This is a genomic window from Burkholderia sp. NLJ2 (assembly GCF_049487195.1).
Lineage (GTDB): Bacteria > Pseudomonadota > Gammaproteobacteria > Burkholderiales > Burkholderiaceae > Burkholderia > Burkholderia pyrrocinia.
In genome coordinates this window covers 230,686-346,028 of sequence record NZ_CP137809.1, presented here as the reverse complement: position 1 = coordinate 346,028, position 115,343 = coordinate 230,686, and the positions used below count along the sequence as shown (strand labels likewise).

The following is a 115,343-nucleotide window of genomic DNA, read 5'->3' as shown; positions in this document are numbered from 1 at the left end:
CGGGTCGTGAACGACATTGCCGAGATGAAGCGTCTCGGCGGCGTGCCCGACTACCACTACACGAAGGAGCACTTCGGCGACAGTCACATCGACTATCCGCCGCCGCCGCCGCAGTCGGCACTCGTCGCGGTGCAGCAGCATGCGGGCGACGTGTGCCGGCTGCAGGACGCGCTCGATCCCGCGACGCTCGCGGATGTCGACCGCGCGTCGAGAGCGTATCTCACCGGCAACTCCGCGCGGGTCAAGGACTGGGAGCCCGTCATCAACGCGCTGTCTTTTCCGCTGCAGGGGACGGTGGTCAACGCGGGCGACGTGGTGGTGACGCCGGGCAATCCGCTCGTGATCAACGGGCCGGGGCCGGTCGCCTATAACGCGAAATCGATCACCGTCGAACCGGGCGGCCAGATTCTCGTGAATACCGAGGTGACGTTCAACGTCGGCGTGTTCAACATTCTGTCCTGACAGGGGAAATCCACATGGGTACGACGACGATCGGCTCGGTGTCCGCGTCCGGTTACGCTGGGCAGACCGGGGCACAGGGTACGGCAGGCGGCACGGGCAGCCCGGGTTCCTCCGGTTCGGCCGACAACAAGGGGCGCTGTTCGAGCAGCGGAACGGGGGGCGGCACCGGCGGCAACGGCACCTACGGCGGCACGGGCGGCAACGGCGGCAAAGGGGCGGCCGCGGTCGGAGTGACGTTCACTTCAGCGACCATCAACGGCATCCTCTCCATCCAGACGTCGGCGGGCGCAGGTGGCGGGGGCGGCGGCGGCGGCAGGGGCGGCAACGGTGGCAATGGCGGCTCCGGCGCGGGGGCCAACCAGCAGTGCCCGGCCACGGGCGCCGGCCGGGGCGGCAACGGCGGCCAGGGCGGCAACGGCGGCAACGGCGGCAGCGGCGGCGACGGCACCACGGTGACGGTGACGTACGGCACCCTCAACGGCAGCATCATCTGGGGGACGGGAACCACGCCGACCGGCGCGCCCGGTGGCGCCGGCGGCGGTGCGGGCGAGGGCGGCTCGGCAGGTAGCAGCGGCACGGGCGGGGCCGGCGGGGGTGGGTCCGGCAGCCCCGGCAATCCGGGCTCTACCGGAGCGCCTGGCAGCCCGGGGAGCCCGTGTCAGTTGAGCATCATCCAGAAGCGACTCGCATCCATGCTGGAATGGGAGGCCCAATGACTACCCCCCCGGTCATCACCATCAGTGCCCCGCCCGCGGGCCCCGGTCGTCCGGGCAGCCCGGGCGCGGCGGGGCTGCCCGGCGAAAACGGACTGCCCGGCAGCTACTCGGATCGCGTCTGCTATCCGTCGGGCAACGGCACGCCCGGGCAAACGGGCGGCGCGGCGAGCAACGGCACCGCCGGCATCACGGGCGGTTCCGCGCCGCAGTGCGTGATCTACCTGGGCGGCACGCTGAAAGGCACGCTCACGATCCTGAGCACCGGCGGCACCGGCGGGGCGGGCGGGGCGGGCGGCAACGGCGGGCCGGGCGGGGCAGGCGGCAATGCCGGCCAGAATCCGCAGGCGTCGTGCCTCACGCAGAACTGCGTCCAGCCGGCCCACGGCGGCGAGGGCGGCAATGGCGGCGCGGGCGGCAATGGCGGCAACGGGGCGCCCGGCGGGAATGGCGGCGACATCTACGTCTACTACAGCTCCGAAAACCAGACTGCGTACATCGCACCGTCGTCGATCGGCGGCGCGGGTGGGCAGGGCGGCACGGGCGGCGCGGGCGGGCTGGGCGGCGCCGGCGGGTTGAACGAGCTGGTCCAGGGGAAGCCGCAGACGCAAGCGGCCTCGGGCGCACCTGGTCAAGCGGGACTCCCCGGCCAGAACGGCGCGCCCGGCGGTAACGGCAAGGTCGTCGTGACAGCGAAGCCGACGGCACTTCTGGCGGCCTGAATCGAGGGCTTTCTTGCACCTCGGTGCTGCCGCCGATTTCAACGGCGCGCCGTGTCATCCGTGCGATGACGCTGCGCGCCGCCCGGCCTCGTCATGCGCGGCCGGGGCCGGCGGTGGCCCGACCAACCTGGTTGCGGACATGAGCATCTTTTCCTATAGCGCGCAGGACGCCGCATTGATGGCGAGTCTTGCCGAGCAGGCTGCGGCGAACCTCGACAATGTGAATCCGCCACCCGGCTGGAGCGTGGCGCGAACCTTTCGCGACGGCCTGTACGGCGCGCAAGGCTATATCGTCGTGGGCAACCTGCCGTCCAACGGCGAGATCGTCGCCATCGTGGCGATGGGCAGCACGTGGGACGACTACACGCAGGGCGTCACGTCCGCTGGCCTCCAGCTGGTGCCCGTCACGTTCGGTTTGCCGGCGAGCCGGGCGGCGGCGTTCGCCGCTCATACGCTGGCGTTGCACCGGCAGTTGCACACGTTCTCGAAGCCGTTGCGCGAATGGGATCGGCAAGACGAACTGCGCCGGGTGCTGGCGCTGCCGCAGCAGATGCGCGCGAGCAGCGACGCGTTTCGACGCACGCTCGACGACTGGCAGGCCGCCTGTCCGGTGCCGGGCGAGGCCGAAGGCGCAACCCGCCTCGCGGGCCAGCAATTGCTCGACGCGGTGCGCGACATGGTGGCCGCGACCGATCCGGCGCACCATGCGCCGGCGCTGGAGCGCGCGATCGCCCGTGTCCACGGGACGCTGTTCGCGTCGGTCGCCGCGATCGACGGCCGGGTGCAGGTGGGCTACCTGTCGATGTGGAACGGCGTGCAGGACGCGCTGGCGGACGCGTTGATCCAGGTCGGGCGGATGGATGTGTTCGCGAAGCAGTTCCCGGTGGTGTTCGCCGGCATGACGGCCGGCGGCCCGCTCGCGCAGCTTGCCGCGGCGTACGCCGTGCCGCGCAACAACTGGGGGCCGTCGCAACAGTCGCCGGTGACCGACATCGCGGTGTACGCGCTGTCGTCTCCCGCGTTCAGCGACACGAGCTTCGCGAATGCGTTCAACGGCGCATTGCCGACCGCCTATACGGTGAACGCGAGCGGCGTGGACTTCTTTCCGTCGGCGCCGACCCGGAGCGACACCGTCCAGCTCGCCGCCACCGGACAAACGCAAACGCTCCCCGCCAGCGTGCCGACCTACGATGCACCGTGGGCGGAGCGCACCGCGTGGTTCTACGGGCAGGCGCTCGGGTTCGGCGCCTACCTGCGGCAGCCGTGCTGCGCGGATTGCGCCGAAGCCGATACATTGCGCGACTACGCCGGATTCGCCGTGCGGGCGACCCCCGGGCAATATGCGCCGGAGACTGCCGCGCCGCTGTCGATCCTGTGCGCGCTCGCCTATCAGCGCTTTCAGCATCCGGACACGACCGTCGCGCCGCCCGCGCCGTGGGTCTATGCGGCCGACATCACCGATGGCGACAACGTGACGTGGGGCGCCGTCTTCGTCGACCCCGCCGGCGGCCGGATGACCATGGCGTTTCGCGGCACCGTGTCGGCGCTGGAACTCGTGCAGCGCGTGGCCGATACGTCGGTCTATTACCCGCCGTGGTTGAAGGGGGCGCCGTCCGATGCGGGCGTGGGCCAGGGCATCGGCACGCTCTACGACGCGCTGCGCGGCAATTTCGCCGCGGCCATCCAGGCGGCCCGCGCGAAGCTGCCCAACGGCATCCGACAGTTGCTGCTGTGCGGCCATGACGCAGGGGGCAATCTGGCGAGCCTCGCGATGCTGGACATGACCCAGAATCCGCTCGATGGCGTGCCCGCACCCGCGCAAGTCTATGCGTTCGGGCCACCCCCATTCGCACTCCTCACATTCACGCGCTTCTACAAGACGACGGTGCCGGAGAAGTCGGTGTTCCTGATCGCCCGGGTGGCCGACGTGGTGCCGCAGTTCAGTCTCAACTACACGGTATACGGCGTCGGCGATCCCGTTACGCTGACCGGCGGGGATGCCGATCCCGTCAACGGCAACAGCTACCACGCGATCAGCAGCTACATCGCGTTGCTCAACCCCGGCATTGCCGCCGGGCCGGGCGTGAAGGCGACGATGGCCGACCTGTCGGAGGTCGCCGGGCTGCCGGCGGCCGCGCATGCGCTGTTCAGCCGCGCGCTCGAGCAACGTGGCATCACGCCGGGGCAGGTCGTGCACGGCGTGCTCGACAGCGCATCGACCGACGACGGGGTGTTGCGCATTGCCTGGTCGTCCCGGACGCAGTTGGCCAGCAGCCTGCCGAGCGTCGGACTCGATCCGCGGCGCATGGACGCCTATTTCGCCGTCGAGGGCATCCGCGTGCGGCCTGGGCACCGCCTGCTGATGGAGGCCGATGAAGGGCATGCGCTGCATCTCGTGGCGGGCAGCGTCGTACTCGAACCGGGCGCGCGCGTCGACGTCGGTGCCAGGGTCATCGCGAATATCGGCCTGCTGCAAGGCGCGTCCGGCGGCGAGCCGCCGTCCGTGCTCTCGATCGTCGGCTCGCCGGGGAGGGACGGCATGCCGGGCGGTGACGGCCAGCCCGGACGGGACGGTCAGTGGCCCGGCATGAGCGGTTCACCTGGCGGCTGCGGCGCCCCCGGCGCTCCCGGCGGCCCGGGCGGCGACGCGTCGAACGCCGAGTTGAACGTTGGCGTGATCGCCGGCCGTCTTCTCGTGGTGGCCGGCGGCGGCGCGGGCGGTCAGGGCGGGCGCGGCGGCCGCGGCAGTTCGGGCGGCAACGGCAACGGCAATGCGCAAGGCGGCGCGGGCGGCATGGGTGGGGCAGGCAGCGCGGGCGGCGCGGGCGGGAAGGGTTCGTTCGTGAACATCTACTTCGAGCGCCTGGGGCCAGGCGGCAGCGTGGCAGTCGACGCGAAGCCGTCCCAGGGCGGACTCGGCGGCGCGGGCGGCGCCGGTGGCGCGGCCGGCGCGGGCCGGCCGGATGGCACGGGCGGCCCCCATGGCCCGAGCGGCCCGGCGGGCCCGAACGGTCCGGCCAGCGTGGTCACGCTGCGGCAACGCGCGTAACGCGGCTTCACACCCACAGGGGCGGCGCATTCGCGGCGTTCCTTCGTACAGGAGTCCAGCGGCATGAACCAGCCAACCAGTCCCGAGCTGTTGAGTCCGTCGACCACGCCCATCCTGATCAACGGGCAACGCCTCGATCCTACCGTGGCCGCGCTCGGCCTCGCGGTCGGGCTGCTGAGGCTGGCCGGCGACGGGCCCGTCTATGCGCTGAACGGCGACTGGTTCGCCGATCCGGTGGGCAACATCGGCAAGGCGTTCCGGGACGACGGCGGGGATCTGGCCGCGTTGCTGGTGCAACTGCTCGGACAGGTGGGCGGCCACGCGCTGGGCCTGCCGGTCAGGAACCCCGGCAGTCTCGGCCAATGGATGCCGATCAACAATCCGTCCACCGGCAAGCCGACGGGCGTGTACCTGGTGTCCGAGACCGACGCGGCCGGCGCGCAGGTGTTCGGCCTCGGCGTGATGTATGTCAGCACGTTTGCCGCGTCGGCCCTGCCGAGCGGCCCCGCGAGCGTGGACGTGTCGCTGTGGGGAAGGCTGCCGCTGCTGAAGCTCGGGAAGGGCGAGTTCGCGCTCACGCTCGGACAGCCGGGTTATCCGCTGCAGGTGGGCATCGCCGTGGGCGCGACGGGAGACGGCAAGATTGTCGATCAGGACGGCTTGTCGTTCAGCGGCGGCAAGCTCACCGCGAGCATCGACATGGCAGCGCCGTCGGTGGACATCGCGGTGCTGGTGCAGCAACTGCAGCTCCCCACCGCCGTCGAGCCGCGCGACTATACGCTGGCCGATCTGCAGGCGATCTCGTCGATCGAGCTGATCAGCACCATCGCCACGCTGGGCGTGATCGCGCTGAGCGACGTGGTCGGCGATGCGCCGCAGGCGCGTTACCTGTTGCCGGTGCTCGGCCTGTCGCCGCGGGCAACGACCGGCGACGCGCAGGCGCCGCTGCTGCCGCTGCTGCCGCTGCTGCGCTGGGATACGGTGGTGCAGCAGGCGGTGTCCGGCGGCGATCCGGCCCAGCCTTTCATGACGTGGTTCGCGTCGCTGTTCGCCGATCCCGCGCTCGGCCGCACGTGGCTCGGCTACGTGGCGGGCCTGATCGGCGGCGCACCGGCGGACGTCACGGGCGGCGGCACACGCGACGAACCGTACGCGCTGCCGCTTCTTCATCTCGACGGCGTCGGTTCGCTCAACTTCACGGCCGCGACGGTCGTCGACGCGCAAGGCTTGCGCACGTTCTATCCGGGCCTGTCGGTGCGGTCCGAGGCCGCTGCGCTCGGCAATGCGGCGCGGCTGAATTTCGGCGGCGCGCTGGAACTGGGGGCGTTTGCGCTGTCGGCGAAGCGGCCGGCCGTCACGCCGCAGATCCGTTTCGACGCGGGCCTGCGCCTCGACGGGCCGAAAGCGGGCGCGCCGCTGTTTTCCGGCAGCGTCGGCGGCAAGGCCTATGTGTTCGACGCGCTCGTGGCGGGCATCGGTCTCGGCGTGGGCGAGTCCGGCCCGGTGATTCTGCCGCGCTTCCAGCTGCTCGGTGTGAGCACGCCCAACGGCAGTTTCGACCAGCTCGACCTGCTGCAGCCCGGCAAACTGGTGGATCAGTTGATCACCGAGGTGTATTCGCTGATCGCCGGCGCGTTCACCGAACTGTTCGGCAGCACGGCCGCCAGCTTCGGCGGCTATGCGGCGGCCATCGTCGGGGTGACGCCGCCCGACACCGGCGCAGCCTCGTGGCCGGATGCGCTGGTGCCGCCGTTCAGTGCGAAGGGCATCGCCGCGTCCTACGCCGATCCGGCGGGGGCGCTCGGCGCCTATTACGCGAAGTTGCTGTTCGGCGGGATCGAGGTCGACGGCAAGCCCGCGTTCCAGGCCATCGTGCAGACCTTCGCCAGCCTGCTCGCGCAATCCGGCGCAGCGACGGTGACGGGCAGCGGCACGCGGGCCGACCCATGGCTCGCGCCGCTGTCGAGCACGCCCGTGTCGCTGCTGGCGTATGCGGTGCCCGCCACCGACGGAACGCTCGCGGGCACGCTCGTGCTCGGCCTCGCGTTGACCCCGAAGCTGGAGATCACGGGCGGCCCCGCACTGACGCTGGCGGTGACGCTGGAGCTGCTGCAGCTGGACGTCGCGGCCGGCGGGGCCGGGCTGGCCGGCGCGCAGGTGCTGCCCGCGCTCGCCGCCGCGTTTGCGCTGCCGGACGGCTATACGACGCCCGCGGTCGCCGGCGCGCAGCTGCGCGTCGCCAGCAGCGGGTTCTCCGCGCGCTGGGCGCGCGAGCAGGGCTGGGTCTGGGACATGCGCGTCGGCCAGCCGGCGGTGATCGTGAACGGGACGTCGATGCCGGTCGGCACCGACATGGTGTTCACGGAGGCGAGCGCACTGCAGGATCTCGTGACGCAGGCGGCCGCGACATTCGCGCCGCTGCTGACCCGCCTGCTCGGCGTGGCCGCGTGCCGCAGCGGCACGCGTGGCGGCCTCGCGTTGACCGCTATCCTCGGCCTGCTGCCCGATCTCGCGGCGCAGATGCCGCCGGGCGTGACCTGGCCCGCGTCGATGCCGACGCTGACGCCCGCCAATTTCAACGATCCGCTGGGCGACATCAACGCGCAGCTCGCCGGCGTGTTCGGCAGCACCGACGCGGCCCGGGCCGCGCTCGGCCTCGCCGGCTGGGCCGCGTCGTCCGCTGCGCGTGCGCCGGACATCGCGGGGGCCGGCACCTACGCCGCCCCGTTTCGGGTGCCGATCGGCCTGCCGTTGCCGTTCGATCTCGGCGTATGGATCGATCCGGCCGCGTCCAGCGTCGGGCTGGGCGCCGCGCGCGGCATCGCGACCACGGTCGGCCATACGGCCTGCACCGTGACGCTCGCGGGCAATCTCGTCGAGTACGCGCTGGGCAAGGCCCCCGCGCCGGCCCAACCGATGCTGCCCGCGGCGCTGCTGTCGGCTGTCTTCACCGGCACGGCCGGGCCGTTGATCGACGATCCCGCGGGGATCGGCACGCTCGGCAGCCTGACCGTCGGCTGCACGATGGGGTGGCAGCAGGGGCGCTTCGTCCTGCAGCCGCTGCTGACGCTGACCGACGTGAACTTCAAGGGCTATCTGCCCGCGAGCACGCTGTCGCTGCCGCCCACCAGCGCCGCGCCGAACCTGCTGGACGCGTTCGGCGGCCAGCTCAATCTCGCGGTGGGCGCGGTGTTGCAGCAGTTCGGCGCCAACCCGACCTTCGAGACCGTGCTGGATCTGCTCACGCGTCTCGGCCTGATGCAAGTGGATGCCAATACGGGCCGCATCGTGGGCATCAATGCCGGCGGCTTCAACGCGCTGGTGTCCGATCCGCTCGATTTTCTCTGTCAGGGCCTGTTGCGGCTGTTGTCCGGCGACGCGCCGGCCAGTTTGCGCGACGGGCAGACGCCGCGCCAGCAACTGCTCGACCTGTGGTGGCGGCTGCTCGGGGTGACGCCGCCGGCCGCGCCCGTCAGCCTGCTCGCGCTGGGGCACGCGCTCGGCCTGCTCACCGATGCCGACACGGGCTACGCGCCCGTCCCGTCCGCGTGGCTGCCGCTGCTCGCGCGGCCCGCGCAAACGCTGCCGAGTCTGTTCGCCACGCTGTGGAACGACAAGGTCGCGCTCGCGGCGCTGCTGAGCCAGTGGCAGAGCAATCTCGATCAGGTCGCTTACGGGCCGTTCACGCTGTCGGTGAAGGACGGCAACCAGTTGAGCCTCGAGATCGCGGAGACGGCGCCCGTGATGGTGGGCGGCATCCTCGCACTGTCCGGCGCCGCCAGCTTCAACTTCCTGACCGGCACGCTCGACACCGCGTTCGACGCCCGTCTGACGCCGGTCGGGCTCGGCATCTCGACCCTGCTGGACTATCCGCTCGGCGGCGGTGCGAAGGGGCCGGGCTTCAGCGCGTTCGCGACGTTCGGCGGCACCGGCCTGCCGGCGCCGCTGCCGGTGCAGTTCTGGCCGTTCGACACGGGACGCTTCGTGACGAGCCTGTCGAAGGTCGCGCCGGCCTACGCGCTGGGAACCTTCGTCACCGGCGTGGTGGAGCCGCTGCTGCTCAATCCCTATCCGCTCGCGCAGGCCGCGTTCAGCGCGTTCGGGCTGGCGTGGCAGGACGCGGGCGGGCGCTGGTACCTGAAATCGCCGCTCGGCCTGTTCGAGCAGCCGCTGCGCTGGCTGCTCAACGACGCGGTGGTCGGGCTCGACGGTCAGCTCAACATCGCGCAGATCGCCAAGGTGCTGGCGCTGATTCCTGCCGCGGGCTCGGGGTCCGGCGTCAGGGTCGAGCCGGTGGCGCAGGGCATTCGCGTGAGCGGGCTGCCGTACAACGTCGCGATCGACTTCATCGCCGACACCGGCGCCCAGCGTTTCATGGTGAAGCCCTTGCTCACCGCGCCGCTGGACCTGAGCGTGGACGCCGCGCGCATCGATGCGCTGCAGTTCGCGTTGTCGCTGGATCCGTCGTTCCAGCCCGGCTTTACTGCCGGCGTGACGGTGTCCGGGCAGGTCGGGGCGCGGCGGCTGTCCGTGGTGAGCGGCTACGACCGTGGCTTTCTGCTGTCGTTCGGCGCGGGCAGCGGTGCGCCGGCGTTCGTCGTGTTGCCGTTCCCCGGCTGGCAGACGCTTGTCACCGAGGCGATTCAGCAAGCCGTGCCGCTGCTGGTCGAGCAGTTGACCGGCGCGCTGCTGGACGCGCTCGCCACCGGCGGCGCGGCCGACTTCGCGCAGCGCTTGCGCACGGCGGGCGCCGCGCTCGACGTGAAGGCGCTGCTGACCCGGCTGGTGAACGTGAGCGGACCGGCGCAAGTGCCCACCCAGGCGCTGGCGTGGCTCGGCGACCGGCTCTCCACCGCCCAGGCGGGCAAGACCATCGGCGCGGTCACGACACTGCTGAATGGCGTCGTCGCCGGCGTGAGCCAACAGGGCAACCTGATTGCCTACCAGCCATCGCCGAACCTGCCCGTCACGCTGCTCGCCGGGCTGGACACCAGCACCACGCCGGGTCGGCTGGGCCTGTGGGTCGAGCTCGATCCGCCCGCCGTCCCGCTCGTGAAACTGCGCGTCGGGCGCAGCGGCCTGAGCCTGCCGTTCAATGCCGACGGGACGCCGGCGAGCGGCACGCCGCTGTTCCAGCTGCAGGCGTCGGTGTGCGCGCCCATCGAGGGGGCGCAGGGGCCCGCGCTCGACATCGCGTTCGACACCGCGGCGATGCGCTTCACGCTGAGCGTCGATCCGATGGGCGGCGGCGCGGAACCCAGCCCGTTGGCTCGCGCGCTGCTGCCGAAGCCGTTCGGCCTGACGGACCCGAAAGCGATCGCCGCGGCGGCGGGCCAGTGGGCGCTGGCGATCCTCGTCAACGTGGTGCCGCGCTACGTGTCGATGGTCGTGCTGAACACACCGGTCGTCACCAAGTGGCTGGGCACGCCGCTGTTCCCTGGCGCCCAGGGGCCGAGCGCCGGCCAGATACTCGTCGGCAGCCAGGTGCTGCTGATGGAGAAGAACCAGTACGTGCTCAACAGCTTCGACGCGCTGCGCGCGCTGTCGGTGCAGGCGTTCCTCGCCGGCCTCCTCACCACGCTGCTGTCCACCCGGATCAAGGTGCTCACGCTGAATCAGACCGGCGGGCTGTGGATCGGCCCGCAGCCCGGCACGACCGGCAACTACGGCATGGTGCTGCAGTTGCCGGATCTGGTCCTCAAGTCCAGCGTGCCGCAGTTCAAGCTGCAACTGGGTGCGACCGACAGCGACTGGATCGCGCAGACCGGGCTCGACGCCACCCAGCTGCAACCGGGCATCGGCGTGTTCGTGCCGGTCGACGCCACCACGCCGCATTTCGACCGGTTGCGCCTGCAGCTCGTCAACGTGGGCGTCGATTTCGCCGGAAGCGACGCGAATCCGCTCGTGAACCTCGCGCGCTTCAAGATGAAGTCGGTCGGCCCGCGCGGCCTCGTGACCTTCGACTTCGCGCAAGCCGGTGTGGTCACCCAGTACGGCGGGGCCGTCCTGCTCGAGCAGATCGCGCCGTCGCTCGTGCCGAATGCGGGCGGTAGCGGCGCGAATCCGATCGCGCAGAACCTGCTCGGCAGCGGCAGCGAGACGTCGCCCGATGCCGCCAATCCGCCCGCCAGCCCCGCGTTCTCGGCCACCGCGGCCTATGGCCACCAGGTGACGCCCGCGAAGGGCGGGCTGTGGGTGCAGCTCTACGACGCCCAGGGCCAGCCGTCCCAGCAGGTGGTGGTGCCGGTGCAGCGCGGCTTCGGCCCGCTGTACGTCAACTCGATCGGCGCGGGCTGGCAGCAGGCCGCCAAGATTCTCGACGTGCTGTTCGACGGCTCGGTGAAGCTCGCCGGCCTGCAGCTCGACGTGATCGACCTCGACGTCGGCATTCCGGTCACCGATCCGACCAACTTCGACGGCTACCGGCTCGATCTGCGCGGCCTCAACGCGAGCTTCAACGGCGGCGGCATCGACATCGGCGGCGGGCTGCTCAAGACCACCGTGCCGATGCTGAGCTACACCGGCCAACTGGTGGTGAAGACCGCGGGGTTCTCGCTGGTCGCGCTCGGCGCCTATGCCGAACTCCCGACCAACGGCGGCACGACGCCGTCGCTGTTCGCCTTCGCCAACCTGAACATTCCGCTCGGCGGGCCGCCGCCGTTCTTCATCGAGGGGCTCGCGTTCGGCTTCGGCTACAACCGCGACATCACGATCCCGGCGGTGGGCGAGATCCAGCAGTTTCCGCTGGTCCAGGGCGCGCTCAGTTCGAGCACGTTCGGCGCCGACCCGACGCCGGAAAGCGCGCTGCAGGTGCTCGCCAACGTGGTCGCGCCATCGCTCGGGCGCTACTGGGTGGCGGCCGGCCTGCGCTTCAGCTCGTTCCAGTTGCTCGACACGTTCGCGCTGCTGTTCGTCAAGTTCGGCCGCAGCTTCGAGATCGACCTGGTCGGCGTGACCGCGGCCGCGTTGCCGCCCAAGGTGCCGCGCTCGGCGGCGATCGTCTACATGGAACTGGGGCTCATCGTCTCGTTCAAGCCCGACGACGGCGTGTTCTACGCGGAGGCCCAGCTCACGCCGAACTCCTTCCTGTTCGCGCCGGCATGCCGGCTCACCGGCGGCTTCGCATCGTATCTGTGGTTCAACCCGCCGCCCGTCGCCGGCGGCCCGCGACGCGGCGACTTCGTCGTCACGCTGGGCGGCTACAACCCGGTCTTCTCGCCGCCCAAGTGGTATCCGGCACCGCCGCGACTGGGCTTCAACTGGCCCGTGACCGGATCGGTGAGCGTCGCCGGCGGCGCCTACTTCGCGTTGACGCCGTCGTCGGTGATGGCGGGCGGCTACTTGCGCGTGCAGTTCCACGCCGGTCCGTTGCGCGCGTGGCTGAACGCGGGGGCCGATTTCCTGATCGCCTGGCAGCCGTTCTGGTTCGAGGTGGACATCTACGTGGACGTCGGCGCCGCGTTCGAAACCACCATCCTGGGCGTGTCGATCACGCTGTCGATCGATCTCGGCTGCACGCTGCACCTGGAAGGGCCGCCGGTGCATGGCTACTGCAAGGTGCACTGGTTCATCATCTCGTTCACGATCCCGATCGGCAGCGGCGGCAACGACGACACCGCGACGCTCGACTGGAGCGGTTTCGCCACGGCGTTTCTCCCGCCCGCGAAGTCGCCGACGATGACGGGCAGCGGCATGCGCCTGGTGGCGGGGCCGGATGCGCCGCCGGAACCCATCAAGACGCAGGCGCTGGCCGGGCTGCTGTCCACGCTCGACGACGGCACCTGGGTGCTGCAGAGCCTGCCGTTCACGATCAGCGTGGAGACGGCGATTCCCGCCACGCAGTCGAGCGTCGCGAACTGGAGCGGCGACGCGTTGCCCACGGGGCCCGAGATGGGCGTGCAACCCTGTTCGCGGTTGAACGTGACCACGCCGTTGCAGGTCAGCGTGCTCGACGCCGGCGGCAAGGTCGTCACGCTGCCGGTGGCCGGGGTGCGGGTCGATGCGCAACTGGGCAGCGCCCCCGCGGCGCTGTGGGGCAATCAGGCCTTCGATCCGGCGGCGCCATCCGCGTCGGGCGACCAGTTGCTGGCCGACACGGTGAACGGCGTCGCGCTGTCGGTCGTCGCCGATATCGAGCAGAACGTGATCGGGCCGATGGAGCTCGACGCGGTGTTCAGCTTCACGCTGCTGCCGCCCAACCGGCTGCCGTTCGGCAGTGGGCCGCACTACAGCCCGGCCGCGCCGATGGATCAGGCAAATGCGCTCACGCGCCTCATGAACAGCATCATGCAGCCGGCGGTGGTATCGGCCCGCAACGCGATCCTGGCCGCGGTGCAGGCGCAGGGCGTGCCCGTCGTGCCGACGCCAAACCTGTCGATCGTCGCCGCGCTGGGATGGGCGCTGTACCAGGCGCCGCCGACGCTGGCTCGCCTGACCGAAACGCTGGCGGCGGTGCCGGGCTGGAACCTGCCGGCGCCGGCCGGCGCCGGCGCCGCGCAACCGGTAGGCGACGCCGCGCCGCGCGAGGCGGTGCGGCTGCTCGGCGGCCTGCGCCGTTACCGGATGCCGGGCACGGTCGCGCTGCGGGCGGCGCAGCCGGCGGGCTTCCGCGTCGAGCGCACGACGACGGGCGGCCGGCGGTTCGATCCGGTGGCCCTGCACACGGCGCCCGCGACGCTGGCGCACAACTTCGGCATCGCGCGGCAGGCGGACGACGGGCTCGCGATGCGCGTGAACGAGGGCACCGTGGTCGCCTGCGCGGTCGACTCGCGCGAGCGCATCGCGCTCACGCGCCAGGGGGCGCTGCCGGTGCGCGCCGTGTGCCTCGCCGGCAACGATGCGCTGCTGGGCGAATGGCTGCTCGACGACGGGGTGGCGCGCGCAGCGCCCGACGGCACGGCCACCGTGCTGTTCCAGGGCACTTCGGTCGGTCCGCAGGCGGCCGTGGGCTGGGAGTCCGGCGCATGGCTCGCGCGCGCCGGATTCGACACCTTCGTCGGCGACGGCTATCGCGTGCATCCGCAGGCGGCGCCGCGCTACGACCTCGCCCGCGCGTTGCGGCCGCGCCTGACCGAACTGAGTGTGGCGGACCTCGCCGCGCACAACCGCGTGCGCACCGACGCGGGCATTGTCCCCGGCTGGTTCGATACCGTTTTGCCGGCGGGGCTGCGCAGCATCGCCGTCATGGTGGAGGGCAGCGAGGACGTCGATGCGGCGTCGCGGGCCGTGCTGTCGATCGACGGGAACGGCGCGCGTCCGGCCGTCACCCGTGTTCTCGCCGAGGGTGTGCTGCTCGTGTATGCCGTCGACGGCGACGCGGCGGAAGTCGTCGTGCGTACGCGCAATCAGGACGCGCTTCAGGTGCAGGCCGTGCTTGGCCTCGCCGACGCGCCGGAGACGGTCGGCCTCACGCCCGTGCAGGCCGCGAGTTACGGGGTTCGCCTGGGCAGCACGGTCGCGCCGTCGAGCCGCGTCGCCATCCACATGGTGTCTGCCGAAACAGAGGAGGTCGCTTCATGAGCCTGGGCCACGATATTCCCGTCTACGTCGACGGCGAGCTGCAGCCAGGGCAGATCGAGTTCATCCAGTCGTGCCGGCCGCCGCTGATGGCGGGCGACTACCAGCTGGCGTGGAAGCAGCAGGTGGTGGGCGTGGCGAGCGGTACGGCGCCGGCCTATCAGGGCACGCAGGCGTTCAAGGTGTCCGGTCCGCGCTTCACGTTGCCCGCCGACAGCGTGCAGTCCGTGTATCCGCCCGCTTCGCAGAGCGGCAACTTCGCGGACGTGATGCCGCACATCGTGCTGAACCGCGCGACCTTGCCTTGGGAGCGTGCGCTGCCGGGCGGCGACGGCACGACGCCCTGGCTGGCGCTGCTGCTGCTCACCGACGACGAGCTGGCCGGCGCCAGCGCGAAGTCCGTGCCGGTCGCCCGGTTGCTGCACCCGGACAACGGCGCGCAAGGTCCGGCGATCGACCCGGCCACGCTGCTGCCCGGCGACGGCGAGAGCCTGTGCAACGTCATCGACCTTCCCGCCGCGCTGTTCGGCGCGCTCGCGCCGACCTTGCAGGAAGTGCCGCTGCTGTGCCATGCGCGCAAGGTGAACACGGGCGACAAGGAAGAACTGGGCATCAACGCCGACGGCACGTTCTCGGTCGTGATCGGCAATCGGCTGGTGCCGGCCCGGTCGACGACGGAGACGGTCTACACCGCGTTGCTGGTGTCGCTCGAAGGGTGGGGCGCGCAATTGCCCGGTTACGCCGCGGACGGCAGCACGCCCGTCGGCAACACCGGCGCGGCGTCGCAACTGCGGTTCTGCGTGCTCGCGAGCTGGGGCTTTCGCGCGAGCCCGGGCGTCGGGAGCTTCAGCGGACTGATGCGCAACCTGTCGCGCCCCGGCGGCATCGGCATGCTCATGTATCCGCACGATGCCGACGTGGGCAACCCGGACGCACAGACGGCGCTCGACATCGGCTTCGTGCCGCTCGTCAACGCGACCCGCGCCGGCGAGGAAACCACCTCGTGGTATCGCGGGCCGCTGTCGCCCGCGCCGACCAATCCCGCGGCCGTCCGGGCGGCGAAGTACAGCGACACGTTCATCCGCTACGACCCGGCGACGGGGCTGTTCGACCAGAGCTATGCGGTCGCCTGGCAGATCGGCCGGTTGCTGGGGCTGTCCGACGCGGCATTCGCCCGCGCGATGTTCGACTGGCGTCGCGGCGTGATGCAGCAGCAGTTTGCGAACCAGGCGCAACGCGCGCTGCTGGCGCGGTTGCCCGGCGATCCGGCGCTCGCGCGGCTCGCCGCCCCGCGGCATCCCGATGTCGCCCCCGCGCTGCAGCACAAGGCGGCGCTCTTCGACGTCGCGCGAAGCTACCTGCTGGACGCCGGCGACGGTGCACCGACGCTGCCGAAGGTGATCCCGCACGCGCGCCGGGCCGATGCGTTGCGCTCGAAGGCGCTGCGGCGCCCGCCCGTGCTGCGCGCGCTCACCGACGACGAGGCGCTGGGCGACCCGTTGTTGCAGTTGATCGACGACGTGCTGGGAGGGCGTTCATGACGTTCCGTACCGGGCCATCAGCCTCATCTGGGAGAAGCGCATGAGATCCGTGATCGATCGAACCCGGCAACTGGCCGACCTGGCCGACGTGGTCGTGCAGCAGGCCAGCCTTGCCGTGCCCGGCGCCGCGCCGGCGCGCGTGGGCGCAGCGCCGGCCCCCGCGCCCGCGGTGGCGCCGGATCTGCCGCAGTCCTGCAAGGACTGGCTCAGCGAACTGGTGCTGCTGTACGGCGTACCGTTCGACTACCTCGTGCCCGTGGCCTCGATGCTGCCGCCCGAGACCATCCGCTTCTTCTATCTCGACCAGAACTACACCAACCGGCTGATCGACGGTGCGGCGAGCATCGGGGTCGGCTCCAGCCTCGAATCTTTGACGTTGCTGGGCCAGATCGAGAACGTGATCGACCAGACCTTGCAGAATCTCACGGCGGTGCGTGCGGCGCGCACGGGCCTGCCCGCCGCCGCGAGCCCGGGCGCGCCCAGCGGCTTCCTGCTGCGGTCGGCCGCGGTGTCGGGCTGGCCGGGGATCGAGGTGACCGCGACCGACGCGAGCGGCCGCGCGCTGCCGCTGCTGCGGCTCGATCGCCTGTCCACCGATGTGCTGATCTGCCTGCTGGGCGGGACGCCGGCCGAGGTGCGCATTCACCAGCCAGCGGAGAGCCTCCATTTCGGCGTGATCGACGACAACCAGGGCAATTACTTCGCGTCGCTGCGCAATGTGAGCGGCGCGAACGCCGGCAAGCAGATCGGCACGCAGACCGTGCCGGTGAGCCTGCGGACCGGTTCGGTGGCGGACGTGGTCGACGTGAGCAAGACGCACGCCGCGCTGGCTGCCGCGCTGCGCGCGGCCGGGGCGCTGCCCGCCGAGGGCCTGACGGGCGCCGGGTTCGCGATCGAGATGGTGCAGAGCGCCGGCGTGCAGCCGTTCACGCCGACGGGTGCGGGAAAGGAGGCCGGGCAATGAGCGAGATCGTCAATCCGATCTGGGCAGGCCCGTGCCTGTTCGTGCCGATGTATACCGACGCGCTGTTGATCGGCACGCCGAATCAGACGCAGGCGACCTGGGCGAATACGCGCTTCGACTATTCCGCGCTGCCGTACGGCACGCCCGCCGCGAGCCCGTTCTCGACCGACGGCGGCACGCCGACGACGGGCCTGCACCTGACCTGGACCCTGCCGTCGGCGCTGCGCAGCGGGCAGCAACCCGATGCCGAAGGCGCGGTGCGGTTTCCCGCCGTGCCGAACCGGTGGCTGGTCACGCGATCCTACGTGGCGCAGGACGGCAATCCGCCCGAACTGACCGCGTGGGTGCTGCAGAGCGACTACACCGGCGCGGAGGGCACCACGTCGTGGCCCGCGCCCGACGACCCGCTCGGCTATACCCGGCTCGGCAAGGTGTACACGCTGGCGAGCTGGCAGGCGACGCCCGGCGCGCAGCCGCCGTTTCTGCAGGCGATCGCACCGGGCAACGTCGCGTTCGCTTCGGTCTACGCGACGACCGGCAATGTGTTCGCGTTTCACGATCCGCTGCCCGACACGGCGCAGGGCGCGTATGCATACAGTGTCATCGGCTGGTATGCGGCACCCGGCGACGATCCGCTGTTCGGCCCGGACGGCGGGTTTGTCGACGCGCAGCAGTGGCAGGCCCTGATGGATGCGCGGGACTGGTCGGTGATCACGGCGGTGCCGACCGCCCAGGCCGCGTGGCAGGCCTGGCTGCTGGCCAATCCGGTCACCGGCGGCCCGCCGCTGACGCCGGCGCAGCACGATCTCGCGTCGCAGACGCTCTGCCACGCGTTCCTGCACAGCATCGAATGGAAGGGCGACGCGCACGCGTATCCGCTGTACACCGATCCGGCGTTGTCGCCGGAACCGCCGGCCGTGTCGATCGGCAGCAACGCGGCCGAGGCGCTTGCCGCGTGGATCGCCAGCACCATGCCGGTCGCGGTGCAGGAGGAAGTCGAGACGATGCTGCTCGCGTTCCAGAGCGGGCTGATCTTCGACTACGCGACCGACCGCGCCCGCTACGAGATGGTGACGCAGGCGGCCCGGTTCGGATCGATTCCGTCCGGTGACGTCTGGGTGGTTTCGCGGCCGGGCGATGCCAACCAGTCGCTGGCCGCGCAGGGCGGCAACAGCACGCTGCCGCTGGACCCCGGCCAGACGCGCGCGCTGGGCACGCTGAACGCATCGCAACGGCAGCTCGACCTGGCCGACGCGGCATTGCAGTCGTTGCAGCAGGCCCTCTACGTGGCGCTGTGGAAGCAAATCAACTGGACGCCACGGGTCGGCATCCCGAAGAAGCAGGTGCAGGATTACGTCGCACTGCTTTCCAACGCCGACACCGGGCTCATTCCGGTCACCCTGAAGCAGATCGCGCAACTGACGACGCAGGTGCGGGACGACACGGCGACGTTGCGCGGGCTGCTCGGCAAGGACTACGAATTGAGCAGCATCAAGGCGCCGCGCAACTATGCACCGATGGATCCCGTGGTGCTGGTGGCCGGCGCGGGCACCGACAGCAAGCTGGCCCAGCCGGGCGCGTTTGCCGATGCGCGCGGCGCGGCCGGGCGTTTCACCGGCCAGACGCTGAGCGCGCTCACGTTGGCGGTGCCGCCCGGTTCGGCCACGCAGGTCACGCTCGACGCGGCCGATTTTGCGTCGGTCCTGCCGACGGGATCGGGCATTCCGAAGGAAAGCCCGGCGTTCTGGGTCGAAACCGTGTTGCTCGATCCGGCCAACGCGCGCTGGATGGCCAAGCTGGCCTATGCGAAGGCCGGTGTGTCCGCGCCGACCGACGCGCAACTGCAAGCGCTGGCCGACGTCATTCGCGCGCAACAGGCGCTGCCGTTCAGCGACGAGGGGCTGGCGCTCGCCGACGGCGACCTGCTGGCCGCCGCCGTCGGCTTCGAGGGTGTGCCGCCGTCGCCGGTGTCGGTCGACCCGTGGGTGACGCCGTGGACGCCGATCTATCTGGACTGGCAGGTGGGCTGGTCGCCCAGCGCCCCCGACACCAACCTGCAGGGCATGCTCGCGGATTGGTCGCTCGACGATGTCGACTATGTATGGAACGGCACCCGCATCGCGCCGCCGACCGACATCTACACCGGCCGCACCACGCTCACCCCGAACCAGGCGCTGGGGCTGAACGTGTCGATCGAGCAGTTCCTCGCCGTGCCGGCCAACGTGCAGAAGCTGCTGAAATTCGACGTCGATGCGCTGCGGCAGACCGCCGCCGCGCTGACCAACCTCGACGTGCTCGCCCAGTCGCTCGGCGGGCTGAACGAGCAGTTCGGCATGCGCCTCGCGCAGCCCACCAGCATCATCGAAGCCCCGCAGGCGGAGATGACGGGCGGCGTCAGCGGTTTCATTCCCGCCGCGACGGGCACGACGTTCTATCCGTTCCGCGCCGGGCATTTCACCATCCAGAAGCTGTGGGTGGTGGATGCGTACGGACAGGTTCTCAAGGCCGTCGACACCAACGTCAACGTGCGTCCGGTCGTCGCGCAATCGATGAAGACCGCCGGCGTGCCGGGCACTGCCCAGGTGGTGCCGCGCCTGCTCCAGCCGAGCCAGCTTGCGTCGTGGCTGGTCGATGCGAAGAACGACGGTCAGCCGAGCAATTCGTCCGATGCGACCAGCCCCGTGTGCGGATGGCTGCTGCCGAATCACCTCGACACGAGCCTGACGGTATTCGATGCGGCCGGGCACAACCTGGGCGCGCTCATCATGATCGTCAACGATCAGGGCGAGGATGCCGTGCGCTGGGATGCGGTACCCGGCGTCGGCGCGCCGCTGGGTGCGCCGCCCGCGATCGACAATCCGCACCTGGCCGGATTGGTGAACGGCATCCTCGCGCAGGGCCGCAACCAGGTCGGCGCACTGCAGGCGCTGCTCGACGCGATCGACGTGACGTTGTGGAAGACCGATCCGCTGGGGCAGCCCAACAGCGGCAACCTGTCGGTGCTGGTCGGCCGGCCGCTCGCGGTGGTGCGCATGGCGACGTCGCTCGGCGTGTCCGGGCAGCCGTGGGTGCGACAGAACTGGAGCGCGACCGGCAAGGACGAGGACGGCGGCCTGACGCGGGTAACGTTGCCGGTGCGCGTCGGCGATCACGGGCTCGACAACAACGGTACGACCGGCTACTACCTCGGCGACGACTACGGCACCTTCTACGCGGCGCACGGCTATACGCCGAGCCTCGGGACGCTGCGCCGGCTGCTGTCGTCTCGGACCGACGGCATGGCCGAGCGGCTCGCGCAGGCCGTGCGCGAGCTGCCGCGGCTGGCGGCGCCCCAGGCGCCGAACCCCTACGTGGTCACGGACGCCACTTACACGCTGCCCGCCGACGCCACCACCCGCCAGTACCTGACCGTGCTGGTGGACCCGCGCGGCCAGATCCCCGTGGTATCGGGCGTGCAGCCCGTCGACTACGTGGCGCTGCCCGCCGGCCCGGTCAGCGCGGCATTGCAGACCATGTACGTGACGTTCCGCATGGGGCCGCTGCTGACGGATCCGGTGAAGCTCACCATGCCGTTGCCGGGCGCGGTGAGCGGCACCTGGACCTGGATCGAGCGCAGCGGGGTGTCGGTCTGGCGCGAGGACGGCAACATCGTGCAGCCGGGCGGCGAAGCGACGCTCGCCAATACACCGCCGACGCTGCGCGAAGGCTGGCTCAAGCTCGGCGGGGCTTTCAACGGGAAGGACGAGTGACATGGTGCTACTGCAGATCGAACGGAACCTGCGCGAGACCTCGACCACGCTGCTGACCTACGACGTCGCGCCAACCGAGGTGCCCACCGGCTCGACCGCGGAACTCGCGTTCGCGGCGTTCAACCGGGGAACGTCGGACGTGACGTTCACGCGCGCGAACAGCGACAGCGTCACGATCACGCTGCCCGCCACGCTGACGACCGCGCTGTCGGCCGTCGGCTACCAGTCGCTGTCGCCCGACTGGGGCATCAATGCGCTGTCGGGGTCGCCCGGCTCGTTCCTCGTCAGGCCGTTGCGCGCGAGCGTGACGCTGGCGCCGGGCCAGGGCTTCGGCGTGCAGCTCAACAACATCCAGGTCGACGGCAACAAGGGCAGCACCGTCGACGTGGAGATCGACGAAAGCGTCGGCGACGCCTACGGCAGCACCGAGCTGCCCGTGACGATCGGTGGGCCGCAACTGTCGATCAGCGCGCTGGCCAGCCCGACCACGGTCACGCTCGACCAGCCGTCGACGATCGCGTTCACCGCGATCGGCGGCGCGTATGTGGAACTGATGCCGGGCGGCCAGCGCCAGACCTGCACCGGCGATGTCTATCAAGGCCTGTTCCGGGTCGTCCCGCAGCCGCCGTCGACCACGTATACGCTGACCGTTTACGACGACGCGTCAGGGCATGCGAGCACCGACGTGACCGTGCAGGTGGGCAAGGTGGCCGTGCTGGATTTCGGCCCTGCCGGGCTCGACGTCGGATTCGACGACACCGTGACGCTGACGTGGCGTTCGCAGTACGCGACGCGGGCGACGCTCACGCCACAGACCATCACCCAGGTGCCGGTCCAGGGCTCGCGCGCCGTGAAGCCCGGCCAGCTGGCGCCCGACAACGCGAGCGAGATCACTTTCACGCTCACGCTGCAAGGGTACGGCGGCCCCGTGCAGCAGCCCCTGCGCATGCGCCTCAAGCCCATGTCCATCCTCTACTTCGGGTTGCCGCCCGGCAGCGCTTTCGCGCAATTCCAGATTCTGAACGGGCGCGGCAACGCCGAGCAGAACCCGCCGCCGTTGCCGCCGCAGCCCCCGATCATCTGGCGGTTGACCGCAACCGGGCCGGGCGGGCCGCAGGTTCGTTACATCGGCCCGGGCCCCTGGCTGGAGTGCCAGTACTTCGTGGTCGACAACCAGACGGTGCCGCCGGGCGCGAAGGTCACGTTCAGTTGGCAGACGCTGAACGCGACGACCGCGAAACTCAACGGGCAGGCGGTTCCGCTCGCGCTGAACGGCGCCACCGGAACCGGGTCGACCCAGGTGACGGTCGACCGCACCACGACCTATGTGCTCGAGGTCGGCGACGCGCAGGGCAATACGCAGGGCAACCAGATTACCGTCACCGTCGCGCAGTAGCGCGGCATTTTCGAAGAGGCATCATGGCAGACACCCTTGAGCAGTTGGCGCAGCGTATCGGCATGCCGGTCGGTGAACTGGGCAGCATCCGTGACGGCATCGTCGCGATGATGGTGCAGGTCAAGCCGTCGCTTGCGCAAAAGACGATCGAGCTGGACACGGCGTTCCAGGATCTGGGCATCGATTCGATGACGCTGATATCGATCGTTTTCGAGGTCGAGGAGTTCTTTCGCATCGACATCGTCGGCCGTCATCTGGACGCCGTGCGCACGCTCGGCGAGACGGTGCTCACCGTCGCCACGCTGGTGGTCGAGAAGCGCGGTGCGCAGGTGGACGCATGAATGCACCGTTCCGCGCGGGGGGTGCCCCCGCCGGACATCACATGGAGAGGTGGCGATGAGCGATACGCGACGCGTGGTAGTGAGCGGGGTGGGCTGCCTGTCGGCGCTCGGCGTCGGCAGGCACGCGGTGTGGGACGCGCTGGCCGCCGGGCATTGCGGAATACGCGCCGCGACCCGCAGCGTGGGCAGCTACTCGGTGACGGTGCCGCTCGGCGAGGTGCCGGGTTACCGGCCGCTCGATCATTTCGGCGAGGACGACCTGGCGCTGCTCGATCCGTACGCGCAGTATGCGGTGGTCGCGGCGCGCGAGGCGCTGGGCGAAGCGAGGCTGATCGACGCCGATTATGACCGGGCCCGGACGGCGGTGATTCTGGGCTCGGGGGCGGGCGGCGAGCAGGCCCGCGAAGAAGCGGCGTGGAAATTCATCGGCGAAGGGCGCACACGCTGCAATCCAATGCTGGTGCCGCGCACGAATCATCAGGCGTCGGCGGGGTTCGTCTCGATGACGTTCGGCATCACCGGGCCGACGCTGGTGATCTCGACCGGCTGCGCCAGCGCCAATCATGCGATTGCACAGGCGTGGCTCATGGTTCGGCACGGCGTCGTCGACCGGGCGATCACAGGAGGCAGCGAGGCCAATCTGGTCTACACGAACATCAAGGCGTTCGAATCGATGCGCGTGATGGCGACGGATACCTGTCGGCCGTTCTCGCTGGGCCGCGGCGGGATGACCCTCGCGGAGGGCGCCGGGATCGTCGTGCTCGAGACGCTGGAATCCGCGCTTGCGCGAGACGCGCCGATCTACGCGGAACTGGCCGGCGTGGGCATGAGCGCGGACGCTTCCAACGTCGTGCATCCGTCGGCGGCCGGACCGGCGCGCGCGATGGCCGCCGCGCTGGATGCGGCGGGCATGCGTGCGGACGATGTCGACTACATCAATGCGCACGGCACTGGTACGCCGGTGAACGACGCGGAGGAGTGCAGGGCGATCCGCCAGGTGTTCGGCGAGCATGCCAACCGCTTGGTGGTGTCGTCGACCAAGTCGATGCACGGGCATGCGTTGGGCGCGACCGGCGGCATCGAACTGGCGGCCACGCTGATGGCGATGCGGCACGACCTCGCGCCGCCGACCGCGAACCACGAGGCGGTCGACCCGGCCTGCGATCTGGACGTCGTGCCGAACGTGGCGCGGCCGATGACGATACGTGCGGCGCTTTCCAACAACTTCGCGTTCGGCGGACTCAATGCCGTGCTGGCGTTACGGGCGCTGTCGTGACGTCGGCATTCGCGACATCGCAACGACCCGATAAGTTTAACTAAGGAGAATCCCATGACCACGACGCTTCGACTCGTTCCCCTGGTGTTCGCTGCCGCATTGATCGCCGGCTGCCAGGCGCCGATGGCGCCCGCGCCTGTATCGGCGCCGCCATCGGTGCCGGAATCCGCGGCACTCGCCGCCGATGCCGCCTGCGTCGTCGACGCGGCCGGTTTTGCGCATATCTACCAGCGCCACTGCACGCCGAGTTCCGGTGCCAATCAGTTCCTCGCGGGCTATTGCACCCAGACTGCGCAGCAGAATCTTTGCCGGCAGGTGCAGAGCGCGCCCAACCAGACCCGGACCGCGCAATCGGACGGCCGGATCCGTTATGACTCGAACCTCGGCATCGTCGTGGGGACCGTGGGAGAGAAATGCGTCCGGTTGATCATCACCAGCGCGACCAACGGAACGGTCATCACGCAGTTCCCCGAAACGTCGGGCGCGCCCGGCACCTGTCGATGACGCGTCACATTCTCGCGCGCACGACGGGTAGCGAAGGGCAGGTCCTGTGCCGTCTGGCGCAAACTGACGAGGTCTGGGAGGCGGCGTACGACGTCGTCATGACCTGGCCTGAGGTCCGGCGCTTGCGCGCGTTCTGGCGTCATTACTATGGGGCGAGCGCCGAGATGCAGTTCGAAGGCAAGGCATTGTCGGCGCTGGGCGAGGAACTTCGTGTCGTGCTTGCCGATCGCGATCGGCTGCCGCGGGCGGCGCGCACGTTCATCAGGCAGTTCGCGTTGCTTTGCCGCCTGGCGATCCGTCAGGGCGCGCGCATCGAAGTCGTCGCCGATTGACGCGGGCCGGTGCGTGGCCGCAGTCGGCGTTCGATGTGTCCGGCGAGCAGTCGGCCATCGCATGCGATGCGCTCACGCGCACCGCGTGCGATGGCGCACTGGATGATGTGTGGAGCTTGCGCGTTCAGGGCAGGTCAGCAAACGGTGACGACTTTATTCTGGCCCACGTCGCATGACCGTGAAATGTTGCGGGAACGGCGTTTCGGTATCAGGCCGCCCCGCAGCGCCGTCGGCGCGCGCCAGCGGCGCGCCTGCCAACAGCGGCGTCATCAGCGCCGGAATGATGGCGCGATTGATCGCATCGCCGAAGCAGCGATGCAGGCCATAGCCCCACAGGATATAGATGTCCCAAGGCCGGTCGGTGCGGAACGCGTCCGGATCGTCGACCACGGCCGCATCGAACATCGCGGACAGGTTCGACGCGAACACCATCGCGCCTTTCTTCACCTGGCACGCGCGCGTCGTGCCCGACGCGATCTCGCAGTCACGCGTCGCGCGACGATAGATCACCGGATTGACCGGATTGAACCGCAGCGCCTCGAAAAGGATCGAGCCGACCGCCTGCTCGTCGCCGCGCGCCGCCGCGGCCTGGGCCTGCGCGAGCATGTCCGGATGATCGAGCAGCACGTCGAGCGCCTGCACGCACGCCTTCGAAATGGTCGGAATCGCGCCAATCACGAGGCCGATCATGTTGTTGCGGATACCGGCGCCGCCGAATCCGCCCGCGCCGGCATCGCGCAGTGCAACCGCGCGCTTCAGCACGGTAACGGGGCCGCCGGGGTTCGCGTCGAGCCTGGCGATCGCCGCATCGATCGCGCTCAGGCATTGGCCGGCGTAATCGAGCGCCTTGCTTTCCACCACCGGATCGCCTTGCAGATCGGCGAACAGATACCAGAACATCGCGGTCGTCCATTCGACGAGATCGGGAACAGACGCGGTATCGACGCCGAAATACTCCCGCACCATCAGTGCGGGCACGACCGTGGTCAGCACCTGCGGCAGATCGATCTCGTGTGGATGCGCGGCCACGATCCGCCGGGCCGCATCACGCGCCTTCGGGACGACGATGTCGGCCACGTCGCCGCGCTGCGCGGCGAGTCGCATGATCGACGCGTTGAGCTGATACTCGGCGCCATCCTGCATCCCGAGGAAGAAATTCGGGCCGCCAGTGATCTTGCGCATCCTCGGCTCGTAGACGACCTCGAAGTCGCCTTGCCGATCGAGCACCTCGCGCACGTCGGCCGCCAGGGTGACGATGACCGACCCATCGCACGGATAGGCGGTGACGAACGTCTTGTCCGTGGCGATATTGGGCGCGAATGCGCGCAGCGACGTGAACACCGAGCGCAGGCCGGCAGGATCGGTCAGCACGGCTTTCAGCCGCGCCGCGAGATCGCCGCTGCCGCTCGCGAGCTTTGCCGCGATCTCGTCGCCGGCGAGCACACCCTTGCCCAGCGAGTGGGCTTCGAGCGCGATCGCATGGAACAGGTTCGATGCAAAGGCAAAGGACATCGGCGCGCTCCGCGTCAGGTAGGATCGGTCAGGCCCATGCCGATCAGGCGCAATGCCGTCATGCTGGGCATGAAGAAGTAGTCGCCGCCGCGCGTCTCGACAAAGTTCGGGATGCCGCTCGCGATGAACGGCGGATTGCCCGATTTCGGATCGGCCGCGATCACGTAACGCGCATTCGGCGCATGACTGCCGACGAGCGGGCAGGTGTCGTTGCCGAGATTGAAATCAAGGCCGTAGTTCAGCCATTGCTGCTGAACGAACTCGAACTGGCGCGACAGGTTCGCGCAGACCGCAAGCATGACGATCCCGTGCTCGCCGTGGGCGTCGTCCTTGCTGCCGTATGGAAGACCGCGGCGCAGGATGCGCCGGCGGTTGTTGAGCGCGGACCCGGCACGGTTGGCCGGATTATCGTCGCCGACGTGCGGATCGAGCAGGTCGCGCGTGTTCATGCGGCGCGTATGCGCGCCCATTGGGCAGCGCAGGCCATCGAGATCGCCGCGATAGACGAAATCGACCAGGCGGCGCGACCGTTCCGGATTGAGCTCGCCTGGTTTGTTCTTGTCGAAAAGCGGGTATTGGGCGTTGAAGGCCTGCCATTCGGCAAAGGTCGACGCCGCCATCAGCGGCACCCCGTCCTGCCAGCGGCCGGCCATTTTTGCCATCAGCGTCTGCTTCGCTACGTCTTGCGACCCGAGGCGCCAAAGCCCATTCAACTGGTCCGCCGTCTTGTCGATCCAGCCGTGAAAACCGCTCACGTCCTGATGCAGCTTGCGATACGCGAAGAACGTCCCGTTGCGGCTGAAATCGAGCGGCATCGCGGCGCCGGGGATTTCCTGCGCTTCATCCGGCCAACCCAGCAGGAACTCGCCGCGCGCGAGCGGCGACCAGTTGCCTTGGCCGTCCACCTTGCCCTGGCCGACGGCCGCTTCCATCGCGACCTTCCTGTTGCCGGGCACCTGCCCGTCGAAGACCGGATCGCTGATCGCGTCGGTAAAGCCGAAATGCTCGTCGGGCGTCGCCACGATCTTGCCGTCGAATTCCCGGGTGATCGCGGACAGATCCTGCCAGCGTTCGTCCGAGCCACGATGACCCACGCACAGAGCAACGCCGCTGTCGGCATGATTGCACCAGCCGATGATCTCGTCGGTGACCGTCTGCAAACCGGGAACAGCGGTGCCGTCATCCTGCATCCGCGCATTGAGCATCACGAGAATGTGCGGCCGGTTCCTTGGGTCCTTCGTTTCCGACTGGTTCCAGACCGGGTCCCAGTCGGTCGCGTCGTCGCTGAGGATCGATGCGCGTGCCGCCATGCCGTCGATGAAATCGTCGGGCATGCCGCGCAGCGTGCGCGTCGGCACGCCGAGCGCGACCAGCCCCCAGAACGTGAATGCGAGGTTGATCGTCACGTCTGGCCGCTCCACCGGGACATTGCCCGTGGGTCTCAACGTGGGATGACGAAGGGAAGGCCATCGCATCGCGGTGGTCGCTTTCCGGCGCATATGCTCGACGAACGCGCGTCCTCTGGCGGCGTTACGCACGTTGAGCAGCATGAAGCGTCCTTTCGGAAAGCCCTGACGGCCATACGCGGTGAGGATGTTGCCCTGGATATCGGCGAGATCGAGATCGACGTCGTACTGTTGCTCTGTCATGACTGGGTCACCCCTGGTGCCTCGTTCGAGTTGGCCATGGCGGCGGCGGGAACGGTTGCCCTGACACTCGGGCTGACTCTGTCGGCGGCCGGAACGTCGGTGTCGATGACGCCCGGCGGCTGGGTCGGGCTCACGATGTCAGTGGGGCGGTGCGCCTCGAGGAAATCGCCGAACGCCGCGTGAAGCCTCGCCGGATCGTCGCCTTGGTGATCGATCGCGAAGCGCGCGAAATTCTGTTGCAGATACAACGACTTAAGCACCGAGCGCAGATCGGAGAACGGCGCGGTATCGAACGGTACCTCACCGCACTTCATCACGTACCGATAAGCGCCGTAGATGCCCAACGCGAGCGATACGGGCAGCGCGAGCCATGCCAATTTGCCCGCCACCATCGCTACGATGAGCGTCACCACCAGCGTGAAAACCGCGATCGCCGCGCCAATCATCGGAATCGAAATCGACCGCGACAGGAATGGCGGCGTCGTGATCCAGTAATCGTTGAACGGCATCGTCGTTTCGACCTGGCAGCGCTTGATGTAATGCGCGAATTCGTCGCCGGTGCCGACGGTCTCGAAGCCGTAGCAATGTCGATAGACCGCGCTCAGCTCGTCGCGCATCACATTCCACAAGCTGACGAGATAATCGTGCAGGCCGCCGTCGTTGTCGCTGGCGTGACCGGGTGCGGGATCGAAATCCACGCTCAGGAGCAGCCACGACGTCGACAGGTTGTCGACGTGCTGATCCTCGAGAAGATTGGTTTTCCGGATCGCGTCGACGAGCGAGTCGACCGGCACGCGACCGTTGAAGGCCGGCTGGTCAATCACCGCGAAGCGGGCGAAGTGCGTGCTGTGGGAGCGCGAGAACGGGCTGTTACGGCCGCCGGCCTCGCATGCCTTACTTTGCATCGCAGTCGGCAGGGTGGCGAGCACCTGACGCAGCGACGACGTGGGCGACGTCACGTTGCCGTCGTTGTCCTTCCACGGCTCGACCCGAACCGGCGACAGCACGGTAAGGAAATAATGACCACCGTCAAGGTTCACGATTGGGTGCCTCCTGCCTTGCTCTTGGGCCAGGCCCGATCGACGAAGGGCTGGCGGTTGGTATCGGCGTTGGCCGTGTCGTTCGACGCGACGGGCGCGAAGCCGTGCGTGCCGAGATCGTTCTGCACGGCCACGAGCATCGCGCGATAGGCTTGCGCAAAAGCATCGGGGGACAACGTCGCATATTGATCCGCGAGCGTGACCAGATTCGATCGCACACGCAATGCGGCCTTGATGTCGCGTTGAGCGGCGCCGGGCGTTGCGTTGTAGTAGTAGTCGGTATCGATCTGATTCGCGCGAATGTAATTCTTGAACGGCGTGATCGGAATGGAATGCGGATATTTGGTGCTGGCATACCAGAACAGGTCAAGGCCACTCGGAATGCCGTCCGAAAAGGCGTCGATATACTGATCCCAGGTGCCGTTGAAGTTGCTGATGAACAGCATGTAATCGTTTTTCAGATCGGACTTGGGCTGGCCGAGATCGGGCCAGTCTTTTCGGCGGATGATGGCCCAGCGCGCAAAATGGATGATCGATAGACCGATCAGTCCGGTCAGCGTGGCGGGCAGCGCCCGCGCGAGCATGAAGATGAATCGGTTGATCCACGTCCGATGCGGCGGCATCGGCGTCACGACGTTCATGCCATAGGCTTTGCCAGCAACATTCGACATGCCCCGTCTCCCGTCAGGCCCTCACCGGCGCGATCGCGGAACGGGGAGGTTGGTCGTTTGCTTTTTCGGCGGACAGGCTTTGGCAGCCGGTCCCGTCATATAACGTGTTTTCAGGCGTTCGGAGCTTGAAGCCGCAGCACTCCGTGGCGGTGAGAATAGCACAGTGAAATTCGTCGGCAACGACTTTTTTATGAGCAATTAAAAATGGTTTTGTCTCATCTGTTTCGGCAACAACGAGGTCATGTCCGCGCACAAAAGATAAACCTTTTATGGAGAACTTGCGGAGGCCGGTATCAATGGGACTTTGGTGAGCATAAATGGAATGACTGAACTTCCACAATCGCAAGATTTGTGAATAATTAGATCAATAGTGACGAGCAATGACTCCGTGGGGTGCCCTGGAAGTGTAAGTTGCTGCGATCTTTGCGAGAAAGGACAATGTCGCGCCCCTTGACAATCCGCACGGCGCGGCGCCGGACTCAGGCTGTCCAAAGCGAAAATCTCGCTGGTCACCCGGCGCTAGGCTGAAGGCCCCGGTGGTTCACTTGAGGTTGATGCGAAATTTTGGGCAGCGGTGGAGTGTGACGACACTGAGAGTTGGGGATTTCTTCACGAGCCATATAATTTTACATAATGCTGATGATCGATTTTTTTGATTGTAGCGGCTAAGTTGTAATGTCCGCTTCTAGCCAAGTTCAAATGTCCGCTTTTCGACCCATCGTAAGCTGATCGGCCGCTGGGAATCCAGCGCTGGAGGCTTCGATGGCTGCAACGGAACGGATCACGATGACGATGCACGAGCTGGACAGGTTTAAGGTCATCCAGGACGTCGCAGACGGCAAGCTTCAGCCGTGGCGCGCGGCCGAGCGACTCGAACTGACGACACGGCAGATCCGGCGACTGGTCGGCCGATTGCGTGAGCACGGGCCGCAAGGTCTCGTGTCGCAACGGCGCGCGAAGCCCAGCAACAACCGATTGGATAGCATGACGGCTGATCGGGCGCTGTCGATCATTCGGGATCGCTACGCGGACTTCGGCCCGACGCTGGCCTGCGAGAAGCTCTGGGAATGCCACGACATCCGGCTGGCCAAGGAAACGGTCAGGAAGCTGATGACGGAGGCTGGCTTGTGGGTGCCGCGCCGGCAGCGGCCGCCGAAGGTCTACCAGCCGCGTGCACGCCGGGCATGTCTGGGTGAACTGATCCAGATCGACGGCAGCGATCATCGGTGGTTCGAGGAACGGGCGCCGGCCTGCACGCTGCTGGTGTATGTGGACGACGCGACGAGCCGGCTGATGATGCTGCATTTCACGCGAACCGAATCGACCTTCAGCTACTTCGAGGCGACGCGGGCGTACATCGAGCGCCACGGCAAGCCGGGGGCGTTCTATAGCGACAAGTACAGTGTGTTCCGCAACGTAACGCCAGGCAAGACTGGTAATCGGGTGACGCACTTCGGTCGCGCGATGTACGAGCTGAACATCGACGCGTTTTGCGCAAACAGCAGTCCGGCCAAGGGGCGAGTCGAGCGAGCACATCTGACGCTTCAGGATCGCTTGGTCAAGGAGATGCGACTGCGCGGGATCAACACGGTGGCCGATGCCAACGCTTACGCGCCCTCCTTCATGGCCGCTTACAACGCACGTTTTGCGAAGCCACCGAAGAGCGAGTTCAATGCGCACCGACCGCTGCGCGCCGATGAGAATCTTGACTTGGTGCTGACGTGGCGCGAGCCGCGGAAAGTGACGAAGTCGCTCACGGTGCAGTACGACCGAGTGATGTATTTGCTGGACGATACACCGGAGAATCGGCAACTGATTGATCGAACGATCGAGGTTTGGGAGTACCCGGATGAGCGCATCGAACTCCGAGCAGAGGGCCGCGTGTTGCCCTGCAGGCAGTACGACCGGCTGGCCGAAATCGATCAAGGTGCCATCGTCGAACACAAGCGCCTGAGTCATGTGCTGCAGATCGCGCAAGCGCTTCAGGCGCAACGCGATAACAGCCGAATCGGTAAGGCACCGTCTCGAACGCATCGAGGCGACTCGACCAAGACGAACCGCAACACCACTCAGCCGAACAAAAAGAAGCAGCGTGAGTTCACGCAGGCCGATGTCGAGAAAGTGATCGTGGATCTTGCCGAACGCAGACAGGTCCAACAGCCCGCGCGCAAATCTGGCCGCCGGTCTGCAAGGGGCAGTGACGCAAGCGTAAGCACCCTGCTCGTTCAGGATCCGCTCTTCGACACTGCGTGATCTGTAACCCAAGAGAAACAAACCTCAAGCCCGTAAACCCGGACATTTCAACTTAGCCGAGACGCGGACATTTGAGAATGGCTTTGACATTGATTGTAAGAGCAAAGTTGTAATGTCGCATCTGGGCAAAGTTGAAATGTCGTAGTTCGAGAGTTTGATCGACTCAAGGTGATCCAGGCTGGGGTGGATATGGGCTTGAAGCCGTGGCGCGCGGCCGAGCGACTCGAACTGACGACACGGCAGATCCGGCGACTGGTCGGCCGATTGCGTGAGCACGGGCCGCAAGGTCTCGTGTCGCAACGGCGCGCGAAGCCCAGCAACGACCGATTGGATAGCATGACGACTGATCGGGCGCTGCCGGTCAACCGCTCTCCGCAGCGGCGAAGTTGCCGGGCGGCAACGGTCGGTTCGCCACGTCAAGTGCCTCGGCGCGCGTCAGGCCGAGCGTCTGCAATACCAGCGCCGCGGCCCGCCCGGCGAGCCGGCTCTCGTCGCCCACCCGCTTCCTCGCTCCGCCCGCAGCAGTGCCGGCAGCGTAGGACTCCGCCGCGATCGCCGCCAAGATCGTCCCCGTCATCGCGAGCACGCTCATGAACGGATCGCCGACGACAAAGCGGCGCGCCGAGATTCCTCGCTCGCTGTCCCGCCGCAAACGCTGGCCCAGCCCGTGGCCGAGCGCGCGCGCCGAAAATCCCTCCCGCATCAGGAACCGCCCCCAGAGCCGCTCGCGGCTCGCGCGCATCAGCGTGTGACGCACGCAGACGGAAACGACCTCGGCCGGATCCGACAATCCGCTCACCAGACGCTCGAGCCCGTCCGCGAAGTCGTCGAACACCCACTCCGTCAGCGCGGCGAAGATGCCGTCCTTCGATTCGAAGTGGTAGTAAAACGAGCCGAACCCCACATCCGCCGCCTCGGTGATCTCGCTGATCGCCACGTTGTCCCTGCCCTTTTCCGCCATCAGGCTGAACGCCGCCTGCAGCAAGCGCATACGTGTCGCCTGCTTGCGCCGGGCGCCGCGCGGCTGGCGATGTTCCGCTTCGCCCGCTGATGCGTTCGAGCGGCGGGGCCGGACCGGTGCGTCGCCCATGAGCGCGCCTCCCTTTTTCGAAAGAATTTTCTGCATGGCGCAATTCTAGATTTTCCGCTCATACTTGACAATATTATCAGTTATGAGTCTAATCTCGAAAATCGCAGAACCGGTTCCGGTCCAGACACCGTCCGACCCACGCCAGCGAGCGTCGGCGACGTACGAACGGCCCCGTCGGCACAGTCGGCGGCCATCGCCGTGCGCAAGCCGTGCCATGTCGGCAATCGGAACGATCTGTACCTTAAACATCGGAGTACTGATTGATCATCATGCGCACCGTCGGCGGAGAAGCTCGCGCACACCTGCATAAACCGGGGCGACCCGTCGTGGTCGCCGAACTCTTTTCAGTTGGCCCTCACTTGTCTTGGAAACATCGTGAAATCACCCGGTCTTGACGCGCGGACTTCAACGCGCCCGTTTCTGACACGCATCGCGCCGCCGCTTCGGCGAGCCCCGATCGCGTTCGCCTGCTGTGCGATTCTTCTCACGGCTTGCCACTCGCACGAGGCCCCCGCGCCCGAACTGCAACCGGTGGTCGCGCTGCCAGTTCATGCGGACAACGGCGCAGTGCAGCGCGTGCTGCCCGCGCAGGTTCAGGCGCGATATTCGACGCCGCTGTCGTTCCGGGTCGGCGGCAAGCTCGTCGAGCGGCGCGTGCGAATCGGCGACGCCGTCAAGGCCGGCCAGGCCCTCGCGATGCTCGATCCGGCCGATCTGCACAACACGTTGCTGAACGCGCGCGCGCAGCTCGATGCCGCCGAGCATCGCGTCGCCTACGCGAAGCAGCAACTGGATCGCGACCGCGCCCAGGCTCAGGCCAACCTGATCGCGCCCGCACAGCTCGAGACAACGCAGGATGCGTATGCATCGGCGGTCGCGCAACGCGATTCCGCGCTCGCACAAATGGCGCTCGCGGGCGATCACCTGCGCTACGCGACGCTGGTCGCGGATCACGACGGCGTCATCACGTCGGAGGATGCCGATACCGGGCAGAACGTCGAGCCCGGCCAGGCGGTGTTTCATCTGGACTGGAGCGGTGACCTCGACATCGTCTGCGACGTCTCGGAGCGCGATCTGCGCGATCTCGCGGTCGGCCGCACCGCGCACGTCAGCCTGACGGCACTGCCGGGCAAGGTGCTCGACGCACGCGTGCGCGAAGTCGCGGCGGCCGCCGATCCGCAGAGTCGCACGTGGCGCGTGAAGCTGACGCTGCTCGCGCCGGGGCCGGACGTCCGCTCCGGGATGACCGCCAGCATCACGTTCGACGGCGCCGCCGACATCGCCGCGGACCACGCGATCACGCTGCCGGCCACCGCCCTCTTTCATCGCGGCGACGCGCCGGCCGTCTGGGTCGTCCGCAAGGGTAGCGACACGCTGGAGCTGCGCCCGGTGTCGGTCGGACGCTACGACGAACGCACGATCACCGTCACGTCTGGCCTCGCTGACGACGAGCGCGTCGTGATGCAAGGCGTTCATGCGGTCAGCACCGGCCAGCACGTGCGCGTCGTGCCGCCGCTGCATGCGGAGGACTTCGCATCATGAATGCTCCAGAACACCGGCCCTCGACGGACGGCGCGCTCGGCGCACAAACCGGTGCCGCGTCGCGCGACGACGGCCGTTTCAATCTCTCGGCATGGGCGCTGAAGCATCAGCAACTGGTGATCTTCCTGATCGGCCTCGCGACGATCTTCGGCGTGATCGGCTATACGCACCTCGCACAATCGGAGGACCCGCCGTTCACGTTCCGCACCATGGTGATCCAGACCTACTGGCCCGGCGCCACGGCGCGCGAGGTGCAGGAACAGGTCACCGACCGGATCGGCCGCCAGCTCCAGGCCGCGCCGTACGTCGACAACATCAAGAGCTATTCGCGGCCCGGCGAGTCGATGATCTTCTTCGCGATGAAGGATTCGGCGCCGGTCGACCAGGTGCCGGAAACCTGGTACCAGGTGCGCAAGAAAGTCGGCGACATCCGGGCGACGCTGCCGAAGGGCACCGTCGGCCCGTTCTTCAACGACGAATTCGGCGACGTCTATACCAACATCTATGCGCTCGAAGGCGACGGCTACTCGCCGGCGCAACTGCACGATTACGCCGACAAGCTGCGCACCGTGCTGTTGCGAGTGCCGGGAGTCGCGAAGGTCGACTACTTCGGCGACCCCGCCCAGCTCGTGTTCGTCGAAATCTCGAATGCGCAGCTGACACGCCTCGCGATCACACCGCAGCAGCTCGCGCAGGCCATCGACGCACAAAACGCCGTCGCGCCGGTCGGCACGATCACGACAGCGGACGATCGCGTGTTCGTGCGGCCGAGCGGCGCGTTCAGGGACACGCAGGCGCTCGCCGACATGCTGATCACCGTGAACGGCCGGACGTTCCGGCTCGGCGACGTCGCGAAGGTCACCCGCGGCTACGATGATCCGCCCGTCACGCAGATGCGTACGAACGGTCATGCGGTGCTCGGCATCGGCGTCACGATGCAAAAAGGCGGTGACGTGATCGACCTCGGCAAGGCGCTCGATGCGAAGGCAACCGAGTTGCAGGCCGGCTTGCCGGCCGGTTTGAAGCTGACCGCGGTGTCGAGCATGCCGCATGCCGTCAAGCACTCGGTGGACGACTTCGTCGAAGCGGTTGGCGAAGCCGTCGCGATCGTGCTCGTCGTCAGCCTCGTGTCGCTGGGCCTGCGCACCGGCATGGTCGTCGTCATCACGATTCCGATCGTACTCGCCGTGACGGCGCTGTGCATGCACGCGTTCGGCATCGGCCTCGACAAGGTGTCGCTCGGCACGCTGGTGCTCGCGCTGGGGCTGTTGGTGGACGATGCGATCATCGCCGTCGAAATGATGGCGGTGAAACTCGAGCAGGGCTGGAGCCGGACACGCGCCGCAGCATTCGCGTATACGAGCACGGCGTTCCCGATGTTGACCGGCACGCTCGTCACGGTATCGGGCTTCCTGCCGATCGCGCTCGCGAAATCGAGCACCGGCGAATACACGCGGTCGATCTTCGAGGTGTCCGCGATCTCGCTGATCGTATCGTGGTTCGCGGCCGTCGTGCTGGTGCCGCTGCTCGGCTACCACATGCTGGCTGAGCAGCAGCATCACGACGGTTCCGCCCATGGGTCGAACGTGTACGAGACTGGCTTTTACCGGCGGCTTTCCGGATGGATCTCGGCCTGCATCGAGCGCCGCTGGGTCGTGCTCGGCGTGACGGCCGTGCTGTTTGCGATCGCGATGGCGGCATTCACGCGTGTGCCGCAGCAGTTTTTCCCGAATTCGGAACGACCGGAGCTGCTGGTCGACATGCGCTTGCCGGAAGGCGCTTCGTTCGACGCGACACTGCGTGCGGCCAAGCGGCTCGAGAAGGTGCTCGACGGTCGGCCTGAAATCGATCACATCGTCGATTTCGTCGGCACCGGTGCGCCGCGCTTCTACCTGCCGCTCGACCAGCAGCTCCAGCAGCCGAACTTCGCGCAGTTCGTGATCACGGCCAAGGACGTCGAATCGCGCGACCGCTTGTCGCATTGGCTCGAGTCGACGCTTGCAAGCCGCTTCCCGACCGTGCGCACGCGCGTCGCGCGCCTCGAAAACGGGCCGCCCGTCGGCTTTCCGATCAAGTTCCGCGTAAGCGGCGACGACATCGCGACCGTTCGCGGCATCGCCGAGAAAGTGGCGGACAAGGTGCGCGCCGATGCCCGCACGCGCAACGTGCAGTTCGACTGGGACGAGCCGGCAGAGCGATCGGTGTCGTTCGAAATCGATCAACTGAAGGCACGCCAGCTCGGCGTGACGTCGGAAGACGTGTCGGGTTTCCTTGCGATGACGCTGTCCGGCTACACCGTCACGCAGTATCGCGAGCGCGACAAGCTCATCGACGTCGACCTGCGTGCGCCGAAGAGCGAACGCATCGACCCGTCGAAGCTCGCCGGCCTGGCGATCCCGACGCCGCACGGCTCGGTGCCGCTCGGCACGATCGGCCACGTGCACGACACGCTCGAATACGGTGTGATCTGGGAACGCGATCGCCAGCCGACCGTCACCGTTCAGGCCGACGTGCGCGGCGAAGCGCCGAGCATCGGCGTGACGCGCGACCTCGACGCCGCGCTGGCGACGCTGCGCGCCACGCTGCCGGCCGGTTACCGGATCGAGATCGGCGGCGCGGCCGAGGAGAGCATGAAGGGCCAGACGTCGATCAATGCGCAGATGCCGCTCATGATCATCGCGGTGCTGACGCTGCTGATGATCCAGCTCAAGCGCTTCTCGCGCACCTTCATCGTCGTGCTGACGGCCCCGCTCGGCCTGATCGGCGTCGTCGCCGCGCTGCTGCTGTTCGGCAAGCCGTTCGGCTTCGTCGCGCTGCTCGGCGTGATCGCGATGTTCGGGATCATCATGCGCAATTCCGTGATCCTGGTCGATCAGATCGACCAGGACATCGCGGCCGGGCAGCCACGCTTCGCCGCGATCGTGGGTGCGACCGTGCGCCGCTTCCGGCCGATCATGCTGACCGCCGCCGCCGCCGTGTTCGCGCTGATTCCGCTGTTGCGTTCCGGCTTCTTCGGCCCGATGGCCACCGCGCTGATGGGCGGCATCACGATCGCGACGTTGCTGACCATCTTCTTCCTGCCGGCGCTCTACGCGACCTGCTTCAAGGTGCGCGCCGACGAACGCGAGCCGCGCGCAATCGACGTCGCGTCCTCGGAGACATGCTGATGAAACACCCTCTAATCACATCGGTGCTCACCGCGAGCGTGGCGCTTGGCTTGAGCGGCTGTGCGATGGCGCCGAGCGACACGCCGCCCGCGATGCCATCGCCGGCGCACTACGGCGCGACGCCTCAGGCGGCGCACACCGCCGAAGCGGCGGGCGTCGCGCAGCAATTCGACGTCGGCGCCGCGCCTGTCCCGCAATGGTGGAGTCTGTATCGCTCCAGCGTGCTCGACGCGCTGGTCGATGAAGGCCTGCGCGCGAACCCGACGCTGGCCGCGACGGAAAAGACGCTCGCCGCCGCGCAGGAGGAACTGCGCGCGCAGATCGGCGCGTCGACGCTGCCGTCGATCGACGCGAACGCGCAGGTAGCCCGCACGCGCACGCCGGACATCTCCGGCGCAGGCGCGCAAAGCCTGCGCTACAACGTATTCGTCGGACAACTACAGGCGCATTACACCTTCGACCTGTTCGGCGCCACGCGATATGCGAACGAGGCGAGCGCCGCGCGCGTCGACGTGCGCGGTTGCGAGCTCGAAGCGGCAAGGCGTGCGCTGGCGGCCAACATCGTCGGCACCGCCATCCGCGCCGCGACGCTCGACCGCCAGATCGTGCTGACCGAGCGCCTGGTCGCCGTCGCCGAAGCGTCGGCGCTCGACGACCAGCAGCGCTACAAGCTCGGCGCGATGTCCCACGTGCAGGCGCTGGCGTCGACGCAGGGCGCCGCGTCGCTTGCCGCGACGCTGCCGCCGCTGCGCCAGCAACGCGCAAGCGCCGTTCACGCGCTCGCGATCCTGCTTGGCCGCACGCCCGACGCGCCGCCGCCCATCCCGGCTTTCACCGGGCTGTCGCTACCGGAGCACGTGCCCGTGGTCGTGCCGTCCGATCTGCTGAAGGCCCGCCCGGACATCCGCGCGGCCGCGGCAGCCGTGAAGGCCGCATCGGCGGACGTCGGCGAAGCGACCGCACAGTTGTTTCCGAGCCTGTCGCTCACCGCGACGATGGGGCGCGGCGGCTTCAGCTGGCCAGCCCTGTTGTCGGGCGCGGGCGGGCTGTGGGCAGTCGGCGCCGGGCTGTCGCAGCCGATCTTCCACGGCGGCGCGCTGTTGGCTCACCGACGGGCCTCGCGCGATTTGTACGACGCGGCCGTGCTGCAGTACAAGGAGGCGGTGCTGTCGGCATTCGGTGACGTCGCGGATTCGCTCGCCGCGCTGGACAACGACGCGCAAGCGCTGGCCGCGAACGAACTCGCGGCGCGCGCGGCAGGCGCGGCTTTCGACGAAACGGCGCAACGCCGCACGTTGGGTGCCGTTCCGATGTCCGCGCAACGGTCGAGCGAGCAGGGCTATCTGAACGCGGAGCTCGATGCTGTGCGTGCCGCGAGCCGCCGGATGACCGATACGGCCGCGCTGCTGCAGGCGATGGGCGAACTGTCGCCCGACACCCGCGCGACGGTCGCGGCCCGGCAATAGCCGCTGCTTGCGTCGACGGCCCGGTCGCATGCCTCCGGGCCGCGCCGGGCCGAATCTCGAAGCCCGATGCGCGGCGTGTCGTGCCCGCCGCCGCACCGAGCCTCCGTTACACCGCATGATGGACTCCCGATGAAACCCGACAACCTGGTCGCCTGCCATGAATGCGACCTGCTGCTTCAACGTCCGCCACGCCTGCGCGCGCTGGCGGCGCATTGCCCGAGGTGTGGCGCTCGCGTGAGCGGCGCGGCGAACGGCCGCCGGGCGCTCGACCGGCTGTGCGCAATGACGCTCGCCGCGCTACTGACGTGTTGCATCGCGCAGGCCTTTCCGATCGTCGCGCTCGACGCGGCCGGCATCGCGTCGCACGCGACGCTCGGCGACGCCGTGCACGCGCTGTGGTCGAACGGCCAGCCGCTGGTGGCCGCGCTCGTGTTCTGCACGACGATGCTGTTTCCGATACTGGAGCTGGCCGCATGGCTGTACCTGCTCGTGCCGTTGCGCGCGGGCCGCGTATCGCGCCACTTCGCGTCGGTGCTGCGCGGCATTCACCGATTGCGGCCGTGGAGCATGATCGAGGTGCTGATGCTCGGCGTGCTCATCACGATCGTCAAACTGACGAGCCTCGCACACGTGCTCGCCGGACCCGCGCTGTTCGCGTTCGCTGGCCTTACCGTGATGCTCGGCTTCCTGTCGTCGTTCGAACCGGCTCGCCTGTGGGAAGCGCGCGACGAACTCGTCGCGTTGCAGACAGGTGGCGCAGATGACACGAAACCGCCCCGCCCCGGCATGACGCAGTACACCGCGTTCCCGGCAACCGGCGGCGGCGGATCGCCAGGCATGACGGCCCGCGCGGCGGGACTGATCGCCTGTCACCGCTGCGCGCTCGTGCAGCCGGCGCACACGTGCGCCCAGCGCTGCACGCGCTGCGGTTCGCCGCTCCACGCCCGGCGCCCGCGCAGCGCCGCCCGCACCGGCGCGCTGGTCGCCGCCGCCGCCCTGCTCTACATCCCGGCGAACCTGTTGCCCGTCATGCGTGCGACGTCGCTCGGCCGAGCAGAGGACGACACGATCCTCGGGGGCGTCGCATATTTCTGGACGTCGGGCGACCGGGCGCTCGCCGTCGTCGTGTTCGTCGCGAGTGTGCTCGTGCCGATGCTCAAGATCACGATCCTCGCGTTGCAGGCGATTACCGCGCATCGCGGCGCTCAATGGCGCCCACTCGAACGGGCGCGGCTCCACCGGCTGGTCGAGCGCGTAGGCCGCTGGTCGATGCTCGACGTGTTCGTCGTCGCGCTGACGATCGCGCTCGTGCATTTCGGCACGTTCGCCGACATCACACCCGGCCCCGGCGCGCTCGCGTTCGGCGCCGTGGTCGTGCTGACCATGTGCGCGTCGATGCAGTTCGATCCGCGTCTCATCTGGGACGGCGCGACGCGCCCGGCCGCCGTCCGTCGTCAATCCTGAACGGGCGCAAGCCCGCCGATTCCTTTCGAATTCACAAACGATGCCTCCGTTCGATTTGCCTCAACCCGAGATCCGGCCGCGCGGCCGCTGGATCCCGTCGCTCGTCTGGATCGTGCCGCTCGTGTGCGCGCTAATCGGCCTGTCGCTCGTGATCCGAACCATCGCCGCGACCGGCCCGACGATCACGGTCACGTTCGCCAACGCCGAAGGCCTCGAAGCCGGCAAGACCAAGGTCCGCTTCAAGGACGTCGATATCGGCTCCGTCCAGACCATCACGCTCACCCCCGACTTCAAGCGCGTGGTCGTCGGCATTCAACTGACGCGCGACGCAGCCCGGTTCGCGAATCGCGATACCCGCTTCTGGGTTGTTCGGCCGCGCGTCGGCGCTACCGGGATTTCCGGGCTCGGCACGCTGCTCTCCGGCGCATACATCGGTGCGGATCTCGGCCGCTCGCCGCAGAAGCAGACCGACTTCACCGGTCTCGAGACGCCGCCCGCCGTCACCGCGGACCAGCAGGGCCGACACTATCGGCTGCATGGCGACTCGCTCGGCTCGATCGACATCGGCTCGCCGGTGTTTTACCGGCATCTGCAGGTCGGTCAGGTCGTCGGTTTCTCGCTCGACAACGGCGGTACCGGGGTCGACGTGCAGGTGTTCGTCAACGCGCCCTACGACAAGTACGTCGGCACCAATACGCGCTGGTGGCACGCAAGCGGCGTGGATCTGCGGCTCGACTCGAGCGGCCTGAAACTCAACACGCAATCGCTGGCGACGGTGATCGTCGGCGGTCTCGCGTTTCAGTCTCCGCCCGGACAGCCGGACGCGCCGCGGGCGGCCGACAATGCGCCGTTCCAGCTCGCATCGGACGAAGCCGACGCGATGCACGACCCGGACGGCACGCCGCTGATGGTCGTCATGCGCTTCGACCAGTCGCTGCGCGGGCTGTCCGTCGGCGCGCCGGTCGATCTGCGGGGCATCGCACTCGGCCAGGTCACGAACATCGGCATCGAGTACAACGAGCACACGCGCAACTTCAGCATGAAGGTCACGATGGCGCTGTATCCGTCGCGACTGAGCCGGCATAGCGATACGGCGCTGCCCGCGCCCGATACGGCCGGCGGCCACGAACTGCTCGAGCACCTGGTGGTCCAGGGGCTGCGCGGGCAGTTGCGCACCGGCAGCCTGCTGACCGGTCAGCTCTACGTAGCGCTCGACATGTTCCCGAAGGCGCCGCGCGCGAGCGTTGACGCGCGCCGCACGCCGGTAGAGCTGCCGACCGTGCCCAATACGCTCGACGAACTGCAGGTTCAGATCGCCGACATCGCGCGCAAGCTCGATCAGGTTCCGTTCGACCGGATCGGCAACAATCTGAATGGCGCGCTGGCGCATGCGAACCAGTTGTTCGGCCACCTCGACGAGCAGGTCGTGCCGCAGGCGCGTGACACGCTGGCCGCGGCGCAACGCACATTCAACGCGGCGGAGTCGACGTTGCGGCAGGATTCGCCGATGCAGTCGGACGTGCATGAGGCGATGCAGTCGCTCACGCATACGCTGCAGTCGTTGAACGCGCTCGCGGACTATCTGGAACGTCATCCCGAGTCGCTGCTGTTCGGTAACAAGGGGGACCACCAATGAAAGCGCGTTCTTTTGGCCGGCTCCGCATGTCGGCGCGCATCGCGACGTGCGTCGCACTCGCGGCGCTGAGCGCGTGCGCTTCGCCACCGGTGCATTTCCATACCCTCGCGGTGGCAGACGATGCGGGTGTTGAGGCCACCGCCTCGCATCCCGCATGGCTGATCGACTTCCAGGCCGTGCACGTCGCGGCGCCGGCGGACGGCAACCGGCTCGTCGTGCAACGCGGCCCGGATCGGACCGACATCCTGGAGCAGGAGCGCTGGGCCGCGCCGCTCGGCGACGAGATGCGCGGCGGACTGTCGACGCGCGTCGCGTCCCTGCTCGGCACGGTCGATGTTCACCGCGTCGCCCACCCGGACGGCACGCCCGTTTACCGGGTCGCGGTGGACGTGCAGCGTGTCGAGTCGTGGCCTGCGTCACACGTGCTGCTCGATGCGACCTGGAGTGTGAGTTCCGGGTCCGGACAGCCGGCACTGACGTGCCGCAACATCGTTCGGGCCGATGCGTCGACGGGCTACGATGCACTCGTCGATGCGCATCGCGGCGCGGTCGATGCGCTCGCGCTTGGGATCGCCGCGGGAATTCGTGCGGAAGTCACGCACGCCGCACCGCCTGCCGGATGCAGCACGTGAACACTCGACCGTCGGAGCGCGCCACCCGCCGTCGTTTGCGGCGCGCCGGACCAACTCTTCGATTGAATTGGGCCCCGACGACACGGCCAGTCGGGTCGGGCGATCGGCCTGGCTCCGGTGGCGGCCGTGGGTTCAGTGGCCTCGCACGATCAAGTCACATCGTTATAAGAGATTGTTCAGATGAACAGCGGACCGACGCACCGCACTTTCACGTGTCGATCCGACGTTTCGCGCGATGCGGTGTTGCGCCGCTTCAATCATTTCCGCCAACATGGACAACGCAGGATGAAACGCACCCGCCTCACGCGCGAGCAACGCAGGCTCGACACCCGCGAACGGCTCATTGCCACTGCTCGCGCGCTATTCATCGCGAAAGGTTTTTCCGATACGAGTGTCGAACATATCGCAGAGGGCGCCGGCTACACGCGCGGCGCGTTCTATGCGCACTTCGAACACAAGCGTGAACCGTTGATCGAAATCCTTCGCCGCGACCATGATCGAATGATCAAGAGGCTTCGGCTGGCGGCGCCGGAGGGCGGCGGTTACTGCACCGCCGCTGCCCCCGCGGACATCGCCGCCGGCTGGGAATGTTTCCCGCTGTGGGTCGAGGTGCACCTGTACGCACTGCGCGATGCCGGATTCCGGCAGATCATCGACCGCATGCACGCCGAAGTGGCCGCGCCACCGGACGCGGCAAGCGGCGTGACGGGCATCTCGGACCGCATGCCATCGCCGGCTGAATGGGCGGCGGTGCTCGGCGTCGCCCTGTTGTGTGCTGGAGCGCGGTATGCACGGCGCGACGAGCCGACGCAGGACACCGCGTCGCGCCAGCAATAATTCCAGCCGTCCCCACGAGTATCCGCACGATGACGGACGCCGACCATCCACACAGGCTGGCTACCAAATGGGCGCCCTCCGTTTTATCCATTCAGAACCGATACCCCACCGACACGAAAGTCGTGATCGGATCGATCTTGATCCGCGTCGAACTGGTCACGGTTCCGACCGCAGATCGCGTGCTCAGGTCGGCTTTCGTCGACAGCCACACGTAGGCGATCGACACGCCGACCGACCAGTGCGGATCGATGTTGTACGTAAGCCCGGCGTTGACGATCGGCGCGAATGAATGGCTCAGCGTCACCGACGTGGGGCCTTCGAGGCGGTTGCCAAGCGTCGGCGAATACAGGAATGCGCCGCTCGCGACCTTGTTGCTCAACTGTACGTCCCTGAACCACACATAAGTCAGACCCGCGCCGACGTATGGCCGAAAGCGGGCCGACGGTTCGCCGAAGTGATATTGCGCGAGAATCGCCGGGCTCCATGCGCGCGCCGTCCCCAGTTCGCCGAGTGACGACAGGGAGCCGGTGCCGCTCAGATGCAATTTCGGCGGAATGCCCAGGATCGTCTCAAGTGCGACATGATCCGTGACGAAATAGGTCGCCGTCAGCGCGAACGTATCGGTATCCGCCACGCTCGCGCCGCTACCCGCCACCGTGCCCGAGCGCCCGAGCGCGTTGACCGTCAGCGGTTCGCTCGAATCCTGCGGTGCCATGTGCAGCCATCCGGCGTTCATGACCCACTGACCGGCCGATTGTGCGCGGGCGCACGACATCGCCGCGATCGACAGAAGAATTGCCGCGCTCGTATGCTTCATGTTGTCTCCGATTGTTGTGATGTGCAGGATGGCGCCGCCGGGGAAACGGCGGCATGCGTCGCCGCCGGACGGAGGTCATCCGTCCGGCATGCGCGTCCAGGGTTCCGGACGAAACGGGATTCAGCGGTCTCTGAGCCGGTCGATCAACCGGACGCCCGCGCCAGCCGCCGCGCGCCTGAGCGACGTCAGCGGGCCGTCCTCGTGCGGCGGCATACCGGCGACACGCTCCGCGCCGCCGGCAAAACGCGCGAACAGGCGCAATGCGTTGCCGCGCTCGATGCTGGCTCGCGCGTCGGCATCCCAGACGGGCGACCGTTCGAGCGTGTCGCGCTGCATGGCAGTGACCGGCGCCGGCGCGAACGGGAAATCGCTGCCGAAGAGGATCTGCGACGGCTCGACCAGTTCGCGCAACGCGGCCTGCGGATACGCGGCGGGCGACAGCGCCGTGTCGAAGTGAAATCGCCGGACGTACGTGAGCACGCCGGCCGGTACCGCCGAAAGGTATTCCGGCATCAGGTTGGCCAGCGACACACGCCACGCGACGTAAGGCAGGAATCCGCCCGCGTGCGCAAGAATCCAGCGAATGTTCGGGTAACGCTCCAGCGTCCCCGTCAGCATCAGATTGACTGCCGCGCGCGTCGTATCGCACAGGAACTCGATCAGGAAGCCCGGCGCACCCAGCCCGAGCGCCTCGCTCGTCCGATGCAGGTTCGGATGCACGAACACGATGGCCTGCCGGCGATCCAGTTCGGCCATCAGTTCGTCGAATTCCGGTGCGCCGAGGAACTTTCCTTCCGTACTGCCGAGCAGCACGACGCCGTCCGCCTTCAGCACGTCGAGCGCGTAAACGGCCTCCGCGCAGGCCGGTTCGGCGAACGGCATCGGCAGAACCGCGAACGAACCGAAGCGGCCGGGATGCGCGTCGCAGAGCTGCGCCGAATATTCGTTACATTGACGTGCGAGCGTGCGTGCCGCTTCGATGTCGCCGAAATACACGCCCGGAGCCGAGATCGACAGCAGTGCCGCCTGAATCCCGTTCGCGTTCATCACGTCGAGCGACGCTTGCGCATGCCATTCCGGCAACGCCGCGCCGGCTACTTTCTGTATGCCATGCCTGGACATCGCGTCGCGATAGGCCGGCGGAATGAAATGATGATGGACGTCGATTCGGTGCACGATCAGCTCCGGCGCGAAACATTGATCTGGATGACGAAATATTCTTCAAGCGCGTCTTCGTGCGCAACGAAACGGTGACTACGTCGCATACCCGGAAGCGGCCCGTGCGTTCGACAGATCCAGCGCAACGTCGACGATCATGTCTTCCTGCCCGCCCACCATGCCGCGCCGCCCCAGTTCGACGAGGATATCGACCGTGCCGATGCCATATTTTCGGGCGGCCAGTTCGGCATGGCGCAGAAAGCTGGAGTACACCCCCGCATAACCGAGCGCGAGCGTTTCGCGGTCGACGCGCACCGGGCGATCCTGCAGCGGCCGCACGATTTCGTCCGCGGCATCCATCAGCCGGTACAGATCCGTACCGTGACGCCAGCCGAGGCGCGCGGCCGCCGCGATGAACACCTCGAGCGGCGCGTTCCCCGCCCCGGCCCCCATCCCCGCCAGGCTCGCGTCGACGCGATCGCACCCCTCCTCAACGGCGACGATCGAGTTCGCCACGCCTAGACTCAGGTTGTGGTGTGCGTGAATGCCCACCTCCGTTTCGGGTTTCAGCACATCCTTGAACGCGCGGACGCGATCGCGCACGTCGTTCATGTTCATTGCGCCGCCTGAATCCACGACGTAGCAGCAAGTCGCGCCATAGCTTTCCATCCGCTTCGCTTGCTCGGCGAGCCCGGCGGGTGTGTGCATATGACTCATCATCAGGAAGCCCACGGCCTCCATGCCGAGCTCACGCGCGGATTCGATGTGTTGACGGGAAATGTCGGCTTCCGTGCAATGCGTGGCGACCCGCACGATGCGTGCGCCTGCGTCGTACGCGGCGCGCAGATCGTGCACGGTGCCGATACCGGGCAGCAGCAGCGTGGCGACCTTCGCGTGGGTGACGGCACCGGCGACGGCTTCGATCCATTCGATATCCGTATGCTCGCCGAAACCGTAGTTGAAGCTGCCGCCCTGCAGGCCGTCGCCATGCGCGACTTCGATCGAATCGACCCGCGCAGCGTCGAGCGCCATGGCGATTTGCCGCGCCTGCGCGATGCTGTACTGATGACGAATCGCGTGGCTGCCGTCGCGCAACGTCACGTCGGAGATGTAAACCTTCTTGTCCATGGTCGGGAATCTCACGTTGCGTCGCTCAGCATGCGGGCGGCGACCTGTTCGGCCATCGCCATGGCTGCGCTCGTCATGATGTCGAGGTTGCCGGCGTAGGCGGGCAGGTAGTGGGCGGCCCCCTCGACTTCGAGGAAGATCGAAGTCTTGAGGCCCGACATGCGTTCGCCGACGCCCGGAATGCGGATCGGCCGATCGGATTCGATGCGATCGAACTGCACGCGCTGTTTCAGGCGATAGCCCGGCACGTACGACTGCACCGCTTCCACCATCCGCGCGACGGAGGCCTCGATGCGCGCTTCGTCGGCGAAATCGCTTAGGGCGTACACCGTATCGCGCATCATGAGCGGCGGCTCGGCTGGATTGAGTACGATGATGGCCTTGCCGCTCGCCGCGCCGCCGACCGTTTCGATCGCGCGTGCGGTCGTTTCGGTGAATTCGTCGATATTGGCGCGTGTGCCCGGCCCCGCGCTCCTGCTCGAGATCGATGCGACGATCTCGCCGTAGTGAACGTTGGCGACCTGCGACACCGCCGCGATCATCGGGATCGTCGCCTGTCCTCCGCACGTCACCATGTTGACGTTGGGCGCATCCAGGTGGTGCTCGCCGTTCACCACCGGAACGCAGTACGGGCCGATCGCCGCCGGCGTCAGGTCGACCATGCGGATGCCGGGCTTGAGCGAACGCAGGAACGCATCGTTGTGCGCATGGGCAGACGCCGACGTCGCGTCGAACACGATGTCGATGTCGTCGAAGCCAGGCATCCGCGCAAGCCCTTCGACGCCTTCGTGCGTCGTGGCGACGCCCATCCGGGCTGCACGGCGCAGCCCGTCCGACGCCGCGTCGATGCCGACCATCGCGCCCATCTCGATGTGTTCGCCGTGCCGCAGGATCTTGATCATCAGATCCGTACCGATGTTGCCGCTGCCGACAATACCGACCTTGAGTTTCCTGCTCATCGCGCCGCTCCTTCGCCGAGGCGACAATGCACGCTCCCGAGCGCGCCGATCTGCGCGCGAATGACGTCCCCGCTCGTCACCGCCACCATCGGGCCGAGCGCGCCGGACAGGATCACATCGCCCTCGCGCAGCGTCTGTCCGTGACGCGCCATCGTGCAGGCGAGCCAGTAGACCGCCCGCAATGGATGGCCGAGGCAGGCGGCGCCGACGCCTGTCGATACGACGGCGTCCTTCTTCGTCATCGTCATCCCCAGTTCGCCGAACGAAAGCCGGCCGAGTGCAATGGGCTGATGACCGAGCACGTATGCGCCGCACGACGCGTTGTCGGCGACGGTGTCCTCGAGCGTGATCCGCCAGTCGGCGATTGCGCTGTCGACGATCTCGAGCGCCGGCAGCGCATAGGCGAGCGATGCCAGTACGCGGCCATAGCTCGGCGCGTCGTCGTCGAGGTCGCGCCCGACGACGAACGCGACCTCGGCCTCGATCTTCGGTTGCAGCAGACGATCCATCGGCACATCGTCGCCGTCGAGATACTCCATGTCGTCGAACAACACGCCGAAGTCAGGCTGATCGACATCGAGTTGCCGCTGCACCGCGAGCGACGTCAAGCCAATTTTCCTGCCAATGACGCGCGCGCCGGCAGCGGTCCGCGCTGCCGTGTTCGCTTCGGCCACCGCGTACGCGGCAGCGATCCCGGCAATGCCGAACCGCTCGGCAATCGGCTCGATCGGGGTGCGCGTCGCGCGCGCATTGCGCAGCGCGTCGGCGGCGGCATGAATACGGGAGTAATCGGGCAATGGACACATGATTGACGGAGTGAGAGAGTCGGAATTCAGGCGGCCCTGGCGAGCGACGACGCATCGGCCGGCACGGCCGCGCGGGTGCCGCTGCAGGTGTTCGGCACACCGAGCTGGTCGCGCAGACGCGTCACGGTGCGATCGAGCTCGGTCACGGGCACGACGGCGAATACGAACCGGTCCGGCCGCAGGATTGCCACGGCCTTGTCGCGAAACCCGGCCTTCGCGAACCACGCAATCATGTTGCCGTCGATGTCCTCGACCTCGGTTGCGCCGCCGTTGCGGTTGTCGCGTTCGACGCCTTCGAGCCCTTGCGGACGCCCGCCGTACGGATAGAGCGTGACGTGCCGTACCGACAACGATTGCAGCGCTTCGGCGGACGCATCGTCCAGATACCGGGAGGGATCGACGTTCAGGCCGACGAGCGAAAACCCGCGCCCGAGCACGTCGTCCATCCGTTGCCTCGCGCCGTCGAACCGGCGCACTTCGGGTTGCGGGGCGAGCGCGCCCTCCGGGCCGTTGCGGCGGCGCCGCGGCAAGCCGACGTACGCGTTCTTTTTGTAGACGGGCGCCGGCTTGAAGCCGCCCTCCTGAAACCAGCGCTTGAGCGGGGGGATCATCCGGATGACCGCGAGCGAGGTATCGCGTACGAGCGTGCCCAGCGGATTGCGCACGGACACGACGTTCTTGAGCAGCACGGACACGTCGATCATCGCCTTGGCATGCGCATGGCGCTCGGACTGGTAGGTGTCCAGCAGCGCGTCGCCGGCGGCGCCGCGCAGCACGAGGTCCAGCTTCCACCCGAGGTTGTACGCATCGCGCACGCCGGAGCTGGCCCCCTGCCCCATGAACTGCGGCGTCATGTGTGCCGCGTCGCCCGCGAGCAGCACGCGGCCGACCCGCCATTTGGCCGCGATCAGCGCATTGAACGTATAGACGAGCTTGCGCTTGACGACGAACTGGTCCGGATCGACGAACCGGGACAGGTATGCGCGCACCGTCTCCGGCCGCTCCATGTTCTCTTTCGTTTCACCGGCCATCAGCATGAATTCGAAGCGATGGAACTTGTCGGGCTGAACGCAGCTCACGACCGGCAGCTTCGGGTCGACGACGAAATTGAAGTACGGCAGGTGGCGCAGCGCGTCGGTACCCGGCTTGCGCTCGATGTCCACGACAAGCCACGGCTCGGGAAAGCTCTTGCCGGCCATGTCGATGCCGAGCCGCGTGCGAACGATGCTGCGCCCGCCGTCCGCACCGACCATGTACCGCGCCCGCAGCGACTGCGCGTCGGGATCATTGTTCATGCTCCTGCGCGCATCCGTCGCATCGCTGAAGCGCGCTTCGCGCGTGGCCTGGTGCACGATGCCGACGCCGTCGGCGTCCTGCGAGAAATCGACGACTTCGCGCCCGCGCCGGATCGTGACGTTCGGGTAGCGCGACAGCGTGTCCGACAACGTCGTTTCGAGATACGGCTGGTAGAAGAAATTGATGATCGGCCAGCCGAGCGGGCGCTTGCGCGGCATGTATTGCGTGATCGGCGTGCCGTCGGGGCGTACGAGCTGCACCGGCGTTTCCATCATCATCCGTGCCTGCAATTCTTCGGCCACCGCCAGATGCTGGAAGATCCGCATGCATTCGTCGTCGGTATAAACAGCGCGGGCATTGCCGTAAAACACCGGCTCGCGCTCGAGCACGACGACGCGATGACCGGCCTGGCCGAGCAGGTGCGCAAGCACGAGGCCAGTCGGTCCGAGCCCCACGATCGCGACGTCGCACGCATCGTCCTGATGCACTGCGTTCATGTTTGGTCTCCCTGGATGATGAATTCCGGATGCAGCAGCGACGCGAACGCGCGGCGGGCGCGGCCCAGCCGGGCGCGCACGGTCAGGTTCTCCGGGCGATGGCCCCACAGGCTGATCCCCTGATAGGTTGTCGTGCGCCACGCGTGCTCGTCCACCACGATCGGGTTCCAGCCCAGTTCAATCTCGAAACCGGACGGCGTCTGAACGTAGAACGACAGCTCGCGGTCGTTCGGATGCTGGCCGATCGCATTGGCGATCGGGTATCCCATCGACCGGCATCGCAAGTAGGCCTGAGTCACGTCGTCCAGGGATACGCACTGAAGATTCAGGTGGTGGATCTGCGTGCGCAGCGGATTCATACGGATGCCGCGCGTCGACGCGGTCGCAAGCGAATGGTGGCGCTCGTTCAGTCGAAGAAACGCGAAGTCGAGATTCAGGCCGTCGATCTTGTCCTCGATCTCGTCCGACAAGCGTGCGTCGAACACCTTCTTCCAGAACGCCTGCATCGCTTCCGGCTGACGCGTCGTGATCGCGACGTGCCCCAGGCCAGATGCGCCGGTCACGAATCCGCTCGCCTTCATCTGCAACGGCGAATCGCTCAGCACCGCATCGGTGAACAGCTCGGTGCGCAGCCGTTTCGGTCCGGTGAAGTACCAGAATCGCTGCACGCCTCGCAACGCGGCTTCGTTCGCGCCGCCCTGCCGCACGTCGATGCCGAGCGCGGACAGCCGCGCGAGAACGAGCTGCAACGCCGCGTCGTCGGCCAGTTGCCAGCCGATCGCGGTGACGTCTTCCGCTTGCCCCTCATGAATAATCAATCGGCGCTGGTGCGCATCGATCCGACACGCGAGCACCGTGGGCTGCGGACGATCCGCATGCAGCCCGAGCCCCCCCGTGACGAACTTGCTCCACGCGTCCAAGCGGACGGATTCGATCAGCAAATAGCCGAGATGCACGCGACCGAACAAGCAGTCGGGCACGGCCGGCGAACTGGCGATGGTAGGCATGGCGACGCGCTCCGGATCAGACGCGGCGGACGACGCGCGCGTCACCGCGGTCCTCGGCCAGAAACGCCACCACCATCGCGTTGAATTCGTCGGCGCGCTCCCACTGCACCCAGTGGCCGGTCTTGCTGAACAGGTGCACGTCACAGTTCGGCATGCGCCGCTGCAGCGAGCGTGCGCCGCCTGGTCGATTGACCTTGTCCTCCGTTCCCCACAGCACGAGCGTCGGATTCTGTACGGCGGCCAGGCGCGGATCGCGCGTGAAATCGAGATTCCTGAAATTCGGAATGCCTTTGGGCCCGAGCAACGGCGGGCTGGCGACAACCTCCGGATCGATGCTGGACTGAAAGCGCTCCTGGAGCGTCGCATCGGATACCAGGCTGCCGTCGTAGACGAGGTCGCCCCGGATGAACGTCGCGAGCTTTTGCAGTGTCGGGCCTTCGCCCTTGTAGTAGTTCAGCAGCCGCTTGAGGCCGGGCGTGGGCAACGCGCGCGTCGTGTCCACGCCGCCGGGCCCCATCAGCACGAGGCGTCCGACCGCGGCCGGACGCTCGATCGCCATGCGCAACGCGCATGCTCCACCGAGCGAGTTACCGAGGACATGCGCGCGCTCGATGCGCAACGCATCGAGCATCCCGAGCATGCTCGCCGCCAGGTCGCCGAACGGGTCGCCGCGATCCAGCCCCTTCGTTGATTTGCCGTAGCCGGGCATGTCGGGCACGACGACGCGGTGGACGCATGCGAGCGCGCCGACATTGCGCGCGTAATTGGACATGCCGGAAGCGCCGGGGCCGCCGCCGTGGAGCATGAGCACCACCGGGCCCTCGCCTGCTTCGGAAAAGGAAATGGTCCTCGCACCGACCCGAACGGTGCGTTGGGTCATTGCGTGAGTCATGGACGGGGCATTCACGGCGTGGTCGCTCCAGACGGTTGATCGAACTTGCTTGGCTTTAATAATGAGATATTTGTCATCATGACAATATACTCGTTTTTACCTAGCACCTCGGAGCGTCTGCTGCGTCGCCGTATAATTCCGCCATGAATGAAACGACCGTTGACCATCGGACCCGCGTCGCGGCAGAGCGTCGCGAGCGCATGCGCTCCCGGCTGATCGAAAGTGCGATGCTGGTGTTCGCAGAAAAGGGAGTCGGCGCAAGCGTCATCCAGGACGTCATTGCTGCCGCGGAGGTATCGCAGGGCACTTTCTACAAGTACTTCCGCACCAACGAGGATCTGCTCGCCGCAGTAACGCAGGAGCTGAACGACGAGTTGCTGCGCTTGATCGAAACGGAAGTCCACGGCTACGGGGATCCGGCGCTGCGCATCGCGTGTGGTGTGCGCATGTTCCTGCACGCCGCGCGCGCGTATCCGCTGCTGGCGCGCTTCATTTGCGCGGCCGGCCTGCATTCGGCGGGGCCGAGCAGCCTGATTTACGTGTTCCTGCCGCCCCACATCGAGCAGGGGCTGGCACTGGGACGTTTCAGCGATGTCGGCGTCGGAACGGCACTCGACGTGATCGCCGGAACCGCGCTCGCGACGATCCTCAGAATCACCAACGAAGGCCCGCAAAACGTCGCTCCAGAGCCCGTCGTCGCAGCAATTCTGCGCGCACTGGGCGTCGAGTACCTCGAGGCGGAAAAGTTGGTCGAAACGGCATTACCGCCGATCGAAACGCCCGTTGCGTCACTGCTCGAACGCGGACATGCAAGGATGCAGGCTCAACTGCCTCCCGGAATTCGGCAGCCGCCGCCATTTCGCTCCTAAGACCATTCAGGTAGTCCGCGACCGTCACGATGTTTTGCGATCGCCAGATCGGCCGGCATCGATGTACTCACCGGCCAAACGACCGTTCAGCGACGCGTAGAAGGGGGCCGGCCGGAATTCGCAACAAAGCCGCCACACATCTCGGCCTAAGCTGTTGTGCTGAAGTTCCCGCAGAATTGCCCCACTTGGCCTGAACTTCTCATCGAATTTTTGTCCGCGTGACTGAATACACTTTGTTCCCACCGTCGACGTAGTTTCCACTCAATCGCTGCATGGCGGGAGAGCACGCCATGATGCTTTCCGCACCACCATCGGATCGGTCGCCCGCTTGACCCTGAACCGGAATTAGTGCTGTTCATGCCCCACCCTGAAGGACAAGCACAAGTTCAGCGTCGGCTTGAATATCCAGGCAACCGCGACGGCACGCATGCGCTCGCTGCTCGCGACATCGCCGACGATCCAGCGGCGACCTTCGTTGCCGCGCTGGCGGCCCGCATGCATGTGAGCGAACGGACGTTTGCGCGCAGTTTCCTCAAAGAGACCGGGCTCTCGCCGGCCCGTTACGTGCGGGCTGCGCGGGTCGAGCGGGCGAAGGCGCTGCTGGAGCGGGCCGACTGGCCGCTCGAACGGATAGCCGAACGTTCGGGATTCGGAAGCGTGGATGCGTTACAGCGTGCGTTTGCAAAATGCGTCGGAGCATCGCCGCGAGACTATCGTGCGCGGTTCGGGCAACAACGCCGGGCAAACCCGAAGACATAGGGTTTCAGGCAACGCAACGCGCATGGCGCCGGCAGAATCATGCACAATGCTCCGCATCTGAGTGGCGGAGATTTGCCCGTGGGGATCAACTTCGATTTAACCGACTTGCAGGCATTTCGCGCGGTAGTGGAAATGGGAAGTTTCCGAAAGGCCGCAGAGGCGGTCAGCATTTCCCAGCCTGCCTTGAGTCGCCGGATCGACAAGCTCGAGGAAGCACTCGGCGTGCGACTATTCGAGCGCACCACGCGCAGCGTCTCGCTCACCACAGTCGGTCGCGTGTTCGCCCAGAGCGCCGAACAACTGCTCGACGATCTCGACGCTGCCCTGCTCGGCATTCGCGACGTGTCATCGAGCCGCCTGGGCCACGTGACCATCGCGTGCGTTCCCTCGGTGGCTTACTACTTTCTGCCCACCATCATCGCGAGCTATCATCACCGCTTTCCGCGCATCCGGGTCAAGCTGCTGGATGCGAGCGCGAACGAGGTGCTGGGCGCCGTGATCAGCGGCGAGGCCGATTTCGGCGTGAGCTTCATGGGTAGCCAGGAAGCCGAGATCGAGTTCAAGGTGTTGCTCCAGGAGCGGTTCGTTGCGGCCTGCCGCCGCGACCACCCGCTCGCGCGCAAGAAGCGCGTGACCTGGAACGAACTTTACGAACACGATTACGTGTCCGTGGACAAGACTTCCGGAAACCGCCTGTTGCTCGACCAGGCACTTGCCGCCGTGGCACCGCGTGTGCCGAGCGTCTGCGAGGCGCGCCACGTCACGACCCTGCTCGGATTGATCGAAGCAGGGCTCGGCGTCGCCGCAGTGCCCTCAATGGCGATGCCCGTGCATGACCACCCTATTCTGACGAGCGTGCCGCTCGTCGAACCGGTCGTCAAACGACGCGTGGGAATCGTGAAACGGCGCGGACGACCGCTCACACCGGCCGCCGAAGCGTTTCACAAGATGATCATCGAGGCAAAGCGCGGCGGGATCGCAAGCAGCGGTGCGTCGGTGTGACAACGACAGAAGAGACACGAAGGAATACCGTACAGTGAGGTTGGTCAGGCTGCTTAAATCGCTTTATGTGCAGGTCCTGCTCGCGATGATGCTCGGCGTGACCGTCGGTCATGTATGGCCGGAAGCCGGCGCGACGCTCAAGCCCCTCAGCGATGCGTTCGTTGGCCTTGTGAGGATGACCATCGCGCCGATCGTCTTTTGCACGATCGTCTCCGGCATCACGTCACTGGCGAACGGGAAAGCAATCGGCCGCACAATCGTTCGGGCTTTGGCACTTTTCTATCTGCTGACCGCCGTCGCGCTCGCGATCGGACTCGTCACCGCGTTCGTGCTGCGCCCCGGCGCCGGCATGCACATCGACGTCCACCATCTCGATTCGAACATCCTTGCCCAGTACGTGAAGGATGCGCAGCCACGCGGGCTCGTGGCGTTCGGGCTGAGCGTGGTCCCCGATACGATGCTCGGCGCGTTCGAGAAAGGCGAGGTGTTGCCGGTGCTGCTGCTGTCGCTGCTGTTCGGCTTCTCGCTGAATGCACACCGGCAGGCAGGCAGGCCCGTTCTTGCACTGATCGACGGTGTCGCCCAGGTCGTCTTTCGTGTGCTCGCGATGATCATGCGGCTCGCGCCGCTCGGCGCATTCGGCGCGATGGCGTTCACGGTGGGCCGTTTCGGCATCGGTTCGGTCGGCTCGCTTGCGAAGCTGATGGCGTCCTTCTACGTGGCCTGCGTGCTGTTCGTCATGCTGGTGCTCGCACCGCTCGCGCGACTGCACGGTTTCGCGCTGTGGCGGCTCTTACGCTACATGCGCGAAGAGTTGCTCATCGTCCTCGCGACATCGTCCACGGAGCCGGTCCTGCCGCGTCTGATCGTCAAGCTGGAAGCGCTCGGCTGCGAAAAAGGCATCGTGGGGCTCGTGCTGCCGGCGGGCTACTCCTTCAATCTGGACGGTACCGCGATCTATCTGACGCTCGCGGCATTGTTCATCGCGCAGGCGTGCGACGTGCCCCTCTCCGCGTCGCAGATCGCGGCGATGCTCGCGATCATGCTGCTCACGTCCAAGGGCGCGGCCGGCGTGTCCGGCAGCGGGCTCGTTGCGCTGGTCGCGACGCTCGCCGTCATGCCCGACTTGCCCGTCGCCGGCGTGGCGCTGCTGGTCGGCATCGATCGCTTCATGTCCGAGGCACGCGCGCTTACCAGCGTGATCAGCAATGCCTGCGCGGTGATCTTCGTGTCGTCGTGGGAAGGCGCGTGCGATCGTACACGTCTTGTGCAGACGCTCGCCGTGGCCGGGCCGGCCTCCCCGAATGGGACCGATGAAGACACTGTCGCGGCAGATGCCGGCGGTGACGGGAAGGCGGTCTGACGCAAGCCTTCCCGCCGATCGAGCTCAATGAGCGGAAACGGAATCCAGTCCGGTCGATTTCACGTCGGCCTGCACGTCGGGCGACGCAAGATAGTCGAGCAGCGCCTTCGCTTCCTTCGGATGCTGCGCGCCAACGGGGATGCCGGCGGCGAAGCGCGTGACGGACTGCAGCGATTCGGGAATCTTGTCGACGAAGGTCGCCCCCTTGACCGGCAGCAGCTCGCTGACCTGCTGGAAGCCGATTGCGTAGTCGCCGTTCGCGACGACAGAAGCGACCGGAATCCGCGGAATCATCTTCGCCTTCGACTTCACCTGCTCCTCGATGCCGAGCTTCTTGAACAACTCGCGTTCGATATACACGCCGCTCGCGCTGTCCGAGTAGGCGATCGACTTCGCGTGCAGCAGCACCTGCTTGAGACCTTCGGTGGTGCTGATGTCGGGCTTTGCAGCGCCTTCGCGCACGACCATGCCGATGCGCGAGTCGGCCAGCTCGACGCGGGATCCGGGGATGACCTTGCCTTGCTTGATCAGTTCGTCCAGCGCGTAGCCGACCATGATGACGGCGTCGGCGGGCTCGCCGCGCGCGAGCCGGTTCGGAATCGCTTCGGGCGACTGACCCATCGACGGGCCGAGCGCGGTATCGAGCGTATTGCCGGTCGTGGACGCGAACCGGGGGCCGAGCAGTTTATAGGCGGCGGTGAAGCCACCCGAGCTCATCACGTGGAGCTCGGCCGCCTGCACGTTGGCCGCAAACGCCGCGGTGGCGACGAGCGCGGACGCGCAAAATTTCAGGAGCTGATTTCTCATGGTCGTGGTCGTGCGAATTCGTGTGTGTTGGTGAAGGTCCGGATGGGCCGAACATCAATGCGCCGGCGTGAGCGTCGCCGTGCGGTGACGGTAGAGCGCGAACGTCGCAAGCAGCGCGCACACCGCGGCGAAGCTCATCCAGTAGCCGGGTGCGGCCTTGTCGCCCGTCATGTGAATGAGCCCGGTCGAGATGGCCGGCGTGAAGCCACCGAACACGGCGGTCGCGAGGCTGTAGGCGAGCGAGAAGCCCGCGACACGCACCTGCACCGGCATCACTTCGGTGAGCGCGACGACCATCGCACCGTTATAGATCCCGTACATGAACGAGAGCCAGAGCAGGACGAGCAGCATGTTGGCGAACGACGGCGCGTGAGCGAGGAACGACAGCGCCGGATAGGCGGTCACGACGGTGAGCATTGTCATGCCGACCAGCAGCGGCCGACGGCCGATCCGGTCGGACAGCGCACCGCCGATTGGCAGCCACACGAAGTTCGACACACCGACGCAAAGCGTCACGAGCAGGCTGTCGGCGGTGCTCAGATGCAACACCGTCTTGCCGAAGGTCGGCGCATACACCGTGATCAGATAGAAGCTCGTGGTGGTCATCGCGACCAGCATCATGCCGGCAACCACGACGCCCCAGTTCTGAACCAGCGTACCGAACACTTCCTTCATTCCCGGGCGATGCTTGCGCGCCTTGAACTCCTGGGTTTCCTCCAGGTTGCGGCGCAGCATGAAGATGAACGGCACGATCATGCAACCGACGAAGAACGGCACGCGCCATCCCCAGGCGGCGATCTGCGATGCGCTCAGCCACTGATTGAGCGCAAAGCCGAGGCCCGCCGCGATGACGATTGCGACCTGTTGGCTGGCCGACTGCCAGCTCGTGAAGAACCCCTTGCGGCCGGGCGTCGCCAGCTCGGCGAGATAGACCGATACGCCGCCCAGTTCGGCACCTGCGGAAAAGCCCTGCAGCAGCCGCCCGATCAGCACGAGCACGGGCGCCAGCAGGCCGATCGTCGCGTAGCCCGGCACGAACGCGATCAGGATGGTGCCGCTCGCCATGATGGACAGCGTGACGATCAGGCCCTTGCGGCGGCCGACCTCGTCGATGTACGCGCCCAGCACGATGGCGCCCAGCGGGCGCATCAGGAAGCCGGCGCCGAACACGGCGAAGGTCATCATCAACGATGCGAATTCGCTTTGCGCGGGGAAGAAGACATTGGCGATCTGCGTGGCGTAGAAGCCGAACAGGAAGAAGTCGAACTGCTCGAGAAAATTGCCGGCCGTGACGCGAAAGATCGCAGCGGCCTTCGAACGTTCGGCCGGAAGGCTGGACGAGGGGTGCATCGGGGTGTCTCCTGAAAAACCTGAAATACGCGGGATGAGGCTGGTCGATTGTCGTTTTCTGGAATGTTCGCCCGGCATCGATCAAACGATAAGTGCGATTTTTGGAAGGATTGATGCAACGCGGTTATCAATCGACGCGACCTCGCCTGTTTCGATCACCGCCTGTCCCGCCGAACGTCGCGCCGCACGGGGTCAGGATGGCACGATCCTCGCCCGCAACCCGCCGTTGAACGGCAACCAGATGGTCCGCTTGCGTTGCTCGAAAGCGTTCGAGCGGATGGTGAGCCGCGAATCGGGCACGCGCTGTCGTATCAGGCGGACATGGCGCTCTACCGCGCCAAGTGCGAAAGCCGGAACCGGGTGTGTGGCGAGGCGTGCGGGCCGCGGACGGCGTCGCGTTGTTGTCCTGACGACAAGGGCGCCGGCGTAGCGCAGCGTTTTCCGTGGGACACGACGGCGAGCTTCGAGTGCGTTCGCCGCCGACCCGTACGGCATCGCAGCATCGCGGCGATCATCGGTGCGACGCGCGTGCGCAGCCGCGGCCGACGCCGTTTCACTGCTCCGGTTCGATATAGGCTGCCAGTTCTTCCGGCTTTCCGGACGGAAACGCGTCCTTCAGGTGATCGAGAAATGCGGAAACGCGCACGTTCAACAATCGCCTGGACGGGTACAGCGCCCACAGTGCGATATCGGGCCCCGGCACGTCGCCCCAGCTGACGAGTGTGCCGGCCGCCAGGTCGCGGCTCACGAGCGATACCGGGAGGCAAGCCGCGCCGAGGCCCAGACGCACCGTATCGCGCACCATGACCAGCGACGACAGCCGGGCCACGGGCTCGATCGCGATGCGTGACGTTCCGGCCGGGCCCGTCACGTCCCATGCGGTGCGCCGGTCGTCGGCCCCGCGTACGACGGCCGGTGCGGGCGCATCGCTGGTGGGCCGAGCCAGTTCGGGCTTCGCGACGATGACGAGCCGGTCGCGCAGGAACACACGCCCGATCAGGCTTTCGTCAGGATCCGGGTTCACGCGGATCACGAGGTCGTACCCTTCGTCGATCATGTCGACGGGCCGATCTTCCGTCGTCACCTCCAGCCGGACGTCCGGGTATTTCAGCGCGAACGTCGCCACCAGCTTCCCCATCGCGAACTGGGAAAAAAGCATCGGCGCGCTGATGCGCAGCCGGCCGCGCGGCCGCTCGCTCCCCGATGCAATCGCCGAAGCGCTGTCCGCAAGCTCCGCGAGCAGCGTGCCCGTCCGCTCGTAGAGCGCGCGCCCTTCCTGCGTGAGCTTCACGCCGCGCGAGCCGCGCTCGAACAGACGCAGCGACAGACTGTTCTCCAGTTCCGCGACGCGGCGCGACAGCGTCGCCTTCGGGCGCCCCGCCACCCGTGCGGCTTCGCCGAAGCTGCCATGGCGGGCGACGAGATTGAAATCGGCGAGCGCAAGCAGGTCCATGTGTTCCACCAGTGAGACGACATGTCTATTTACCACACCTTCCGGATCGTGTGTGGATCACCTACCTTACGTGGGCAGGTCAACCCAACCGATATCTCAGGAGCGAACATCATGACCATTCTCATTACAGGCGCCACCGGCCGTGTGGGCCGCCAAGTCGTCCGTCAACTCGTCGATCGCGGCGCCGACGTGCGCGTGCTGGTGCGCGATCCTTCCAGGGCCGACTTTCCGGCGGCAGTGACGGTCGTGCAGGGCGACATGCTCGACATCGAGGCCCTTCGCACGGCGTTCTCCGGCGTACGCACGCTGTTTCTGCTCAACGGCGTGGCGGGAGACGAATTCACGCAGGCGCTGATCGCGCTGAACCTCGCCCGCGAATCCGGTATCGAGCGCGTCGTCTATCTGTCCGTCCTCCGCGCCGACCGCTTCGTGAACGTGCCGCACTTCGCGGTGAAATCCGGCGCCGAGCGGATGATCGAGCAAATGGGCTTCAGCGCGACGATCCTGCGGCCCGCGTATTTCATGGATAACGAATCGATGGTCAAGGACGTGATCGTCGAGCACGACATCTACCCGATGCCGATCGGCAGCAAGGGCGTCGCGATGGTCGACGTGCGCGACATCGCGGAAGTCGCGGCAATCGAGCTGATCCGCCGCCACGACACGCCCGGCAAGTTGCCGGTCGAGACGATCAACCTGGTCGGGCCGGACACGCTGACGGGCCCGCAACTGGCGGCCATCTGGTCGGACACGCTCGGTCGCCCGATTACCTATGGCGGCGACGATCCCTCGCCGTTCGAACACAACCTGGCGAAGTTCATGCCGAAATGGATGGCCTACGAAATGCGGCTGATGGCCGAGCGCTACGTCAGCGACGGAATGGTGCCGGAGGCAGGCGATGTCGAGCGGCTGACCGCGATCCTCGGCCGCCCGCTGCGGACGTATCGCGACTTCGCGGCAGCGCTCGCCCGCTGAGCGCGATGCCGAGCCTTCATGCTCCGTGCGGCATCGAAAGCCATGCAAGCAAAACCCGGCGGTCGCGGCATAGCATTGCAGGTTCCGGTGGGCTCACGGCAGTGTGCAAGGCAACGCTTTCGGCACCTCGGCGGCGGCCCGCCTCGTCAGAAATCGCCCCTGTCAGACTGCCTCGCAGCGCCCGCGGCCATCGCACAACATGGCCGATCTTCGGCGGATCCTCGCGCAGCGTTAGAATAGCGCCCCTTCTCATGGGAGACGACAATGTCCTGGTTCGTTTACGAAGTGCCCGAATATCACGAAGACGCTGCACGCGTCGAACCCTTCAGCGACCTGCGTAGCCGTGTGCTGGAAGTCGGTGGCCTACCCATGGCCGACGAACTGGAAAGCGTTCGCGAGAACGCCGCGGTGACAGCGGACACACCCGAGCGCCCCCTGCGGACTCCGGAAAATCCGCAGGTCTTTCCCATTCCTTACGCCGACTCCATGATCCTGGTCGGGTTTATCTTCGATCTGAAACGCGAATTCCGGCAACTGGTCGTGTCACCCGTGGAAATGCCCTGGCTGAAAGACGCGTAAAAGGTGGCCGGAACGGAAACCGACGGGAGCGTTGCGTCTGCTCTGGAGCCCGGTCCGAATATCCAGCGAACGTTGTCGGATACCGGGCCATTGGGAGGGCGACTTGCTCATTAGCCTGAATCGGTCCGCCATCGGGACGCTGGTGGAGAGATCCAAGCAACACGTTTCGACATCTCCCACTCTCGCCAGAGCAAGACGCGGAAATCCGGCACTATATAAAGAGGAAGGAGCAAAGGGGCGAGCAATGGGATACCCCTGAGCTGGCAATGATGCTCGGAGACATGCTTGCCCCTCCGCCAAGCGACAATGAGGAGCCAGAGCCTGCCGTTGAAGAAACGAAACTAGCCTGCGAGTTTGCATTGGCATCGGTCGACGAAGCCATGGAATCTGTTTCCGCAAGCGAAGAACGGCTCGCTGCGGTGGAAGCCGAGAAAATGAAGCACCACAGATGATAGGGGTTTGCCGGCGCCCACGTGTCACGTCCACGACTTGTCGATCGCTCGCGGCGGCCATCGTGGATACACCCGGAAGAACAACGTGCCGATCCCTCGGTTTGTCTTCCGAAGCGAGCAAAGACGCTATTGTCGACAGGAACTGACATTCGAGCGTCCACCTGGCCTCCTGTTGACTCCTCCTTGCCGACAACCGTCGGTAGCCGCCGGCTGCGAGCACCTGATACGTTCCTTCAGCACTTGTCGGCTGCGCTTGCCGAGTGTAGGCCGTGACTGTGCGCATCGCGTGCTGATGACTATCAATCTCGTTTGCATGCCGTTCGACGACGTCTGCACACGGCCACGCGCGACACCGAGTGGCCGTTCTGGAGCCGCATGAAAGGCTCTTTGCGACCCAGTGCTGCCCCTCAAATGAGATTGACGACCGTCAGGTTCCGGCCCGAGATGAGACGATCACGGATGAGACCACGTCGACGACTTGCGAAATTGGAGTTCTGGATGAAAGGCTGCTAGCCTCACGCACGCGAGCTCGGCGCGGCCTACGGAAAGTCTTCACGGCGCTCCGCCCATGTCAGGATCGCATCCAGTGCCGGGCACAACGCCTGGCCCCAATCAGTCAGGCGGTAGTCCACCTTCGGCGGCACCTGGTGATAGACCGTGCGCGTTACGATGCCGTCCGCTTCGAGGCGGCGTAGCTGCTGGGCAAGCATCTTCTGCGTGATGCCGGGGATCAGCCTCTCGAGGTCCGAAAAGCGCCTCACTTGCCCACCGAATAGGTGGAACAGGATCACCAGTTTCCAGCGGCCTTCCAGCAGCTTGAATGCGGCTTCGACATCGATTGCGGCAGTCGCGGGGGTATAGTTTTTTCGGTTAGCCAAGGGTTACTTACTTTTATGTGCGTTCTTGCGATGCGGTAACTGTAGCGCCATGATCAGGGCATGCAAACCTTCACGTTGAGGTGAACCCCGATGAACATGATGCTGCCTCCGCCGCTTGATGCCTATCTGCTCGCGGAAACCATCACCGACACCGCCCCTCTATCGAACTGCTTTACCGCCGATGCCGTCGTGCGGGACGAAGGCCGCACGATCAAGGGGCTGGAAGCCATCCAGGCCTGGAAGAAAGACAGCAAAACCAGGTACCAGTACAGCATTGAGCCGCTGGACGTATCGCAGGACGGCGCCACCGTGACGATGCGCGCACGGCTGACGGGCACCTTCCCAGGTAGCCCAGTTGAGCTGACCTATACGTTCGTCCTGGCCGGCGGCAGGATTGCATCGCTGGAGATTCGCTAATGAGCTCCGCACCCGAACTTCTGGGGCTTCGGGCGCTCGTTACGGGCGGAACCAAAGGCGTCGGCAAAGCCGTTGTCGTACGCCTTTGCGAGGCAGGTGCGAACGTTCTGACGACCGCGCGTTCCCGTCCCGATGAGCTTGCCGAAGAACGGTTCATCGGGGCGGACATCACGACGGCCGAGGGCTGTAAAGCCATTGTCGACGCCGTGCTGGAGCGGTTGGGGGGCGTTGATATAGTCGTGCACGTAGCGGGCGGCTCATCTGCACCGGCCGGTGGCTTCAGCGTGCTAGATGACGATGAATGGAACAAGGCATTGAGCCTGAACCTATTCCCGGCAGTGCGCATCGATCGCGCGCTGTTGCCCTCGATGGTCGAGCAGCGTTCGGGCGTCATCATCCATGTCACGTCGATCCAGCGTCAATTGCCGTTGCCGGAGGCGACGATTGCCTATGCCGCCGCCAAGGCTGCCCTGTCAAACTACAGCAAAGCCTTGTCCAAGGAGGTCAGTCCGAAGGGCGTTCGCGTCGTGCGTGTCTCCCCGGGCTGGGTCGAGACCGATGCCGCCGCTGGTCTCGTTGCCGAGATCGCCCGACAAAGCGGTATCGACACGGAAAGCGCCCGCAAGATCATCATGGATTCGCTCGGTGGCATTCCTCTCGGCCGACCATGCTCGCCTCGGGAGGTTGCGGAGCTCATTGGCTTTCTAGTCTCCGCGCGGGCCAGCGCAATCACCGGCACTGAATACGTCATCGACGGAGGAACTGTTCCGACTGCGTGATCTGAGCCACTTGCCCGGCCGCCCCGGTGCCGAACCTGTTTGCCAACGGACTGGCAGTCATGACCAAGCCTCTTCCGCGAGACAGGGCTTCTGTTCGCGACCGCCGCAACGGTCGACGATCCGAAGAGTACAGCATCATTGACGACCGTCTCTTCTTGGTCCGGGAGCGGGCGGTCGTAAATCTTCTTTGAACGACTCGAACTGGCCGGTTCCGGTCCATAGACACCGGCTTGCTTTACGGCGCATCGACTGGGATCGGCGGCACCGCGCGCAAGCTCGACCAGATTTCGTCCGACGGGATCGGCAACAATCTGAATGGCACGCTGGCGCATGCAAACCAGTTGTTCGGCCACCTCGACGAGCGGGTCGTGCAGCAGGCACGGGACATGCTGGCCGCACAACGCAAGTTCAACGCGTTTGAGTCGACGTTGCGGCAGGATTCGCCGATGCCATCCGACGTCCACGAAACCATGCAGGAACTGACCCGTACGCTCCAGTCGCTCAATGCACTCGCGGACTATCTGGAGCGTCATCCGGAATTGCTCGTATTTGGCAATAAAGGAGGTCAGTATCGATATCGCGTGCATCGCTCATTTTCGTTTGCGTGGTCGCCTGCGTCGGGCTGGCGGCGCTCGCCGCGTGCACTTCCCCGTCCACGGGGTTCTCCACGCTCGCGACCAACGACAGCGGGGGCAGCATCTCCGGCGTCAAATGCGACGCCGAATGATCAACATGCTCGTCGTCCATGTGCAGGCTCCCGTGGCCGGCAGCCGACTGGTCATGCAGACAAGTCCGACACGGGACGCCAGACTCGAGGACGATCGCTGGGCCTCACCTGTCGGCGACGAGATTCGCCGTGCTCTTTCAATTCCGGTGACGCACCTAGTCGAACGCGGTCGACGTGCATGGTGTCCCGCACGATGACGACCTTTTCGCACATCGCGTTGCCATCAAGATTTAGCGATTCGAATCGTGGTCAAGTTCGCACGTCCTGGTTAACGCGATATAGAGCAAGCACTTGGCACCGACCGGCAAACGCTGATTTGCCATAGCGTGATCTGCGAAAACATCTCCGAAGGCAACGATGCGCTCGTCGATGGCCACCACCTCCGAGCCCTGGAAGAAATCGCTTCTGAGATCGTCGTCGGTATTCGCGGGGTAGCCGCGAAGGCGGCCATTCGTGCGACGTCCGGATGGGCAACGTCCGACATGACGCCCGCATCGATCGTGCGCTGCCCCGCTTCGACATGCGCCGGCTGGACGACGTACGCCAGACTCGGCGCACCAAGTCAGCTGACGGGTACCGCACAAGCGCTCGGGGTGGCCTGATCGGCGACTGCGTCACCCCGTTGCGTCACTGTGCCGTCTCGGCCGCTTCCACGACTGGCAATGGCCGGCTTGCGATCTTCTCTGCTTCCGTGCGCTTGAGCCCCAGGGTATGCAGGAGCGTCGCCGCCGTGCGTTCCGGAAAATGCTCTCCGCTGAAGCCGAGTTCCTTGAGAACACCGGCTGCCGGCGCGCCCGGCGCGACGAAGTTAAGCTCGGCGGCAATTGCGGTCAGCACCGTACCGCCAACCGAAAGGAAGCCTATGAATGGGTCGGCGACCACGAAGCGCTTCTCAGCGATACCGCGCTTGATGTCCCGCAGCAGGCGTTGACCCAGGCCAAGCGTCAGGACGCGCGCCGAGAAGCCCTCGCGTATCAGGAAGTGTCCCCATACCGGCTCGCGCCGCGCGCGCATCAACGTATGCCGCACCGAGACGGAAATAATTTCCGCCGGGTCGGACAAGCCGCTGGCCAAGCGATCCAGTGAATCCGCGAACTCCTCGAATACCGATTCCACGAGGGTGGCGTAGATCGCCTCCTTCGATTCGAAGTGGTTGTAGAACGAGCCAAAGCCGACGTCGGCGGCCTCGGTGATTTCGTTGATGGCGACGCCTTCCATCCCCTTCTCGGCCATCAGTCTGAGCGCAGCGTCCAGCAGGCGGGACCGGGTCTCCCGCTTGCGGCGCGCGCCACGCGGCTCGCGCTCTTCGGCGACCGCGGGACTGGATGCTTCCGGAGCGGTGCGCTTGGGTGTCCGGCGACTCGGTGTATTCGTCATGACGTTTCCGATCCTTGTTCGTGCCCAAGTATAGATTGAAATGTCTACATTGACAAAATCATCATCTATGACTTTAATGTCATCAAACGCGGCAGACTAGCTCTCGAGAATCAATCGAACGACGAATGGAGAAACGATGGAGACACCTATGCACACGGGCGCCAGCGCGTCCTTTCACCACAACTCGCGCTCGTCGACGGAGCGCGTGCTGCCTTTGGCGCTCGGCGCACTGATCCCAGGACCCGGGTCAGCCGGCGCCACAATGGCCAATTGGCAGCCCCATCACGGGGTCGACGCCATGAGCGTCGACAAGGCTGCCGGGATACGCGTCGCCCGACGCGCGATCGGGCTCGCCGACGAAGCGCTGGGGACTTCCGGCACCTGCGACGAGGAGCGGCGCCTCCATGCGCAATCGACGATCGACCTCGCAATATTCATGGGCCGGTCAGTCCCATCGTGGGACGGTTCGATTGCATGCCTGCCGTTGCGCAGCAAGCCCCTCGATGCGACGGCGTGTGCCTTCGCGAGCGCCACTCGATCTGCCTGACTGTCATCCGCCATGAAACTGACCACCACACAACCGGCTCGCCACCCTCACCCCACAACGAAGGCATCGGCGCTCGCCTATTTGATCTTCGATCGCCCCGATCTCGACGAGGCCGAGCACTTTCTCAACGACTTCGGTCTCCGAACGGTGCTGCGGGATGACACGCAATTGCTGCTGCGCGGCACGGGCGCCGCACACTTCTGTTATGTCGCTCGCCACGCGCCCAAGGCCCGCTTCGTAGGCTTCGGATTGCGGGTCGACAGTCGTGCCGATCTGGAGGCGCTCGCCAAAGTCCCTGGCGCATCGGAGATCGAGGCGTCGGATTGGCCAGGCGGCGGCCATCGGGTGCGGCTCACCGATCCGTCGGGTTTTCGGGTCGACGCGATTGCGGGCCAGACACGGGCCGACACGTTGCCGCATCGTGCTCCGCTTCCGTTCAACTCGGTCGACACGCCCGTCCGGATCAACGAGACGCAGCGGCCGCCGGCGCACGCGCCCGAGATCATTCGTCTTGGGCACGTCGTACTCGAGCTGGCCGACTACCAGGAAACCTGCGCGTGGTACACGCAGCATTTCGGATTCCTCCCCAGCGATGTCCAGGTGCTACCGGACGGCTCCCCTGCGGTTGCGTTCATGCGGCTCGATCTCGGCGACAGGCCGGCCGATCACCATACGCTCGCGCTCGCCCAAGGGTTCGTGCCGACTTATAGCCATAGCGCGTACGAACTGGTCGACGCCGATGCCGTCGGCATGGGCCAACGCATGCTCCGCGACAACGGGTGGACGCACGCGTGGGGCATCGGCCGGCACATTCTGGGCAGCCAGATCTTCGACTACTGGCAGGATCCGTGGGGCGACAAGCACGAACACTATTGCGACGGCGACCTGTTCACGGCCGATGAGCCAACGGGCGTGCATGCAGTCAGCCGCGAAGCGATGGCGCAGTGGGGCCCGACGATGCCGCGCAGCTTCACGAAGCCCCGGTTCACGCCGTCGAGCCTCGCGGCGCTGTTTCGCAACCTGCGCCGCAGTCCCGATCTGACGGTCAGCAAGCTGCTGACCCTGGCGAAGCTGTTCGCCTGATCCCCATCCGTCTGTTCGACTCACGAGAGACCCATTCATGTCACTGCTTGTCCTGCACTTCCGGCATAACGGCCGCGCCCAATGGGGTGTGGTCGCCAACGGCGCCGTCACGCCGATTCCCGGCGACTTCGAAACAACCGCGAGCTTTCTCGCGGCGAATCCGGTTGAACGACTCGTCACGCTCGACGGATCGACTATTCCGGAGTCGGACGTGGAGTGGCTGCCACCGGTGACAGCCAACCAGCAATTCGTTTGCCAGGGTGCGAATTATCGTCGGCACATGATCGAATCGGGCATGGATCCGGACGCGAAAAAGTTCAACATGATCTTCACGAAGGCGACGAGCTGCATCGTCGCCGCCGACTCGCCGGTCGTGAAACCGCGGCACGTCCGGTTTCTCGACTACGAAATCGAACTCGGCCTCATCCTCAGACGAGACATCACGTCTCACCAGCAGATCACGGACGCGAACCTGCACGACTATGTCGCCGGCACCGTGATCGTGAACGACTATTCCGCGCGCGATGTCCAGATCCCGCAGATGCAGTTCTACAAGGGCAAGAGCTTCCGGACGTTTGGCCCGGTCGGCCCCTATCTGTGCCTGCTCGAACGGCGTGACTTCCCGAAGCTGAAGGCGCTCGACCTGACGTTGACCGTCAACGGCGCGGTGCGTCAGCAGGACTCGACATCGAACCTCGTCTATGGTCCAGCGGAAACGTTGACCGAGTTGTCGGGCGTGCACGACCTTCGCGCCGGCGACCTGCTCGCGACCGGCACGCCGGCCGGCTGCGCACTCAGCATCCCGTCGCCGCTCAAGCAGCGAGCTGTCGCGCTTTTTCCCGAATCCGTCAAGTGGAACATGTTCATGAAGGTGCAGGCGGGACGCGCGCAGTACCTGAAAGCCGGAGACATCGTCGAAGCCCGGATCGCGAGCCGCGATGGAACGATCGATCTGGGCGTGCAACGTAACGAGATTGTGGACGAAGCAGCATGAACGGCATCGCGACCCAAAACGACGTGCTGGCAATCGAAGCGCAGGGCCTTCCGCCGGATCTTCCGGCCAGCACATACGAGATGATTTGCGCCGGTGCGGCCATCGATCCGTCCGCCCCTGCCCTCTCTTTTTTCATGACCGCCGACGCGCACCGCGACGCCGAGTGCTGGACCTATCGCGAGCTGGTCCGTGACATCACGCGCACGACCAACATGTTCGCGCGCCTCGGTGTGAATTCGCAGTCGGTGATCGCTTATTTGCTGCCCAATCTTCCCGAAACGCATTTCGTGATCTGGGGCGGACAGGCGACCGGCATCGTATGCGCGATCAATCCGCTGCTTGAACGCGAAGCGATTGCTAATCTGCTCAAAGCGGCCGGTGCCAGCGTGCTCGTGACACTCGCGCCATTTCCCGGGATCGATCTCTGGCAAAAAGTCGCGGATATCCTTCATGAGGTCGAGCCGCTACGGCATCTGGTGCTGGTCGATCCGGCCGATCGCGTGCGGGGTACGGCGCAGTCGGCGGCACGCACGCTTCAGCGCGACGCGTGCGCGCAGCTGTACGGCGATGGCGGTTTGCGCAGCGCAGTGCCTGCGCACATCCAGATCCACGACTTCGGTACGGCGATCGCGCGGGAATCCGGTACTGCGCTCGACAATGCACGCCGCATTCAACCCGGCGACATGTCCTCCTTCTTCTGTACCGGTGGAACTACAGGGTTGCCGAAAATCGCGATGCGCAGTCACGGCAACGAAGTGGCGAATGCATGGAGCGCCGGGCGGTTCTTCGGCGACAGTATCGGCCCCGGCAAAACGACTTTTTGCGGCTTGCCGCTCTTTCACGTCAATGCTGCGATGGTGACCGGCCTTCTGCCTTTCTCGCGCGGCGCCCATGTCGTGCTCGGCACACCGCAGGGTTACCGGGGCGACGGCGTCGTCAAACGTTTCTGGGAAATCGTCGAACATCATCACATCAATTTCTTCAGTGGCGTCCCGACACTTTATGCTTCGCTGCTCGACATTCCTGTCGACGATCATGTTATCGACTCGCTCGAATACGGCCTGTGCGGTGCTGCGCCGATGCCGGTCGGCGTCTTCAGGGCTTTCCAGGAAAAGACGGGCATCCGGATTCTCGAAGGTTACGGCCTGACCGAAGGAACGTGCGTGAGCAGCGTCAACCCGACGACGGGCGAGCGCCGGCTGGGATCGATCGGGCTGCGCATCCCCTTCCAGGCAATGAAAGCAGTCGTCGTGGACAACGCGGGACGGTATCTGCGCGATTGCGCAGCTAACGAAGAGGGGCTGCTCGTCATCTCCGGGCCGAACGTTTTCAACGGCTACACGCGTCCCGACCAGAACAAGGCCCTATGGCTCGATCTCGGCGACGGCAAGCGCTGGCTCAACACTGGCGACCTCGGTCGCAGCGACGGCGACGGTTACTTTTGGCTGACCGGCCGCAAGAAGGATTTGATCATCCGCGGCGGACACAATATCGACCCTGCGACGATCGAGGAGTCCCTGCATCGGCACCCGGCGGTCCAGCTCGCCGCGGCAATCGGGCGCCCCGATGCATATGCCGGCGAATTGCCGGTCGCGTATGTTCAGCTCAAGCCGGGTATGACCGCTACCGAGCACGAACTGGAAGTGTTCATGCAGCAGGAGATCGCTGAACGCGCCGCCCTGCCCAAGCATGTCCGAATCGTCGAAGCGATCCCGCTCACGGGCGTCGGCAAGATATTCAAACCGGAACTCAAGTGCCGCGAGACGGGTGACGCGCTCCGCGCGGCATTGGACCAGGGCGGAGCCCCTGGCGCATCAGTCAACGTCAGGACCAACGATTCAAGCGGAATGTCGGTACTGGTCGAGCTGAGCGATCCCGGGCTCGAGACAGCGGCGCGCTTCGTGCTTGGACGTTTTCCGTTTGCGTTCTCGATTTCGATCGCCGCGAGGCCGATACGATCGCCCGGACCGACAGCGACAGATCTGCCGTGACGGAGAAGCGCGACTAGCCGGGATAACTCAAACTCAGAAAGCGGCTCGCCATACTCAATAAGGTATCCAAATTAATTTTCATTCGTGAATCGGATCGAGACTGAGGAGACAAAAAATGAATTTCACGCGAACGATGTGTTTCGCAGGCATGGCGGTTTTTATCTGCACAGCTGCACTTGCCGACAATGCAGATGCACAGACGGCCGGAAGCATCACCACATCGGTGGGATGGCTGCACATATCGCCACAGGGCGACGCAACGCCGCTGACCGTGCAAAGTGTTGGCGGCGTGACGGTGAATCAGCAACTGGCCGGTACCGGGGCGCATGCCAGCTCGACGGATACGATGGGAATCACCACCGAGTACTACGTCACCGACAACGTTGGTGTCGCCATGCTGTTTGGACTGCCACTGACAGTCAATCTGGTCGGTGACGGGACGTTGCAGAAGTACGGAACCCTCGGCACGACAAGGCCGATGCCGCCCGCCATCGAACTTCGATATCACCTGTTTTCAGCTGAATCGAAATTCCGCCCGTACGCAGGACTTGGCGTCAACTACACGTGGTTCACCCAGGTTCGGGCGACCAATCGCCAGTTCGTCTCCGACAGCTTTGGGCCGGGCGGCTCGGTGCGCGCGACACTCAGTGCATCGTGGAACCCGGTGTTCGAGCTTGGGGCGAGTTACGCGGTGACCAAACATTGGTCTGTCGGTGCTTCCGTCGGCTACATGCCGGTGAAGACCCACCTCACGTTATACGGACAGACCGCGACCGGGACGCAGATCGTTTCCACATCGACACTCCGACTCAATCCCGTCAACGTTTTCCTGAACGTCGCTTATACGTTCTAGCGGGTGCGCCCCGATGCCAGCCCCCCGCATGGAAGCAATACTTTGGATCGAACGATGAAACGACAGGCTCTCAAGACCATTCTTTTTGCATTGCCCAAGGTGCTGGACCTGACGGCGCGCCGCTTCCCCGCCTATCGCGATCGCCTCAAGGAGCGCAATCTCGTCGCGTGGATCGGGCTCATGGATCAAAGCATCGGTCGCGCCATCGAGTTCAGGAATGGCCGCATTCGGTCGCGTGCCGGCAAGCATTCGCGGCCCGATGTGCGCATGGCCTTCAAGGACGTCGCCACCGCCCTGAAGTTCCTTTCCCCGAGCCCGGACCAGGGCGATATCATCCACGCCGCCAAGAACTTCAAGGTGGTCACCGAGGGCGAGGACGAACTGCTGGTCTGGCTCATGCAAACCCTGAGCATGATGCGCACCGTCGGCCTGACGATGGGCACACCCATGCGCGACGGCACCCGACGCTACACGACCTGTACCAATGGCGGGCCCCTGTTCGTCTACGTCAAGGATGGCCGCATCGTCCGCGTGACGCCCATCGAGCTGGACGATACGGATGCGTCAAGCTGGGTGATCGAGGCACGTGGACGCCGCTTCAGCCCGCCACGGCGTGGATTGGTCGCGCCCCACGCGTTGACGCTCAAGTCGCTGGTCTACTCCGACAAGCGCATCCTTCACCCGATGAAACGGGTCGACTTCGACCCCGACGGCGAGCGCAATCCCCAGAACCGCGGCAAGTCCGGCTATGTGCGTATCAGCTGGGACGAGGCCCTGGACATCGTCGCCAAGGAGATCAACCGGCAGAAGCGCGTTCACGGTCCCGGTTCCATCACTTTCCCGATGTCGTCCCACCACCAGTGGGGCAACGTGGGCTACTACCTCAGCGCGCTGACGCGCTTCGCCAACCTGATCGGCTTCACCCGGGTCGCCGCGAATCCGGACAGCTGGGAAGGCTGGTACTGGGGCGCCATGCATCATTTCGGCAACTCGATGCGCGTCGGCGTACCCTCCGGCTATGGCGGCCTCGAGGATGGTCTCAAGGAAGCCGAAATGATCGTCTTCTGGTCCTGCGACCCCGAAAGTACCAACGGGGCGTACGCAGGATTCGAGGGAACGCCGCGCCGCCTGTGGGCCAAGGAACTCGGGATCGACTTCGTTCACATCGACCCGCACTGCAATCCGACCGCACAACTGCTGGGCGGCCGCTGGATCCCGATCCGGCCGCAAACCGATGCCGCCCTGGCTACCGCCATCATGTATGTATGGACCGTGGAGGGCCTGTACGACAAGGATTACGTCGCGACGCGCACGACCGGTTTCGACGATTGGAAAGCCTACCTTCTGGGCGAAACCGACGGTATCCCCAAGACTCCCGAGTGGCAGGAGAGCGAGACCGGCGTGCCGGCCAAGGACGCTCGTGCGCTTGCTCGCCTATGGGGAAAGAAAAAGGTTCATCTCGCCGTCGGGATGACCGGTGCGGGATTCGGTGGCGCGGGCCGCGGCGCGACCGGGGCGCAATGGGCGCGCTGCATGATCATGATGATGTCCATGCAGGGCTGGGGCAAGCCGGGAGTGAATTTCGGCTGCCTCGAAATCGGCGTTCCGCACGATCTCCAGTTCTACTTCCCTGGCTACGCGGACGGCGGCATTTCAGGCGACCTGGCGTGGACCGCCAATGCGGTGGACAACTACCAGCGCATGCCGCACATCCTGACCATGAACCCAGTCAAGCAGATGGTGCCGCGACAGCAGATGCCCGATGCGATTCTCAACGGTCACGCCACCGGTTATCTCTGGGACGGCATGTCCCAGGAAGCCCAGTTTGCACCGTTCACCTACCCGATGCCCGGCTATTCGCCGATCCACATGATCTATCGCTACGGCGGATCCGCGTTCAGTACCGTGACGAATTCCGGACGCTGGACGGAGGCCTACCGGCACTCCAGCATCGAGTTCGTCGTCAATCAGTCGATCTGGATGGAAGGCGAAGCCCAGTTCGCCGACATCATCCTGCCCGCGTGCACTTCGCTGGAGCGTTGGGACATTGGAGAATGGGCGAATTCGGGTGGCTACGCCCACCACGGGTATGGCACGGTCAACCATCGCATGCTGACGCTGCAGCACAAGTGCATCGAACCCTTGGGCGAGTCCCGCTCCGACTACGACATTTTCACTGCCATCCTGACTCGGTTGGGCCTGGGTGGCATTTTCACCGAAGGCTGTGGCGATCTTGACTGGGTCAAGCGCGTCTTCGACTCGTCGGATCTGCCCGATCACATTTCGTGGCGCGAATTCTGCCGCAAGGGCTACTTCGTCGTGCCGCCCGAAAAGCCCGAGCTGCGCCATCCGGTGGACATGCGTTGGTATGCGGAAGGCAGGAAGAAGGACCTGCCGGAACCTCATCCGCTGCCGTCGCAGTTCTCGGAAAAGTTCGGCCGGGGCCTGCAGACGCCGAGCGGCAAGCTGGAGTTCGTGCCCGAGTTGCTGAAGCGGCACACTGCGGACAATCCCGAGCGGCCACCGCTCAACCGATATATCCCCTCGTGGGAGGGTCTGCGCTCGGACCTGGCCCGGCGTTACCCGCTGCAATTGATCGCCACCCACAGCCGCTACAGCTTTCATACCCATTGTGACGGCAAGAATTCTGCGGTGAACGGCATCGACGATCATCGCGCCCTGATCGCGGGGCACCGGTTCTGGCTGCTGAGGCTCAATCCGGCCGACGCCGCCGTTCGGCGCATTGCCCATCGCGATCTCGTCAAAGTGCACAACGACCGCGGCGCTGTGATCTGTGCGGCCGATATCTCGCCCTTGGTGACCGCTGGGGTGGTGAAATCCTACGAGGCGAGCGCTGAATTTCAGCTGATCGAAATCGACGGCGAGCAAGTCGAGATTGGCGGTTGCATGAACATGCTTACCCCCGACCGGCCGCAGACCTCCGGCACCAGCAGCATGAGCCCGAATTCCTGCCTGGTGCAGGTCGAGAAATGGCGCGGTGCCGAGGCGTTCATGCTCGGTCGCGCAGCGTGAGGAATTTCAAATGAGCAAGTGGAACCTGATTATCAAAGTCGGCCGTTGCGAGAACTGCCAGAACTGTGTGATCGCCGCGCGGGACGAGCACGTCGGCAATGACTTCCCCGGTTACGCGGCACCCGCCGCGGCCAACGCCGAGAGCCCCATCCGCATCCTGCGTCGTGTACAGGGTGCTTCGCACATGATCGAGACCACTTATCTGCCGGTCATGTGCAACCACTGCGACGACGCGCCCTGCATGCGTGTGGGCGGTAGCGCCATTCGCAAGCGCGCCGATGGCATCGTCATCATCGATCCGGACAAGGCACGAGGCCGAAAAGACATCGTGAAGGCGTGCCCCTACAAGGCGATCGTCTGGAACGAAGAACTGCAACTGCCCCAGATCTGGATCTTCGATGCTCATTTGCTCGACCAGGGTTGGTCCCGCCCGCGTTGTCAGCAGTCGTGCCCCACCGATGTCTTCGAGACGGTCAAGCTCGATGACAAGGCGATGGCCGAGAAGGCCCGGCGCGAGGGGCTCAAGGTATTGCGACCCAACCTGGGCACGAAGCCCCGCATCTGGTATAGCGGCCTCGAGCGCTGGGAAACGTACTTCGTCGGCGGAAGTGTCAGTGTCCAGGCAGGAGACGTGGTCGAGTGTGTCACGGATGCGGCCGTCGCCTTGTACGTCGGCAATCAGCAGGTAGCCGAAACCGTCTCGGACGGCTTCGGCGATTTCCGGTTTGACGGCCTGGCCAAGGGCAGCGGCCCCTACAGAGTCAAAATCCGACATGCCCTCGGCAATGCTTGGCGCGAGTGCGAATTGGGCGACGGCGTCTATCTGGGCGAGATCAGGCTCAGTCAGTCGACAAACGCCGTGGCGATGGAGTGCTCATGATCCGAGCAAGGCTGGCCGCTGCAGCACTCGCACCGATCTCCGTAGCACGGCCCTCTCGTTTCATGAGAACTTCAGTGACCACAGCCAGGCGGCTACCGTCTCCAGTGGCCGTGACCAACTTCATTGAATCGAGAGTACCGGGATGGCACTACTGCATGCCGAATCCAGCATCATCGGCGATCAATCGGTAAGCCGACTGCTCACAGCTTCGATCGTCGCAGCGCACCAGAAGGTCAATCCTTCAATTGAAATTGCCTGCCATGACCTTGCTGCCGAACAGCTGGACCATCTCAATAGTCCCGAGTCCGCCGTGGTACGAAGCTCGGAACCGATCGCTGGCCCCACTGTATCGAATAGTCATTAAGTCTATGATTATTTTGACTATTAAATTGGAGCCTGAAAGCAAAGCACCGCCAAGCCGAGGTGGATCTAACCGGAAAATTGCACAGAAATCAAAGGCCCCCCATATCCTAATGTCGTGTTCTGGCTATTTACAGATGCCGTGTCTTTGACCACTGGCATGCTGGACGGCTCGTCGAGCAAGCACGGGAGCCGACCATGCAGCCAGCCGGTTTGGTTTCACAGCGGCGATCCCCGCGATTCGCTTGCCGCTCGTCCCGAGATCGGACAGAATCGCGACGACCGAATCCGATCTGACGCCCTTTCGCGCGACGTGGCGGATCTCAATTGGGCGCGCAAATGCCTCCTTTCATCGAAGCAATCTTTGGCTGGGCCGCCATCGTGCTTGGCGCACTCGGTCTGCTCTGCATGATGATCTGGCCGCTTACCCCGGACCGGTGGGTGTTCGACGCCGGCTATGCATGCGTTCCCGACGGCCGAAACCTGATCCTGTCGCCGCGCCGCCTGCGCTTCAGCCACTTCGTCTGGTGGTCGCTCGGCTTCGGCCTCGGCGCCTTGGGGCTGGCCTGCGTGATCTGCGTACCCGCGCTCGCCGGGCTGCTGACCGAAGACGAACCGCATGCATGGTACGAATGGCTCGGTCTTGGCATCACGGGTGTATTCATCGTCTGCGTGGGCGTGTTGCTGATCTGGATTGGCCGCAAGCTGATGCGCGCGCGCTGGTTCGCCGGCCCGTTGCGCGAAACCCGCTTCTGCTGGCGCGACGGAGAACGCTGGATCGATATCAGCACGACCCGCCTGCTACGCAAGCCGATGCAGAATACATACACGTGCCGCGATCTGGAGCGTCTGCTGGTGGGCGGCCGGCGAAGCGTCGATGGCGCAGTCGTGGGCGGCTCGCTGACGCTGCTCCAGCGCGAACTGGTGCAACTCGTGCTTGTTTTTCGCGACCGCAAGCCGATCGACCTGATGGGCCGGGTCAACGACGGCGCTGGCGCGCGTCACATGGCGGACATGATCGGTACGTGGTGCAGCGTCGACGTACAACGGGTTGACGGCTTGCCGGACGTGACGCCTTTCAACTTCGACCGGATCTGACCTTGCCGGTCGTGGACGACCGAAGTTACACACATATATAAACGAGAGAGATTCCGGGAAAATGCTTCGTTATGCTTGCCTGTTTGCTCACGACCACCCGTCTACACCCGACAGCGTCTGGGATATCGACAACGGCCAGATGGACGGCTGGGCCGAATGGTTCGAGCAGATTCCGCAACTGTTCCTCTATCTGATCGGCGACGCAGCGAATCTGCCGCAAGTCGCACCGTGCGCGATGTTCGGCGATGTCGAGTCACCGGCCTGCCTGATGGCGCCGATGGCCGAGGTGCGGGAACGCTGGCATGCGCTGGATCGGCACATGCGGCCGCGACTGCCGCAGTTGCCGGATGACGCCCGGGCGCAATGGGCGCACATGCATGCCACCGTCGCCACAACGACGCGCGAATGGCTGATCCTCGACTGCAGCCCGTTTTGCGACGCGGCCATCGGCACGCCCGACATGGACGCATTCCTGCAGCAGGTGCGACAGCGCTGTGCCGAATGGGGCACCGTAGCGGAGCCGGGCGCCGGCGACCTGCCACCCATCCTGTTGCCGTTGCTGAGCGAGGCGACAGGGCAATGGGGATGGTGGAATCCGAACGTGATCGAACGCATTTACACGATCGAAGCGCAGCCTCATGACGAATGGCACGGGATCGTTTTCAGCACGCCATGCCAACGTGATCCGCGATTCAAGTCGCGCAAATGATGAATCAGACGGATAAAACAAAGAACGACATGCAGATCCGCTTTGCAAGATTGTCGATCCTGGCAAGCGTCATCCTGACGTCAATGCCTGTCATGGGCCAAGGGGCAGCCTCTGGCAGCACGGTCGACCATGAAGAACGCTGGCACGTATCCGGGACCGTCCTCGAATACGGCGATCCCGACACGGACGGGAATGTGCTCTATGTCGTATGCGACGCCGGGCGGATCGGTGTCTCCGTCATGGTCGATGGCAGCGAATGGCAAGACGGTCAGCACGCGACGATCAGATTCTCGTCGAACGCCGGAAAGCTACTGATCGGCGCAACCGCCCGGCTATCTGACCTGGACATGTATGCGAACGGCGAAGTCCGCGATCTCGCGAGGTTCTACCGGCTGTTCGACGGAGCCGGGGATCTCCACGTTGTCACGCGCGACCGCGATATCGCGCTTCCGTTGCGCGGAGCAAAGGCGAAAATCGACCGCCTCAAAGCGGCCTGCTCACCCCCGCCTGCGAACCGGCGCCGGCCACCCGCACAACCGGCGAACATGCACGATTGATTCGTCGTGTCAGGTGCCGACCGGCTGGCCATCTTCGTCGAACATGGCGACCGTTTCGGTACCCGCCTGCTTGACTTCATAGCGAAACACCTTGCTGTCCTCATCGTGTTCGACCTCGAACGCCACGATATCGTCGTCAGGCAATGTGCCGAGCCGCACGAAGCGACGGGTAAAGATGTCCGGCACGTCCTTGCCGGGAGGGGTCGCAACGATCCGGCCGATCGAGTCGTCGATCGATTCGTAATCGGCCGGCAGACGCCATTGCCCTGAAGCATCGAGCACGCCCCATCGCTCGTGTTCGCAGGCGGCCCAGCATCGGCTGCCGGAGTGCAGCAGCACGGTCAAGGCCGTATAACGGCACGGGATGACCTGTACCCCATTGCGATCCACCACCCCGAACTTTCCGTCGTGCAGCACCCGCGCATATTCCCCGCGCCAGAACGCCCATACGCGCTCGTACTGCACCGGCGTAATCGCTTTCCCCTGGCTATCGATATGTCCGTATCGGTCGCCTTGCCGCACGATTGCAACTTCCATCCATGCATCGAAGCAGATCTCGTCGTAGCGCGGTGGCACCAGCGTCTCGCCCGTGATGGCCATCACGCCCATCTTCCCGTCTTGCTCGAACACTTCAACTTGCTCGTAGTAAATCGAGGTCAACGGCTCCCACCCGTAGTCGTAGTGGTCCTGGTTGATCAGCTCGCGAAAACTGCTGACATCTTCTTCCGCCAGACCCTCGCACTGGTCGAGTATGGTGGGATCGTCGGCCTCGATCGCGTGCTCGATTCTCGCGTTGTCGCGCTCGATGCGTGCTAGCAACGCCTGAGCCAGTTCGACGTGCGGCTCCGCCGACAGGTTGAACACGTCCCATCCGTTCAGATGGAAGTACCGGTGGATCGCGCGATTTTCGAGGAATGCGAATATCTTGCGCTTTGCTTCCCGGAACGCGTCGAGATCGTCGATCAGGCGGTCGGCATGACGCTCCAGGAACGCGTACAACCTGGCCATCCGCGTCTTGCCGCCTTCCGCTTCCGCATAAATTCCGTCGTCATTGCCGGTATCGTTACAACGATTACGTGCAAGGAATGGCGCTACCGCCAGCAGCGGACTCAACACCGTCGGGAAGTCGTAGTTCCACTCCACCATGTTCAGACATGGCGTGCCGGCCGGACCGATGTCTTGCAGATTGAACATGTACATGCGATGCGCCATCGAAGTTCCTTGTCATGAGTGACGCGTTGGCAAATCAGCGTCCGGATGCTTATGTTATGTCTGCCGGTGTTACGTTTTCTGGCGTCTAGTCGACAGTAAATCAAGCGTCGCAGCCGGATTCCGCACAACGGAAACGGGCCATCGCGCGATGCAGCGGGCGGAATGGGTTTCACAGTGCGATCTTTCCTCGTGAAACCACGCCCGTAGCAACTGAACTTCTACCTTTCCGGGATCCCCTTGATTTCGATGCACTTCACGGGAGTAGCCTGATTAAGCGTGATAAGGGCTTCCGATCTGCGCCTACAATAATATCCAGTGAAATCGAATACTCTCTGTCTGGTTTTTATTCAAGCCGAATTGGGTTGACCTGAGGCGGAATTTTGTAGCCAGTCAGCCAGTGAGTCTCACATCGATCGAGCGGCCAAGTTGTATTCTATGGCCAGTTCCTGATCATGATGGCATTCGACTATCCTATTCGGGGCCCGTCGCGCGCGTGATTAGAAATTGTGACGCGGGGGACCCCGTGTACAAACCCGCCGCGCCCGCTCGCCTACCGCTGCGTGCTACTCTCGCAAATCGCACCGGCGAAGACAGTTCAGTGGTGCGCGACCAGTGAACATCGTGGATTCACGCATCATGTACTCGATCTTGCCCGCGTTTGTATCTGCGTTGTTTCTCGGGTTTGGCCTCTACGTGCTGGCCACCAAGGGTTTCACGCGGGTGTCCGTCCCGTTCGCCTTGATGTGCGCGACCACCTTCGTCTGGCAGGGAACATGGGCGTTCCTGTTCCAGACGACCGATGCGAACGTCGCCAACCTGTTAGTCAAGGCAGGCTACCTGTTCATCCTTTTTCTGCCGACGACCTTCTATCATTTCGTGACGGAGATCGTGTCGCGTCGGGACGAGCGGCCGATCATGTTTGCATCCTACGGACTCTGCGTCCTGCTGGCTGTGCTGCTGGTCACGAGCAATGCGGTCGTCGATGGATTCCGCCTGCATTTCTTTGGTCCGTATCCCAAGGCGGGCCCACTGCATCCGTTGCACGTCGTGCAGACAGTATTCCTGGCCGGCCGCAGCGCTTGGCTCCTGATCGAGGCCAGACGACAGGGGCGAGCGCGAGACGTCCGGCAACTGCTCGCGCAGTGTCTCGTCAGCCTGGGCCTCTACTCGCTCGCGGCCACCGACTATGCGGTGAACTACGGCGTCGAATTCTATCCGGTGGGGATGCTGTTTATCGCGATCAGTCTCGGGATTCTCGCGACGTCGATCGTCCGCTATGGCCTGATGGGCCCCTATCTCCTGGCCGCGACGGTCGCACACGAAGTGGCCACGCCTCTGGCGGCGATCGGCCTGCACGCGGACGAGCTGCGCAACGTCCTGCCGGTGCTGCTGCGCGGGTATCGGCTAGCGGTGGAGCACCGATTGTGCGCCGACGGTTTGAATCCTGGACAGCTGGAGCGGCTGCCGACGCTCGCGTCGTCGATCCGGCGCCAGGTCGACACCACGAGCACTGTGGTCGAAATGTCCCTGGCGTCCTTTACGCTGGACCGACTGGATCGCCATGACTTCGCCGCCTACCCGATACGGGCCTGTGTCGACGCCGCGGTGGATCGCTTTCCCTTCCGGCTGGGTGAGCGAGACCGCGTATCGGTCAGCGCGATCGATCCGGACCTTCAGTTCTCTGGATCCGACTCGCTCGTGATCTTCGTCATCTTCAACCTGCTGAAAAACGCCCTGTACGCGATCCACACAAGCGGCCGAGGGCAGATCGAGATCGAGGCCCATCGAAGCAACGGTTACTGCGTGGTGCGTTTCAGCGATACGGGCCCGGGCATCGCCCCCGATGTGCTCCCTCGGATCTTCGACGCTTTCTTCTCGACCAAATCGCACGGTAGCGGCGCCGGCATGGGCTTGAGCTTCTGCCGCCGCGTATGTGAAGCGTTCGGCGGTACCATCGCCTGTGAATCGGTCCCCGGCGTCCGGACCACGTTCACGATTCGGCTGCCGGAGCCCGGTTCGCCGGCGGACCAGGCATTGCTCGATCCGCCGGCGCCCACCCGACGCTATCGCATCGGGTAAGGCGGTCTCACATTCAGTTCGCGGCGGACGGCAGGATCAGTTCATACGCCTTGACCCGCTCGATGATGCCCGGCGGAAACCGGCGGATCCGCTTGTCGGCACCGGCAAACACGATCTGCTGATACCCCAGCGACACTTGTCGTCCGTCAACGTAGAAGCGAAACAGCAGATAAGCCGAACATTGCCGAACCTCGAACGTATTGAGATAACAATCGACCCGCTGGAACGGAAACGTTTCATGGACGTATTCCTGATGCGCGCGCTTCGTCACGAACGACCCGCCGGCCGCCAACAGGTTGTTGTGGATGCATTCGTGAAACCAGCGTTCACGGCACACGCCCTGCCATTCGAAGTATCTTGCGAAATAGGTGTTCATGAAGGCATTGGAATCCTTGAGGTAAATGTCGATCACGTGGTGGAAGGTTTTCTCGGACAGATGTGCCGTTTCGTTGGAAAGGACGTGAAGAATCGCGTCTCGCGTCAACATGGATAACTCCTTGAATCGCTACTGGCGGTAGCGGCGCATTCCTTCAACGAGAAGGAATGGCCCGATTCTCCCTGTGCAATTCCGTTGAGCGGCGCGGTCAAAACGTGCCGAATGCGCGGATGACGAACAGTTGATGTGCGTCCCACTTTCGCCGGATAATTGGCGCGGTCTGCAACGCGGCCGTCATTCGCGGTAACGCGCCTCCTGTACCGCATCTTCTTCTGCTGATTTATCGAGACTCGTATGCAATCCTTCGTCAGGCAGCCGGTGCTCTATCCCGTGTCCGTGGTGTTTGTCGATGACAATCCGGATTTCCTGCAGGCGCTGCGAGGCGCATTTCCGGACGAACACCTGAACCGCTTTTTTACGCACCCCCAGGCGGCGCTCGACTTCGTGTCGTCGCGTAATGCGGAGATGCCACCGACGGCCGCGGACTATTTTGGTGCGGAGAACACAGGCGGAAATGCGATCGGCCAGGATGTGCTCGCCGATCCCGCCCGATTCGAGGCGGTGGGCGCGGTGGTCGTCGACTATTCAATGCCGGAGGTCGACGGCATCCAGTTTCTGTCCTCGATCCGCAACGCGAATTGCATGAAAATCCTGCTCACCGGCATCGCCGATGAGCGCGAGGCGGTGGACGCGTTCAACGCGGGATTGATCGATTGCTATCTGAAGAAAACCGACGTCGAGATGGCGCGCAAGCTGGCAGCCGTGCTGGACAACGCGAAACGCAAGTACTGCGCGGCCCGCGGGCACATCAGCCTGCATGAAGCGGGGTCGACCTACCGGGATCCGCGGATCGTCAAACTGATCGATGAGGTGGCCGCGCGGGAAGGCATCGTCGAATACTACTGGCGCTCCAATCAGGACGCGGTGCTGATGTTCGACGCCGCCGGCGCGCCAAGTGTATTTCTCGCCTGGAACGAGGAGGACTGGTCGTTCCACTGCGATATCGTGGCCGACGCGAACGGCCCGGCCGAATTGCGCCACGGCATGGAAGCGCGCCGCATCATGCCGCTGTTCTGGCCATCTCAGGCCTATCGACCGGGCCTCGCGGACATTCGCTGCGCGGCGCCGCTACCCGTTCCGGGATGGGGCGGCACGTTTTATAGCTGGACCCGTCTGGATGATACGGCCGCCGAGCGCGAGCTGCCCACGTTGGCAAAATGGCGTCGCGCGTAACAGATAATCCGCCCGTCTCAAAACGGAAAGGGTAAGCGAGGCGGTGCCGTCGTCGCCTCGGTAGCAACTCGAATGGGAACAATCCCTGTCAATGTTGACAGTTATCACCGGCACGGACTTTTGTTCCAATAGCACCCTATTCCGAGGGCCACCCACTATTCCAATCAGACGGCACATCCAATCAGAGCAGGCCGTTGATCAGCGGTCTGCGCCGCCTCCCAATATCGATCGATTCTCGATCTGATGTCGGCATCACGCTGCACGAAAGCTGCGGCGCCAAGCGATCCGCAAACTTCCGTCTGTCGCATCGAGGCTCGTTTTCACGGCGCGTCGGCGTCACCGCACGGGCCCGAAGCACGTCGACGCCTATTGGAGCAACCAAGGCCTATCTGCTCGCAGAACCTCTGCCCTTATCGCGATAGCGTCTTGTTCCAATGGTGGCCGTAATCACAATGCCCGATCCCGTTTGCCAATCAGTTGTGAACTCGGCGTTGCGCCATTCGTCGCTTGGCTCCGCGCTCGTGATGACGTCCCGGACACGATCAGCCGCGGCCTCTATGAGGATTGCCTGAGGCGGCATTGCCAGCTTCATGGATGGCGACCCGTTCGTCGTATGCATGTATCAACCGCTTTCACCTGTCGATATTCATCGGGCAGCCAGCGCTACTGGTGCCTGTGTTTTGCGACAAGGCCGCCGGCTGTGCGCTTGGCGCTTGAGAGACCGGCGTGTCCAACTTATTCACGGGCTTCGCGCACCACTGAGTAGCCAACCTCGATCGCCGCTGCGCGCTCATGTTACGCCCGGCCAGCATCGCTCCCAACGTCTGCGTTCGCTTCATCCTTCGGGGTCGGGCGACGCCCGGTGGATAACTTATTCGAAACGTTTTGCCAATTGCTTCAAAAAATGGAAAATCCGCAGGATCGCGATTGCCCATTCAGTACCTGTAGCGCTAACGGCTGCGTGGCGAATCGGCATGCCCATTCATGATCGTTCCACGCAACCTCGCGATAGACCTTGATCAGGCGATCGAGCGCCGGTAAATCCGGGTAGTCGCGATAGGGGATCGTCTGTGTCCACTCGCCGCCGAGGAAGTACGCTCGGCGCATCATGTCCGACCAGCCGCCCACCGCCAACAGCGATTGGCGCGCTGCGTCCGCCCCCCCGGCTCCAGGAAAGTCGGTCACCCAACATGACGCCGGCATTCACTCGGACGATGCATCCACCACCCGAGTGCCGCGCGAACGACACGAACGCGATTCGCATCGATCGTTTTTGCCTCCCCCTGTCAATTCTTCCAGCTAGGCTTTCGGCAATCCGTTTCTACACTTCATTCGACATGATTCGACGGCATTTGAAGGAATTGAACAATGTCCTGAAACAATCCTCGTCTTTGATCAAAAGAATCGCCCCCCGAACCACTCGAACTACGACGAAACCATGCCGACAGCACTCAACGTTCCATCTCAGAACGCACTGGCCACCGGCTACGTGATCCAGCCGCAAGACGTGACCGGAACGCAGATTACCCTCCACTGTTCTCTCAGTTCCGTAGCGTTCGCAGCGTTCCGAGCCAGGCCGTCGAAACTCAGATGGACGGTGTGTCATTCGTGATGCCGGATCATTGATTTTTCGCCAGCGGCGTCGAAACCAAGGCCCCATATCTGCCCCCTTGCCTCCATACGGCAAGCGGACAAGGAAACTGAAATGGTCGTTCAATCGCTGCGCGACGCCGGACGGTTGCCACATGGCGTTCTACACGCCGAAGGGCGATCTGCTGGTGCCGACGCACGCGTCGCATCGGGCAGGCTTGTCGTGAGCCTCGGCCGGAACATGCATGCCCTCAACGACGAGTTGATCCACGGCGCAGACGGGAGGCAGGCGCCGTCGATCGGCCACTGGATGCCGTCGGCGCCGCTGGCGTAATTGCAGCACGGGAAGTCGAATGTTCAATCCATCTGGAGAAGATCAATCATGTCGAACGCCGGTACCGAGCAAGCGCAGATCAATCTCACGTTAGCCTACGTCGTTAACAATTCAGCTACCGACTTTTTTTCGGGAAAGGCAATTAAAGATCCGACCGTGGAGCAGGTCAGTCAGCACATCACGACTGGCCTGAACCTTTCCAAGATGACCCGGAACACCCCGTTCAGTATCGTTTGGGGCCCCGCCGTACTTCGGGACCCCGATTCGGATCAATATGCGGCCCACATCACCGTGGTACTGCAATCGGAAGCCACAGGCGAATATTCGGTGGTGACCAGCGGCACCGATTTCTCTTCCCCGGTCGACCTTCTGGAGGACAATCTGTACAAAACCCTCGTGTCGTTCCGGAAGTACGTACCGTCGTGCTCGGACCTGGCGGGCATATCGGCCGGAACGGATATTGGACTGTCGTCCGTTATCCTGACCACTGACTCGAACGGCGCGACGCTCGTCGATTTTCTCAAGACGGTGCGGCCCTCGAGCACGATCAACGTGATCGGGCACAGCCTGGGTGGAGCCCTGGCATCCGCCCTTGTCCTGTATCTGAAGAATGCGCGCGACTTGCAGGCGTCGAACCTGAAATTCACCTGCGAAACCTTTGCTGCACCGACGGCGGGCAATGATATCTTTGCCAGCTACTTTGACGGACAAATGGGAGCCAATGCGACACGGGTATGGAACACGTGCGACATCGTGCCGATGGCGTGGAATGCAAAAACTATCCAGAACGTGAAAACGATCTATAGTTCCTCTCCGCCCTCCGACGCCATCAAGCTGCTTATCGATGCGATAAGTATCAATTCGCTACCGCTTAATTACAACCAATGGGGAAATGACGGCTCCCAGCAAAAGATACTGGACGGACAGCCCGATAGTACAATTACGGATTTCTTTCTGCAGGCCGGGTATCAGCATATCCCCCAATATATGTTGCTTCTGGGGCTGAATCTGACCGATATCCCTTTGCCCCCGCCGCCTCCCACTCAGGGACAGTGAGCGCGGTTCCCGAGCTACGCGGCTATCCCCAACGCCCGGGGGAATGGCGCGTGGCCGGGTGTTATTGATTTCACCTCGTCACTGACGGATGAAGCGACGCATGATGTGGCTGGTGCGCAATCCATTGGAATAGACCAGAGTAAAGTTTCTCTCATCGGTCACTCAAAGTGCTGGAACGGTCGCAATGGCGGCGGCGCAAAGCATGCCGCACGTGTTTCCAGCAGCGCCATCAAATCGGTCGCGAGATCCTTGCCCGGGATCTCGCGCAACACCGTCATGGTGTTCGTCATGTCGAGTCAGTCTTCCATCGCGAAACACCAGCCTTGATCGGATGACCTGCCTGATTTCGTCGAGTCATTTCAATCTTTGGGAACGGTCTCGGTTGCATCAGTTGAACAGCACTGCGGCCTGAACTCGTCGGACGTCAGGCATGACAGACTCGAATGCGGTCGGATGGCATCGTAGTGGCATCGCCACTGCTCGATTACAACCTTCGCTTCCATAAGTACTAGGCGCGGCACCATGAATCAATTGCATTACCCCGCAAACGTCATCAACAATCAAGAAAACTATTTAATAAAGTAAATTACGGATGACGTTGCCATTCCGCTTCAAATCTCCGGTTCCGTTCGAGCGGTGTCCTCCCGCCTCCCCCTTAGTCTCTCAACGCTCCCCAAGCGCCCCCTTCAGCGCGAAGTTGCCGATACCGCCGATACCGCCGATACCGCCGATACCGCCGACACGGCCAACAAGATCATTTCATGTTTCTCACCAAATCCTGACTTGATTAACATCGGCATGATTAAAAATTAATTTATTAGAAAATATCTTGTAATTATAAAAACGACCTTCTAGCATGCCCCTGCGGTTCGCGACATGTCTCACATCAACGTTTTTACTTGATGCATTCCTCGAAAATCACGCACTTATCCATAATCTGGGGGATTACATGAAGAAACTGTCTCGTCTGCTGTCCATCACCGCGATTACCCTCGCGAGTCTCAGCGCATTTGCCCAAGCCGGCGACCAGCCGGCCGCGGTCGACAAGGCGCTGCAACTGATCCAGCAGAACCCGTCCGCTTTCAGCCTGGCTACCGGCAGCGCCGCACGCACGTTGAAGTTCGCGGCGCCGCAGGCGAGCGCGCCGACGGACGGCGACCAGTTCCAGGTACGCGACGTGATCGTCGATCCCGACGGCACCGAGCACGTGCGCTTCGACCGCTTCTACGCGGGTCTGCCCGTGATCGGCGGCGACGTCGTCGTCCATTCGAGCCAGGGGCAACTGAAGCAAGCGAGCCTGACCCAGCCCGCGCCGATCGATCTCGCCGGCAAGATCGGCAAGGTCGGCGACCGCTTCGTGGTACGCAACGCGCCCGACGTGGGCGCGGCCAGGGTCAGGCGCATCGCGGCCGCGCGTTTCGCATCGGACGTGCGCCGCGTCGATGACGCGGAACTCGTCGTGTTCGCGCGCGACGTCACGCCGACGCTGGCCTACGCGGTGCGCGTATACGGCAAGGCGACCGACGCGCACGGCGATGCGGTGCTGTACTACGTCGACGCGCGTACGGGCACCGTGCTCGACGCGCAGGACCTGATCAAGACTGCCGCCGCGACCGGCACCGGCCGCTCGCTGTACTACGGCAACCTGACGCTGACCACCGACCAGACCGGCACGAACGCGTACCGGATGCTCGATCCGACCCGCGGCAGCGGCTCCGTCTACGACGGCCGCGGGCTGATCGCGGAGGACGTCGAGCAAGCGACCGACCTGCCGATCTTCACGAGCAGCACGAACGTGTGGGGCAACAGCTCGACCACCGACCGGCAGACCGTCGCCGCCGACATCGACTACGGCCTCGCATTGACTTGGGACTACTACAAGACTGCGCACAACCGTAACGGCATCTTCAACGACGGGCGTGGCGTGAGGAGTTTCGCGCACGTGGTGTTCGACACCGGCAGCGGCACGACCGGTGCGAACGCTGCATGGATGCCGTCGCACATCATGGTGTACGGCGACGGCCAGTCGGGCACGAGCCTGCCGAAGCCCGTCGTGTCGGTCGACGTGGCCGGGCACGAGATGAGCCACGGCGTGACCGAGGCCACCGCCAACCTGAACTATTCGGGCGACGCAGGCGGCTTGAACGAGTCGACGTCCGACATCTTCGGCACGCTCGTGAAGTTCTACGCGAACAACCCGAACGATCCCGGCAACTACGTGATCGGCGCGCGCGTGGTGAGCGGCGGCCTGCGCAAGATGTACAAGCAGGATCTCGATGGCCGGTCGTTCAGCTGCTATCCGTCCGGCGGCTTCTCGTGGTCGAATCCGCGCCACGATCCGCACTTCACGTCGGGCGTCGGCAACCGCTTCTTCTACCTGCTGTCGGAAGGCCCGGCGGTGCCGTCGACCGACACCGGTCTGTCGAGGACGCAGTTGGTCTGCAACGGCGACACGACCTTCAGCGGCCTGGGCCGCGACAAGGCCGGCAAGATCTGGTACCGGACGCTGACCGTGTACCTGAACGCCAACTCGAGCTACACGAGCGCGCGGCGCGCGTCGATCCAGGCGGCGAACGACCTGTATGGCGCGAACTCGGCCGAGAGCGCAACGGTCGCGCGCGCGTGGAGTGCGGTCGGGGTGAATTGATCGCGCTTGTGTGGGCGTGTTGAACGCCGGAAGGTCGCGTGGCGGTACTTCGGTTCGGAGACAAGCGAGCCGATCGAGGTCACGCGGCGCTCGGGCGTGACACAGGCAGGTGTCGATCAGCCGCCTGCGATGGCAGGCGGCTGATCGGCGGACCATTCATCCGTGCAGCGGGACTGCGGGTTTGCGAAAGCGACGCCGTCGGGATGTCCACGCGCCGGACCCGAACCCAAGCTCACCGGCTCCCCTCGCCCATCTCCTGACGTTTCAATGCGATTTCCAGCTGCGCGATCCACGCCGCGTCGTCGAGCCTGGCGCCCAGGATGTTTTCAATCCGCTCGGTTCGACGCGACACTGCGCGACAGCCGCAGGATCTCCTGATCGCGCTGCGGCAGCGCGCCGTACCATGCCGCCGTGCCGGATCTTGTTCGGCCGCTCGACATCGACGTTGCGGTCGACGAGATTCGGCGCAGAAGCCGAAAAGGTACGTCGTCGAAGGCAACGCCCTCAAAAAAACGGGAAGTCATATAACAAAAAACTTTCCATGACACCCATATGCACGGATTCGAACAGGTTCAGTCCAAATTTGCATGCTGTTTGTGAGCGGAATTAAGGCTGAATACCTTCGTGTCTGACCGTGCCCCTCGCTGTTGTTCGCGAGCCGCGACCAGGATGCCCGGCGTGTCTCAACACGTCGTGGTCGCAGGTGCCGGTGGGTCCTGATCGTTACGCGATCAGGATGAATGCGATCACGCAAATGCGAGAGGGTGCAGCCATGGCATCGATTCCTGAACCGTCGCCGAGGGGCGAAACCAACAAACGCAGCTGGCTCGAATCCCACGAGGCCGGCTATCACAAGACGCTCGGCAATCGACAGGTACAGATGATCGCGATCGGAGGCGCGATCGGCACGGGGCTTTTCCTCGGGGCCGGCGCGCGACTTCAGGCTGCGGGGCCGGCGCTCGCGATCGTCTACCTGGTGTGCGGCGTGTTTTCGTTCCTGATCCTGCGTGCGCTCGGCGAGCTGGTGATGCACCGGCCGAGCAGCGGCAGTTTCGTGTCGTACGCGCGCGAATTCCTCGGCGAGAAAGCGTCTTTCGTGGCGGGCTGGATGTATTTCCTGAACTGGGCGATGACCGGCATCGTCGACATCACCGCGGTCGCGCTCTACATGCATTACTGGGCGCCGTTCGCCGGTATTCCGCAATGGATCTTCGCGTTGATCGCGCTCTGCATCGTCGCCACGATGAATCTGATCGGCGTGAAGTGGTTCGCCGAAATGGAGTTCTGGTTTGCGTTGATCAAGGTCGCCGCGATCGTGCTGTTTCTCGGCATCGGCTCCGTGATCCTGGGCACCGGCGGGCACGTCGCGGGCCATGACACGGGCATGCACCTGATCACCGACAACGGCGGTTTCTTTCCGCACGGACTGATGCCGGCGCTCGTGCTGGTGCAAGGCGTGGTGTTCGCGTTCGCGGGCGTCGAACTGGTCGGCACGGCCGCCGGCGAATGCAAGGATGCACGCAAGGTGCTGCCGCGCGCGATCAACAGCGTGATCTGGCGCATCGCGATCTTCTACGTCGCGTCGGTCGTGCTGCTCGTCTGCCTGCTGCCGTGGAGCGCGTACAAGGCAGGGCAAAGCCCGTTCGTCACGTTCTTCGGCGCGCTCGGCGTTCCCGGTATCGGCTCGGTGATGAATCTGGTGGTGTTGACGGCGGCGCTGTCGAGTCTCAACTCGGGGCTGTATTCGACCGGGCGCGTGCTGCGTTCGCTGTCGATGGGCGGCTCGGCCCCCGCGTTCCTCGGGCGGATGAGCGCGCAATCCGTGCCGTACGCGGGCATTCTCGTGACGGTCGCGATCTACGTGATCGGCGTGCTGCTCAACTATCTCGTGCCATCGAGCGTGTTCGAGATCGTGCTGAACATCGCGTCGCTCGGCATCATCAGCACGTGGGGGTTCATCATCGTCTGCCAGATGAAATTCCGGGCGGCCGTCAAACGCGGCGAAGTGGACGACGTGTCGTTCAGGATGCCCGGCGCGCCGGTGACATCGTGGCTCACGCTGCTGTTCCTGCTCGGCGTGCTGGTCCTGATGGCATTCGACTACCCGAACGGCACGTGGACGATCGCGTCGATTCCGCTGGTCGCACTGTTGCTCGTCGCCGGATGGAAGTGGCTGAGCGGCCGCGCGCGCCGCGCGTTGCTCAAGCCGACGATTCCGTCGGTCACGCTCACGCAGAACGTCCTCGAAAAGGGCGACAACTAGGCGACGCCCGACAGCGGGTGGCGACCGACCCGAGGTCGAGGGCTGCCCTGCACGGTGTCATGGGAAATCCCATGACACCGTTTGACGAAATGCGGGCGGGCAGGTTCGGCCGCCCTGCTCGCAAGTCAAGGCGCGATCCTCGCGGCCACGGCCGCGTTCGCGTTCGCGTTCGCGTTCGCGGTCAGCATCACGACCAACACCGGCAACGCGCTGGCCGGTTCGCTGCTGTTTCCGGTCGGGTCGCCCGGCCTGATGCTCGGCGCCCACTTCACGATCGTCGACTATCTGCTGTGGAACGAGATCCCGACGGTGCTCGGCAACCTGGTCGGCGGGCTGCTGTTCGTCGGCGCGGCGCTGTACAGCACGCACTACAAGACCGCGCCGAAACGCGTGCCCGCTTCGCCGGTGGGTGTCGTCGCGCGCAAGGCCTGATCCACCCTGCGGCCCTGCGGCAGGCCGTGACGGCCAGCCCCGCAGCCTTCGTCGCGCAGCGGGGCGGCAACCGTCACTCGACGTTGTCCGTCACGTCCGTCATCCGGATCATGTGCGGGCGCACCGCGTCTTCGTCCGGCGCGTCGCCCGCGGGCTCCGGATGGATCAGCGCTTCGAGCCGCGCCTTCGTCGCGATGAATTCCGGCGTGTTGAACTGCGAGTAACTGCGCGGGCGCGGCACCGGCACCTCGATCAGTTCCTGCACTGCGCCCGGATTGGCCTTCAGCACGAGAATCCGGTCCGCGAGCAGGATCGCCTCGTCGAGATCGTGCGTGATGAACAGGACCGTCACGTCGATGTTGCGCCAGATGTCGAGCAGGTGCGCCTGCATCTTCGCGCGGGTCTGTGCATCGAGCGCGCCGAACGGTTCGTCCATCAGCAGGATGCGCGGCCGGTTCGCGAGCGCGCGCGCGATCGCGACGCGCTGCTTCATCCCGCCCGACAACTGGTGCGGATACACGTCAGCAAAGCGCGTGAGCCCGACGAGGTCGAGCCACTGCAGCGCTTCGCGTTCCGCCTCGCCGCTGCTGCTGCCGTTGCGCTTCAGGCCGAACATCACGTTCTTCTTCACGGTCAGCCACGGAAACAGCGTGTAGCCCTGGAACACCATCCCGCGATCGGCGCCGGGGCCCTGCACCGGCTTGCCGTCGAGCAGCACGTCGCCGCTCGTCTGCGACTCGAGCCCGGCCAGGATGCGAATCAGCGTCGACTTGCCGCAACCGGACGGCCCGATCACGCAGACGAACTCGCGCCGGTGAGTGCGGAAGCTGATGTCGTCGAGCGCGACCACTTCGCCCTGCGGCGACCGGAAGCGTTTGCCGAGATGGCGCACGTCGAGGATCACGTCGCGTGCCTTCAGGCGTGCGAAGCGTTCGCGGACGGCGTCGGACTGGAGCAGATAGTCGGGAAGGCTGTGCGGATTCTGCATGATCGTCTCTTCCGAAAGGATGCGGTAGGTCATCGTGTTCAGCCGTCACGCCTTCAGCGTGCGGTCCCATGGAAACAGCCGGCGGCCGAGCAGCGCCAGCACGATGTCGGTGCCGAGGCCGATGATCCCGATCATCAGGATCGCGGCATATACGTTGTCGAAATGCTGGTAGCGCGCCTGCTGGCTGATGTACCACGTGATGCCCGAACTGGTGCCGACCAGCTCGGCGACGATCAGGTAGGTCCATGCCCAGCCGAGCAGGATCCGCTGGTCGCGATACAGGTCGGGCAGGATGCCCGGCACGACGACGTGCGCGATCAGCCCCGGCTTCTTCGTGCCGAGCGTCAGCGCCGCCTCGAACAGCCCGTACTCGAGCTTGCGCGTGGTGTTCGCAACGATCAGCACCTGCTGGAAGAACGTGCCGATCACGATGATCGCGACCTTCGGCGCGTCGTAGATGCCGAGGATCGCCACCATCAGCGCGCCGAACGCCGGCGCGGGCAGATAGCGGAAGAACTCGAAGAACGGCTCCTGCAGCCGCGCGAGCGCGCTGAAGGTGCCGCACACGATGCCGATCGGCACGCCGATCGCCGACGAAATCACGAAGCCCCAGAAAATGATGCGGATGCTGTGCCACAGGCTTTCGTGCAGCCACACGCCGTCGCGCGAAGCCGGCGGCGTCGTGAACGCCGTGTAGAACGCGCGCAGCACCTGATGCGGCGCGGGCAGGTACACGGGGTTCGCGCGCTCGCCTTCGGGCACGGCTGCATGCGTCGCACGCGCATGCGCGAGCTCGTCGTCGAACACGTCGCGGTCGACCTGCATGCCGGGCTGGAAATAATCGACGCTGCCGGGGTTCGTGATGTGCACCTGCGGATGCCAGACGAACGGCACGTAGCTGAGCACGCACCAGACGGCGAGCGGCAGCAGGAAGGACGCGATGCCGAGCGTCCACTTGCCGCGGGTCGACAGCTCGCGGCGCACCGCGAGCCAGTCGGTCGTATTGCGGGTCACTGACATGGTGAATCTCCGTATCGTGTTGCTTGCCGGTCGCGGGCGACCGGGCATTCAGCGCGGCGCGCCGTTCGTGCCGTTCGTGCCGTTCGTGCCGTTCGTGCCGTTCGTGCCGTTCGCGCCGTTCGCGCCGTTCGCGCCGTTCGCGCGGTAAGCACGCCAGCCGCCGAAGCGCGTGATGTCCACGGCGCCGTCGAGCGCGGCGGGTTCGCATAAAAAGCCCTGCACCTGCGCACCATCCACGAGCGTCAGCGTACCGATGCCGAGCGGCGCGCCGATGCCGGCGACGAAGCTGCCGTAGGCAGCGACCGGCATCTCCCAGATCTCGACCGCGATCGCCGCGCCGTCTTCCGGCACGCGCACGAGGCCGGGCTTCGCGACGCCGCCCGACGCGGCCGCGCTCAATGCGTAGAGGCGGTAGGCGGGCGCGGTGGTCGTCGCGGCGACGAAGCGCGCGCCGCGCTGCGTGAGTTGCCCGTTCAGCGGCTCGCCACGCAGATGCGCGCCGACGACGGCCACGCGCACGACACCCGCCGGCGCGGCGAGCGGCTGGGTGGCCGTGACGTCGCCGTCGCCCGCCTGCGCCTCGGCCCACGCGCCGGCCAGATCGAGCAGCATCGCGTCGTCGTGCGCGCGGCCGACGAACGTGATGCCGAACGGCAGCCCCGCATGCGGCCCGGTTTCGCAGGCGCCGGCCGGCACCGCGATCGCGGACAGGTCGAGCAGGTTGACGAAGTTCGTGTAATAACCGAAGCGCGCGTTGACGCCGATCGGATCGGCTTCCAGTTCGTCGACGGTCGCGGTCGTCGCCGACGTCGGCATCACGATCGCATCGATGCCGTCCCATGCGCGGGCGGCGTCGACCCGCAGCGCGGCGAGCCGGTCGAACGCCGCGAACGCGTCGGCGGCGCTGAAACGCGCCGCGCCGCCGACGATTTCGCGAATCACCGGATGCAGCGCGTCGGGCTGTTCCGCGAAGAACGCGCCGATCGCGGCCAGCCGCTCGGCGACCCACGGCCCTTCATACAGCAGCCGCGCGGTCGCGAGGAACGCGCTGAAATCGATCTCGACGACCTGCGCGCCCGTCGCACGCAGGTGTGCGACGGCCGCTTGCCACGCGGCCCGATACGATGCGTCGCCGAAGAACTCGAGCTGGTCGGCGCGCGGCATGCCGAAGCGCATGCTTGCGAGCGGCCGAGCGTGCCGCGCATGACAGCCGTCCGCGTCGAGCAGCGGCTGCCATGCGCGTCCGTACGGATCGCCGTCGGTCACGCCGTGCGCAACGGCGAATACCGCGCGCGCGTCGCGCGGCGAATGCGCGAACACCGACACGCAGTCAAGCGACCGGCACGCCGGCACGACGCCGAGCGTACTCAGCACGCCCTTGGTCGGCTTGAGTCCGACGAGCCCGTGAAACGCGGCCGGCACGCGGCCCGACCCGGCCGTGTCGGTGCCGAGCGCGAACGCGGCGACGCCGAGCGCGACGGCCACGGCCGATCCCGAACTCGATCCGCCCGACGCATAACGCGGGTCGAGCGCATTGCGGCACGCGCCGTATGGCGAGCGCTGCCCGGACAGCCCGGTCGCGAACTGGTCGAGATTGGTCTTGCCGATCGGGATCGCGCCGGCGGCGATCAAGCGTTCGACGACCGCCGCGCTGCGCGACGGCACATACGCGTAAGCGGGACACGCCGCCGTCGTCGGAATGCCGGCCAGGTCGATGTTGTCCTTGATCGCGAACGGCACGCCATACAGCGGCAGCGTGGCGATATCGCGTCCGGCCAGCGCATCCGCGTAGCGTGTCATTTCGTCGTGCGTCAGCGGCCGGATCCACGCATGATGCGGATCGCCCGCGTCGAAGTGCGCGGCGATCGCGTCGACGACCGCATGCGGCGTCAGGCTGCCGGCCTCGTACCGAGCGCGCAGCGCGGCGATCGAGCGCAGATCGGGGAGCGGATGACGAGCGAAGGGCTTCATGCAACCTCCTCGGCCGCACCGGCCTTCATCACCATCAGCCGCTGGCCGGCGACGACCGCCGCGCCCGGCGCGCAGTCGACCGTCTCGATCACGCCGTCTTCCATCGCCACCACGGACACCTCCATCTTCATCGATTCGAGAATCGCGACGACCTGCCCTTCGGTCACGCGCGCGCCGGCTTCGACCAGCACCTTCCAGACGCTGCCCGACACGTCGGCGGTAATGCCGCGCTGCGCGTCGTCGAGCGTGTCGCCGGCCAGCGCCGCGCCGACGTCGCCCTGCCCGGCCTCGCCGACGTACTCCGCCTGGCCGGCCGCCCGCCAGCGCTCGCGTTCGTCATCGAACGCGGCCTGCTGCGACGCCTTGAACGCGGCAATCGATTCGGCTTCGTCGCGCAGGAAGCGGTTGTACGCGCCGAGGTCGAACACGGATTCCTCGATCTTCAACTCGGCCCGGCCCGCGATGAAATCCGCGCGCAGTTCGGTCAGTTCTGCCTCGCTGACCTCGTAGAAACGGATCTCGTCGAAGAACCGCAGCAGCCACGGCTTGCCGGGCTCGAACGCGCGCGTCGTCCGGTGACGGTTCCACATCTGCACCGTGCGGCCGACGAACTGATAGCCGCCGGGCCCTTCCATCCCGTACACGCACAGGTACGCGCCGCCGATGCCGACCGCGTTCTCCGGCGTCCAGGTGCGCGCCGGGTTGTACTTGGTCGTCACGAGCCGGTGCCGCGGATCGATCGGCGTCGCGACGGGCGCGCCAAGATAGACATCGCCGAGCCCCATCACCAGATAGCGTGCGTCGAACACGATGCGCTTCACGTCGTCGACGCCGTTCAGGCCATTGATCCGGCGGATGAACTCGATATTGCTCGGGCACCACGGTGCATCCGGCCGTACCGACTGCATGTAGCGCTCGATCGCGACGCGTGTCGACGGGTCGTCCCACGACAGCGGCAGATGCACGATCCGGTTCGGCACGCGCATATCGGCGACGTCGGGCAATTCGCGTTCGGCCGCCTGAAGATGCGCGAGCAGCGCATCGAGCGGCAGCGCCTGTGCATCGAAATGCACCTGCAGCGAGCGGATACCGGGCGTGAGGTCGAGCATGCCGGGCAGCCGGTTCGTATCGAGCCAGCACATCAGCGCGTGCACGCGAAAGCGCAGGTTCAGGTCGAGCACGAGCGGGCCATACTCGATCAGCACGTTGCGATCGCCCGAACGCCGGTAGACGACGCCGATGCCGTTGCCAGCCGCCGGATCGCGGTACAGCACGCAGTCGTCCGGCGCAGCCGCGTTCGACAAGAAAGCCGGTGCCGGCGATACACGCTCGGGAACCGCGGCCACGCGCGCGAACTGCACGGTGTCGCCCGGCCGCAACTGCCCGAGCTTCCACAGCTCGTCGCGCACGACCGTCACCGGGCACACGAAGCCGCCGAGGCTCGGCCCGTCGGGCCCGAGTATCACCGGCATGTCCCCGGTGAAATCGACCGCGCCGATCGCGTACGCGTTGTCGTGGATGTTCGACGGATGCAGGCCCGCTTCGCCGCCGTCCGCGCGCGCCCATTGCGGCTTCGGGCCGATCAGCCGCACGCCCGTGCGGCTCGAGTTGTAATGGACCGTCCAGCGCGTGTCGTACAGCATCGCGATGTCGTCCGCCGTGAAGAAATCCGGCGCGCCGTGCGGGCCGTCGAGCACGCCGAGCGTCCATGCGTGCGTAAGCGCCGGCCGGTCGGTTTCGGCGAGCGTCTTGCCGGCTTCGCCGCGCCCCGCGTCCGCATGAAGGTGCAGCACGTCGCCCTTGCGCAGCGCACGGCCCGCGTGGCCGCCGAACTGGCCGAGCGTGAAGGTCGCCTTGCTGCCCAGGTAGTCGGGCACCTGCAGCCCGCCCTTCACCGCGAGACTCGCGCGCACGCCCGCGCCCGTCACGCCGCCCAGCTTCAGCACCGCGCCGGGCGCCGCGCGCAGCACCTGCCAGAACGGTGCGGGTACGCCGTCGAGCGTCGCCGCGAGCGGCGCGCCGCCGAGCACGAACAGCGTGTCGGCGTTGAAGCGCAGCGTCGCGCCGACCATCGTGAACTCGAGGCCGGCCGCGTCGCGCGGATTGCCGAGCAGCGCATTCGCGAGATCGAACGCGCGGTCGTCCATCGGCCCGGACGGCGGCACGCCGACGGCCCAGTAGCCGACGCGGCCCGGCGTTTGCTGCACCGTCGTCTGCACGCCGCCGTCGAGCACGTCGATCGTGTGCGGCGCAAACGCGAAACGCGACAGGAACGCGGTCGTCTGCGCGCCGCGCGCGAACGTGTCGGAACCGGCGATCGCGCGCAGGTAGTCGAGATTGGTCTCGATCCCGTACAGCTCGGTGGCTGCCAACGCGTCGCGCAACGCCGCAAGCGCATCGCGGCGCGTGTCGCCGCGCACGATCAGCTTGGCAAGCAGCGGATCGTAATACGCGCTCACCTCGGTGCCCGCGTCGATCCACGTGTCGACACGCACCGCATCCGGAAACGCGACGTGCGTGAGCACGCCCGCGCTCGGCTGGAACTGCTTGTGCGGGTCTTCCGCATAGAGCCGCACCTGGATGCTCGCGCCGCGCGGCGCGACAGCGAGCGTATCGAGCGGCGGCAGTTCGCCTTCGGCCTGCAGGATCATCCATTCGACGAGATCGATGCCTGTCACGGCTTCCGTCACGCAGTGCTCGACCTGAAGCCGCGTATTCACCTCGAGAAAATAGAAGCGGCGCTCGCGCGCATCGAACACGAACTCGACGGTGCCGGCCGACGCATAGGCGACCGCGCGCGCGAGCCGCACCGCGCTCGCGTGCAACCCGGCGCGCTCGCCGTCGGCGAGATCCGGCGCGGGCGTTTCCTCGATCACCTTCTGGTTGCGCCGCTGCACCGAGCAGTCGCGCTCGCCGAGCGCGATCACGCCGCCGCGCCCGTCGCCGAAGATCTGCACCTCGATGTGCCGCGCGTGCTCGACGAATTTCTCCAGGTAGACCCCCGCGTGCGCGAAGTTCGCGCTGCCGAGCCGCACGACGGATTCGAACGCCGCGGCGAGCTGCGCGGCGTCGCGGCACAGCGACATGCCGATCCCGCCGCCGCCCGCCGTGCTCTTGAGCATCACCGGATAGCCGATCGCGTCGGCTTCGGCGAGCGCCGTCGCGACATCGGCGAGCAGCCCGGTGCCCGGCAGCAGCGCGACGTCGTGCGCGCGCGCCAGTTCGCGCGCTGTGTGCTTGAGGCCGAATGCGCGCATCTGCTCGCCGCGCGGCCCGATGAAGCGCAGGCCGGCGGCCTCGCATGCGTCGGCGAAACCGGCGTTCTCGGACAGAAAGCCGTAGCCGGGATGCACGGCCTGCGCACCGGTCGCGCGCGCCGCAGCGAGGATCGCGGCGACGTTCAGGTAGCTGTCGGCCGCCGGCGCGGCGCCGACGCAAACGGCTTCGTCGGCGAGCGTGACGTGGCGCGCATCGCGATCGGCTTCCGAGTAGATCGCGACCGATGCGATGCCGAGCCGCTTCAGCGTGCGGATCACGCGGCACGCGATTTCGCCGCGGTTCGCGACGAGGACTTTGGCGAATCTCATTGCGGTCCCCAGATCGTGAGCCTGACAGGCGTCGGGTTGTAGCCGTTGCACGGATTGTTGAGCTGCGGGCAGTTCGAGATCAGCACCGTGACGTCCATCTCCGCGCGCATCTCGACATACTTGCCGGGCGCGGAAATGCCGTCCTCGAACGTCAGCCCGCCGAGCGACGTAACCGGCACGTTCATGAAGAAATTGACGTTGCCGACGAGGTCGCGCTTGGTCAGCCGTGCGCCGGTGCCACATGCGCAGTGCGTGATCGCATTGAGGAAGCTGTCGCGGCAGTTGTGCATGTGGCGCTTGTCGAGCGCGTAGCGCACCGTGTTGCTCTCGGCCGCGCACGCGCCGCCGAGCGTGTCGTGGCGGCCGCAGGTATCGGCAACGATCGTCACCATCGGGTTGCCGAGACTGGACAGCAGCACGCTGCCCGCGCTCAGGTACAGGTTGCGCTGCTCGCGGATCGTGTCCTGCGCGCTGTAGCGCTCGTCGGGCGCATCGGTCCGGTAGAACAGCGTGTCGACGGCCTGGTTGCCTTCGAGGTCGAGGATGCGCAGCACCTGCCCGCGCTTCACGTCGTGCAGCCACGGCTCGCCGGCGTTCAGCGTGGTGTCGTAGATCGCGTGCCGCGGGTCGAGGCGGCTTTCGATGATCGGCATGTCGGGTCTCCTCACGCGAACAGTCGGTCGGTATTGATGAAGCCGCGCGTGTTTTCCGCGCATGCGGTGCGGCACGGGTCGGCTTCCGGCGCGGCTGCATCGGCCGGGTACGCGCGATACGCGATCAGCTTCACGGGTTTCGGCGCATAGGCCGGCTGCGGATCGAGCGGATGCGGCGCGGTCGAGAACGCGGCGAGCGTGTTCATCTCGAAGCGCAGGTCGAACGCACCGCCGGCCGGCGAATGGCCCGCGACGAAATCGAACGAACCGTCGTCGCGCGGCGCGAGCTTGCTGAAGAAATTGACGTTCGCGACGAGGTCGCGCGCGGACAGCCCGTATTTCGCGAGTTCGAGCACGAGACTGTCGCGGCCGTTGCGGATCATCGCGTTGCGTTCGGCCTGATACGACGACGTGCCGTACTTCCGCGCGAACAACCGCGCGTCGCCGATGCCGCCGAGCGGATCGTGCCAGCCGAGCGTATCGGCCGTGATCGATGCGATCACGCGGCCCATGTCCGTATACAGCGCGTGGCCGCGCGTCAGGTGCGCGGTGTGCTGCGCCTTCAGCGTGTCGGCCATGTTGTAGCGTTCGAGCGGATCTTCGTGGCGATGAAACACGGCGGACAGGTTCGCGCCGCCGTCGACGTCGACGATGCGCAGCGCGAGACCGCGACGCAGGATGCCGGACCAATGGGTTCCGGCGGGAATGACCGTTTCCCACACGACGTGCGGCAACGGGGCAAGCGAGGCTTGGGGGCTCGGCGACATGGCGGCTCCTCGGATCGGTTGGACAAAAGGCGTGAGAGGGCGACCGAACGACATCGCGACCTCCCGGGCTTTTGTCCCTCCGTGGAGCCTCGCCGGATCCTCGTAACAAGGTAGGCGGCAAGACCGGATTGCTCTCGGACCAGGCATCGCACGGCGTGTGACGCCGCGCGACCGGAACCCTAGCGATCCTGAAGATGATGCAAATTGCTTCGCACCTCTCGGTCGGGGAATAAGCGAGTTGCGTGCCAGCGCCTTCCGCGGCCGCGCCGAGCCCCGTCCGGCGAGGCTGCGGCGACCGGACTGCGCACGATGCGCGATCCTCGGCTGCCCTCGGGTTGGGCAACCCGCGCACCAGGCGAACGCGGCCGGCACCAGCGCGGGGCAGCGATGCGTGCGCACGCCGCGTGCGATTGCAATGGCACGGCCATTGCTGAATACGCACACCGTCACTCTGTCGAACGACCGCTCATGAACACACTCGACCTGCTTCGGCGCGCGCTGGCCGCGCTCTTCTCCGCCCGTTTCATCGAACTGCAGCGCGCCGCGCGCCGCCGCTGAACGGCGCGTTTCCGACGCACGTCGGCGGCCGGATCACGCCGCTGGCATGCTTCTCGCTCGTTCCGATGCCGAGAGGTGCGGCGGTGTCGCATCTTAGGGGTGCTAGGGTTCCGGTTCGTCGAACGTCTGGTCCGAGAGCAGCCCGGTGCCGGTGCGCACGGTCGTCTGATCGTGCGCGCATGGCGCTACACGGCGGGACAAAAGCCCGGGAGATTGGCGATGGCGACGGCCGTCGCGCCTCTCCGTGGCCGGTCGTTCGTCCCGCATCCGCAGGAACCGGTCACGCGGCCGGATCGCGCCTGGGCGCGACCCGTGCCGACGATCCCGATCCCGGTCTCCTGGAGAAAACGATGACCCGCCTCGCCTCGCCGTTCCGCCGCCTGCTGTCCTCCCGGCACCTCCGTTCCGTTCGCCTCGCGTTTGCCGCCGTCGCCGTCACGACGTCGCTGTTCGCCGCGCCCGCCGCGCATGCGGCTCCACCGCTGAAAATCGGCTACAGCGACTGGCCCGGCTGGGTCGCATTCCAGGTCGCGCTCGACAAGGGCTGGTTCAAGGAAGCCGGCGTCGACGTCGATTTCGAATGGTTCGATTATTCGGCGTCGCTCGACGCGTTCTCCGCGGGCAAGCTCGACGCGGTCGCGGTAACCAACGGCGATGCGCTCGTCACGGGTGCGTCCGGCGCGAAGAACGTGATGATCCTGCTCACCGATTATTCCGCCGGCAACGACATGATCATCGCGAAGCCGCCGCTGCGGACCGTCGAAGGCCTGAAGGGCAGGAAGGTCGGCGTCGAGCTCGGGCTCGTCGATCACCTGCTGCTCGAAACCGCGCTGCAGAAGCACGGGCTGAAGGACGGCGACGTCACGCTCGTCAACGCGAAGACCAACGAACTGCCGCAGGTGCTCGGCGCGTCGTCCGACATCGCGGCGGTCGCGGCATGGCAGCCGAACGCCGGGGAGGCGCTGAAACGCGCGCCGGGTGCGCGCGCGATCTTCACGTCGGCGGATGCACCGGGGCTGATCTACGACGCGATCACGGTCACGCCGACCAGCCTCGCCGCGCGCCGGGCCGACTGGGCGAAGGTCGTCAAGGTCTGGTATCGCTGCGTCGCGTACATCAACGATCCGAAGACGCAGGCCGACGCGGTGAAGATCATGTCCGCGCGCGTGGGTCTCACGCCCGCGCAATATCTGCCGCTGCTGAAGGGCACGCACCTGCTCGATGCGGCGGCCGCGAAACAGGCGTTCCGCAAGGGCGACGGGCTCGATTCGATCTACGGGTCGACCCGCAACGCGAACGCATTCAACGTGCGTAATGCGGTCTACAAGCAGACGCAGGACATCGACGCGTATATCGATCCGCGATTGGTGACGTCGCCCTGAGGGGGGCCGGGCCGTCAAGCGCGGGCGGCGCACGCAACGCGTCGAGTGGCGCCGCATCGGCGCCGGCGCCCCGCACCCGGCGCGTGCGCCGCTCTAGCGGGGCCTCGACGAGGCTCGCTTTCATGCGTGCGAGCGCCACGTCTTGCGGTCGCACCGCAGGTACGCGGCGACTTCGATGCGCATCGGCCGGTGCAGGCCAGCGAGGATCCCGAGCCGTGATCCTCGGCCTGAGCCGATCTGCGTGCACATGCAGGATCTCCCGGCACGACACCCCGCGTAATCAGGTGTAATCGATTCCGGAAAAAAGCGCTCCTATATTGGTGACACTCATTCGCAAACCTCCAGTTTTCAGGTTTTGCGAATAGAGCTGCTCAACCGCCAGTCATCTTTCATTGGCCTCGAAATTGATGCGGGGAAATTCGACAATCCCGCACATTCCGTTCGAATGAATCAGGAGAAAATCATGCCGGAAATCATCACGTGGAATCCTCATGGAGACCAGGTTTACAACGCTCCGGGGCCGAATGAATTGAGCTCGGCCTCCTTTGACAAGGATGCCGGCAAATCCTTCTCGATGATCCCCCCCGCCGGAACGCTGACGCTGCTTTCCAGGCAGTCGTCCGTGTGGGGCGGAAGTTTCGACGACGCGATCCCGCCGGTCGAAATCGATCTCCGTAGCGGCGCGCTCCTGATGCGCGGGTTGTCCGGCGATTCGAAGGGCGTCGATTTCACGATGGGGCCGTATCCGCACAAACTCATCGGTCATCCGTTCGTCAACTTCAGGATTCTCGATGCTTCGTTCGAGGTCAGTCGTTTCGATACGGTGAATGCCGGCGGCCTTGTCCCGCCGTTGCTCGGCATGTCGATCGACCTCCTCCTCGATCTGGAGATGGCTGGCGCCAGCCGTTATCAGGTCGACTGCCGACTGTACGCCAGCACCAAGAGGTTGCATCTCAAGGATCGTTCCGCGTTGAAGGTCCGGGCCGACGAGATCGTGCTGACGTTCAGCGAATATTACGTTTCGCCCGCGCTCCTGCCCCACCTCCCGGGCGGCAATTATTCGCTGGACATGGAATCGACGGGCGGCACGATGGAAATCGCCGAATCGCGGCTCGCCTTCGGAAAGAGTGCAAATAGCTCGATGAAGAGCAAGAAAATCACGTTGCGCAAAAGGGTGGGAGTCGCGGCCCAGGAGGACGCAAATGTGAAGTTCTTCACCGACTCGGTTGATTTTTATGACAGCGCGTCGGCGGCAACATTTTCCATCGCTCATGATGCCAATGTGGAATTCGAAACGTATTCCGGCGGAAAACCTTTCGATTTCCTGAGCGATAAAAAATATCCCGAGGCGCTGTTCAATTTTCAATCCACCCCGCAATCGAAGAGCAAGGGCAAATTCACCCTCTACGGCGCCGGAAGCGCGTTCGAGAAATCGGCCATGCTGAGCAAGCGGGTTGTCGCCGTCGACGGCGTACCGCAATCGACCGACAAGCTCCTCAACTTCGATTACGTGCGCGTCGGCAACACGCAGAACATGGTGGTGTCGCTCAAGTGAGCAGAAGCAATCCGTCTTCGGCTGGCGAGTAACGGGTTCGGGCAACGGCCCGGCTTGCCAGCCGTGACGCAAGCGATTCTGCGGAACGCCAGGCGCGATACAGCGTCTGGTGCCGTGGTGCGTCGTGGACCGAACCGGAATCGATCGACGTCAGATTGAGCGGATGGCCGCTCCGCCAGTCGGCTCGGAGCCGACACACCTCCGCGTCCGCGCAACGGCTTTCCCCCTACGCCGATGAGCGATTCAGACCCGCATCAGCGGCCGTAGAACACGACCGGTTCGGGTTCCACGCCCCGCTCCATCGCGCCGTTCACCGCGACGGCGATTCGCCGGGCCGATGCGTTCACGTCGAAGTTGCCGAATTCGTTTCCGGGCTGTTTGAAGCGGCCCAAGCGCCGACATCAGGTGCGATTGATCGACACCCCTCCATCAACCAGCAGCGCGCCGCCGGTCATGAATGACGAGGCGCTGGAAGCCATGTAGAGAACCGACTGCGCAAGTTCCTCCGGCGTGGCAATCCGTTTGAGCGCGTGTAGTCCCGCCACATGAGCCATTGCTTCGGGCGACGCACTCATGGTGCGCCCCATCGGGGTGTCGACTCCACCGGGAAGGATTGCGTTGACGCGAATGGCCTTCGGTCCAAACTCCGCGGCGAGCGACTGGGTCAACCCGATCAATCCTGCCTTGCTGGCGGCGTAGGCTGCGACGCCGGGGAAGCCGACCGTGTACCCGACAAAAGTCGAAGTAAAGATGACGCTTCCCGAACCGCGAAGCATCATCGCGGGGATCTGATGCTTCGCGCCGAGGAACGCGCTCGTGAGATTGGTGTCGATCGTCTCGCTCCAACCCGTCCTGGATATGTGTGGCGTGGGACCCATTTCGCCAAGTGTCCCCGCGTTGTTGAACGCAATGTCCAGGCCACCGAAGCGGTCGATGGCTGTCTGAACGAGGGTCTGCGCATAAGTCTCATCCCTGACGTCGCCCGCGACGCAAACCGCCGTTCCTTTATGTGCGGTGATTTCCCTCACAAGGCTTTCCAACTCGGCCTTGCGACGGGCGGCAACGACCACCGCTGCGCCCTCGCGAGCGAAAAGCAACGCGGTCGCGCGTCCGATTCCGGAACTGGCGCCGGTGACGATGGCAACCTTGTTTGCAAGCACGTTCATTGTCTGTCTCATGTTCGGATTGGTCAGTTGTCAGTCTGGTCGCATCCGGCCATGCAAGCATTCCGTTTCTTGCTATCAAATTCGGGCGGGATTTTCGATGGTCGACGGCCCGCCGGGACAATGAAAAACCCGTCTCGAGCGATTCTGAACCGGCCTCGTATAGCGGCATCCATCAGGCGATTCTCGAATCGCGTGGAACCGATCGGTAACGATCCGCCGCTTCGAGACATGAGGCACAATACGCGGCTTCGAAATTCGACCGCGGTCAAACACATGCGCTTCGTCGTCGTCGGAACCAGCGGATCGGGGAAATCCACCTTCTCCAGTGCACTGGCGGCCGCTGCTGGTTGCCCATACATCGAACTGGACCAACTCTACTGGGGCCCCGACTGGACAGCCGTGCCGCCGGAACAGTTCGAGAACGCCGTGCTGGCCGCGACGGCCGGCGACCGCTGGGTCGCCGACGGGAACTACAGCGCCGTGCGCGACGTGCTGTGGTCGAGAGCCACGCATGTCGTCTGGCTCAACTTCGGGCGATGGACGGTGTTCTCCCGGGTGCTCTGGCGCACGGTCAGCCGCGGGCTCATGCGCACCGAGCTTTTTCACGGCAACCGGGAGTCGCTGCGGATGGCGTTTTGCTCGAAAGACTCGGTGCTGCTGTGGTCAACCACCACGTTCGACAAGAACCGCGTCAAGTTCGCCAACCTGCGCGACGATCCGAAATACGCGCATCTGCAATGGACGGAGATCACCGAGCCAGCGCGTACCCGCGCGTTCATCGACATGCATGCCCGCGCTGGTCGTTGAGCATGCGATATATCAGGACTTCTGACTGAACGGCCGGGACGCCGGGCAAACCATGGGCCGCTTGCACTTGCCGGAACCTATCACGGGGCGTATGGTTAATTTCTCTATCGCCCTTTTCCGGGAGATATCAAAATGGCTGCCATGCAATCCGCGGCCACGCCCCTCTCCGACGAGGAAGCCCGGCGCCAGTTGCGCCGCGCCGTCATAGCCAGCACGATTGGCACCACGATCGAATGGTATGACTTTTTCCTCTACAGCACGGTCACCGGCCTGGTCTTCGCAAAGCTGTATTTCCCTCAGTCCCACCCTCTCGTCGGCACGCTGCAGGCGTTCCTGATCTATGCCGTCGGCTTTGTCGCGCGGCCGGTCGGCGCGGCGATCTTCGGCCATTACGGCGACCGCATCGGACGCAAGGCCACACTGATCGTGACCCTGTTGCTGATGGGGCTCGCCACGTTTGCCGTGGCCTTCGTTCCGACCTACGCAACGATCGGCATCTGGGGCGCCGTGTTCCTCACGGTGCTGCGCTTCATCCAGGGTGTCGGCGTCGGCGGCGAATGGGGCGGCTCGGTCCTGATGTCGATGGAGTGGGCGCGCACCAATGCGCATCGCGGCTTCGTCGCGTCGTGGCCGCAGTTCGGCGTGCCGGCGGGATTGTTCCTCGCCAACCTCGCCGTGCTGGCCATGAGCTGGTTTTCCGGCAGCAGTTTCCTCGCGTGGGGCTGGCGCGTGCCGTTTGTCCTCAGCATCCTGCTGGTCGCGATCGGGCTCTATATCCGCCTGAACATTCTCGAGACGCCGATCTTCGCGAAGCTGCTGGCCGAGCGCCGGATCGAGAAGACGCCGATGCTCGAAGTGCTGCGCAAGCAGCCGCGGGATATCGTACTGTCGGCGTTTGCGCGGATGGCCGAACAGGCGCCGTTCTATATCTTTACGGCGTTCGTGTTCACTTACGGGATCACGGCGCTGGGCGTCACGCGTGAACTGCTGCTGACTGCCGTGCTGGTTGCATCCGTGGTCGAGTTCTTCACCATTCCGCTGTTCGGGCACGTGTCGGATCTGATCGGGCGGCGGCGGATGTACATGATCGGCGCGGCCACCGTCGGTGTGTTCGGATTCCTCTACTTCGCGATGGTCGACAGCCGGAATCCGGCATGGATCTTCGCGGCCATCGTGCTGTCGCTGGTCCCGCATTCGATGATGTACGGGCCGCAGGCCGCATTGATTGCCGAGTCGTTTACCGGGCGGTTGCGGTACAGCGGTGCGTCGATGGGGTATCAGCTCGCTTCGGTCATTGCAGGTGGCCCGGCACCGCTGATCGCGACGGCGCTGTTTGCCTACTACCATTCGGGGTATGCAATCGCGGTGTACGTGCTGGCGTGTGCGGTGCTGAGCCTGGTCGCCGCATCGAAGCTCGGGGACTACACGAACAAGGATATTTCGCGGGAATACGACGATGCGCGGGGTCTGGAGGATCATGGGCACGCGCCGCCGCTGACCTGACGGATTGGCCGGCGCTCGATCGATTGATGAGGTGCAGGATGACGAGGTAGCTGCCGGCCCGCTTTCCGCACCCGGTCTCGATTCAGGACAACGCGCGCGTCCGGAACAACGCGACGACTTCCTGATGACGGGCAGTCGAGTTCACGCCCGTTCAACTGCGCGCCATTCACTTCTTGTTATCCGCGCGAACGGCGCCCAGCGCTTCGAGCAACGGCCGGAGCGCATCGAGTTCCGCGCCGAAGCCGGCCCAGTCCCCCGCCTTCAGCCGCTCGATCGCGTGGTCGTAATGGGCCAGCGCGTCGCGGGCGCGCGCATCCGCCGCGCCGCCGGCCGGCGCCGCCACCGGCCTCGGCCCCGTCTCCTTGAAGAGCGCCGCGAGCGCCTCGCTCAGGTTTTCCTCCATCACGACGCGATCGCCATAGGCCGCGATCACCCGTTTCAGTTCGGGCAATTGGCCCGACGCCGCGCGCAGATAAAGCGGCGACACATAGAGAATCGAGTGCTCGATCGGCACCACCACGAGATGGCCGCGGATCACGCGCGAGCCCATCTGGTTCCACAGCGAGATCTGCTGCGAGATTTCCGTGCTCTGCTGGATGCGCGCCTCGATCTGGTACGGCCCGTAGATCAGCTTGTCCTTGGGAAACGCGTAGACGATCAGCTTGCCGTACCCGGGCGGGTCGCAACGCGCGGCCAGCCACGCGATCATGTTCTCGCGCTGGCTCGGCACCATCGGCAGCATGAGCACGAAACCGGCCTGCGCGTCGCCGGGCAGCCTCATGATCGTGTAGTACGGCGCCATCTGCGTGTTCGCGGCGTCGCCGCCGTCGATATCGCCCAGCGCGCGAGGAAACTGCCAGAGGTCCTCGCGGTTGTAGAACACTTCCGGTGCATCCATGTGATAGGCGCGGTAGAGGTTCGCCTGGATCAGGAACAGATCCTCCGGGTAGCGGATATGCCGTTGAAGATCCTGCGGCATTGCGTCGAGCGGCTTGAACATGCCGGGGAAGATGCGCGCGTAAGTCCGCACCAGCGGATCGGCAGGATCGCTGACGTAGAAGTCGACCGTGCCGTTGTACGCGTCGACCACCACCTTGACCGCGTTGCGAATGTAGTTCGCGCCGTCGCCGACACCGGGCGGCGCATACGGAAACCAGCGGCTGGTCGTATAGGCGTCCTGCATCCAGAACAGGCGTCCGTTGCTGGCCACGACATACGGGTCGTGGTCGAGCGCGAGAAATGGTGCAATCGTGCGTATCCGGTCCCGGATGTTGCGGTGAAACAGGATCCTGCTGTCGTTCGTGATGTAGTGCGTCAGCAGGATGTTGGGATCGTCGAACTGCCACGCGAAGAGGCTGCGCCGCGCCGCGCCGCCGATCGCGACACCGTCGCGCCCGCTATAGGACGTGTAGACGTTGCTGTCTCCCTTCGGGTAGTCGAATTCGGGCACGCTGCCCTTCACGATCACATAACCCTGCCCGCCTTCACCGAAGTAGATGCGCGGTTCGTTGATTGCCGGTCCGCCATCCGCGACCGGCGGAATGTCGCGCAGATAGAGCGACGGCAAGCCTTCCGTGGATTTCTCCGTGACCGGCGACATCACGACGCCGTTGCCGTGGGTGAACAGCAGATGCAGGTTCACCCAGGTTCGGGCGTTCTCCGGCAGCATCGTCTGCTCCAGTTCGCGCGCCGACAGCATGACCTGCCGGTAGCCGGAGTCGAGCCGGTAGCGATCGATATCCACGGAGAAGAACTTGTAGTAAGTCCTGATCTCCTGCAACTGTGCATAGGTATCCATCAGCGGCTTCACATCCCACAGGCGGATGTTGTCGACGGTCGCGCGATTGGCCTGCAGCACCGCGAGATTCAGGCCCTGCTCGGCCGCAAACGGTTTGATCTCGATCTGCGCGAGACCGTAAGCCTGCCTCGTCAACGCGATGTTGTGCCGGATATAGGGCGTCTCGAGCTGCAGTTCGGTCGGCTTGACGTAGAAGCGCTGGAACAGCGCGGGATAGACGATGCCGAGCGCAAACAACGTGCCGAACACCAGCAGCACCGCAGCGGCCGGCAGCCGATAGCCGGGCCGGCGCAGGTTGACCAGCATCGCAACGGCCGACGCGGTGGCGAGGCCGACGAGCAGCCACAGCACCGGCAGCATCACGTGGATATCCGTATAGCCGGCGCCGACCACGACGCCGTTGTTGTCGTACAGCAGCAGAAAGCGTTCGAGCCACCAGGACCAGGCTTTCAGCACGAAGAAGAGCGCCAGTAGCGCGGAACCGTGAACGGCGGCAGCCGACGAGAGCCCCTTCGGCCGCCGCAGCGTGATGTCGCCGCGCAGCCAGTAGACGATGCCTGCGGCGATCGCGCAGCACACGACCACTTGCAGCAGCAGGTTCTTCAGCACGATCCAGACGGGGAGCGCGAACAGATAGAAACCGATGTCCTTGCCGAAGATCGGATCGTGCGCGCCGAACGGCACCTGATGCAGGAAGCGCAGCGCAACGTCCCAGTTCGACATCGCACCGGCGGCGATCGCAAGCCCGAGGAAGGCGGCACCGGCGGCAATGACCACGCGCCATGGAATGCGCGACGCGACGTCTCTTGCCAGCGCCAGAAGGACTTCCTCCTCACGCGTCGACGCAGTGTCCTCGACCGGCCAGACATCGACGGGCCCTGCATGGCGATGCGCGAGCAACCCCGACGCGCCGATCGCAGCCGCCGACACGGCGAACACCGCGACGAACAGCAGCACCCGAGCGGACAGGATGGTCCAGAAGACGCCCGCATAGCCGATCGACGAGAACCACAGCCAGTCGACCAGGACACCGGTGATGCGCCCGATGACGATCAGGCACGCGATGACAACCGCAGCCGCGATCCCATAGCGCCTCAGGCGCGAGACGGACGTTGCTTGCGAGCGCATCGAGGCTCCTTTGCCGGGCCATCGTGCGTGGCCGGCTGCGGCCGGATCGGGGTGTGCCGCCGATCCGTCAGCCAGGATCGCGGCCGGCCGCATGTCTGAATGCTACGCCCGTTGCCGGCACGTCGCCATCCGGCGGCATGCGCGACGTCACCTGGGACGATCGATCGCAGTGCAGTGCAGTGCAGCAAATTCGATCGATCCCGCTCGCGGGACGCGATGCGAAGCCGGGTGAGCGCACGGTCAACGGGGCGTTTGCACGCCATCCGGGTCACGCTCACAATGAGTGCTCGGGCGGCTTGCCGCGCCGGAACGGACGGAGGGCGAAATGGACGATCCCCATGATCTTCAGCGCTTTGTCGACGCACAGGATTCGGTGTATGCGCAGGTCTGCGACGAGCTGAAGAACGGACACAAGCGAAGCCACTGGATGTGGTTCGTGTTTCCGCAGATCGAAGGGCTTGGCGACAGCGCGATGGCGCAACGGTACGCGATCTCGACACTGGCCGAAGCCGTCGCGTATCTTCAGCATCCGCTGCTCGGCGAAAGGCTGCGGGAATGCACACGGCTGGTCAATCAGGTCGAAGGCAGTTCGATCCAGACGATTTTCGGGTATCCGGATTACCTGAAATTCCGGTCGTCGGTCACGTTGTTCGCGCATGCGACTGCCGACAACACGGTGTTCGTGGAGGCGCTCGAGAAATATTTCGGCGGCGAGGGCGATCACAACACGCTCGCAAGAATCTAGGCGGTGTCGGCCCGAATGAACCTCGACATAGCGACGTGGTCGTTGATCTTCCGCCCACGTATTCCGTCGAGGAGATTCGATATCCCCCGATGCGTCGATTTCAGGCAACGCGTCAAACGCCGATGGCCCGAGGTCGACACACCGACCCCGGGCCAAGGATTTCCCGCTGGTACCGGGCATCACCACCATTGCCCGGCACCACCGGTTGCTCCATGCTGCGCGAACGACATCAGAACTGATAACCCGCGCCCACGACCGCGCCGAAGTCCGAGCGGGTGTTGCCCGTCACCGATGCCTTGACGACCCAGCGGTTGCTCTCCGTCACGTACGAGTACCCTGCCGCAAAGCCCTGCTGGCCGTGATAGTTCGAGGTCGCCGCCGACACCATCGAGCGGCCCGCACCCGTCGGTTGCGGCAAGCCGGCCACCGCCATCGCCGACGCAACGCCGCCGTACATGTCCTTCTTCAGGTCGTTGAACGAGTTGTACACCTGCCCGATGCGCTGGTCGGTGTAGCTCTTCGCCTGCGTCGAAGCGGTCGAGAGGTTGTCGTTCAGTTGCTGCACGTTCACCGCATCGGTCGGCGCCGTCCCGGCCGCGACGTTCGTGATCTGGCGCTCGCTGCCCTTCGCGCCGACCGAGAACGAATTGTCGCGATCGGCGACCGAGCCCTGACCGACCGCCACCGCGTTCTTGCCGGTTGCAGTCGCCGTCGACCCGATCGCACCCGCATCGGCGCGCGCGATCCACGTCGTGTTCGCATCGGTTGCCGCCGCACGAATCTTGTCGCTGGCCGCCACGTTCTTCAACGCGTTGTTGAACTGGCCGACGTTGACCGCATCGTTGTCCTTCACGCCCGCCGCGACGCCGGTCAGCGCGCGGTCGCCCGCGGTGCCCGAGAAGTTCACGCTGGTGCCGCCGGTGTCCTTCCCGACCGTGACCGCGCCGTTCGGATCCTGCTGCTGCACGAGGCCGGCCTTGCCGTTTGCGATATTGGTCACGTTCCCCTGCAGGTTCGAGATGTCGGTCGTGTTCTTCGACACCTGCTGGTTGGTCGCGTAGAGCTGCGAGCCGTTCACCGCGTCCGTGCTGGTTGCGCTGAGCGTGCCTGCCTGCACGTTGGTGATGCGCGTGCCGCCGGCGCCGCCGAGCGTGATCGTGCTCTTCGAGCTGTCGTCGTACTGCACCGCGAGTGCGCCGAGCTGGTTGAGGTTCGACTGCACGTCCTTCAACTGCTTCACGTTCACCGCGTCGGTATCGCTGGTGCCCGCGGCGACGTTCTTGAGCACGACCGCCGAATTGGCGTCGCCGCCGACGAGCGACACCGAATTCAACCGGTTGCCGTTCGTGTCGACGTCGTACTTGACGACGTTCTTCACGGCTTCGCCGGTCTGGTTCGACACCTGCGTGATCTGCTGCTGCAGATCGGACTTCACGCCCGACAACTGGCCGCCGTTCACGGCGTCCGTGCTGCCCGCGGCGACGTTGCCGTCGGCCACGTTCGTCAGTTTCGTCGGCGCGCCGCCGCGCGCCGCGCCGTACGCACCGAGTTTCGGGTCGAACTGCAGCGCGTCCTGCTGCAGCCCGGCGATCGCGGCGGTGTTGCCGGCGATGTTCGTTTCCGCATTGCCGAGGCGCGTTTCGTGATTCTCGAGCGTCGTCGTGTTGCTGCCGACGCGGCCGTCGAGGTTCGTCAGCGCGTCGCCGACATTGTTGAACGAGCCGCCGCCGACCTTGTAGGACGGTGCGCTGATCGAGCCGTCCGGGTTCGCCGTCGCGCCGCCGCCCAGCGCGGCCGCGGTGCCGTCGATCGCGCGGCGCAGTTGCGCGCCGTTCACCGCGTCCGTGCTGCCGGACGCCACGTTGCCTTCCGCGACGTTGGTCACGCGCACCGGGCTCCCGCCGTTACCCGCGCCGAGCGAAACCTGCCGCTTGCTCGCATCGTCGTACTTCACGGCCAGCGCATCGAGCTGGCTCGTGCCGTTCTGAACTGCCGCGGTCAACTGGTCGACGTTGACGGCATCCGTGCCGTTCTTGCCGGCCGCGACGTTGCTGATCCGTTGCGGGCCTTTGCCGCCATGGCTTGCATCGTAGGCGCCGAGGCTCGGGTTCCACAGGAGCGCATCCTGCTGGAGCGCGGCGATGTTGCCCGTATTCGTCGTCACCTGGTTGCCGAGCGTGGTAATCGACTGGTTGAGCGTGTCGGTCGCCTTGCCGAGCTGGCCCACGTTCACGGCGTCGCCCGCGGCAATACCGTCCGCGACGTTGTGCAGGCCGACCGGCGCCTGCGCGCCCTTGCCGCCGAGCGTGACGCCGCCGTGTGCATCGTCGTCGTACTGCACGGCGTTCTTCGTCGCGTTGCCGATCTGGCTGGTGATCGACGTGCTCAGGTTGCCGAGCGTCGTGCTGAGGTTGTTCGTCACGCTCGTGCTGAGCGATGCGAGGCCGCCGTTCAGTTGGCCGACGTTGACGGCATCGTGCACGTCCTTGCCGTCCGCGACGTTGTGCAGCGTGGTGCCGTTGGTGCCGGCGAACGTCACCGAATCGAACCCGCTCGCGCCGTCATACTTCACGTTGCGCGTATCGGCCGCCTGCAGGTTGCCGATGTTCGAGGCCGCCGTGCTCAGCGACGTGTTGATGCCGGAGACGCTGTTCTGCAGGTTCGTGATGTTCGAAGCCGCCGTCGAAATGGACGTTTGCAGCGGCGCGACGCTGCCCTTCAACTGGCCGACGTTCACCGCGTCGGTATCCGCGACACCGGCCGCGACGCCGCCGATCGTGGTGCCGTTGCTGCCGTCGAGCGTGATCGCCGCATGCGAATCGTCGGTGTATTTCACGACGTTCTTCGTTGCCGAGACGATGCTCGTGCTGAGGCTGTTGCCGACGTTGGTCACGCGCTGGTCGACGTTCGTGATCGAAGTCGACAGCGAATTGCCGACCGACGTCACCCGCGCGTCGACGTTGCCGATGCCCGTGCTGAGCGTGCTGTTCACGTTCTTCAACTGCTGGACGTTGACCGCGTCCGTATCGGCCGCGCCAGCCGCGACGTTCTTGAGCTGGCGTTCGTTGCCGACCGCGCCGAACGACACCGCGCCGCCGACCGGTGCGGCCGTGCCGCCGAATACCGGCGTGCCGCCGTTGTTCGCGCCGACGCTGCCCGAGCCGATCGCCACCTGGTTGTTGTCGTTCGTCTGCGCGCCTGCGCCGATCGCGACGGATTGCGTGCCGCCGGCGCGCGTCTGCGTCGCCGCGTCGTACGCGGCGCCGTTCGACACGCCGTCACTCGACGTCGGATTGGCGCCGCCGATCGCGATCGAGCGATCGCCGCTGGCCAGCGCCGAGTGGCCGAGCGCGATCGAGCTCGTACCGTGCGCATCGGCGACGTTGCCGAGCGCCATCGAGAAATCGCCGATTGCGGCCGACTGACGGCCGACCGCGAGCGACGTATTGCCCTGCGCGACCGCCACCGTGCCGATCGCCGTGGCCGAGTTCGCCAGTGCCTGCGAGCCGACCCCGATTGCGATCGCGCCGCCGCTGCTGGTGCCGCCCTTGCTGCTTGCGTTCGACTGGTCGCCGATCGCGATACCGCTGGTGCCGGCCTTGGCATTCGTTCCCTGCGTGACGTTCGAGGTGCTCACCGCCACGAAACTCCCGCTCTTCGTTGCCACGCAGAGCGGGTTCGTGCCGTCGATGCACTGGCCGTTCAACGCGTTGTCCGGGTTGCCACGGTCGACGAAATTGTCCGCGTGCGCGACTCCCGCGATCAACACGCCTGCACCCGTGAACATGGCGGCGGCAAGCGCCGAAATCTGGTTCCTCTTCATGCTGTTCTGCTCCGTTTTGTATCGTAATGTTTGAATACGGACTACTTACTTTTATTGACAGATTCGACTTCGATTGCGATTACGACTTCAGTGCGGAACCCGTTCACGATGCCAGGCCCGGCCGTGTCGAACGCGACACGCACCGACCTTGCAAATCGACAAGGCGTTCGAGAGCCCGGGCACGCCGTCTCGTTACGGCCCGTTCCGTTAATTCGTTACATGCATTAGGAATACGTATTGTTATTTGTGGACGAGTTCACCCCCGATCGAATCCGGAGATTCAACCCGTCTCTATAACCACCCAGAATCTGACGTCGCGCCGACCGCGACCAACCCCGTTTCTTTTATTTCATCTCCGGCAATCGGATTTCCGTTTCCATGTGCAGGACGTTCGTTCAGGCATGCATCAACCGATGCTTCGGATTCGAATCGCGCAACGTCCGTCGCGGTTCGCGGCGCCTTCCGTTGTCCTGTGCCATCCGTCGCTCAAAGTTCGGACGAATTATGAGACACGATCGATGATTATTAAAGGCGGCATTGTTTATAGATTGTAAAATTCAATGTATTCAATGCGTTACATAAAATGCACTCACCTCGCAAACGATTTCGCGCGGCCTCGACTAATCGAAATGTT

Annotated in this window: 86 protein-coding genes, 6 pseudogenes and 2 riboswitches (1 of these 94 running past the window's edge); of the genes and pseudogenes, 56 read left to right on the top strand and 36 right to left on the bottom strand. The window is 65.4% G+C overall.

Going from position 1 to position 115,343, the window contains the following annotated elements; all coding sequences use genetic code 11:
- From R9B84_RS18130 to R9B84_RS18070, 13 genes are all read left to right on the top strand, one after another.
- Positions 1–462 carry the 3' portion of a hypothetical protein gene (locus R9B84_RS18130; RefSeq protein WP_423760747.1) on the top strand. The gene continues 180 nt to the left of window position 1, outside the view, so the window shows 462 of its 642 coding nt (coding positions 181–642); its start codon lies beyond the left edge, outside the window; it ends in the stop codon at positions 460–462.
- 14 nt (positions 463–476) lie between these two features.
- Positions 477–1,178: a hypothetical protein gene (locus tag R9B84_RS18125; RefSeq protein WP_423760746.1), complete on the top strand. Its 702-nt coding sequence runs from the start codon at positions 477–479 to the stop codon at positions 1,176–1,178.
- Positions 1,175–1,897 (top strand): hypothetical protein, encoded by a 723-nt coding sequence (locus tag R9B84_RS18120; protein ID WP_423760745.1) that lies wholly within the window; start codon positions 1,175–1,177, stop codon positions 1,895–1,897. The genes R9B84_RS18125 and R9B84_RS18120 overlap by 4 nt, the downstream gene beginning before the upstream one ends.
- Positions 1,898–2,036: 139 nt before the next feature.
- Positions 2,037–4,946 carry a lipase family protein gene (locus tag R9B84_RS18115; RefSeq protein WP_423760744.1) on the top strand — a complete coding sequence of 970 codons (2,910 nt, stop codon included), beginning with the start codon at positions 2,037–2,039 and terminating at the stop codon, positions 4,944–4,946.
- 63 nt (positions 4,947–5,009) lie between these two features.
- Entirely contained in the window at positions 5,010–14,465 is a 9,456-nt protein-coding gene (locus tag R9B84_RS18110) for a DUF6603 domain-containing protein (protein WP_423760743.1), read from the top strand.
- The gene (locus R9B84_RS18105) at positions 14,462–16,003 is read left to right on the top strand and encodes a hypothetical protein (protein WP_423760742.1); all 1,542 of its coding nucleotides are present in this window, start codon (positions 14,462–14,464) and stop codon (positions 16,001–16,003) included. The genes R9B84_RS18110 and R9B84_RS18105 overlap by 4 nt, the downstream gene beginning before the upstream one ends.
- A gap of 40 nt (positions 16,004–16,043) precedes the next feature.
- Positions 16,044–16,967 (top strand): hypothetical protein, encoded by a 924-nt coding sequence (locus R9B84_RS18100; protein ID WP_423760741.1) that lies wholly within the window; start codon positions 16,044–16,046, stop codon positions 16,965–16,967.
- Positions 16,964–20,716 carry a hypothetical protein gene (locus R9B84_RS18095; protein WP_423760740.1) on the top strand — a complete coding sequence of 1,251 codons (3,753 nt, stop codon included), beginning with the start codon at positions 16,964–16,966 and terminating at the stop codon, positions 20,714–20,716. Before R9B84_RS18100 ends, R9B84_RS18095 begins: the two co-directional genes overlap by 4 nt.
- A 1-nt stretch (position 20,717) precedes the next feature.
- The gene (locus R9B84_RS18090; RefSeq protein ID WP_423760739.1) at positions 20,718–22,112 is read left to right on the top strand and encodes a hypothetical protein; all 1,395 of its coding nucleotides are present in this window, start codon (positions 20,718–20,720) and stop codon (positions 22,110–22,112) included.
- 23 nt (positions 22,113–22,135) lie between these two features.
- The gene (locus R9B84_RS18085; RefSeq protein WP_423760738.1) at positions 22,136–22,453 is read left to right on the top strand and encodes a phosphopantetheine-binding protein; all 318 of its coding nucleotides are present in this window, start codon (positions 22,136–22,138) and stop codon (positions 22,451–22,453) included.
- A 55-nt stretch (positions 22,454–22,508) separates the two neighbouring features.
- Complete coding sequence (locus R9B84_RS18080) at positions 22,509–23,729, top strand: beta-ketoacyl-[acyl-carrier-protein] synthase family protein (protein ID WP_423760737.1); 1,221 nt, start codon at positions 22,509–22,511, stop codon at positions 23,727–23,729.
- A gap of 54 nt (positions 23,730–23,783) precedes the next feature.
- Positions 23,784–24,233, top strand: coding sequence for a hypothetical protein (locus R9B84_RS18075; protein WP_423760736.1), 450 nt, complete (start codon positions 23,784–23,786; stop codon positions 24,231–24,233).
- Positions 24,230–24,565 (top strand): hypothetical protein, encoded by a 336-nt coding sequence (locus R9B84_RS18070; RefSeq protein WP_423760735.1) that lies wholly within the window; start codon positions 24,230–24,232, stop codon positions 24,563–24,565. The genes R9B84_RS18075 and R9B84_RS18070 overlap by 4 nt, the downstream gene beginning before the upstream one ends.
- Before the next feature lie 153 nt (positions 24,566–24,718).
- Here R9B84_RS18070 and R9B84_RS18065 read toward each other — a convergent pair whose 3' ends face one another.
- From R9B84_RS18065 to R9B84_RS18040, 6 genes and pseudogenes are all read right to left on the bottom strand, one after another.
- Entirely contained in the window at positions 24,719–26,077 is a 1,359-nt protein-coding gene (locus R9B84_RS18065) for a hypothetical protein (RefSeq protein WP_423760734.1), read from the bottom strand.
- 14 nt (positions 26,078–26,091) lie between these two features.
- Entirely contained in the window at positions 26,092–27,282 is a 1,191-nt protein-coding gene (locus R9B84_RS18060) for a hypothetical protein (RefSeq protein ID WP_423760983.1), read from the bottom strand.
- Between the two features lie 96 nt (positions 27,283–27,378).
- Positions 27,379–27,627 (bottom strand): annotated as a pseudogene (locus tag R9B84_RS18055) (hypothetical protein); the annotation flags it as partial.
- 95 nt (positions 27,628–27,722) lie between these two features.
- Positions 27,723–28,766 carry a hypothetical protein gene (locus tag R9B84_RS18050; protein ID WP_423760733.1) on the bottom strand — a complete coding sequence of 348 codons (1,044 nt, stop codon included), beginning with the start codon at positions 28,764–28,766 and terminating at the stop codon, positions 27,723–27,725.
- Positions 28,763–29,437, bottom strand: a complete 675-nt coding sequence (locus R9B84_RS18045) for a hypothetical protein (protein WP_423760732.1) — start codon at positions 29,435–29,437, stop codon at positions 28,763–28,765. Before R9B84_RS18045 ends, R9B84_RS18050 begins: the two co-directional genes overlap by 4 nt.
- A 13-nt stretch (positions 29,438–29,450) precedes the next feature.
- Entirely contained in the window at positions 29,451–29,777 is a 327-nt protein-coding gene (locus tag R9B84_RS18040) for a hypothetical protein (protein WP_423760731.1), read from the bottom strand.
- Between the two features lie 422 nt (positions 29,778–30,199).
- Here R9B84_RS18040 and R9B84_RS18035 point away from each other — a divergent pair, with 422 nt between their 5' ends.
- On the top strand, positions 30,200–31,690 hold the full coding sequence (locus tag R9B84_RS18035) for an ISNCY family transposase (protein ID WP_423759991.1): 1,491 nt from the start codon (positions 30,200–30,202) through the stop codon (positions 31,688–31,690).
- A 361-nt stretch (positions 31,691–32,051) separates the two neighbouring features.
- Here the strand turns inward: R9B84_RS18035 and R9B84_RS18030 are convergent, their stop codons facing one another.
- Positions 32,052–32,780 (bottom strand): TetR/AcrR family transcriptional regulator, encoded by a 729-nt coding sequence (locus tag R9B84_RS18030; RefSeq protein ID WP_423760982.1) that lies wholly within the window; start codon positions 32,778–32,780, stop codon positions 32,052–32,054.
- Positions 32,781–33,155: 375 nt separating this feature from the next.
- Here R9B84_RS18030 and R9B84_RS18025 point away from each other — a divergent pair, with 375 nt between their 5' ends.
- From R9B84_RS18025 to R9B84_RS17995, 7 genes are all read left to right on the top strand, one after another.
- Entirely contained in the window at positions 33,156–34,322 is a 1,167-nt protein-coding gene (locus R9B84_RS18025; RefSeq protein WP_423760730.1) for an efflux RND transporter periplasmic adaptor subunit, read from the top strand.
- Positions 34,319–37,489: an efflux RND transporter permease subunit gene (locus R9B84_RS18020; protein WP_423760729.1), complete on the top strand. Its 3,171-nt coding sequence runs from the start codon at positions 34,319–34,321 to the stop codon at positions 37,487–37,489. Before R9B84_RS18025 ends, R9B84_RS18020 begins: the two co-directional genes overlap by 4 nt.
- On the top strand, positions 37,489–38,955 hold the full coding sequence (locus R9B84_RS18015; protein ID WP_423760728.1) for an efflux transporter outer membrane subunit: 1,467 nt from the start codon (positions 37,489–37,491) through the stop codon (positions 38,953–38,955). Before R9B84_RS18020 ends, R9B84_RS18015 begins: the two co-directional genes overlap by 1 nt.
- Positions 38,956–39,084: 129 nt before the next feature.
- On the top strand, positions 39,085–40,419 hold the full coding sequence (locus R9B84_RS18010; protein ID WP_423760727.1) for a paraquat-inducible protein A: 1,335 nt from the start codon (positions 39,085–39,087) through the stop codon (positions 40,417–40,419).
- Between the two features lie 40 nt (positions 40,420–40,459).
- On the top strand, positions 40,460–42,055 hold the full coding sequence (locus R9B84_RS18005; RefSeq protein WP_423760726.1) for an intermembrane transport protein PqiB: 1,596 nt from the start codon (positions 40,460–40,462) through the stop codon (positions 42,053–42,055).
- A 26-nt stretch (positions 42,056–42,081) separates the two neighbouring features.
- Complete coding sequence (locus R9B84_RS18000; RefSeq protein ID WP_423760725.1) at positions 42,082–42,687, top strand: PqiC family protein; 606 nt, start codon at positions 42,082–42,084, stop codon at positions 42,685–42,687.
- Positions 42,688–42,867: 180 nt separating this feature from the next.
- A complete protein-coding gene (locus R9B84_RS17995) occupies positions 42,868–43,524 on the top strand; it encodes a TetR/AcrR family transcriptional regulator (RefSeq protein ID WP_423760724.1) in 657 nt (218 codons plus the stop codon).
- Between the two features lie 91 nt (positions 43,525–43,615).
- Here R9B84_RS17995 and R9B84_RS17990 read toward each other — a convergent pair whose 3' ends face one another.
- The 8 genes from R9B84_RS17990 to R9B84_RS17955 form a co-directional block, all read right to left on the bottom strand.
- Positions 43,616–44,341 (bottom strand): OmpW/AlkL family protein, encoded by a 726-nt coding sequence (locus R9B84_RS17990; protein WP_423760723.1) that lies wholly within the window; start codon positions 44,339–44,341, stop codon positions 43,616–43,618.
- A gap of 120 nt (positions 44,342–44,461) precedes the next feature.
- Entirely contained in the window at positions 44,462–45,517 is a 1,056-nt protein-coding gene (locus R9B84_RS17985; protein WP_423760722.1) for an amidohydrolase family protein, read from the bottom strand.
- A gap of 78 nt (positions 45,518–45,595) precedes the next feature.
- Entirely contained in the window at positions 45,596–46,627 is a 1,032-nt protein-coding gene (gene dmpG / locus R9B84_RS17980) for a 4-hydroxy-2-oxovalerate aldolase (RefSeq protein WP_423760721.1), read from the bottom strand.
- A gap of 11 nt (positions 46,628–46,638) precedes the next feature.
- Positions 46,639–47,586 carry an acetaldehyde dehydrogenase (acetylating) gene (locus R9B84_RS17975; protein WP_423760720.1) on the bottom strand — a complete coding sequence of 316 codons (948 nt, stop codon included), beginning with the start codon at positions 47,584–47,586 and terminating at the stop codon, positions 46,639–46,641.
- The gene (locus R9B84_RS17970) at positions 47,583–48,392 is read right to left on the bottom strand and encodes a 2-keto-4-pentenoate hydratase (protein WP_423760719.1); all 810 of its coding nucleotides are present in this window, start codon (positions 48,390–48,392) and stop codon (positions 47,583–47,585) included. The genes R9B84_RS17975 and R9B84_RS17970 overlap by 4 nt, the downstream gene beginning before the upstream one ends.
- A 26-nt stretch (positions 48,393–48,418) precedes the next feature.
- Positions 48,419–50,185 carry a bifunctional 3-(3-hydroxy-phenyl)propionate/3-hydroxycinnamic acid hydroxylase gene (locus R9B84_RS17965; RefSeq protein ID WP_423760718.1) on the bottom strand — a complete coding sequence of 589 codons (1,767 nt, stop codon included), beginning with the start codon at positions 50,183–50,185 and terminating at the stop codon, positions 48,419–48,421.
- Positions 50,182–51,192, bottom strand: a complete 1,011-nt coding sequence (locus R9B84_RS17960) for a VOC family protein (RefSeq protein ID WP_423760717.1) — start codon at positions 51,190–51,192, stop codon at positions 50,182–50,184. The genes R9B84_RS17965 and R9B84_RS17960 overlap by 4 nt, the downstream gene beginning before the upstream one ends.
- A gap of 16 nt (positions 51,193–51,208) precedes the next feature.
- Positions 51,209–52,099, bottom strand: coding sequence for an alpha/beta fold hydrolase (locus R9B84_RS17955; protein WP_423760716.1), 891 nt, complete (start codon positions 52,097–52,099; stop codon positions 51,209–51,211).
- A 128-nt stretch (positions 52,100–52,227) separates the two neighbouring features.
- On the opposite strand from R9B84_RS17955, the gene R9B84_RS17950 reads away from it, so the two are divergent.
- The 4 genes and pseudogenes from R9B84_RS17950 (at position 52,228) to dctA (ending at position 56,077) form a co-directional block, all read left to right on the top strand.
- Entirely contained in the window at positions 52,228–52,953 is a 726-nt protein-coding gene (locus tag R9B84_RS17950) for a TetR/AcrR family transcriptional regulator (RefSeq protein WP_423760715.1), read from the top strand.
- Between the two features lie 342 nt (positions 52,954–53,295).
- Positions 53,296–53,712: pseudogene (locus R9B84_RS17945) on the top strand (helix-turn-helix domain-containing protein); the annotation flags it as partial.
- Between the two features lie 78 nt (positions 53,713–53,790).
- Complete coding sequence (locus R9B84_RS17940) at positions 53,791–54,714, top strand: LysR family transcriptional regulator (protein WP_423760714.1); 924 nt, start codon at positions 53,791–53,793, stop codon at positions 54,712–54,714.
- A gap of 34 nt (positions 54,715–54,748) precedes the next feature.
- Positions 54,749–56,077, top strand: a complete 1,329-nt coding sequence (gene dctA / locus R9B84_RS17935; RefSeq protein WP_423760713.1) for a C4-dicarboxylate transporter DctA — start codon at positions 54,749–54,751, stop codon at positions 56,075–56,077.
- 24 nt (positions 56,078–56,101) lie between these two features.
- Here dctA and R9B84_RS17930 read toward each other — a convergent pair whose 3' ends face one another.
- The 3 genes from R9B84_RS17930 to R9B84_RS17920 all read right to left on the bottom strand — a co-directional run bounded on the left by R9B84_RS17930 (position 56,102) and on the right by R9B84_RS17920 (position 59,687).
- Complete coding sequence (locus R9B84_RS17930; RefSeq protein ID WP_423760712.1) at positions 56,102–56,884, bottom strand: substrate-binding domain-containing protein; 783 nt, start codon at positions 56,882–56,884, stop codon at positions 56,102–56,104.
- Between the two features lie 54 nt (positions 56,885–56,938).
- Entirely contained in the window at positions 56,939–58,234 is a 1,296-nt protein-coding gene (locus R9B84_RS17925) for an MFS transporter (protein ID WP_301803453.1), read from the bottom strand.
- A 553-nt stretch (positions 58,235–58,787) separates the two neighbouring features.
- On the bottom strand, positions 58,788–59,687 hold the full coding sequence (locus R9B84_RS17920) for a LysR family transcriptional regulator (protein WP_423760711.1): 900 nt from the start codon (positions 59,685–59,687) through the stop codon (positions 58,788–58,790).
- Between the two features lie 111 nt (positions 59,688–59,798).
- Here R9B84_RS17920 and R9B84_RS17915 point away from each other — a divergent pair, with 111 nt between their 5' ends.
- The 3 genes and pseudogenes from R9B84_RS17915 to R9B84_RS17905 all read left to right on the top strand — a co-directional run.
- Positions 59,799–60,662 carry an SDR family oxidoreductase gene (locus R9B84_RS17915; protein WP_423760710.1) on the top strand — a complete coding sequence of 288 codons (864 nt, stop codon included), beginning with the start codon at positions 59,799–59,801 and terminating at the stop codon, positions 60,660–60,662.
- Positions 60,663–60,926: 264 nt separating this feature from the next.
- Positions 60,927–61,241, top strand: coding sequence for a helicase (locus tag R9B84_RS17910; RefSeq protein WP_423760709.1), 315 nt, complete (start codon positions 60,927–60,929; stop codon positions 61,239–61,241).
- Positions 61,242–61,390: 149 nt separating this feature from the next.
- Positions 61,391–61,693 (top strand): annotated as a pseudogene (locus R9B84_RS17905) (hypothetical protein); the annotation flags it as partial.
- 539 nt (positions 61,694–62,232) lie between these two features.
- Here R9B84_RS17905 and R9B84_RS17900 read toward each other — a convergent pair.
- Complete coding sequence (locus tag R9B84_RS17900; protein WP_059972222.1) at positions 62,233–62,571, bottom strand: winged helix-turn-helix transcriptional regulator; 339 nt, start codon at positions 62,569–62,571, stop codon at positions 62,233–62,235.
- 90 nt (positions 62,572–62,661) lie between these two features.
- On the opposite strand from R9B84_RS17900, the gene R9B84_RS17895 reads away from it, so the two are divergent.
- From R9B84_RS17895 to R9B84_RS17875, 5 genes and pseudogenes are all read left to right on the top strand, one after another.
- Positions 62,662–62,988, top strand: a complete 327-nt coding sequence (locus tag R9B84_RS17895; RefSeq protein ID WP_423760708.1) for a nuclear transport factor 2 family protein — start codon at positions 62,662–62,664, stop codon at positions 62,986–62,988.
- Positions 62,988–63,767, top strand: a complete 780-nt coding sequence (locus R9B84_RS17890; RefSeq protein WP_423760707.1) for an SDR family oxidoreductase — start codon at positions 62,988–62,990, stop codon at positions 63,765–63,767. The genes R9B84_RS17895 and R9B84_RS17890 overlap by 1 nt, the downstream gene beginning before the upstream one ends.
- A 254-nt stretch (positions 63,768–64,021) precedes the next feature.
- Positions 64,022–64,330: pseudogene (locus R9B84_RS17885) on the top strand (mammalian cell entry protein); the annotation flags it as partial.
- Positions 64,272–64,691, top strand: coding sequence for an ABC-type transport auxiliary lipoprotein family protein (locus R9B84_RS17880; protein ID WP_423760981.1), 420 nt, complete (start codon positions 64,272–64,274; stop codon positions 64,689–64,691). The pseudogene R9B84_RS17885 and the gene R9B84_RS17880, both read left to right, overlap by 59 nt.
- Positions 64,692–64,820: 129 nt before the next feature.
- Complete coding sequence (locus tag R9B84_RS17875; protein ID WP_423760706.1) at positions 64,821–65,096, top strand: hypothetical protein; 276 nt, start codon at positions 64,821–64,823, stop codon at positions 65,094–65,096.
- Positions 65,097–65,121: 25 nt separating this feature from the next.
- Here R9B84_RS17875 and R9B84_RS17870 read toward each other — a convergent pair whose 3' ends face one another.
- Entirely contained in the window at positions 65,122–65,871 is a 750-nt protein-coding gene (locus R9B84_RS17870) for a TetR/AcrR family transcriptional regulator (protein ID WP_423760705.1), read from the bottom strand.
- Positions 65,872–66,007: 136 nt separating this feature from the next.
- Between R9B84_RS17870 and R9B84_RS17865 the strand changes: the two genes are divergently transcribed.
- From R9B84_RS17865 to R9B84_RS17815, 11 genes are all read left to right on the top strand, one after another.
- Positions 66,008–66,418, top strand: a complete 411-nt coding sequence (locus R9B84_RS17865) for a hypothetical protein (protein WP_423760704.1) — start codon at positions 66,008–66,010, stop codon at positions 66,416–66,418.
- A 12-nt stretch (positions 66,419–66,430) separates the two neighbouring features.
- Complete coding sequence (locus R9B84_RS17860; protein ID WP_423760703.1) at positions 66,431–67,501, top strand: 2,4,5-trihydroxytoluene oxygenase; 1,071 nt, start codon at positions 66,431–66,433, stop codon at positions 67,499–67,501.
- Positions 67,502–67,538: 37 nt separating this feature from the next.
- Positions 67,539–68,495, top strand: coding sequence for a fumarylacetoacetate hydrolase family protein (locus R9B84_RS17855; protein ID WP_423760702.1), 957 nt, complete (start codon positions 67,539–67,541; stop codon positions 68,493–68,495).
- Positions 68,492–70,486 carry an acyl-CoA synthetase gene (locus R9B84_RS17850; protein WP_423760701.1) on the top strand — a complete coding sequence of 665 codons (1,995 nt, stop codon included), beginning with the start codon at positions 68,492–68,494 and terminating at the stop codon, positions 70,484–70,486. The genes R9B84_RS17855 and R9B84_RS17850 overlap by 4 nt, the downstream gene beginning before the upstream one ends.
- A gap of 115 nt (positions 70,487–70,601) precedes the next feature.
- Positions 70,602–71,339 (top strand): OmpW/AlkL family protein, encoded by a 738-nt coding sequence (locus R9B84_RS17845; protein WP_423760700.1) that lies wholly within the window; start codon positions 70,602–70,604, stop codon positions 71,337–71,339.
- A gap of 54 nt (positions 71,340–71,393) precedes the next feature.
- Entirely contained in the window at positions 71,394–74,372 is a 2,979-nt protein-coding gene (locus R9B84_RS17840) for a molybdopterin-dependent oxidoreductase (protein WP_423760699.1), read from the top strand.
- Between the two features lie 10 nt (positions 74,373–74,382).
- The gene (locus R9B84_RS17835) at positions 74,383–75,252 is read left to right on the top strand and encodes a 4Fe-4S dicluster domain-containing protein (protein WP_423760698.1); all 870 of its coding nucleotides are present in this window, start codon (positions 74,383–74,385) and stop codon (positions 75,250–75,252) included.
- Between the two features lie 142 nt (positions 75,253–75,394).
- Positions 75,395–75,616, top strand: a complete 222-nt coding sequence (locus R9B84_RS17830; RefSeq protein WP_423760697.1) for a hypothetical protein — start codon at positions 75,395–75,397, stop codon at positions 75,614–75,616.
- 335 nt (positions 75,617–75,951) lie between these two features.
- Positions 75,952–76,710, top strand: a complete 759-nt coding sequence (locus R9B84_RS17825) for a hypothetical protein (RefSeq protein ID WP_423760696.1) — start codon at positions 75,952–75,954, stop codon at positions 76,708–76,710.
- A gap of 139 nt (positions 76,711–76,849) precedes the next feature.
- Complete coding sequence (locus R9B84_RS17820; protein ID WP_423760695.1) at positions 76,850–77,419, top strand: hypothetical protein; 570 nt, start codon at positions 76,850–76,852, stop codon at positions 77,417–77,419.
- On the top strand, positions 77,416–77,976 hold the full coding sequence (locus tag R9B84_RS17815; protein WP_423760694.1) for a hypothetical protein: 561 nt from the start codon (positions 77,416–77,418) through the stop codon (positions 77,974–77,976). Before R9B84_RS17820 ends, R9B84_RS17815 begins: the two co-directional genes overlap by 4 nt.
- 9 nt (positions 77,977–77,985) lie before the next feature.
- On the opposite strand, the gene R9B84_RS17810 is transcribed toward R9B84_RS17815, so the two are convergent.
- The gene (locus tag R9B84_RS17810; protein ID WP_423760693.1) at positions 77,986–79,188 is read right to left on the bottom strand and encodes a WG repeat-containing protein; all 1,203 of its coding nucleotides are present in this window, start codon (positions 79,186–79,188) and stop codon (positions 77,986–77,988) included.
- A gap of 636 nt (positions 79,189–79,824) precedes the next feature.
- Here R9B84_RS17810 and R9B84_RS17805 point away from each other — a divergent pair.
- The gene (locus R9B84_RS17805; RefSeq protein WP_423760692.1) at positions 79,825–81,267 is read left to right on the top strand and encodes an ATP-binding protein; all 1,443 of its coding nucleotides are present in this window, start codon (positions 79,825–79,827) and stop codon (positions 81,265–81,267) included.
- Between the two features lie 13 nt (positions 81,268–81,280).
- Here R9B84_RS17805 and R9B84_RS17800 read toward each other — a convergent pair whose 3' ends face one another.
- Positions 81,281–81,754 carry an acyl-CoA thioesterase gene (locus R9B84_RS17800; protein WP_423760691.1) on the bottom strand — a complete coding sequence of 158 codons (474 nt, stop codon included), beginning with the start codon at positions 81,752–81,754 and terminating at the stop codon, positions 81,281–81,283.
- Between the two features lie 243 nt (positions 81,755–81,997).
- On the opposite strand from R9B84_RS17800, the gene R9B84_RS17795 reads away from it, so the two are divergent.
- Positions 81,998–82,936 (top strand): response regulator, encoded by a 939-nt coding sequence (locus R9B84_RS17795; RefSeq protein ID WP_423760690.1) that lies wholly within the window; start codon positions 81,998–82,000, stop codon positions 82,934–82,936.
- An 897-nt stretch (positions 82,937–83,833) separates the two neighbouring features.
- Here the strand turns inward: R9B84_RS17795 and R9B84_RS17790 are convergent.
- Complete coding sequence (locus R9B84_RS17790) at positions 83,834–84,121, bottom strand: DUF6071 family protein (RefSeq protein ID WP_423760689.1); 288 nt, start codon at positions 84,119–84,121, stop codon at positions 83,834–83,836.
- A gap of 520 nt (positions 84,122–84,641) precedes the next feature.
- On the opposite strand from R9B84_RS17790, the gene R9B84_RS17785 reads away from it, so the two are divergent.
- On the top strand, positions 84,642–84,860 hold the full coding sequence (locus R9B84_RS17785) for a hypothetical protein (RefSeq protein WP_423760688.1): 219 nt from the start codon (positions 84,642–84,644) through the stop codon (positions 84,858–84,860).
- A gap of 48 nt (positions 84,861–84,908) precedes the next feature.
- Positions 84,909–85,916, top strand: coding sequence for a lipase family protein (locus tag R9B84_RS17780; protein ID WP_423760687.1), 1,008 nt, complete (start codon positions 84,909–84,911; stop codon positions 85,914–85,916).
- A 158-nt stretch (positions 85,917–86,074) separates the two neighbouring features.
- Here the strand turns inward: R9B84_RS17780 and R9B84_RS17775 are convergent, their stop codons facing one another.
- The gene (locus R9B84_RS17775) at positions 86,075–86,206 is read right to left on the bottom strand and encodes a hypothetical protein (RefSeq protein WP_423760686.1); all 132 of its coding nucleotides are present in this window, start codon (positions 86,204–86,206) and stop codon (positions 86,075–86,077) included.
- Between the two features lie 69 nt (positions 86,207–86,275).
- Positions 86,276–86,416 (bottom strand): annotated as a pseudogene (locus R9B84_RS17770) (IS3 family transposase); the annotation flags it as partial.
- A 449-nt stretch (positions 86,417–86,865) separates the two neighbouring features.
- Here R9B84_RS17770 and R9B84_RS17765 point away from each other — a divergent pair.
- The gene (locus R9B84_RS17765; RefSeq protein WP_423760685.1) at positions 86,866–88,563 is read left to right on the top strand and encodes a M4 family metallopeptidase; all 1,698 of its coding nucleotides are present in this window, start codon (positions 86,866–86,868) and stop codon (positions 88,561–88,563) included.
- Between the two features lie 326 nt (positions 88,564–88,889).
- Here the strand turns inward: R9B84_RS17765 and R9B84_RS17760 are convergent, their stop codons facing one another.
- Positions 88,890–89,087 carry a hypothetical protein gene (locus R9B84_RS17760; protein WP_423760684.1) on the bottom strand — a complete coding sequence of 66 codons (198 nt, stop codon included), beginning with the start codon at positions 89,085–89,087 and terminating at the stop codon, positions 88,890–88,892.
- A gap of 248 nt (positions 89,088–89,335) precedes the next feature.
- Between R9B84_RS17760 and ansP the strand changes: the two genes are divergently transcribed.
- Positions 89,336–90,826, top strand: coding sequence for an L-asparagine permease (gene ansP, locus R9B84_RS17755; RefSeq protein ID WP_423760683.1), 1,491 nt, complete (start codon positions 89,336–89,338; stop codon positions 90,824–90,826).
- Positions 90,827–91,048: 222 nt separating this feature from the next.
- A pseudogene (locus R9B84_RS17750) lies at positions 91,049–91,258 on the top strand (formate/nitrite transporter family protein); the annotation flags it as partial.
- 73 nt (positions 91,259–91,331) lie between these two features.
- On the opposite strand, the gene R9B84_RS17745 reads toward R9B84_RS17750, so the two are convergent.
- Genes R9B84_RS17745 through R9B84_RS17720 form a run of 6 tightly spaced genes read right to left on the bottom strand, consistent with a single transcriptional unit; the run spans position 91,332 to position 100,244 of the window.
- Positions 91,332–92,246, bottom strand: a complete 915-nt coding sequence (locus tag R9B84_RS17745; RefSeq protein ID WP_423760980.1) for an ABC transporter ATP-binding protein — start codon at positions 92,244–92,246, stop codon at positions 91,332–91,334.
- 45 nt (positions 92,247–92,291) lie between these two features.
- Positions 92,292–93,266, bottom strand: a complete 975-nt coding sequence (locus R9B84_RS17740) for an ABC transporter permease (RefSeq protein WP_423760682.1) — start codon at positions 93,264–93,266, stop codon at positions 92,292–92,294.
- A 48-nt stretch (positions 93,267–93,314) separates the two neighbouring features.
- Positions 93,315–95,237, bottom strand: coding sequence for an allophanate hydrolase (atzF, locus tag R9B84_RS17735; protein ID WP_423760681.1), 1,923 nt, complete (start codon positions 95,235–95,237; stop codon positions 93,315–93,317).
- Complete coding sequence (gene uca / locus R9B84_RS17730) at positions 95,234–98,824, bottom strand: urea carboxylase (RefSeq protein ID WP_423760680.1); 3,591 nt, start codon at positions 98,822–98,824, stop codon at positions 95,234–95,236. Before uca ends, atzF begins: the two co-directional genes overlap by 4 nt.
- Positions 98,821–99,477 (bottom strand): urea amidolyase associated protein UAAP2, encoded by a 657-nt coding sequence (locus tag R9B84_RS17725; RefSeq protein ID WP_423760679.1) that lies wholly within the window; start codon positions 99,475–99,477, stop codon positions 98,821–98,823. Before R9B84_RS17725 ends, uca begins: the two co-directional genes overlap by 4 nt.
- Before the next feature lie 11 nt (positions 99,478–99,488).
- Positions 99,489–100,244 carry an urea amidolyase associated protein UAAP1 gene (locus R9B84_RS17720; protein WP_423760678.1) on the bottom strand — a complete coding sequence of 252 codons (756 nt, stop codon included), beginning with the start codon at positions 100,242–100,244 and terminating at the stop codon, positions 99,489–99,491.
- A 58-nt stretch (positions 100,245–100,302) separates the two neighbouring features.
- Positions 100,303–100,438, bottom strand: a riboswitch (guanidine-I (ykkC/yxkD leader).
- 455 nt (positions 100,439–100,893) lie between these two features.
- Positions 100,894–101,016: riboswitch (guanidine-I (ykkC/yxkD leader) on the top strand.
- Positions 101,017–101,152: 136 nt separating this feature from the next.
- On the opposite strand from R9B84_RS17720, the gene R9B84_RS17715 reads away from it, so the two are divergent.
- Both R9B84_RS17715 and R9B84_RS17710 read left to right on the top strand, forming a co-directional pair.
- Positions 101,153–102,184, top strand: coding sequence for an ABC transporter substrate-binding protein (locus tag R9B84_RS17715; RefSeq protein ID WP_423760677.1), 1,032 nt, complete (start codon positions 101,153–101,155; stop codon positions 102,182–102,184).
- Positions 102,185–102,647: 463 nt separating this feature from the next.
- Positions 102,648–103,739, top strand: coding sequence for a hypothetical protein (locus R9B84_RS17710; RefSeq protein WP_423760676.1), 1,092 nt, complete (start codon positions 102,648–102,650; stop codon positions 103,737–103,739).
- A gap of 254 nt (positions 103,740–103,993) precedes the next feature.
- Here the strand turns inward: R9B84_RS17710 and R9B84_RS17705 are convergent, their stop codons facing one another.
- A complete protein-coding gene (locus tag R9B84_RS17705) occupies positions 103,994–104,131 on the bottom strand; it encodes a hypothetical protein (RefSeq protein WP_423760675.1) in 138 nt (45 codons plus the stop codon).
- 9 nt (positions 104,132–104,140) lie between these two features.
- A complete protein-coding gene (locus tag R9B84_RS17700) occupies positions 104,141–104,905 on the bottom strand; it encodes an SDR family oxidoreductase (protein ID WP_423760674.1) in 765 nt (254 codons plus the stop codon).
- A gap of 273 nt (positions 104,906–105,178) precedes the next feature.
- On the opposite strand from R9B84_RS17700, the gene R9B84_RS17695 reads away from it, so the two are divergent.
- Together R9B84_RS17695 and R9B84_RS17690 are read left to right on the top strand one after the other, a co-directional pair.
- Positions 105,179–105,712: a toxin gene (locus R9B84_RS17695; RefSeq protein WP_423760673.1), complete on the top strand. Its 534-nt coding sequence runs from the start codon at positions 105,179–105,181 to the stop codon at positions 105,710–105,712.
- A gap of 132 nt (positions 105,713–105,844) precedes the next feature.
- Complete coding sequence (locus tag R9B84_RS17690; protein WP_423760672.1) at positions 105,845–107,215, top strand: MFS transporter; 1,371 nt, start codon at positions 105,845–105,847, stop codon at positions 107,213–107,215.
- Positions 107,216–107,381: 166 nt separating this feature from the next.
- On the opposite strand, the gene R9B84_RS17685 is transcribed toward R9B84_RS17690, so the two are convergent.
- Entirely contained in the window at positions 107,382–110,141 is a 2,760-nt protein-coding gene (locus tag R9B84_RS17685) for a UPF0182 family protein (RefSeq protein WP_423760671.1), read from the bottom strand.
- A gap of 325 nt (positions 110,142–110,466) precedes the next feature.
- Between R9B84_RS17685 and R9B84_RS17680 the strand changes: the two genes are divergently transcribed.
- Positions 110,467–110,886 carry a DUF1810 domain-containing protein gene (locus R9B84_RS17680; protein ID WP_423760670.1) on the top strand — a complete coding sequence of 140 codons (420 nt, stop codon included), beginning with the start codon at positions 110,467–110,469 and terminating at the stop codon, positions 110,884–110,886.
- Between the two features lie 229 nt (positions 110,887–111,115).
- Here R9B84_RS17680 and R9B84_RS17675 read toward each other — a convergent pair whose 3' ends face one another.
- Positions 111,116–114,709, bottom strand: a complete 3,594-nt coding sequence (locus R9B84_RS17675; protein ID WP_423760669.1) for a YadA family autotransporter adhesin — start codon at positions 114,707–114,709, stop codon at positions 111,116–111,118.
- Positions 114,710–115,343 lie beyond the last annotated feature (634 nt).

Coding starts and splice junctions, on each gene's coding strand:
- R9B84_RS17765 (WP_423760685.1), top strand. CDS start 86,866: ATGAAGAAACTGTCTCGTCTGCTGTCCATCACCGCGATTACCCTCGCG.
- R9B84_RS17855 (WP_423760702.1), top strand. CDS start 67,539: ATGTCACTGCTTGTCCTGCACTTCCGGCATAACGGCCGCGCCCAATGG.
- R9B84_RS17780 (WP_423760687.1), top strand. CDS start 84,909: ATGTCGAACGCCGGTACCGAGCAAGCGCAGATCAATCTCACGTTAGCC.
- R9B84_RS17845 (WP_423760700.1), top strand. CDS start 70,602: ATGAATTTCACGCGAACGATGTGTTTCGCAGGCATGGCGGTTTTTATC.
- R9B84_RS18095 (WP_423760740.1), top strand. CDS start 16,964: ATGAGCGAGATCGTCAATCCGATCTGGGCAGGCCCGTGCCTGTTCGTG.
- R9B84_RS18065 (WP_423760734.1), bottom strand. CDS start 26,077: ATGTCCTTTGCCTTTGCATCGAACCTGTTCCATGCGATCGCGCTCGAA.
- R9B84_RS17675 (WP_423760669.1), bottom strand. CDS start 114,709: ATGAAGAGGAACCAGATTTCGGCGCTTGCCGCCGCCATGTTCACGGGT.
- R9B84_RS17835 (WP_423760698.1), top strand. CDS start 74,383: ATGAGCAAGTGGAACCTGATTATCAAAGTCGGCCGTTGCGAGAACTGC.
- R9B84_RS17820 (WP_423760695.1), top strand. CDS start 76,850: ATGGACGGCTGGGCCGAATGGTTCGAGCAGATTCCGCAACTGTTCCTC.
- R9B84_RS18015 (WP_423760728.1), top strand. CDS start 37,489: ATGAAACACCCTCTAATCACATCGGTGCTCACCGCGAGCGTGGCGCTT.
- R9B84_RS18100 (WP_423760741.1), top strand. CDS start 16,044: ATGAGATCCGTGATCGATCGAACCCGGCAACTGGCCGACCTGGCCGAC.
- R9B84_RS17870 (WP_423760705.1), bottom strand. CDS start 65,871: ATGACGAATACACCGAGTCGCCGGACACCCAAGCGCACCGCTCCGGAA.
- R9B84_RS17725 (WP_423760679.1), bottom strand. CDS start 99,477: ATGCCGATCATCGAAAGCCGCCTCGACCCGCGGCACGCGATCTACGAC.
- R9B84_RS18080 (WP_423760737.1), top strand. CDS start 22,509: ATGAGCGATACGCGACGCGTGGTAGTGAGCGGGGTGGGCTGCCTGTCG.
- R9B84_RS17745 (WP_423760980.1), bottom strand. CDS start 92,246: ATGCAGAATCCGCACAGCCTTCCCGACTATCTGCTCCAGTCCGACGCC.
- R9B84_RS17715 (WP_423760677.1), top strand. CDS start 101,153: ATGACCCGCCTCGCCTCGCCGTTCCGCCGCCTGCTGTCCTCCCGGCAC.
- R9B84_RS17710 (WP_423760676.1), top strand. CDS start 102,648: ATGCCGGAAATCATCACGTGGAATCCTCATGGAGACCAGGTTTACAAC.
- R9B84_RS17865 (WP_423760704.1), top strand. CDS start 66,008: ATGGAGACACCTATGCACACGGGCGCCAGCGCGTCCTTTCACCACAAC.
- R9B84_RS17760 (WP_423760684.1), bottom strand. CDS start 89,087: ATGACTTCCCGTTTTTTTGAGGGCGTTGCCTTCGACGACGTACCTTTT.
- R9B84_RS17890 (WP_423760707.1), top strand. CDS start 62,988: ATGAGCTCCGCACCCGAACTTCTGGGGCTTCGGGCGCTCGTTACGGGC.
- R9B84_RS18075 (WP_423760736.1), top strand. CDS start 23,784: ATGACCACGACGCTTCGACTCGTTCCCCTGGTGTTCGCTGCCGCATTG.
- R9B84_RS17785 (WP_423760688.1), top strand. CDS start 84,642: ATGGTCGTTCAATCGCTGCGCGACGCCGGACGGTTGCCACATGGCGTT.
- R9B84_RS18070 (WP_423760735.1), top strand. CDS start 24,230: ATGACGCGTCACATTCTCGCGCGCACGACGGGTAGCGAAGGGCAGGTC.
- dmpG (WP_423760721.1), bottom strand. CDS start 46,627: ATGGACAAGAAGGTTTACATCTCCGACGTGACGTTGCGCGACGGCAGC.
- R9B84_RS17895 (WP_423760708.1), top strand. CDS start 62,662: ATGAACATGATGCTGCCTCCGCCGCTTGATGCCTATCTGCTCGCGGAA.
- R9B84_RS18105 (WP_423760742.1), top strand. CDS start 14,462: ATGAGCCTGGGCCACGATATTCCCGTCTACGTCGACGGCGAGCTGCAG.
- R9B84_RS17860 (WP_423760703.1), top strand. CDS start 66,431: ATGAAACTGACCACCACACAACCGGCTCGCCACCCTCACCCCACAACG.
- ansP (WP_423760683.1), top strand. CDS start 89,336: ATGGCATCGATTCCTGAACCGTCGCCGAGGGGCGAAACCAACAAACGC.
- R9B84_RS17925 (WP_301803453.1), bottom strand. CDS start 58,234: ATGCACCCCTCGTCCAGCCTTCCGGCCGAACGTTCGAAGGCCGCTGCG.
- R9B84_RS18020 (WP_423760729.1), top strand. CDS start 34,319: ATGAATGCTCCAGAACACCGGCCCTCGACGGACGGCGCGCTCGGCGCA.
- R9B84_RS17795 (WP_423760690.1), top strand. CDS start 81,998: ATGCAATCCTTCGTCAGGCAGCCGGTGCTCTATCCCGTGTCCGTGGTG.
- R9B84_RS17680 (WP_423760670.1), top strand. CDS start 110,467: ATGGACGATCCCCATGATCTTCAGCGCTTTGTCGACGCACAGGATTCG.
- R9B84_RS18090 (WP_423760739.1), top strand. CDS start 20,718: ATGGTGCTACTGCAGATCGAACGGAACCTGCGCGAGACCTCGACCACG.
- R9B84_RS18060 (WP_423760983.1), bottom strand. CDS start 27,282: ATGCTCAATGCGCGGATGCAGGATGACGGCACCGCTGTTCCCGGTTTG.
- R9B84_RS18110 (WP_423760743.1), top strand. CDS start 5,010: ATGAACCAGCCAACCAGTCCCGAGCTGTTGAGTCCGTCGACCACGCCC.
- R9B84_RS18115 (WP_423760744.1), top strand. CDS start 2,037: ATGAGCATCTTTTCCTATAGCGCGCAGGACGCCGCATTGATGGCGAGT.
- R9B84_RS18030 (WP_423760982.1), bottom strand. CDS start 32,780: ATGGGCGACGCACCGGTCCGGCCCCGCCGCTCGAACGCATCAGCGGGC.
- R9B84_RS17775 (WP_423760686.1), bottom strand. CDS start 86,206: ATGACGAACACCATGACGGTGTTGCGCGAGATCCCGGGCAAGGATCTC.
- R9B84_RS17840 (WP_423760699.1), top strand. CDS start 71,394: ATGAAACGACAGGCTCTCAAGACCATTCTTTTTGCATTGCCCAAGGTG.
- R9B84_RS17805 (WP_423760692.1), top strand. CDS start 79,825: ATGTACTCGATCTTGCCCGCGTTTGTATCTGCGTTGTTTCTCGGGTTT.
- R9B84_RS17910 (WP_423760709.1), top strand. CDS start 60,927: ATGTCCTGGTTCGTTTACGAAGTGCCCGAATATCACGAAGACGCTGCA.
- R9B84_RS18035 (WP_423759991.1), top strand. CDS start 30,200: ATGGCTGCAACGGAACGGATCACGATGACGATGCACGAGCTGGACAGG.
- R9B84_RS18120 (WP_423760745.1), top strand. CDS start 1,175: ATGACTACCCCCCCGGTCATCACCATCAGTGCCCCGCCCGCGGGCCCC.
- R9B84_RS17700 (WP_423760674.1), bottom strand. CDS start 104,905: ATGAACGTGCTTGCAAACAAGGTTGCCATCGTCACCGGCGCCAGTTCC.
- R9B84_RS17830 (WP_423760697.1), top strand. CDS start 75,395: ATGGCACTACTGCATGCCGAATCCAGCATCATCGGCGATCAATCGGTA.
- R9B84_RS17990 (WP_423760723.1), bottom strand. CDS start 44,341: ATGAAGCATACGAGCGCGGCAATTCTTCTGTCGATCGCGGCGATGTCG.
- R9B84_RS18000 (WP_423760725.1), top strand. CDS start 42,082: ATGTCGGCGCGCATCGCGACGTGCGTCGCACTCGCGGCGCTGAGCGCG.
- R9B84_RS18085 (WP_423760738.1), top strand. CDS start 22,136: ATGGCAGACACCCTTGAGCAGTTGGCGCAGCGTATCGGCATGCCGGTC.
- R9B84_RS18045 (WP_423760732.1), bottom strand. CDS start 29,437: ATGTCGAATGTTGCTGGCAAAGCCTATGGCATGAACGTCGTGACGCCG.
- R9B84_RS18005 (WP_423760726.1), top strand. CDS start 40,460: ATGCCTCCGTTCGATTTGCCTCAACCCGAGATCCGGCCGCGCGGCCGC.
- R9B84_RS17695 (WP_423760673.1), top strand. CDS start 105,179: ATGCGCTTCGTCGTCGTCGGAACCAGCGGATCGGGGAAATCCACCTTC.
- R9B84_RS17915 (WP_423760710.1), top strand. CDS start 59,799: ATGACCATTCTCATTACAGGCGCCACCGGCCGTGTGGGCCGCCAAGTC.
- R9B84_RS17995 (WP_423760724.1), top strand. CDS start 42,868: ATGAACAGCGGACCGACGCACCGCACTTTCACGTGTCGATCCGACGTT.
- R9B84_RS17810 (WP_423760693.1), bottom strand. CDS start 79,188: ATGGCGCATCGCATGTACATGTTCAATCTGCAAGACATCGGTCCGGCC.
- R9B84_RS17920 (WP_423760711.1), bottom strand. CDS start 59,687: ATGGACCTGCTTGCGCTCGCCGATTTCAATCTCGTCGCCCGCCATGGC.
- R9B84_RS17930 (WP_423760712.1), bottom strand. CDS start 56,884: ATGAGAAATCAGCTCCTGAAATTTTGCGCGTCCGCGCTCGTCGCCACC.
- R9B84_RS18125 (WP_423760746.1), top strand. CDS start 477: ATGGGTACGACGACGATCGGCTCGGTGTCCGCGTCCGGTTACGCTGGG.
- R9B84_RS17880 (WP_423760981.1), top strand. CDS start 64,272: ATGCACTCGCGGACTATCTGGAGCGTCATCCGGAATTGCTCGTATTTG.
- R9B84_RS17740 (WP_423760682.1), bottom strand. CDS start 93,266: ATGTCAGTGACCCGCAATACGACCGACTGGCTCGCGGTGCGCCGCGAG.
- uca (WP_423760680.1), bottom strand. CDS start 98,824: ATGAGATTCGCCAAAGTCCTCGTCGCGAACCGCGGCGAAATCGCGTGC.
- R9B84_RS17965 (WP_423760718.1), bottom strand. CDS start 50,185: ATGAACGCAGTGCATCAGGACGATGCGTGCGACGTCGCGATCGTGGGG.
- R9B84_RS18010 (WP_423760727.1), top strand. CDS start 39,085: ATGAAACCCGACAACCTGGTCGCCTGCCATGAATGCGACCTGCTGCTT.
- R9B84_RS17975 (WP_423760720.1), bottom strand. CDS start 47,586: ATGAGCAGGAAACTCAAGGTCGGTATTGTCGGCAGCGGCAACATCGGT.
- R9B84_RS17850 (WP_423760701.1), top strand. CDS start 68,492: ATGAACGGCATCGCGACCCAAAACGACGTGCTGGCAATCGAAGCGCAG.
- R9B84_RS17815 (WP_423760694.1), top strand. CDS start 77,416: ATGATGAATCAGACGGATAAAACAAAGAACGACATGCAGATCCGCTTT.
- atzF (WP_423760681.1), bottom strand. CDS start 95,237: ATGAAGCCCTTCGCTCGTCATCCGCTCCCCGATCTGCGCTCGATCGCC.
- R9B84_RS17950 (WP_423760715.1), top strand. CDS start 52,228: ATGAATGAAACGACCGTTGACCATCGGACCCGCGTCGCGGCAGAGCGT.
- R9B84_RS17960 (WP_423760717.1), bottom strand. CDS start 51,192: ATGCCTACCATCGCCAGTTCGCCGGCCGTGCCCGACTGCTTGTTCGGT.
- R9B84_RS17800 (WP_423760691.1), bottom strand. CDS start 81,754: ATGTTGACGCGAGACGCGATTCTTCACGTCCTTTCCAACGAAACGGCA.
- R9B84_RS17685 (WP_423760671.1), bottom strand. CDS start 110,141: ATGCGCTCGCAAGCAACGTCCGTCTCGCGCCTGAGGCGCTATGGGATC.
- R9B84_RS17720 (WP_423760678.1), bottom strand. CDS start 100,244: ATGTCGCCGAGCCCCCAAGCCTCGCTTGCCCCGTTGCCGCACGTCGTG.
- R9B84_RS17825 (WP_423760696.1), top strand. CDS start 75,952: ATGCCTCCTTTCATCGAAGCAATCTTTGGCTGGGCCGCCATCGTGCTT.
- R9B84_RS17690 (WP_423760672.1), top strand. CDS start 105,845: ATGGCTGCCATGCAATCCGCGGCCACGCCCCTCTCCGACGAGGAAGCC.
- R9B84_RS17970 (WP_423760719.1), bottom strand. CDS start 48,392: ATGTGTCCATTGCCCGATTACTCCCGTATTCATGCCGCCGCCGACGCG.